The 115,343-nt window shown below is 40.8% G+C and carries 99 protein-coding genes and 1 other annotated feature (1 of these 100 running past the window's edge); of the genes, 45 read left to right on the top strand and 54 right to left on the bottom strand.

Going from position 1 to position 115,343, the window contains the following annotated elements:
• From ampG to PSF67_RS12905, 8 genes are all read left to right on the top strand, one after another.
• On the top strand, positions 1 to 25 hold the 3' portion of the coding sequence (gene ampG, locus PSF67_RS12940) for a muropeptide MFS transporter AmpG (protein WP_102139039.1). Its footprint begins 1,478 nt before the window's first position; only the last 25 of its 1,503 coding nucleotides appear in the window; its start codon lies beyond the left edge, outside the window; its stop codon occupies positions 23 to 25.
• Positions 26 to 297: 272 nt separating this feature from the next.
• Positions 298 to 1,068: a nucleoside-specific channel-forming Tsx family protein gene (locus PSF67_RS12935; RefSeq protein WP_102139038.1), complete on the top strand. Its 771-nt coding sequence runs from the start codon at positions 298 to 300 to the stop codon at positions 1,066 to 1,068.
• Positions 1,069 to 1,495: 427 nt separating this feature from the next.
• The gene (gene cyoA / locus PSF67_RS12930) at positions 1,496 to 2,467 is read left to right on the top strand and encodes a cytochrome o ubiquinol oxidase subunit II (RefSeq protein WP_042851662.1); all 972 of its coding nucleotides are present in this window, start codon (positions 1,496 to 1,498) and stop codon (positions 2,465 to 2,467) included.
• Positions 2,468 to 2,471: 4 nt separating this feature from the next.
• On the top strand, positions 2,472 to 4,463 hold the full coding sequence (gene cyoB, locus PSF67_RS12925) for a cytochrome o ubiquinol oxidase subunit I (protein WP_036958554.1): 1,992 nt from the start codon (positions 2,472 to 2,474) through the stop codon (positions 4,461 to 4,463).
• A complete protein-coding gene (locus PSF67_RS12920; protein ID WP_004905456.1) occupies positions 4,453 to 5,067 on the top strand; it encodes a cytochrome o ubiquinol oxidase subunit III in 615 nt (204 codons plus the stop codon). The genes cyoB and PSF67_RS12920 overlap by 11 nt, the downstream gene beginning before the upstream one ends.
• Entirely contained in the window at positions 5,068 to 5,400 is a 333-nt protein-coding gene (locus tag PSF67_RS12915; RefSeq protein WP_102139037.1) for a cytochrome o ubiquinol oxidase subunit IV, read from the top strand.
• Positions 5,401 to 5,412: 12 nt separating this feature from the next.
• Positions 5,413 to 6,300: a heme o synthase gene (cyoE, locus tag PSF67_RS12910; protein WP_004905461.1), complete on the top strand. Its 888-nt coding sequence runs from the start codon at positions 5,413 to 5,415 to the stop codon at positions 6,298 to 6,300.
• 302 nt (positions 6,301 to 6,602) lie between these two features.
• Positions 6,603 to 7,964 (top strand): MFS transporter, encoded by a 1,362-nt coding sequence (locus tag PSF67_RS12905; protein ID WP_272677039.1) that lies wholly within the window; start codon positions 6,603 to 6,605, stop codon positions 7,962 to 7,964.
• A 37-nt stretch (positions 7,965 to 8,001) separates the two neighbouring features.
• Here PSF67_RS12905 and PSF67_RS12900 read toward each other — a convergent pair whose 3' ends face one another.
• Positions 8,002 to 8,493, bottom strand: a complete 492-nt coding sequence (locus tag PSF67_RS12900; protein ID WP_004914551.1) for a YajQ family cyclic di-GMP-binding protein — start codon at positions 8,491 to 8,493, stop codon at positions 8,002 to 8,004.
• Between the two features lie 187 nt (positions 8,494 to 8,680).
• Between PSF67_RS12900 and panE the strand changes: the two genes are divergently transcribed.
• Both panE and yajL read left to right on the top strand, forming a co-directional pair.
• Positions 8,681 to 9,592, top strand: coding sequence for a 2-dehydropantoate 2-reductase (gene panE, locus PSF67_RS12895; protein WP_272677038.1), 912 nt, complete (start codon positions 8,681 to 8,683; stop codon positions 9,590 to 9,592).
• Entirely contained in the window at positions 9,555 to 10,148 is a 594-nt protein-coding gene (gene yajL / locus PSF67_RS12890) for a protein deglycase YajL (RefSeq protein WP_166266711.1), read from the top strand. Before panE ends, yajL begins: the two co-directional genes overlap by 38 nt.
• A gap of 981 nt (positions 10,149 to 11,129) precedes the next feature.
• Here yajL and thiI read toward each other — a convergent pair.
• On the bottom strand, positions 11,130 to 12,581 hold the full coding sequence (gene thiI / locus PSF67_RS12880; protein WP_166266707.1) for a tRNA uracil 4-sulfurtransferase ThiI: 1,452 nt from the start codon (positions 12,579 to 12,581) through the stop codon (positions 11,130 to 11,132).
• A gap of 220 nt (positions 12,582 to 12,801) precedes the next feature.
• On the opposite strand from thiI, the gene xseB reads away from it, so the two are divergent.
• From xseB to caiF, 4 genes are all read left to right on the top strand, one after another.
• A complete protein-coding gene (xseB, locus tag PSF67_RS12875; protein WP_004914571.1) occupies positions 12,802 to 13,053 on the top strand; it encodes an exodeoxyribonuclease VII small subunit in 252 nt (83 codons plus the stop codon).
• 3 nt (positions 13,054 to 13,056) lie between these two features.
• The gene (gene ispA, locus PSF67_RS12870; RefSeq protein ID WP_272677037.1) at positions 13,057 to 13,974 is read left to right on the top strand and encodes a (2E,6E)-farnesyl diphosphate synthase; all 918 of its coding nucleotides are present in this window, start codon (positions 13,057 to 13,059) and stop codon (positions 13,972 to 13,974) included.
• Between the two features lie 249 nt (positions 13,975 to 14,223).
• Complete coding sequence (gene dxs / locus PSF67_RS12865; protein ID WP_166266705.1) at positions 14,224 to 16,089, top strand: 1-deoxy-D-xylulose-5-phosphate synthase; 1,866 nt, start codon at positions 14,224 to 14,226, stop codon at positions 16,087 to 16,089.
• Between the two features lie 565 nt (positions 16,090 to 16,654).
• The gene (caiF, locus tag PSF67_RS12860) at positions 16,655 to 17,047 is read left to right on the top strand and encodes a carnitine metabolism transcriptional regulator CaiF (protein WP_166266703.1); all 393 of its coding nucleotides are present in this window, start codon (positions 16,655 to 16,657) and stop codon (positions 17,045 to 17,047) included.
• A gap of 79 nt (positions 17,048 to 17,126) precedes the next feature.
• On the opposite strand, the gene caiE is transcribed toward caiF, so the two are convergent.
• From caiE to caiT, 6 genes are all read right to left on the bottom strand, one after another.
• On the bottom strand, positions 17,127 to 17,720 hold the full coding sequence (caiE, locus tag PSF67_RS12855; RefSeq protein WP_166266701.1) for a carnitine operon protein CaiE: 594 nt from the start codon (positions 17,718 to 17,720) through the stop codon (positions 17,127 to 17,129).
• A gap of 23 nt (positions 17,721 to 17,743) precedes the next feature.
• Positions 17,744 to 18,529 carry a crotonobetainyl-CoA hydratase gene (caiD, locus tag PSF67_RS12850; protein ID WP_102139028.1) on the bottom strand — a complete coding sequence of 262 codons (786 nt, stop codon included), beginning with the start codon at positions 18,527 to 18,529 and terminating at the stop codon, positions 17,744 to 17,746.
• An 87-nt stretch (positions 18,530 to 18,616) separates the two neighbouring features.
• Complete coding sequence (caiC, locus tag PSF67_RS12845) at positions 18,617 to 20,176, bottom strand: crotonobetaine/carnitine-CoA ligase (RefSeq protein WP_166266697.1); 1,560 nt, start codon at positions 20,174 to 20,176, stop codon at positions 18,617 to 18,619.
• A 70-nt stretch (positions 20,177 to 20,246) separates the two neighbouring features.
• Positions 20,247 to 21,467, bottom strand: a complete 1,221-nt coding sequence (gene caiB, locus PSF67_RS12840) for an L-carnitine CoA-transferase (protein WP_166266695.1) — start codon at positions 21,465 to 21,467, stop codon at positions 20,247 to 20,249.
• A 63-nt stretch (positions 21,468 to 21,530) separates the two neighbouring features.
• Positions 21,531 to 22,673 (bottom strand): crotonobetainyl-CoA dehydrogenase, encoded by a 1,143-nt coding sequence (gene caiA / locus PSF67_RS12835; protein ID WP_102139025.1) that lies wholly within the window; start codon positions 22,671 to 22,673, stop codon positions 21,531 to 21,533.
• A 34-nt stretch (positions 22,674 to 22,707) separates the two neighbouring features.
• The gene (gene caiT, locus PSF67_RS12830; protein WP_102139024.1) at positions 22,708 to 24,225 is read right to left on the bottom strand and encodes an L-carnitine/gamma-butyrobetaine antiporter; all 1,518 of its coding nucleotides are present in this window, start codon (positions 24,223 to 24,225) and stop codon (positions 22,708 to 22,710) included.
• Between the two features lie 511 nt (positions 24,226 to 24,736).
• Here caiT and fixA point away from each other — a divergent pair.
• From fixA to PSF67_RS12805, 5 genes are all read left to right on the top strand, one after another.
• A complete protein-coding gene (gene fixA / locus PSF67_RS12825; protein WP_272677036.1) occupies positions 24,737 to 25,507 on the top strand; it encodes a putative electron transfer flavoprotein FixA in 771 nt (256 codons plus the stop codon).
• An 11-nt stretch (positions 25,508 to 25,518) separates the two neighbouring features.
• Positions 25,519 to 26,460, top strand: coding sequence for an FAD-binding protein (locus PSF67_RS12820; RefSeq protein ID WP_195698216.1), 942 nt, complete (start codon positions 25,519 to 25,521; stop codon positions 26,458 to 26,460).
• A 53-nt stretch (positions 26,461 to 26,513) separates the two neighbouring features.
• On the top strand, positions 26,514 to 27,800 hold the full coding sequence (fixC, locus tag PSF67_RS12815; protein WP_210848907.1) for an FAD-dependent oxidoreductase FixC: 1,287 nt from the start codon (positions 26,514 to 26,516) through the stop codon (positions 27,798 to 27,800).
• Positions 27,797 to 28,084, top strand: a complete 288-nt coding sequence (gene fixX, locus PSF67_RS12810; RefSeq protein WP_102139020.1) for a ferredoxin-like protein FixX — start codon at positions 27,797 to 27,799, stop codon at positions 28,082 to 28,084. The genes fixC and fixX overlap by 4 nt, the downstream gene beginning before the upstream one ends.
• A 76-nt stretch (positions 28,085 to 28,160) precedes the next feature.
• Positions 28,161 to 29,486, top strand: a complete 1,326-nt coding sequence (locus PSF67_RS12805) for an MFS transporter (RefSeq protein ID WP_430442090.1) — start codon at positions 28,161 to 28,163, stop codon at positions 29,484 to 29,486.
• A 314-nt stretch (positions 29,487 to 29,800) separates the two neighbouring features.
• On the opposite strand, the gene pgpA is transcribed toward PSF67_RS12805, so the two are convergent.
• The 11 genes from pgpA to queA all read right to left on the bottom strand — a co-directional run bounded on the left by pgpA (position 29,801) and on the right by queA (position 40,015).
• Entirely contained in the window at positions 29,801 to 30,319 is a 519-nt protein-coding gene (gene pgpA / locus PSF67_RS12800) for a phosphatidylglycerophosphatase A (protein ID WP_272677035.1), read from the bottom strand.
• A 1-nt stretch (position 30,320) separates the two neighbouring features.
• Entirely contained in the window at positions 30,321 to 31,304 is a 984-nt protein-coding gene (gene thiL, locus PSF67_RS12795) for a thiamine-phosphate kinase (RefSeq protein ID WP_181490045.1), read from the bottom strand.
• Positions 31,305 to 31,547: 243 nt separating this feature from the next.
• Positions 31,548 to 31,964: a transcription antitermination factor NusB gene (gene nusB, locus PSF67_RS12790; RefSeq protein ID WP_036958557.1), complete on the bottom strand. Its 417-nt coding sequence runs from the start codon at positions 31,962 to 31,964 to the stop codon at positions 31,548 to 31,550.
• Between the two features lie 103 nt (positions 31,965 to 32,067).
• The gene (ribH, locus tag PSF67_RS12785) at positions 32,068 to 32,541 is read right to left on the bottom strand and encodes a 6,7-dimethyl-8-ribityllumazine synthase (protein ID WP_004905531.1); all 474 of its coding nucleotides are present in this window, start codon (positions 32,539 to 32,541) and stop codon (positions 32,068 to 32,070) included.
• 90 nt (positions 32,542 to 32,631) lie between these two features.
• A complete protein-coding gene (gene ribD, locus PSF67_RS12780) occupies positions 32,632 to 33,747 on the bottom strand; it encodes a bifunctional diaminohydroxyphosphoribosylaminopyrimidine deaminase/5-amino-6-(5-phosphoribosylamino)uracil reductase RibD (RefSeq protein WP_102139015.1) in 1,116 nt (371 codons plus the stop codon).
• A 5-nt stretch (positions 33,748 to 33,752) separates the two neighbouring features.
• Positions 33,753 to 34,202, bottom strand: a complete 450-nt coding sequence (gene nrdR, locus PSF67_RS12775) for a transcriptional regulator NrdR (RefSeq protein WP_102139014.1) — start codon at positions 34,200 to 34,202, stop codon at positions 33,753 to 33,755.
• A 245-nt stretch (positions 34,203 to 34,447) separates the two neighbouring features.
• Entirely contained in the window at positions 34,448 to 35,416 is a 969-nt protein-coding gene (gene secF, locus PSF67_RS12770) for a protein translocase subunit SecF (protein ID WP_195698213.1), read from the bottom strand.
• 10 nt (positions 35,417 to 35,426) lie between these two features.
• Entirely contained in the window at positions 35,427 to 37,274 is a 1,848-nt protein-coding gene (gene secD, locus PSF67_RS12765; protein WP_166266681.1) for a protein translocase subunit SecD, read from the bottom strand.
• Between the two features lie 26 nt (positions 37,275 to 37,300).
• On the bottom strand, positions 37,301 to 37,633 hold the full coding sequence (gene yajC / locus PSF67_RS12760; protein ID WP_004905542.1) for a preprotein translocase subunit YajC: 333 nt from the start codon (positions 37,631 to 37,633) through the stop codon (positions 37,301 to 37,303).
• Between the two features lie 94 nt (positions 37,634 to 37,727).
• Positions 37,728 to 38,855 carry a tRNA guanosine(34) transglycosylase Tgt gene (gene tgt / locus PSF67_RS12755; protein ID WP_102139012.1) on the bottom strand — a complete coding sequence of 376 codons (1,128 nt, stop codon included), beginning with the start codon at positions 38,853 to 38,855 and terminating at the stop codon, positions 37,728 to 37,730.
• A gap of 89 nt (positions 38,856 to 38,944) precedes the next feature.
• The gene (gene queA, locus PSF67_RS12750) at positions 38,945 to 40,015 is read right to left on the bottom strand and encodes a tRNA preQ1(34) S-adenosylmethionine ribosyltransferase-isomerase QueA (RefSeq protein ID WP_102139011.1); all 1,071 of its coding nucleotides are present in this window, start codon (positions 40,013 to 40,015) and stop codon (positions 38,945 to 38,947) included.
• A gap of 369 nt (positions 40,016 to 40,384) precedes the next feature.
• Here queA and PSF67_RS12745 point away from each other — a divergent pair, with 369 nt between their 5' ends.
• From PSF67_RS12745 to ggt, 3 genes are all read left to right on the top strand, one after another.
• Positions 40,385 to 40,996: an acyl carrier protein phosphodiesterase gene (locus tag PSF67_RS12745; protein ID WP_166266679.1), complete on the top strand. Its 612-nt coding sequence runs from the start codon at positions 40,385 to 40,387 to the stop codon at positions 40,994 to 40,996.
• A gap of 231 nt (positions 40,997 to 41,227) precedes the next feature.
• Positions 41,228 to 41,830 (top strand): peroxiredoxin C, encoded by a 603-nt coding sequence (locus tag PSF67_RS12740; RefSeq protein WP_004905550.1) that lies wholly within the window; start codon positions 41,228 to 41,230, stop codon positions 41,828 to 41,830.
• 239 nt (positions 41,831 to 42,069) lie between these two features.
• Positions 42,070 to 43,836 (top strand): gamma-glutamyltransferase, encoded by a 1,767-nt coding sequence (ggt, locus tag PSF67_RS12735; RefSeq protein WP_102139009.1) that lies wholly within the window; start codon positions 42,070 to 42,072, stop codon positions 43,834 to 43,836.
• Between the two features lie 66 nt (positions 43,837 to 43,902).
• Here the strand turns inward: ggt and brnQ are convergent, their stop codons facing one another.
• The 3 genes from brnQ to phoB all read right to left on the bottom strand — a co-directional run bounded on the left by brnQ (position 43,903) and on the right by phoB (position 47,742).
• The gene (gene brnQ, locus PSF67_RS12730; protein ID WP_206276471.1) at positions 43,903 to 45,228 is read right to left on the bottom strand and encodes a branched-chain amino acid transport system II carrier protein; all 1,326 of its coding nucleotides are present in this window, start codon (positions 45,226 to 45,228) and stop codon (positions 43,903 to 43,905) included.
• A gap of 490 nt (positions 45,229 to 45,718) precedes the next feature.
• The gene (gene phoR / locus PSF67_RS12725) at positions 45,719 to 47,029 is read right to left on the bottom strand and encodes a phosphate regulon sensor histidine kinase PhoR (RefSeq protein WP_102139007.1); all 1,311 of its coding nucleotides are present in this window, start codon (positions 47,027 to 47,029) and stop codon (positions 45,719 to 45,721) included.
• Positions 47,030 to 47,052: 23 nt separating this feature from the next.
• Positions 47,053 to 47,742 carry a phosphate regulon transcriptional regulator PhoB gene (gene phoB, locus PSF67_RS12720; protein WP_102139006.1) on the bottom strand — a complete coding sequence of 230 codons (690 nt, stop codon included), beginning with the start codon at positions 47,740 to 47,742 and terminating at the stop codon, positions 47,053 to 47,055.
• A 286-nt stretch (positions 47,743 to 48,028) separates the two neighbouring features.
• On the opposite strand from phoB, the gene sbcD reads away from it, so the two are divergent.
• The 4 genes from sbcD (at position 48,029) to PSF67_RS12700 (ending at position 54,741) form a co-directional block, all read left to right on the top strand.
• Entirely contained in the window at positions 48,029 to 49,243 is a 1,215-nt protein-coding gene (sbcD, locus tag PSF67_RS12715; RefSeq protein ID WP_231068923.1) for an exonuclease subunit SbcD, read from the top strand.
• Between the two features lies 1 nt (position 49,244).
• Positions 49,245 to 52,928, top strand: coding sequence for an AAA family ATPase (locus tag PSF67_RS12710; protein WP_272677034.1), 3,684 nt, complete (start codon positions 49,245 to 49,247; stop codon positions 52,926 to 52,928).
• A 483-nt stretch (positions 52,929 to 53,411) separates the two neighbouring features.
• Positions 53,412 to 54,011: a nitroreductase family protein gene (locus PSF67_RS12705; protein WP_102139003.1), complete on the top strand. Its 600-nt coding sequence runs from the start codon at positions 53,412 to 53,414 to the stop codon at positions 54,009 to 54,011.
• Between the two features lie 430 nt (positions 54,012 to 54,441).
• Positions 54,442 to 54,741: a hypothetical protein gene (locus PSF67_RS12700; RefSeq protein ID WP_102139002.1), complete on the top strand. Its 300-nt coding sequence runs from the start codon at positions 54,442 to 54,444 to the stop codon at positions 54,739 to 54,741.
• 192 nt (positions 54,742 to 54,933) lie between these two features.
• On the opposite strand, the gene PSF67_RS12695 is transcribed toward PSF67_RS12700, so the two are convergent.
• Entirely contained in the window at positions 54,934 to 56,883 is a 1,950-nt protein-coding gene (locus PSF67_RS12695) for a bifunctional 2',3'-cyclic-nucleotide 2'-phosphodiesterase/3'-nucleotidase (protein ID WP_272677033.1), read from the bottom strand.
• Positions 56,884 to 57,643: 760 nt separating this feature from the next.
• Entirely contained in the window at positions 57,644 to 58,549 is a 906-nt protein-coding gene (gene mak / locus PSF67_RS12690; RefSeq protein ID WP_272677032.1) for a fructokinase, read from the bottom strand.
• Positions 58,550 to 58,752: 203 nt separating this feature from the next.
• On the opposite strand from mak, the gene rdgC reads away from it, so the two are divergent.
• Positions 58,753 to 59,658: a recombination-associated protein RdgC gene (gene rdgC, locus PSF67_RS12685; protein WP_272677031.1), complete on the top strand. Its 906-nt coding sequence runs from the start codon at positions 58,753 to 58,755 to the stop codon at positions 59,656 to 59,658.
• A 237-nt stretch (positions 59,659 to 59,895) separates the two neighbouring features.
• A complete protein-coding gene (locus PSF67_RS12680; protein WP_102138998.1) occupies positions 59,896 to 60,411 on the top strand; it encodes a GNAT family N-acetyltransferase in 516 nt (171 codons plus the stop codon).
• A 266-nt stretch (positions 60,412 to 60,677) separates the two neighbouring features.
• On the opposite strand, the gene yedF is transcribed toward PSF67_RS12680, so the two are convergent.
• The 4 genes from yedF to exbB form a co-directional block, all read right to left on the bottom strand.
• Positions 60,678 to 60,917: a sulfurtransferase-like selenium metabolism protein YedF gene (gene yedF / locus PSF67_RS12675; protein WP_004914660.1), complete on the bottom strand. Its 240-nt coding sequence runs from the start codon at positions 60,915 to 60,917 to the stop codon at positions 60,678 to 60,680.
• Positions 60,914 to 62,128 carry a selenium metabolism membrane protein YedE/FdhT gene (gene yedE, locus PSF67_RS12670; protein ID WP_272677030.1) on the bottom strand — a complete coding sequence of 405 codons (1,215 nt, stop codon included), beginning with the start codon at positions 62,126 to 62,128 and terminating at the stop codon, positions 60,914 to 60,916. The genes yedF and yedE overlap by 4 nt, the downstream gene beginning before the upstream one ends.
• A 1,521-nt stretch (positions 62,129 to 63,649) precedes the next feature.
• Positions 63,650 to 64,075: a TonB system transport protein ExbD gene (gene exbD, locus PSF67_RS12665; RefSeq protein WP_102138994.1), complete on the bottom strand. Its 426-nt coding sequence runs from the start codon at positions 64,073 to 64,075 to the stop codon at positions 63,650 to 63,652.
• A gap of 5 nt (positions 64,076 to 64,080) precedes the next feature.
• Complete coding sequence (gene exbB, locus PSF67_RS12660) at positions 64,081 to 65,022, bottom strand: tonB-system energizer ExbB (protein WP_102138993.1); 942 nt, start codon at positions 65,020 to 65,022, stop codon at positions 64,081 to 64,083.
• 412 nt (positions 65,023 to 65,434) lie between these two features.
• Between exbB and metC the strand changes: the two genes are divergently transcribed.
• Positions 65,435 to 66,619: a cystathionine beta-lyase gene (gene metC, locus PSF67_RS12655; RefSeq protein WP_231068859.1), complete on the top strand. Its 1,185-nt coding sequence runs from the start codon at positions 65,435 to 65,437 to the stop codon at positions 66,617 to 66,619.
• A 158-nt stretch (positions 66,620 to 66,777) separates the two neighbouring features.
• Positions 66,778 to 67,455 (top strand): DedA family protein, encoded by a 678-nt coding sequence (locus PSF67_RS12650; protein WP_102138991.1) that lies wholly within the window; start codon positions 66,778 to 66,780, stop codon positions 67,453 to 67,455.
• Positions 67,456 to 67,621: 166 nt separating this feature from the next.
• On the opposite strand, the gene carB is transcribed toward PSF67_RS12650, so the two are convergent.
• From carB to ribF, 8 genes are all read right to left on the bottom strand, one after another.
• Positions 67,622 to 70,843 carry a carbamoyl-phosphate synthase large subunit gene (carB, locus tag PSF67_RS12645; RefSeq protein ID WP_166266659.1) on the bottom strand — a complete coding sequence of 1,074 codons (3,222 nt, stop codon included), beginning with the start codon at positions 70,841 to 70,843 and terminating at the stop codon, positions 67,622 to 67,624.
• Between the two features lie 15 nt (positions 70,844 to 70,858).
• Positions 70,859 to 72,022 (bottom strand): glutamine-hydrolyzing carbamoyl-phosphate synthase small subunit, encoded by a 1,164-nt coding sequence (gene carA / locus PSF67_RS12640; protein ID WP_166266657.1) that lies wholly within the window; start codon positions 72,020 to 72,022, stop codon positions 70,859 to 70,861.
• Positions 72,023 to 72,467: 445 nt separating this feature from the next.
• Positions 72,468 to 73,289, bottom strand: a complete 822-nt coding sequence (gene dapB, locus PSF67_RS12635; RefSeq protein WP_102138987.1) for a 4-hydroxy-tetrahydrodipicolinate reductase — start codon at positions 73,287 to 73,289, stop codon at positions 72,468 to 72,470.
• 289 nt (positions 73,290 to 73,578) lie between these two features.
• Positions 73,579 to 74,532 carry a 4-hydroxy-3-methylbut-2-enyl diphosphate reductase gene (gene ispH, locus PSF67_RS12630; protein WP_102138986.1) on the bottom strand — a complete coding sequence of 318 codons (954 nt, stop codon included), beginning with the start codon at positions 74,530 to 74,532 and terminating at the stop codon, positions 73,579 to 73,581.
• Positions 74,513 to 74,983: an FKBP-type peptidyl-prolyl cis-trans isomerase gene (gene fkpB, locus PSF67_RS12625; RefSeq protein ID WP_166266644.1), complete on the bottom strand. Its 471-nt coding sequence runs from the start codon at positions 74,981 to 74,983 to the stop codon at positions 74,513 to 74,515. Before fkpB ends, ispH begins: the two co-directional genes overlap by 20 nt.
• A gap of 82 nt (positions 74,984 to 75,065) precedes the next feature.
• On the bottom strand, positions 75,066 to 75,569 hold the full coding sequence (gene lspA, locus PSF67_RS12620) for a signal peptidase II (protein ID WP_102138984.1): 504 nt from the start codon (positions 75,567 to 75,569) through the stop codon (positions 75,066 to 75,068).
• Positions 75,569 to 78,379: an isoleucine--tRNA ligase gene (ileS, locus tag PSF67_RS12615; RefSeq protein WP_272677029.1), complete on the bottom strand. Its 2,811-nt coding sequence runs from the start codon at positions 78,377 to 78,379 to the stop codon at positions 75,569 to 75,571. The genes lspA and ileS overlap by 1 nt, the downstream gene beginning before the upstream one ends.
• A gap of 28 nt (positions 78,380 to 78,407) precedes the next feature.
• On the bottom strand, positions 78,408 to 79,346 hold the full coding sequence (gene ribF, locus PSF67_RS12610; RefSeq protein WP_231068862.1) for a bifunctional riboflavin kinase/FAD synthetase: 939 nt from the start codon (positions 79,344 to 79,346) through the stop codon (positions 78,408 to 78,410).
• Positions 79,347 to 79,933: 587 nt separating this feature from the next.
• On the opposite strand from ribF, the gene rpsT reads away from it, so the two are divergent.
• Positions 79,934 to 80,194, top strand: a complete 261-nt coding sequence (rpsT, locus tag PSF67_RS12605) for a 30S ribosomal protein S20 (protein WP_004914688.1) — start codon at positions 79,934 to 79,936, stop codon at positions 80,192 to 80,194.
• A 54-nt stretch (positions 80,195 to 80,248) separates the two neighbouring features.
• Here rpsT and nhaR read toward each other — a convergent pair whose 3' ends face one another.
• A complete protein-coding gene (nhaR, locus tag PSF67_RS12600) occupies positions 80,249 to 81,172 on the bottom strand; it encodes a transcriptional activator NhaR (protein WP_102138981.1) in 924 nt (307 codons plus the stop codon).
• A 194-nt stretch (positions 81,173 to 81,366) separates the two neighbouring features.
• Entirely contained in the window at positions 81,367 to 82,542 is a 1,176-nt protein-coding gene (gene nhaA / locus PSF67_RS12595) for a Na+/H+ antiporter NhaA (RefSeq protein WP_272677028.1), read from the bottom strand.
• A 388-nt stretch (positions 82,543 to 82,930) separates the two neighbouring features.
• Between nhaA and PSF67_RS12590 the strand changes: the two genes are divergently transcribed.
• Together PSF67_RS12590 and PSF67_RS12585 are read left to right on the top strand one after the other, a co-directional pair.
• On the top strand, positions 82,931 to 83,779 hold the full coding sequence (locus tag PSF67_RS12590; protein WP_102138979.1) for an EamA family transporter: 849 nt from the start codon (positions 82,931 to 82,933) through the stop codon (positions 83,777 to 83,779).
• Between the two features lie 114 nt (positions 83,780 to 83,893).
• Complete coding sequence (locus PSF67_RS12585) at positions 83,894 to 85,294, top strand: amidohydrolase (RefSeq protein ID WP_272677027.1); 1,401 nt, start codon at positions 83,894 to 83,896, stop codon at positions 85,292 to 85,294.
• Positions 85,295 to 85,361: 67 nt separating this feature from the next.
• Here PSF67_RS12585 and dnaJ read toward each other — a convergent pair whose 3' ends face one another.
• Entirely contained in the window at positions 85,362 to 86,495 is a 1,134-nt protein-coding gene (dnaJ, locus tag PSF67_RS12580) for a molecular chaperone DnaJ (RefSeq protein WP_102138977.1), read from the bottom strand.
• Positions 86,496 to 86,605: 110 nt separating this feature from the next.
• The gene (gene dnaK, locus PSF67_RS12575; RefSeq protein WP_272677026.1) at positions 86,606 to 88,516 is read right to left on the bottom strand and encodes a molecular chaperone DnaK; all 1,911 of its coding nucleotides are present in this window, start codon (positions 88,514 to 88,516) and stop codon (positions 86,606 to 86,608) included.
• Between the two features lie 335 nt (positions 88,517 to 88,851).
• Here dnaK and satP point away from each other — a divergent pair, with 335 nt between their 5' ends.
• A complete protein-coding gene (satP, locus tag PSF67_RS12570; protein WP_004905651.1) occupies positions 88,852 to 89,418 on the top strand; it encodes an acetate uptake transporter in 567 nt (188 codons plus the stop codon).
• 79 nt (positions 89,419 to 89,497) lie between these two features.
• On the opposite strand, the gene mog is transcribed toward satP, so the two are convergent.
• Both mog and tal read right to left on the bottom strand, forming a co-directional pair.
• Complete coding sequence (gene mog, locus PSF67_RS12565; protein ID WP_181489286.1) at positions 89,498 to 90,079, bottom strand: molybdopterin adenylyltransferase; 582 nt, start codon at positions 90,077 to 90,079, stop codon at positions 89,498 to 89,500.
• A 190-nt stretch (positions 90,080 to 90,269) separates the two neighbouring features.
• The gene (tal, locus tag PSF67_RS12560; RefSeq protein WP_102138974.1) at positions 90,270 to 91,223 is read right to left on the bottom strand and encodes a transaldolase; all 954 of its coding nucleotides are present in this window, start codon (positions 91,221 to 91,223) and stop codon (positions 90,270 to 90,272) included.
• Positions 91,224 to 91,505: 282 nt separating this feature from the next.
• Here tal and yaaA point away from each other — a divergent pair, with 282 nt between their 5' ends.
• Together yaaA and PSF67_RS12550 are read left to right on the top strand one after the other, a co-directional pair.
• Positions 91,506 to 92,282: a peroxide stress protein YaaA gene (yaaA, locus tag PSF67_RS12555; protein WP_272677025.1), complete on the top strand. Its 777-nt coding sequence runs from the start codon at positions 91,506 to 91,508 to the stop codon at positions 92,280 to 92,282.
• Positions 92,283 to 92,481: 199 nt separating this feature from the next.
• Positions 92,482 to 93,474 carry an aldo/keto reductase gene (locus tag PSF67_RS12550; RefSeq protein ID WP_272677024.1) on the top strand — a complete coding sequence of 331 codons (993 nt, stop codon included), beginning with the start codon at positions 92,482 to 92,484 and terminating at the stop codon, positions 93,472 to 93,474.
• Between the two features lie 48 nt (positions 93,475 to 93,522).
• Here the strand turns inward: PSF67_RS12550 and PSF67_RS12545 are convergent, their stop codons facing one another.
• The 5 genes from PSF67_RS12545 to PSF67_RS12525 are packed head-to-tail and all read right to left on the bottom strand — an operon-like array spanning position 93,523 to position 100,177.
• Positions 93,523 to 93,945, bottom strand: a complete 423-nt coding sequence (locus PSF67_RS12545) for a DUF411 domain-containing protein (RefSeq protein WP_102138971.1) — start codon at positions 93,943 to 93,945, stop codon at positions 93,523 to 93,525.
• Between the two features lie 45 nt (positions 93,946 to 93,990).
• The gene (locus tag PSF67_RS12540) at positions 93,991 to 97,128 is read right to left on the bottom strand and encodes an efflux RND transporter permease subunit (protein WP_272677023.1); all 3,138 of its coding nucleotides are present in this window, start codon (positions 97,126 to 97,128) and stop codon (positions 93,991 to 93,993) included.
• A gap of 3 nt (positions 97,129 to 97,131) precedes the next feature.
• Positions 97,132 to 98,400 carry an efflux RND transporter periplasmic adaptor subunit gene (locus tag PSF67_RS12535; protein WP_166266630.1) on the bottom strand — a complete coding sequence of 423 codons (1,269 nt, stop codon included), beginning with the start codon at positions 98,398 to 98,400 and terminating at the stop codon, positions 97,132 to 97,134.
• 17 nt (positions 98,401 to 98,417) lie between these two features.
• Positions 98,418 to 98,759 carry a copper-binding protein gene (locus PSF67_RS12530; protein ID WP_272677022.1) on the bottom strand — a complete coding sequence of 114 codons (342 nt, stop codon included), beginning with the start codon at positions 98,757 to 98,759 and terminating at the stop codon, positions 98,418 to 98,420.
• A gap of 8 nt (positions 98,760 to 98,767) precedes the next feature.
• A complete protein-coding gene (locus PSF67_RS12525) occupies positions 98,768 to 100,177 on the bottom strand; it encodes an efflux transporter outer membrane subunit (RefSeq protein ID WP_272530784.1) in 1,410 nt (469 codons plus the stop codon).
• 154 nt (positions 100,178 to 100,331) lie between these two features.
• Between PSF67_RS12525 and PSF67_RS12520 the strand changes: the two genes are divergently transcribed.
• The 6 genes from PSF67_RS12520 to PSF67_RS12495 all read left to right on the top strand — a co-directional run bounded on the left by PSF67_RS12520 (position 100,332) and on the right by PSF67_RS12495 (position 104,744).
• The gene (locus PSF67_RS12520) at positions 100,332 to 101,015 is read left to right on the top strand and encodes a heavy metal response regulator transcription factor (RefSeq protein WP_102138966.1); all 684 of its coding nucleotides are present in this window, start codon (positions 100,332 to 100,334) and stop codon (positions 101,013 to 101,015) included.
• Entirely contained in the window at positions 101,008 to 102,399 is a 1,392-nt protein-coding gene (locus PSF67_RS12515; RefSeq protein ID WP_272677021.1) for a Cu(+)/Ag(+) sensor histidine kinase, read from the top strand. Before PSF67_RS12520 ends, PSF67_RS12515 begins: the two co-directional genes overlap by 8 nt.
• 107 nt (positions 102,400 to 102,506) lie before the next feature.
• Entirely contained in the window at positions 102,507 to 102,971 is a 465-nt protein-coding gene (locus PSF67_RS12510) for a hypothetical protein (protein WP_102138964.1), read from the top strand.
• A gap of 204 nt (positions 102,972 to 103,175) precedes the next feature.
• The gene (locus PSF67_RS12505; protein ID WP_102138963.1) at positions 103,176 to 103,370 is read left to right on the top strand and encodes a hypothetical protein; all 195 of its coding nucleotides are present in this window, start codon (positions 103,176 to 103,178) and stop codon (positions 103,368 to 103,370) included.
• Between the two features lie 446 nt (positions 103,371 to 103,816).
• Positions 103,817 to 104,029: a hypothetical protein gene (locus PSF67_RS12500; protein ID WP_272677020.1), complete on the top strand. Its 213-nt coding sequence runs from the start codon at positions 103,817 to 103,819 to the stop codon at positions 104,027 to 104,029.
• A 61-nt stretch (positions 104,030 to 104,090) separates the two neighbouring features.
• The gene (locus PSF67_RS12495; protein WP_195698195.1) at positions 104,091 to 104,744 is read left to right on the top strand and encodes a hypothetical protein; all 654 of its coding nucleotides are present in this window, start codon (positions 104,091 to 104,093) and stop codon (positions 104,742 to 104,744) included.
• 126 nt (positions 104,745 to 104,870) lie between these two features.
• On the opposite strand, the gene thrC is transcribed toward PSF67_RS12495, so the two are convergent.
• The 4 genes from thrC to thrL form a co-directional block, all read right to left on the bottom strand.
• Positions 104,871 to 106,166, bottom strand: coding sequence for a threonine synthase (gene thrC / locus PSF67_RS12490; protein WP_272677019.1), 1,296 nt, complete (start codon positions 106,164 to 106,166; stop codon positions 104,871 to 104,873).
• A gap of 3 nt (positions 106,167 to 106,169) precedes the next feature.
• Positions 106,170 to 107,099 carry a homoserine kinase gene (thrB, locus tag PSF67_RS12485; protein WP_272677018.1) on the bottom strand — a complete coding sequence of 310 codons (930 nt, stop codon included), beginning with the start codon at positions 107,097 to 107,099 and terminating at the stop codon, positions 106,170 to 106,172.
• Between the two features lie 3 nt (positions 107,100 to 107,102).
• Positions 107,103 to 109,562, bottom strand: a complete 2,460-nt coding sequence (thrA, locus tag PSF67_RS12480) for a bifunctional aspartate kinase/homoserine dehydrogenase I (RefSeq protein WP_166266620.1) — start codon at positions 109,560 to 109,562, stop codon at positions 107,103 to 107,105.
• Positions 109,563 to 109,586: 24 nt separating this feature from the next.
• Positions 109,587 to 109,708 (bottom strand) — a sequence feature (Thr leader region).
• Positions 109,647 to 109,715: a thr operon leader peptide gene (gene thrL, locus PSF67_RS22100; RefSeq protein WP_071548816.1), complete on the bottom strand. Its 69-nt coding sequence runs from the start codon at positions 109,713 to 109,715 to the stop codon at positions 109,647 to 109,649. Its footprint overlaps the feature before it by 62 nt.
• 1,090 nt (positions 109,716 to 110,805) lie before the next feature.
• On the opposite strand from thrL, the gene arcA reads away from it, so the two are divergent.
• Positions 110,806 to 111,522, top strand: coding sequence for a two-component system response regulator ArcA (gene arcA / locus PSF67_RS12475; protein ID WP_004905684.1), 717 nt, complete (start codon positions 110,806 to 110,808; stop codon positions 111,520 to 111,522).
• A gap of 112 nt (positions 111,523 to 111,634) precedes the next feature.
• Here arcA and creA read toward each other — a convergent pair whose 3' ends face one another.
• Positions 111,635 to 112,111, bottom strand: a complete 477-nt coding sequence (gene creA / locus PSF67_RS12470; protein WP_102138958.1) for a protein CreA — start codon at positions 112,109 to 112,111, stop codon at positions 111,635 to 111,637.
• A gap of 185 nt (positions 112,112 to 112,296) precedes the next feature.
• Here creA and robA point away from each other — a divergent pair, with 185 nt between their 5' ends.
• Positions 112,297 to 113,211 (top strand): MDR efflux pump AcrAB transcriptional activator RobA, encoded by a 915-nt coding sequence (gene robA / locus PSF67_RS12465; RefSeq protein ID WP_272677017.1) that lies wholly within the window; start codon positions 112,297 to 112,299, stop codon positions 113,209 to 113,211.
• A 43-nt stretch (positions 113,212 to 113,254) separates the two neighbouring features.
• Here the strand turns inward: robA and gpmB are convergent, their stop codons facing one another.
• Positions 113,255 to 113,902, bottom strand: coding sequence for a 2,3-diphosphoglycerate-dependent phosphoglycerate mutase GpmB (gene gpmB / locus PSF67_RS12460; RefSeq protein WP_102138956.1), 648 nt, complete (start codon positions 113,900 to 113,902; stop codon positions 113,255 to 113,257).
• Between the two features lie 52 nt (positions 113,903 to 113,954).
• On the opposite strand from gpmB, the gene yjjX reads away from it, so the two are divergent.
• Positions 113,955 to 114,491 carry an inosine/xanthosine triphosphatase gene (yjjX, locus tag PSF67_RS12455; protein WP_004914743.1) on the top strand — a complete coding sequence of 179 codons (537 nt, stop codon included), beginning with the start codon at positions 113,955 to 113,957 and terminating at the stop codon, positions 114,489 to 114,491.
• Positions 114,492 to 114,858: 367 nt separating this feature from the next.
• On the opposite strand, the gene trpR is transcribed toward yjjX, so the two are convergent.
• Complete coding sequence (gene trpR, locus PSF67_RS12450; protein ID WP_094961916.1) at positions 114,859 to 115,176, bottom strand: trp operon repressor; 318 nt, start codon at positions 115,174 to 115,176, stop codon at positions 114,859 to 114,861.
• Between the last annotated feature and the right edge of the window lie 167 nt (positions 115,177 to 115,343).

Genomic DNA, 115,343 nt, shown 5'->3' with positions numbered 1-115,343 from the left:
CGTTCGCAAAACAGTACAGCAATAACCCTCTCAATACTCTTTCTTATTCATTTCATAATTCCCTAAGCAAAGTTTATTTGTTTAGGGGATTTGATCTTTTCTATAAACCAGACCTAAATAGCAAAACGAATTAATATCGTCAAAATATCGTGACTTAGATCACTTTACCTGTGTAAAATATTTCTTAATTGCAATTTATAAGCCTAATATATCACATGTTGCAAATCAGTTAATTAAAGTGTTAATAACTAGCAAACTGCTAAACCTCATCAATTATTAAGCGAAGATAATCTATCTATGAAAAAAATCATTTACATGGCTACCTTAATTTCTCTAGCGGGTACGGCATACTCTGACGATATTATTGGCTATAAAAATGGCTTTGCTGATGTCAATGTAAACTATTTAGATTGGTCACATCGTACTGAAACCAAAACAGAAAATACGACACGTAAGAAAGATTTTGCCTATATTGAGCTTGAAGGCGGTGCCAATTTTAATTGGGGTGAGTTATATGGCTTTTTTGATCTCGAAAACCCATTCCATAGCCAACACACCGATTCAGGACGAAATAAACGCTATACCATTAAAACAACAGGCCGCTTTTATTTAGGTGATACTGGTTTCAATCTATATGGCCACGTTTATGGCACTTGGTCATTACCGGGAGCCAAGTATGGTGGTAATTTCCACGATGTGAATACTTTATATGGTATTGGTTATAACACTGCATTCGGTGATTTATGGTTTAAACCTTTTATTGCTCTAAATTACACCGACCAGACATTCTATTCAGGTAATAATGGATATGTAGCAGGTTGGGTAGCTGGTTATAATTTCAGCGCATTCGAAGAAAATTTCATGATAACAAACTGGCATGAAATGGAGTTTGCCAGGAACAAACGCTATAACGGCGGCAAGAGTAATGGCATAAATGGCGCTCTCGCTTTTTGGTGGAATGCGACAAACCATGTTTCTGCAGGGGTACAATACCGCTATGCTGACAATAAATTAGGAGATACCTTCTATCAAGATGCAATCATTTACACATTAAAGTATACCTTTTAGCGCACTATAGAATATTGTATCAGGAGTTAACTATTTTCTTATTTTTTTCAGTAAAATAAGAATTTTTCTTTATGATTTAGCCGATAAAGCAACCAAAATAGCTTTATCGGCAATAAAAACTGTAATTTCCCTTAGCAAATTGCTAATCATTTATATCAGTTTCACTCTTTTTTCATTTCTTTTGTATATATTTTTCTTTGAAAAATTACTAAGATAATTTACTATTAATTGAGTTTTATCAATGCATACTTATAAATCGCATCAATTTTAACGCTTTCTTTATAAGTTCTTTACATGTGATCATATTAACATAAAGAGCTAACAATTCCGTTTCTTTGCCTTACAATCATTTACACTCACATAACCTTACCGTAAAATGCCCGCACTGATGAAACGACAATTAGATTCTTGTCATTTGGGGTCGTGGATGAGACTTATGAACTACAAAAAAAGCATCGGAGCAATCTCACTCGTTGTAGCTACCTTACTATTAGGTGGTTGCGATATGGTGTTGATGGATCCAAAAGGCGCCGTTGGCGTTAAACAAAAAGAGCTAATTCTTATTGCAATTGGCTTAATGCTACTTGTTGTTATTCCTGTTATTTTCATGACGATTATCTTCGCAAGAAAATACCGTGAATCCAACACGTCAGCAACCTACCGTCCTAATTGGGCTCACTCAAATAAAATTGAGTTAGTCTGCTGGACTGTTCCTATCATCATTATCATTATTCTGGGTGCTATCACTTGGAAGACGACACATGAGCTGGACCCGTATCAGCCATTAGTGAGTGATCAGGAACCCGTCACGATTGAAGTTATTTCTGCTGACTGGAAATGGATATTTATTTATCCAGAGCAAGGCATTGCAACAGTTAATGAAATCGCATTCCCTACCGGTGTGCCAGTTAACTTCAAAATCACGTCAGACTCGGTGATGAATTCATTCTTCATTCCATCTTTAGGTGGCCAAATCTACGCGATGGCGGGTATGCAAACAAAACTTCACTTAATCGCTAACGAACCAGGCACTTATAAGGGCTTCTCTGCAAGCTACAGTGGCCACGGCTTCTCTGATATGAAGTTCAATGCTATTGCAACTCCTGACCGTCAAGGTTTTGATGAGTGGGTACAAAAGGTAAAAGCGTCTCCTAAAACAATGGACACCATGCAGGCATTTGACGAAGTCGCTAAGCCAAGCATGAACGTTCCTGTTACCTACTTCTCTAGCGTGAAGCCTAAACTTTATGAAGATATCGTTCTGAAGTTTGGTCATGAGCACCATAAAGGTCACGCTCCTGTAGAAAATCAAAGTCATTCAATGACTGACCATAACGATGCTACAGGTAATTCAATGCAAATGAGCCATAGCGCTCATGCAGCTGGCGCTGAGGAATAAGGGCATGTTCGGAAAATTAACACTAGATGCAATTCCGCTCCATGAGCCGATTATCGTAGTCACCCTGATTGCTATTGTCCTAGGTGGACTTGGCTTAGTTGGTGTGATTTCTTACTTTGGTAAATGGAAGTGGTTGTGGAAAGAATGGTTAACCTCTGTTGACCATAAAAAAATTGGTGTCATGTACATCATTGTAGCGATGGTCATGTTATTCCGTGGCTTCGCTGATGCTATCATGATGCGTGGGCAGCAAGTTCTTGCATCTGCTGGCCAAGAGGGTTTCTTAAATCCTCATCACTATGACCAAATCTTTACTGCGCACGGCGTTATCATGATTTTCTTCATGGCAACTCCATTCGTTGTTGGCCTGATGAACCTCGTTGTACCTCTGCAAATTGGTGCACGTGATGTTGCGTTCCCATTCCTTAACTCATTGAGCTTCTGGTTCTTTGTTGTGGGTGTTGTGTTAATCAACATCTCTCTAGGGGTAGGTGAATTCGCACAGACCGGTTGGTTGGCTTATCCGCCATTATCCGGCTTGGAGTACAACCCTGGGGTCGGGGTCGATTACTGGCTCTGGAGTCTGCAGATATCCGGTATCGGTACTCTATTAACAGGGGTTAACTTCATCGCGACTATTATCCGTATGCGTACACCGGGTATGTCGATGATGAAAATGCCTGTATTCAGCTGGGCTGCGTTATGTACTAACGTATTGATTGTTGCTGCTTTCCCTATCTTAACCGTCACATTAACACTTCTGACGTTAGACCGTTATTTAGGCACCCATTTCTTTACTAATGATATGGGCGGCAACATGATGATGTACATCAACCTGATTTGGGCTTGGGGTCACCCTGAGGTGTATATCCTTGTTCTCCCAGTATTCGGTGTGTTCTCTGAAGTTGCAGCAACCTTCTCGAAAAAACGTTTATTCGGTTATACCTCATTAGTTTGGGCGACAATCGTTATTACCGTTATGTCCTTCATCGTTTGGTTGCACCACTTCTTTACGATGGGTTCAGGCGCGAACGTTAACGCCTTCTTTGGTATCGCCACAATGATTATCGCAATCCCTACAGGGGTTAAGATCTTCAACTGGTTGTTTACCATGTACCAAGGCCGTATCGAGTTTAAATCACCTATGCTGTGGACTATCGGTTTCATCATCACCTTCTCTGTTGGTGGTATGACTGGTGTTCTGCTTGCTGTTCCAGGTGCAAACTTCGTTCTGCATAACAGTCTATTCCTGATTGCTCACTTCCATAACGTTATCATTGGTGGTGTTGTATTCGGGTGCTTCGCGGGTATGACTTACTGGTTCCCGAAAGCATATGGCTTCACGCTAAATGAGAAATGGGGTGTTCGTGCCTTCTGGTTCTGGATCATCGGTTTCTTCTTAGCCTTTATGCCACTGTATATTCTTGGCTTTATGGGTATGACCCGTCGTTTAAGTCAGAATATTGACCCGACTTACCACACAATGTTAGTTGTTGCTGCAGGCGGTGCTGCGTTAATCGCCATCGGTATTGCATGCCAAGTTATCCAAATCATTGTAAGTATCCGTGACCGTCATGAAAACCGTGATTTAACCGGTGACCCATGGGGTGGACGTACACTTGAGTGGGCGACATCTTCTCCACCACCTTTCTATAACTTTGCGATTGAACCACACGTTCAAACCCGCGATGCATGGTGGGATCTGAAAGAGAAAGGCCTTGCTCATAAGAAACCAACTTCATATGAAGAAATTCATATGCCGAAAAACACAGGCGCAGGCGTTATTATCGCTGCATTTAGCTTAGTTTTAGGTTTCGCAATGATCTGGCACATCTGGTGGCTCGCAATCATTGGTTTCGGTGGAATGATCGTAACTTGGATTGCAAAAAGCTTCGACGAAGATGTTGATTACTACGTACCTGTGGCTGAAATCGAAGAAATCGAGAATAAGCACTTTGAAGAATTGCGTAAGGCAGGTGTGAACGATGTCAACTAATACAATGACTAACCAAAATATCGCCCATGCTGAGCATGGGCACCACGATGCAGGTGGAACAAAAGTATTCGGTTTCTGGCTCTATATTATGAGCGACTTGATTCTGTTTGCTTGTTTGTTTGCTACCTATGTTGTTTTGGCCGATGGAACTGCCGGCGGTCCTGCTGGTAAAGATATCTTCAGTCTGAAGTTCGTATTAGGCGAAACCTTCTTACTGTTAGTGAGTAGTATCACCTACGGCTTCGCAATGATAGCGATGCACAAAGGTAAGATAGCTGCTGTTAACTTATGGCTGTTTGCAACGTTCCTGTTAGGCCTTGGCTTCGTCATCATGGAAATCTATGAGTTCCATGAATTGATTGCAGAAGGCTTTGGTCCTGACCGTAGCGGTTTCTTATCTGGCTTCTTCGCACTCGTTGCGACTCACGGTCTACACGTAACTGCGGGCCTGATCTGGATTATTATCATGATGATCCAAGTCACTCGCCGTGGCCTGACGGATGTCAACAAAACACGTTTAAACTGCCTAAGTTTGTTCTGGCACTTCTTAGACGTTGTGTGGATTTGTGTATTTACCGTTGTTTATCTTCTGGGGGCTATTTAAATGAGTCATGCAAAAGATGCTCACACTGGAGCAAGCCACGGTAGCGTTAAAACATACCTGATTGGCTTTATCCTATCAGTTATCCTGACAGTGATCCCTTTCTGGATGGTGATGGAAGGTACAGCGTCAACTTCAGCAATCCTTTGGACTGTTGTGGGCATGGCGGTTGTGCAAATTCTGGTTCATTTGGTTTGTTTCTTACATATGAATACATCATCAGATGAGCGTTGGAATTTAGTTGCCTTCCTGTTCACCATGCTTATTGTTGGCATTGTGGTCGTAGGCTCACTGTGGATTATGTACAACCTGAACATCAATATGATGCTCGACTAAAGAGTTGCCGATATGTTTAAGCAATACCTGCAAGTGACCAAACCAGGAATTATATTCGGAAACTTGATTTCTGTGATCGGTGGTTTTTTATTGGCTTCAAAAGGGTCAATTGATTACCCACTGTTCGTTGCGACTTTGCTAGGTGTATCACTGGTCGTGGCTTCTGGTTGTGTTTTTAACAACTACATCGACCGTGATATCGACCGTATCATGGAAAGAACGAAGAATCGCCCTTTAGTTAAAGGGCTGATTGATCCGAAAGTTAGCCTGATTTACGCTGCTGCATTAGGTATTGCTGGTATGGTGCTGCTACTTGTAGCAGCCAATGCGCTGGCAATGCTGCTTGCAGTTATCGGTTTCATTGTTTATGTAGGTATTTATAGCCTATATATGAAACGTAAATCCGTTTATGGCACGCTGATTGGCAGCCTTTCAGGCGCAGCACCACCGGTTATCGGTTACTGCGCTGTTACAAATGAATTCGATATGGGTGCACTTATCCTATTGTTGATATTCAGTTTGTGGCAGATGCCTCATTCTTATGCCATTGCTATCTTCCGTTTTAAGGATTATAAAGCCGCAAACATTCCAGTGTTACCGGTTATTAAAGGAATTTCAGTCGCGAAGACACATATCTTCCTGTATATCCTAGCGTTTATGGTTGCAACATTGATGTTAGCTATCAGTGGATACGCGGGCTATAAGTACCTCATCGTAGGTGCAGCAGTCAGCTTATGGTGGCTAGGTATGGCAATTTCGGGTTTCAAAACCGAAAATGACGACCGAGTCTGGGCTAGAAAACTGTTCATTTTCTCAATCGTAGCGATTACTTCATTGAGTGTAATGATGTCAGTTGATCCTATCGTTTCAAGCGATACTGTTATAGCTCTCGTCAGATAACTTATCTGTTCACTGATGATGACAATGTCTAAACGGCGGGTCTTCCCCGCCGTTTTTATTTGTCTCTAACTGCTTTTACAACTCACTTTTACTTATTCTGCCTATCCTTATGAATCTATTTTATGGTTAAATAGCCCCTTGCTATTTATAAGCTAGATATTGAATGCACTATTAAAAATGCTAATAGATTGATAGTACAAACATGTCACCACGACGTAACTCAAATTTGTTGTGCTACCCGTATGCGACCTAAGTAGCCGAGAGAGCTAACACCACGACAGCACGAAATATGAAGAATAAAAATGAATGATAACAAAATGACATCCGCAGAGCTTAAATCCACTTGGGGATTAGGTTCTGTTTTCTCCTTGCGAATGCTTGGAATGTTTATGGTATTACCTATTTTGACCAGCTATGGAATGCATTTACAAGGAGCTAGCGAGTTCTTAGTGGGTGTCGCTATTGGTATCTATGGTCTTAGCCAAGCTATTTTCCAAATTCCTTTTGGTTTGATGTCAGACAAAATTGGTAGAAAGCCTTTAATTATTATTGGGTTATTCATTTTCATTATCGGAAGTATCGTCGCGGCATTAAGCGATTCAATTTGGGGAATTATTATTGGGCGTGCTTTACAAGGTGCCGGCGCCATTTCAGCTGCCGTCATGGCACTACTTTCTGATCTAACTCGAGAGCAAAATCGGACTAAAGCCATGGCATTTCTAGGTATTAGTTTCGGTTTAACTTTTGCTATAGCGCTAGTACTGGGTCCAATTCTCACCAACTTGATTGGTTTAAGTGGTCTATTTTGGGGAATAGCACTGCTTGCAGTAGGTGCTATTGCAGTGACTGTTTTTGTTGTTCCTAATACTAATACTCATGTCTTAAATCGTGAGTCTGCATTTGTGCAAAGTAATTTAAAAGCCGTTTTAATGCACCCACAGTTACTCAAATTAAATATAGGGATCCTCAGCTTACATACCCTACTGATGTCCAGTTTTGTTGCTCTACCTCTTATCATGACCGATTCGGGATTTTTAGCGAAAGACCATTGGAAAGCCTATTTGGTTACGATGTTAATCGCCTTTGTAACAGTACTTCCCTTTATTATTTATGCGGAAAAATACCGCAAGATGAAACAGGTTTTCTTATTTTGCATTATCGTTTTAGCATTAGCTGAAATTACCTTATGGCTTTCTGGTAGTCACTTATGGGTGATTTTCCTCGGTATTCAACTCTTTTTTATTGCTTTCAATATTATGGAAGCCATTTTACCGTCACTAATCAGTAAAGAGGCACCTGCGGGCTATAAAGGAACGGCCATGGGAGTTTACTCCACCAGCCAGTTTTTAGGTGTTGCCATTGGTGGTATTGTCGGTGGGTGGTTGTACAGTTTTGAAGGGGCTAGTACCGTTTTTATTGGCGGTTTAATTTTAACCATTATCTGGTTTGTCATTAGCCTGACCATGCAGCAGCCTCCTTATGTCAGCAGTATTCGTATTGAATTACCCAACCATATTGGAGATACAAGAGCTCTTGAGAAAAAATTACAAGCTCAAGAAGGGGTGATGGAAGCGCTTGTCGTTGATGAGGAATTTAGCGCTTATGTTAAAGTTGATAGAAAAATCATCAATCGAGATCAACTCGAAGCATTAATAAATCAGTAAAAATTAGCCCGCCATTGCGGGCTTACTTGATAAACAACTAATCGCGGAAGTTGTTAAATTGGAAAGGTTGGCCTAAATTCCCACCGCGCACCAGCGCCATAACCGATTGTAAGTCATCGCGGGCTTTACCAGTCACACGCACTTGGTCGCCTTGAACTTGTGCTTGAACTTTCAGTTTACTGTCTTTGATTAATTTAACGATTTTTTTAGCAATCGCAGCATCAATACCTTGCTTGAACGTAACTTCAACACTATAGGTTTTTCCACTATGAACGATATCTTCAGGCACATTCAATACCGCACCATCAATACCGCGCTTTGCCATTTTTTCTCTTAAAATATCAACTAACTGAAGCACTTGGAAATCAGATTCGCTAGTAATTTTAACTGATTCATTTTTGTCATTTAGCTCAAAACTGGCTTCGACATTTTTAAAATCCCAACGGCTAGTTAACTCACGCTGTGCATTTTCCACCGCATTACGTACTTCATTCATTTCCACTTCAGATACAATGTCAAATGATGGCATAGCCAGAACCTCACTGATAATTTTTAGATTGTGCGCATGATAACGTTTTTACTCACATCACTTCAAGTTATCAGGGCCTATGATGTTTCGTTAACTACAACTTAGTATAGTAAAAGGTTATACTGGCAAGAGATCACTTCCGCCTTACCTTATAAGACGTTAAACTCCCATTTTCAAAGGGGAAACAATGAAAATAACTCTGATTGGTTGTGGTGCGATAGGTAAACTGTGGCTTGCTTCACTTGCAATGCAAGGGCATGACGTACAAGGTTGGCTACGTGTTGCACAGTCTGATTTATTCGTCGATGTTAATGAACCCGATGGATGTACTTTCCGAGAACTCGTTCCTTGTAATAATATTAATCACTTGCAAAGTAGCGAGTTAATCATTGTCTGTTTAAAAGCATGGCAAGTTTCTGATGCTTTATTGCCTCTGATTAAAACTATCCCAGAAAATACCCCCATTTTATTACTGCATAATGGCATGGGTACGGTTGAGGAACTTACTCCGTTGCGTCATCCTATTTTAGCTGGCGTGACAACACATGCGGCGTGGCAAGAAAATAACCAAGTCTTTCATGTTGCCAATGGTATCACACATATTGGCGCGATTAATTCCCAAGCACAGGCTTATTACCCTATTGCGGATATTTTGCATGAAGCTCTACCTGATGTGGCTTGGCATAATCAAATTCTAACTACCTGTTGGCGTAAATTGATCGCCAACTGTGTCATTAACCCCCTCACCGTCGAGTATAATTGTAAGAATGGTGAATTAATTCAACATTCCACCCAAATATCTCGGATCATTGATGAAATATGCCATGTTATGGCAGCTGAAGGGTTACATACAGATAAAACTGAACTAACAGAATATATCTATAGCATTATCAATAATACTGCAGATAACTATTCATCGATGTTACAAGATATCCGCAATAATCGCCGCACTGAAATTGACTACATAACCGGTTTTTTAATTAAACAAGCACGAGCTCATGGGATTAGTACACCTGAAAACGATCGCCTATACCATTTAGTCAAAAATAGAGAACAACAATATGACGACTTCCGTTCTAATCTGCATCGCTCATGGTAGTGAAGAAATCGAATTTACCATTACCGCTGATTTATTAGTTAGAGCAGGCATTAATGTGACCTTAGCGAGTGTGACTGAAGATGGCTCTTTAACCATTACCGCTTCACGAGGTCTAAAAATTATTGCCGATACCCCGTTGATTCAAGTCGCTGATGAGCCTTTTGATGCTATTGTGCTACCCGGTGGTATGACTGGCGCAGAAACATTCCGCGATAGCCCACTGGTTGTTGAAAAAGTTCGCCGTATGCATCTAGATGGTAAAATTGTAGCCGCTATTTGTGCTGCACCAGCGCTTGTACTTGAATACCACCAATTGTTTCAGCTAGGTAATATGACCTGTTTTCCATCAATGAAAGATAAAATCCCAGCCCATAAATGGGTCGATCGCCGAGTTTACTTTGATGAACGTGTCAATCTATTAACTAGCCAAGGACCCGCCACTTCTTTTGACTTTGCATTAAAGTTAATTGAATTATTGGTAGGCCGGAAGACTGCAGCCCAAGTTGCCGCTCAACTCGTTTTACCTAATGGTATTAATGATTATTTAGAAGATTAGACATAAAACTCATTATAAGAAATGAATTAGAAAACAAGTTAACCAATTGAATAATAAAAATTAAGTAGCAAAAAAATCTGTGTTTAGAGTACTTTTTTGCTACTATTGCGGCGGGTGCTTGGATCATTTTGGTTCAAGCATTGTGAGAGCCAAAAGGACGAAAGCCCCGAATTAGATGTTAATCTTAATCCGAGGCAGTCTCCAACTCACACAATTGGATTCTGTCTCCTTTTAGAAAAGGAGTCAAGAGGAATGGCCAAAATTGCCCTTCTGGGGCTAGTTACCGTGTGCCTTACGGTATTGTGTTTTTCGTTGTTGATGCAAGAAAGACTATGCTCTTTCAGTATCAGCAGTGGAAGCACGCTGGTTCAAGCTACGTTATCCTGCGATAACTAGTCTTGTGGGGGAGTTTTCCCCCACATTTCTCTCTGATGATGAGTTGGTGATACAAGCACCCTGTTTTTATTCTCTACTTATTTTTATTCAGCTCACTTTGCCATTTCTATTTCGATTGCACCAGCAATCATATTAATATCAATGATATCAAAATAATCATAACCAACTGAATTTAAATATTTTTATTCACAAAATGAACGACAAAAAGATTTGTTTAGAGTGAGTTTTTGCTACTATTGCGGTGGGTGCTTGGATCATTTTGGTTCAAGCCTTGTGAGAGCCAAAAAGACGAAAGCCCCGAATTAGATGTTAATCTTAATCCGAGGCAGTCTCCAAACTCACAATTTGATTCTGTCTCCTTTTAGAAAAGGAGTCAAGAGGAATGGCCAAAATTGCCCTTCTGGGGCTAGTTACCGTGTGCCTTACGGTATTGTGTGATGCAAGAAAGACTATGCTCTTTCAGTATCAGCAGTGGAAGCACACTGGTTCAAGCTACGTTATCCTGCGATAACTAGTCTTGTGGGGGAGTTTTCCCCCACATTTCTCTCTGATGATGAGTTGGTGATGCAAGCACCCTGTTTTAAGCTACGGCCGATAAACCTTTATATTTTCATAACCTTGTTCCTTTAGGTATAGCGCTTGCAAACGGCTCATTACCCCACGGTCACAATATAATAAGTAGGTTTTATCTTTTGGTAAGTCACCAAATTGCGTGCTCAACTTATAGAATGGAATATGCTTAACTTCCATTCCATCCACGTTTAATGGTTTATCTTCAAATTCATCAATTGAACGAATATCTAAAATCACTTCATTTTCAATTGAAATCTCACTCACCATTTCAATTTCAGGGACTTTTTCAAGGCTTTCTTGTGCAATTTGGCGAATATCAATATTTTGCGCTTGTTCAACAACAGACTCTAAAATACCGAAATCAAAGTTGCCCTCTTCCGCTTCAATACGCGCTTTCACCGCTTTCACTGTTGGGCTTTTTGAAATCACACCACAATATTCAGGCATGGTTTTAGCAAAATCTTCAGTACCAATTTGGCGAGCTAGTTTGATAATGTGTTCTTTATCATGAGAAATTAGCGGCCTTAATACGAGGGTATCAGAAGCATTATCAATTAAGCGCAGGTTTGTTAGAGTCTGGCTTGACACCTGCCCCAGTGCTTCACCCGTAACAATCGCCTGAACGCCATAACGTTCTGCAACTTTAGATGCGGCTCTTACCATCATACGTTTGAGCACAACACCCATTTGGCCATCATCCACTTTTTCTAAAATTTCAGCCACAACTGGCTCAAAGTTGACAGCAATAAAACGAACTTTATGGGAGCTACCAAAACGGTTCCACAGATAATGTGCAATTTGTTTCACACCAATTTCATGTGCAGCGCCGCCTAAATTAAAGAAGCAATAGTGAACACGACAACCACGACGCATCAACATATAGCTCGAGACACCTGAATCAAAACCACCAGAAATGAGTGATAACACATCCTCTTGGGTCCCGATAGGGAAACCACCGATACCTTCAATACGTGCTTTAACTAAGATAAGTTTATCATCTTCGATTTCTAAGTGGATCGTGGTATCAGGATCCTTAAGCTTAACTTTTGCAGACGCAATGTGCTGGTTCAGCCCACCACCAATATAGCGTTCGGCATCGATGGATGAAAACTCATGTTTACCGCGACGTTTTACCCGCACACAGAATGTTTTATTTTCTAATGACTCACCATAGGCTTCGTGTGTCATTTCGTAAATATGATGTAGACTGGTAAATGGTTTTTCTTCCACTTCGAGAATATGGTGAATACCTGGGATACGCCCTAGCATGTCACAAATTTCGTCGTGTTTTGTTTCCCCCTTCACACGCACTTCAATGTTATCCCAATTACGGACAACCGAAATTTCTTCGCCAAGTGGTTTAAGCACGTTACGGATATTACTGGTCAAAATTTTAATGAAACGTAGCCTAACAGTTTGGCTTTTAATGGTAATTTCTGGGAATAACTTAATGATAAACTTCATAATAGCTGCATGTTCATGGTGGTTGGGGGCAAACGAATGTGCCTTAACAGAGACACATGACACGTTACCAATTGTCAATAATGAGGCGTATTATAACACTATCTTGCGGGTTGAATCTAAAAACCCCAATAATAAATTGTAACCGTAGCAAGACTGCGTTAGTCTGCTGAATATTTAAAATCCCTCGAATTAACTGATTTCACATTAGTGGCTAAATATTATGGCTAAAGAAAAAACTCAGCAAGTTCCAACTGTTAGTTTTGAAAACTCGCTTCAAGAGCTAGAGCAGATCGTCGCTCGCCTAGAATCTGGTGAGCTTCCCTTAGAAGATGCCCTTAATGAGTTTGAACGTGGTGTTCAAATTGCTAAACAAGGTCAAAAAGTACTACAGCAAGCTGAGCAACGTGTACAAATTTTGCTGAGTGATGACGAAAATAAACCTCTAGCCGATTTTTCACCTGATACTGAATAAATTATGTCTGAACAACATTTAGATAGCTTTACGCAGCAACAAAAACAGGCCTACGACAGAGTCAATCAATACCTATTAGATGCCTTAAACGCACTGCCGTTTACAGACCTTCCACTTGCACAAGCAATGCGTTATGGCACATTATTAGGTGGAAAACGTTTACGCCCATTTTTAACTTATGCCATCGGCTCTATGTTTGGTGTTAGCCAAGAAAATCTTGATGCCCCTGCAGCCGCCGTCGAATGTATTCATGCTTATTCATTAATCCATGATGATTTACCTGCAATGGATGATGATGATTTGCGTCGAGGCCAACCGACTTGCCACATTAAATATGGTGAAGGTAATGCGGTACTTGCTGGAGATGCATTGCAAACATTGGCATTCCAACTGCTGTCATCGGCACCCATGCCAGATGTTACTGATAAAGACCGCATAGCGATGATTGTAGAGTTATCATACGCAAGCGGTTTAGCTGGTATGTGTGGTGGGCAAGCTCTTGATTTAGATGCGGAAGGAAAGCAAGTTAACCTTGAATCCCTCGAGCGCATTCATCAACATAAAACAGGTGCATTGATTCGTGCAGCAATCCGTCTTGGTGCTTTTGCAGCCGGTGAAAAAGGCCAACAATTACTGCCTGTTTTAGACAAATATGCACAATCCATCGGCCTTGCCTTTCAAGTACAGGACGATATCCTAGATGTTATCGGTGATAGTGAAGTTACGGGTAAACGCCAAGGAACGGATGCCGAACATGAAAAAAGCACCTACCCATCGCTATTAGGCCTTGAAGCAGCACAAAAAAAAGCACGTGAGCTATATCATGATGCGATAGATGCTTTAGAGACTCTCCAGTCCCATGGATATAATATAGAAATGCTAAGTGCTTTAGCTAATTTCATTATTGAGCGTAAAAGCTGACAATATGCTTTGCCTTTTAGCTACAAGAAGATCGATAATTACGGCAATTATTACCTTAATGCATCTTCGAATCATACCTATAGCCCCAAAAAATAGATGGATGACTTCTTAATCAATAGAGTTATAGGCAGACGATAAACGAAGGCAACCCAACAGCACATAGAAGCCTTATGTCGCTAAATACTGAGAATAGTCATTTTATTGTGGCTAAGTAAGTTGGGTTTTTTATTAATTATAAGTGAGCAACTAATGAGTATTGATATCGCTAAATATCCAACGCTAGCCTTGGCAGAGACACCAGATGAGCTTCGTCTGTTGCCTAAAGAGAGTTTGCCTAAGCTTTGTGATGAACTCAGACAATTTTTACTGAGTAGCGTGGGTCGCTCTAGCGGTCACTTTGCTTCTGGTCTCGGTGCTGTTGAACTCACCGTCGCATTGCATTATGTCTATAAAACTCCATTTGATAACCTTGTTTGGGATGTCGGCCACCAAGCCTACCCACATAAAATATTGACGGGTCGCCGTGACCGTATTGATACCATCCGTCAAAAAAATGGTTTGCATCCCTTTCCATGGCGTGAAGAAAGTGAATATGACATTTTAAGCGTTGGCCATTCCTCAACATCCATTAGTGCCGGTTTAGGTATGGCCATTGCCGCAGAAAAAGAGCAACAAAGCCGTAAGACGGTTTGTGTGATTGGTGATGGCGCGATCACTGCAGGAATGGCATTTGAAGCGATGAACCATGCAGGGGATGCCGCACCTGATATGTTGGTTATCTTAAACGATAACGAAATGTCTATTTCAGAAAATGTTGGCGCACTCAACAACCACTTAGCTCACTTGCTTTCTGGAAAGCTCTACACAACATTGCGTGAAGGTGGCAAAAAAGTTTTTTCTAACATGCCACCGATTAAAGAGCTACTGAAAAAGACAGAAGAACACATTAAAGGCATGGTTGTACCGGGAACCATGTTTGAAGAATTAGGTTTTAACTATATTGGCCCTGTTGACGGCCATGATGTTGTTGCCTTAGTTCAAACGTTAAAAAATATGCGTGATTTAAAAGGCCCGCAATTTTTACATATCATGACCAAGAAAGGCCGAGGTTATGAGCCGGCAGAAAAAGACCCTATTAGCTGGCACGCGGTTCCTAAATTTGACCCAAGCACATTCACTTTACCCAAAAGCAAAGAGACAGGGCCGACTTTCTCTAAAATTTTTGGTGATTGGCTATGTGAAGAGGCTAAAAATGATAGCAAATTGATGGCTATCACCCCTGCTATGCGTGAAGGGTCTGGTATGGTTCGCTTCTCTAAAGAATTCCCAGACCAATACTTCGATGTCGCGATCGCTGAACAACATGCGGTCACATTTGCAGCCGGCCTTGCCATTGGTGGCTATAAGCCTATCGTTGCCATCTATTCCACGTTCTTGCAACGCGGTTACGACCAAGTCATTCATGATGTGGCTATCCAGAAGGTTCCTGTCATGTTTGCGATTGACCGAGCTGGTGTTGTCGGGGCAGATGGGCAAACTCACCAAGGTTCTTTTGATATTTCATTTCTACGCTGTATACCAACAATGGTTATTATGGCCCCAAGTGATGAAAATGAGTGCCGCCAAATGCTACATACTGGCTACCATTACCAAGATGGCCCATGTGCAGTGCGTTACCCTCGAGGCACAGGAACAGGCGCTGAATTACAGCCATTATCACCACTACCTATTGGTAAAGGTATTATTCGTCGCCAAGGTGAAAAAGTCGCTATCTTATGCTTTGGCACATTATTAAGCCACGCATTAGTCGCTGCCGAGCAACTCAATGCAACTGTCATTGATATGCGCTTTGTGAAGCCTTTAGACGAAGCCCTGATCCTTGAAATAGCCGAGACTCATGATGTTCTTGTCACTCTCGAAGAAAATGCCATCATGGGTGGTGCAGGTAGCGGCGTGAATGAATTCTTAATGCATGAGAAAAAAATCATTCCAACCTTAAACCTTGGTTTACCTGATTATTTTATTTCTCAAGGTACCCAAGAGGAACTTATTGCTGAATTGGGCTTAGATTCCACTGGTATTGTTAATTCTATTAATAACTACTTAGCCAAATAATTTTTATCTTTAGGGCATTGCATTAACAATACAATGCCCTATTCAATCACAAAGCCAATCACTCTTATTCCTTTTCTTAATACACTAAAAAAGTATTTATCTCCCTGTTATTACTGACTCATTCATGTTCATTAAAAAAATATGTCACATTTTTATTATATTTCAAGATCATTAAAATAAAATATAAAACTAAATACAATCAGTTTATCTACAACAATATTCAGCTATTTACCTGAAATAAGAATATAAACAAAGCTTTTATCTTGAATGTGAGTTTTTACAATAAAGACATGCAAATTATTTTAAAATCTATTAATATGAACTTTGTCACTATAGGACTGAGTAATTTAGTCTCTGAGTTATATTCGTAAAATATCATTTTGAAAATGACAACTAATTTCTATAACGAATATATTATTTTAACAAATTTAACCGAAAATTAATAAGTAATTATTTTGTTTTCTTAATTAACAAACCAGGAAACAAATAAACGCTATTCCAACTACAATTTTCATATAGTTTATTTTTATTTAATCAATTTTAATAAATAGATTTGGGAGCGCTTATGTGTGGACAATTTATTAATGAACCCTTGTATTTATCTATTGCGAACTGGGTAATGAAACAAGGCCGCTGGACAACAGCTAGAGAGATATCTAACAACTTTGGTATCCCGCATCCTAATGCCGTCAATATTGTTTCTTATATTTTATCTGATGTTGCTGAAATTCAGTGTGAAGTAAAAATGATCCCAAATAAATTATCGGGACGAGGTTGCCAATGTCAGCGGCTTATTAAAGTTAAGAAAATTGATAACCAGCTTTATGCACGTTTAAGAAATCATCAAGCTGAAAAAGTCACTATCGATTCTCCTATAAAAGCAGCTTCTATGCCGCCAAGTGAATTAAATCGAGAGCAAAAATGGCAATGGATGCTATCAAAATCACAACGTCGCTAAACCTATTTCTTAGCTTCACACCAATAAAAAACGCAGACTTCACCAGCTGCGTTTTTTTATTTTACGGCCTTTTTGTGAATCACTGCCCCTTAGGTTTTACATCCGTTGTACCAAATAATTGGTGTCGATTAACTTCAAGCTCTGTTAAGGGCTGAGTTTCTTGTAGGTATTGCTGATACCGACCGGCTAAGTCTTGATATTCTTTAGTGTTTAACCGCTTCCAATGCAGTTCTTCATCAGTCACTGAGCGTAAAAAACGTGCTGGACTTCCGACTAACATCTGACGGCTTTCTCCTTGAAAACCGGCTTTAACAAAACTCATCGCAGCAACAATGCTTTCCTCACCAATCACAGCACCATCCATAACAACACTGTTCATTCCAACCAAAGCATCACGGCCAATAATGCATCCATGTAGAATAGCTCCGTGGCCTATATGTCCGCATTCATGGACAATGGTTTCTACATCACTGTAGCCATGCATGATGCAGCAGTCCTGAATATTCGCGCCTTTTTCTATGATCAAACGTCCATAATCCCCACGTAAAGAGGCGTTAGGCCCAATAAAAACTCCTTCACCGATAATAACATCACCAATTACTACCGCTGATGGATGTACATATGCGGTAGGGTGAACAACTGGGATCACCCCTTCAAAAGCGTAAAAGCTCAAAATTCACCTCGCTGCTAGCTTAACTAGCGCCCTTTCCAACTTGGTGAACGTTTTTCGGCAAATGCGAGTGGGCCTTCTGTTGCATCTTCGGAATGTAAAACTGCAGGGTAGTTTGTCAGTACACCGCTGCGCATGAGTTTATACCCCTCTTCAACAGTGAGCTCCCCTGTCGCACGGAAAATTTCTTTCAGTGCAGCGACAGCAAGTGGCGCACTTTGGGTGATTTGCTCCGCTAACTGACGCGCTTTGTCCATTAAGTTTTCAATTGGTACAACATCGTTAGCAATTCCCCAACGTAATGCTTCCTTCGCATCCATTCGCCTACCCGTCATTACCATTTCGTTCACAATGGGTGCTGGAAGAATTTTGGGTAAGCGTAAGACACCGCCGCTATCAGGTACAATGCCAAGTTGTGCTTCTGGTAATGCAAAGCTAGCATTTTCAGAACAAATAATCATATCTGCTGCTAAAGCCAGTTCGAAACCTCCACCAAACGCATAACCATTTACAGCTGCAATGACAGGCTTATTCAAATTGAAAATTTCAGTAAGCCCTGCAAAACCACCAGGACCAAAATCAGCATCTGGGGCTTCACCTTCTGCAGCAGATTTTAAATCCCAACCGGCAGAGAAGAACCGCTCGCCAGCACCGGTGATAATCGCAACGCGTAATGATGGGTCATCACGGAAATTGAGAAAAACTTCCCCCATTTTGAAACTGGTTTTCGCATCAATTGCATTCGCTTTAGGTCTATCAAGTACGATTTCTAAAATGGAGCCATTACGGGTAACTTTTAATGATTCGCTCATAGTGCAATCCTTTAGTGATCATGCGTTCGCATTTTGGCTGCAAATAGTTAAAACCAAAACGTTCGCGTAATTAATAGAATTATTCGATTATTTCAGGTGTTTTTTCAGTACTTTCCCAGAACAGTTACGCGGTAAATCCTTACGTACCTCAACCCATGACGGCACTTTAAATTTCGCCATTTGCTTTTCACAGAAAGCGAAAAACTCTTCCTGCGTTAAGGTTTCACCCTCTTCTAGCACAATAAAGGCTTTGATTGCTTCATCACGAATTTCATCAGCAACACCTATCACGGCCACGTCAACGATAGCAGGATGTGAAGCAATGATATTTTCAATCTCACTGCACGAAACGTTTTCACCGCACCGTTTGATCATGTTCATGCTTCTATCCACAAAATAGAAAAAGCCATCGTCATCTTGATAAGCAAAGTCTCCGGTATGCATCCAGCCTTGTTTATCGAAAGCTTTTTCCGTTGCTTCCGGGTTGTTGTAGTACTCTTTAAATAAGGTTTTTCCACGTTCACCTTTAACACAGAGCTCGCCTACCACCCCTGCTGCAACAGGTTGGTTATTTTCATCCCTGATTTGTGCTTTATAGCAAAAACCGGGGCGGCCAATAGATGGCCAGCGACGAATATCACCGGGCCTATCGCCAATCAACCCCACGATGGTTTCCGTCATGCCATATGAGGTCAGAAAACTCTTCACCGCAAAACGCGCCATAAATTGTTCTTTTTCCTCATTACTCAAATTGAGATAGAACATCGCTTCACGTAAACAATGGTCTTTTTCGTTATCCGCCAGAGGTTGACTTAATAACGTGCGGATCATCATTGGGATCAACTCAACCACTGTCGCTCGATGTTTCACGACTTGTTGCCAAAAACGTCGTGCACTGTACCTTTCGAGTAACACAAAAGTGGCCCCCACCGAAAAAGCGGCCATGGACACGGTGCACTGGCAATCGATATGAAAAACAGGCATGACAGTCAGATAAATATCATCTGAGCGCAAGGTGTTCTGCCAAGAAGAGTAGTAACCCGCAAAACGTAAGTTATAGTGGGTAATGATCACCCCTTTGGGTTTTGAGGTCGTACCCGAAGTAAATAAAATTTCCGCAGTATCATCAACACTTAACGCAATGAGTTGTGTCAATTCAATGGGTTTTTGTGCGTGTTCAAGCAAAAAGTCTGAAACGCCGTTTTGTTGTTTAACGGGGGTATCTGAAATTAAAAAAATATGTTCAAGGCTGGTACTTTCATCATCAAGTACACGTTGATAAATATCTAAAAAAGTCGCACAAGTCACGACCATCCGTGGCTGGCAGTTTTGCATAATCCAAGCGGCTTCATTGTATTTATAACGTGCATTAACAGGGACCATAATCGCCCCAATTTTTGCCAAGCCAAACCAGCAAAAGAAAAACTCTGGGCAATTATCTAAATGTAAAGCAACCTTATCCCCTTTTTGAATGCCATAAGCTAAAAAGAGGTTTGCTGTGCGATTAATGTGTTCATTCATCTCTCTATAGCTGAATTCACGAACATTTCCATCGCAGGATTCAAAGATAAGCGCCTTATTATTACCGTGGGTTAACGCTAAATCATCCCACATTTGACGCAAATTTTGTTTACCGATTACATCCATTAATTGCTTCCCATCATTTCCCTGATGAATATTCAGGCCAATGGATTAATTGACCTGAATATTCATTCAATTAATCCACTATTTTGGCCAGTCCTTTGTCGACTAACCCCCGAATATCTGTTTCGCTATATCCAATATTTTTCAATATATCAGTGGTATCCATGCCATGTGATGGCATACCGCGCCATATTTGGCCCGGATTATTTTTGAATTTTGGCATAACGTTTGGACCACGACATGTGCGCCCATCCATGGTCTGCCAACTGGTAATCGACTCCCGAGCTATGTATTGAGGGTTAGTATCTAGCTCAGGAATAGTTAATACTTTCGCACTTGCAATGTTCAGCTCAGCCAACCTTGCTAACACCTCATCAATCGAGCGTGCGCCTAGCCATTCATCGAGTTTTTCTTCCATTAAAGGTCCATAAGGACATTCAATTCGATGAATGAGCTGAGTCCCTTCAGGTATTTCTGGCGTTCCTAGTAAATGACCAAGACCAATATCTTTAAATATTTCTTGTACTTGAGTGATACCAACGACTTCCATCACAATATAGCCATCATTACAGCTATAGAGCCCACAACCCGCATAGTACGGGTCTTTCCCTTTGGTCATACGTGGGCAAATTTCGCCACCATTGAAGTAATCCATCATGAAGTATTGCCCCATACGCAACATCACTTCGTACATGGCGATATCAATGCTTTCCCCTTTACCCGTTTCACGCGCTTTATACAGTGCTGCGAGAGCCGCTGTTGTGGCGGTCATGCCAGAAAAATAATCTGCGGTATAAGGGAAGGCAGGCATTGGCTGGTCTTTATCACCATTTTGGATAAGATAACCACTGAAAGCCTGTGCAATGGTATTGTAGGCCGCTAGGTTAGTGTATTGAGGGTCGCCATATTGTCCGAAGCCTGATAAATGAGCGATAACCAATTTTGGGTTGTGTTCCCAAAGTACCTCATCGGTGATCCCTCTACGGGCAAATGCGGGTCCTTTACTAGCCTCAATGAATATATCCGTTGTTTCCATTAGCTTCAGGAATGCTTCTCGCCCTTCATCTTTAAAGATATTCAGTGATAATGCACGCAGGTTACGCCTTGATAACTGAGGGTAATTAGGCTGAACACGAATGGTATCCGCCCACGCTACGTTCTCTATCCAAATCACTTCTGCGCCCCACTCTGCAAACATTTGTCCTGCAAATGGGCCGGCTATTTCAATCCCTGAAAATACCACTCTGACCCCAGCTAATGGGCCAAACTCTGGCATAGGTAGATGCTCTGCCATGTTCTCTTCTCCTGTGAAACTTGGTTGGCTCGCTAAAAAAGCCAACCTATAAGCATTCAGTTATTAGCGGTACTGTTTCAGTACACTGCGGCCTAGTGTTAGTATTTGCATTTCATCTGAACCACCAGATACACGATCCACACGTAAGTCACGCCAGAAACGTGCAATTCGATGCTCACCTGCAATTCCGACACCGCCGAGTACTTGCATCGCAGAATCCACAACTTCAAATGCCGCATTTGCACAGAAGTATTTACACATCGCTGCATCACCCGAGGTGATCAATCCGTTGTCACTCTTCCATGCAGTTTCATATAACATGTTGCGCATTGAATTGAGCTTGATCGCCATATGTGCAAATTTTTCTTGAATTAATTGGTAACGACCAATTGCTTCGCCGAATTGAACACGCTGATTTGCATAGCGAGCCGCGTCTTCGAACGCACACATTGCTGTACCGTAGTTAGTCAGAGCCACAAGGAAACGCTCGTGGTCAAACTCTTCTTTCACACGGTTAAAACCATTACCTTCACGGCCGAACATATCTTTTTCATCAAGTTCAACGTTATCGAACGTAATTTCACAGCAGCTATCCATGCGTAAACCCAGTTTCTCAAGTTTATTCACCTTGATACCCGGTTTGCTCATATCCAAGAACCACTCAGTAAAGACAGGTTTATCTGGCGAATCTGCATCACGGCTCATCACCACGATATACGGTGTGTAGGCACTACTGGTGATAAAGCATTTGCTACCATTAAGATAAACTTTGCCATTACGACGTTGATAAGTGGTTTGCAGGCTACCGACATCAGAACCGGCACCTGGCTCAGTGATCGCAGAGTTCCACATTTGTTTACCTGTGCCGCGAAACGCCATGATTTTATCAATTTGCTCTTGAGTCCCTTCCCTCAGTACGGTGTTAAAACCGCCCGGTAATTGGTACAGCACATAGGTTGGTGCACCTAGGCGACCTAATTCCATCCATACTGCAGCTACCGTAATAAACCCTGCATCTAAGCCGCCATGTTCTTCTGGGATCAGCAGGTTATCGATTTCCATGTCCGCTAAGGCTTTTACAAAACGTTCAGGATATTGGCTGTCGCGGTCGCACTGTGCGAAATAGCTCTCCCAGTTTTCACTGGCCATGAGTTCACGGATCCCTGCGACAAACAACTCCTGCTCATCATTCAATCTAAAATCCATATCAATAACCTCTTACATGTTGTTTTTGAATAAATTAGTCATTTTTCCAATGCACTTTGGCATCTTTAATAAAGGAAAGCGTTACCATGATGTTGACGAAAAAAAGTGGGCATCCTCCAGCAATTATCGCGGTTTGTATTGGTTTTAATCCGCCTAGAGCCAGCAATACAATGCCGATAACACCGACTAAGACAGACCAACCGATACGTACTAATAATGGTGGCTCATCACCCTCTTTCACTGCGCGACAAGTCGACATAGCGAGAGTGTATGAACAAGCATTAATCAGTGTGACCGTGGCGATAAAGCAGAGGATGAAGAAGCCCCAAATTGTTACAGTGCTCAAAGGTAAGGCAGCCCATGTCTCAATGATGGCGCGTGCAACGCCGAATTCTTCAATCAGTTTTGGAATGTTGATAATGTCTTTATCAATCAGTTGTAGAGTATTACTTCCTAAAATAGTCCAAATTAATGTCGATCCTGCGGTTAAACCCGCAACCATACCAATACACAATTCACGGACAGTACGGCCTTTCGATATACGTGCGAGGAAGATACACATTTGAATGGCATAGATAACCCACCATGCCCAGTAAAATACTGTCCAGCCCTGTGGGAAACCACTTTTACCAACCGCATCTGTATAGAACAGCATACGTGGCATATACATCATTAGGACACCGATAGAATCGGTAAAGTAGTTAACAATAAAGCTAGCACCACCAACGATAAATACCCATCCCAACATCAAGAAACTGAGATAACTACGTACGTCACTGGCAATCTTCACCCCTTTTTGCAGGCCGAAAGCCACACAAATTGCATTTAGAATGATCCAGCAGAAAATGATGATGGCATCAAGTTGTAAGGTATGTGGAATACCAAATAAATATTGAATACATTCAGTAACCAACGGTGTTGCTAACCCTAGACTGGTTCCCATTGCTAATATCAAAGCAACGAGATAGAAGTTATCAACAAGAGTCCCAAACCAACCATTGACACGTTTTTCCCCTACCAGAGGAACTAGCGTACTACTCGGACGAATAACATCCATTTTGCGGACAAAGAAGAAATAACCGAATGCGACAGATAAGAAGCTATAGGTCGCCCATGGTAATGGCCCCCAATGGAACAAGCTGTATGCAAGCCCGATATTTTTGGCCTCGTTTGAATAAGATTCAAAGCCAAAAGGCGGTGTAGAAACATAATAATAGATTTCAATCGACCCCCAAAAAAGTACCGCTGCAGAGGTACAAGATGCGAACATCATGAAAATCCAGCTCGCACGGCTAAATTCCGGCTTCTCTTCTCCTAAACGTTTTTTGGCATAAGGCCCCAAAATCAACCAGAACCATCCACCAAACATCACAACCATGTACCACTCAAATGCCCAGCCCCACACATTAGTGACATAGCTGAAGACTTGGTTGATCACTTCATTTGAAGCATCAAGGTCACGGACAGTTAGCCAACACAATAGTCCAACAATGATCAACGGTGGAAAAAAAACTTTTGGTTCTATTCCACCCTTCTTATTTTCTTTGCTCATAGTTCGTTCCCAATTTATTATTTAATATATAAGCTTTAAGAATAGATATTATTTAACACCTCATTACTTATTTATTATTAAATCCCATTAACCCCTAAAAATTTAATTCCGCATTAATTCAATCACTATTCAAATCATGTCGACTCGTCATTAACAATTCTGTTATTAAGGTCACAATATTATTCGTGATAAATAATTGTTATTATTTATTCCATTTGAAATAATTTTAAATACCAATAAATACATAGAGATAAAATATTGTGTAACATTAATGTTATTAAATACCTTCAGTATTGGTGATTAGGGTAGCAATATTGAACATTTCGTTGATAAGTTGATGATTTTTACAGTATTGGTGAGTAGGGTATCAGTATGAATATTTAAACCGACTTTATTTTAAGGTTTTCAATATTGGTGACCTAGGTTTTATTTTTAAATATCCAGTTCATGATAATTATATAATCCGAAACCGAAACGGATCATATTTATTAATATTATTTTAGGAGATGTAATGAATATTATTACATGCTATAAATCTGTTCCTGATGAACAAGATATTATTGTAAATAGCGCAGATGGTTCTTTAGATTTTTCACGTGCTGATACCAAAATCAGTCAATATGATTTAAATGCAATTGAAACCGCTAATCAAATAAAAGCGCAGCAAGCTGACAGTAAAGTGATTGCGTTAAGTGTCGGTGGTAAAGCACTGACCAACATGAAAGCACGTAAAGACGTTTTATCTCGTGGCCCAGATGAACTTGTGGTTGTTATTGATGACCAACTGGAACAAGCCTTACCACATCAAACGGCTCTGGCCTTGAGCTCTGCAGCTCAAAAAGTCGGTTTTGATTTAATTATTTGTGGTGATGGTTCCGCTGATTTAAATGCACAACAAGTTAGTATCTTGATGGGCGAAACACTGCAAGTTCCTGCCATCAACGGTGTGAAGAAAGTCGTTTCAATCACCGCTAACACGGTAGTTATAGAGCGTGAGCTAGAAGATGAGATTGAAACGCTATCCATACCATTACCAGCCATTGTCGCTGTTACCTCCGATATTAACGTTCCCGTTATTCCATCAATGAAAGCAATTTTAGGCGCTGCTAAAAAACCCGTTCAAGCTTGGACGATGGCTGATATTGGTTTAGATAACGTTGCAGCTCTTTCTGCGCAATCTATTGCGGCACCTAAGCAAAAAGTCCGCCAGCGCATCATCATTGAAGGTGATGGCGAAGACCAAATTGCACAATTTGCTGAACATTTAAGAAAAATTATTTAATCGGAGGCGTTATGAGCAAATTATCAACTGTTTGGGTATTTAGTGACATGACTGCTCGCTTACCTGAACTTATCGGTGGCGCCCTTGCTCTAGGAGAGCAAGTCAATGTATTAGCACTTGATGACACACAAAGCTCACAAGCTTTCCAACTCGGTGCAACGCAAGTTTTTCAACTGGCAGGTAAACCTGACGATCGCATTATTGAAGATTATGCGGACACTATCGTTTCAACCATCAAACAGCATGGCGATAACGGTTTATTGCTATTACCTAACACCCGTAGGGGTAAATTATTAGCGGCACGTTTAGGCGCTAGACTGCAAGCAGCCGTTTCTAACGATGCGGCAGCAATTACAGTCGAATCAGGAAAACCCGTTATTAAACATATGGTTTACGGTGGTCTAGCCTTTGGTCAAGAAACCTTAGAGAGCTCATTTTCGATTGCCACCCTCGCGACAGGTACATTTGAAGCTGCACAAAATGATGCATCACGTAGCGGTACGGCTCAAGCTGTGCAATGGGTCGAACCAAAACAATCTATTGTACGTACCTCGGTTCAGAAAAAAGCAGGTAACTCCGTTGAACTAGACAAAGCGCGTCTGGTAGTCAGTGTGGGTCGTGGGATTGGTAGCCAAGAGAACATTGCAATAGCCAAAACATTAGCAGATACCATTGGTGCTGAAATTGCCTGTTCACGCCCAGTAGCAGAAAATGAAAAATGGATGGAACATGAGCGCTACGTTGGGATCTCCAATTTGATGCTCAAACCAGAGCTTTATCTCGCAGTAGGGATTTCAGGTCAAATCCAGCACATGGTTGGTGCAAATGGAGCCCAAATTATTGTGGCCATTAACAAAGACAAAAATGCCCCTATTTTCCAATTCGCAGACTATGGGATCGTTGGGGATTTATTCAAAATCCTCCCGGTACTCACTCAACAACTGGCTAAATAAACCAAATAACAGTGGGGCTTTAGCCTCGCTGTTTAGTGACCTTTGGAGAAACTATGTCCGACGATATTTTTGATGCGATCATTGTAGGCGCTGGCCTAGCTGGTTCGGTTGCTGCACTGGTACTTGCCCGTGAAGGTGCTCAAGTTCTCCTAATTGAACGAGGAAACTACGCGGGCGGTAAAAACGTAACGGGTGGGCGAATGTATGCCCATAGTTTAGAACGGATCATTCCTGGGTTTACCCAAGACGCACCTATCGAACGCATGATCACCCGAGAAAAGCTGTCATTCATGACAGAAACTGGCGCTGTAACCGTCGATTTCCAAAATGCAGCTGAACAAAAACCAGAGGAAACCTCTTGGTCTGTGCTACGTGGCAAACTCGACCCATGGCTAGTTGAACAAGCTGAAAATGCTGGTGCACAGTGTATTACGGGGATTCGAGTTGATAAGTTAGTTGAACGCGATGGCAAGATAGTTGGTGTTGAGGCTGATGGAGACGTACTTGAAGCTAAAGTGGTCATTTTAGCGGATGGCGTCAATTCACTGCTTGCCGAACAACTTGGTATGACAAAACGCGTCAGTGCGGAACATGTCGCGGTTGGAGTAAAAGAGCTTATTGAGCTACCGAAAGATATCCTGGCTAACCGTTTTAATCTTAAAGAAAAAGAAGGTGTTGCATGGTTATTTGCAGGGGCTCCTACTGATGGCCTAATGGGAGGCGGCTTCCTATATACCAACGAAGATACGGTTTCTTTAGGTCTAGTTTGTGGTTTACACCACATAAAAGACGCCAAAAAGTCTGTTCCTCAAATGTTAGAAGACTTTAAGAATCACCCTGCCGTCGCCCCCCTAATTGAAGGCGGGAAAATGCTCGAATATGCCGCACACGTCGTCCCTGAAGCTGGTCTAAAAATGCAATCCGAATTGGTACGCGATGGTGTTTTAATTGCTGGTGATGCTGCGGGTATGTGTATGAACTTAGGCTTTACCATTCGCGGAATGGACTTAGCGGTCGCTTCAGGTGAAGCTGCGGCAAATGCAGTACTCAACGCGATGAAAAAAGAGGACTTTAGTAAACAAGGACTCAGTGAGTACCTCAAATTACTCAACGAAGGCCCTCTTCGAGATATGAACATGTACCAAAAAATGCCTGAATTTTTGGATAATCCACGCATGTTCTCTGCCTATCCAGAAATGGCTGTCGGTATTGCGAAAAAGCTATTCACTATTTCAGATGAAGCTCCTATCCCGCTGCGTAAGACCATGTTACAACACGCGAAAAAAGTGGGCTTTATGAATTTGCTCAAGGATGGAATCAAAGGAGTCAGAGCAATATGAGTAATCCAGTCAACGTTGATATCAAACTCGGTATTAATAAATTTAATGTCGATGAAGAAAACCCACATATTGTTGTGAAAGAGCATCCAGACATGCAGGTGCTTGAAACATTAACCAAAGCCTGCCCAGCAGGTTTGTATAAAAAACAAGAAGATGGTTCAGTTCGTTTCGACTATGCAGGCTGCCTTGAATGTGGCACTTGCCGTATTCTAGGCCTAGATAGTGCATTAGAAAAATGGGAATACCCACGCGGCACATTTGGCATTGAATTTCGTTACGGCTGATTATTTCGTATTACTCTCGAAGTGACATGCTTCGAGAGCTTTTGAGCGGTTATTTGCGCTGATACAGGGATGCATAATGAAACCAAAAAGTTTTGATGACATTCAATTTTCTTCCGTTCACCGGCGGATCATGCTGTGGGGTAGCGGTGGGCCTTTTCTGGATGGTTATGTGTTAGTCCTGATTGGCGTTGCTTTAGAACAACTTACCCCTGTATTAAGCTTAAGTAGCGAATGGATTGGCTTACTCGGAGCAGCAACACTTGCGGGTCTCTTCATAGGAACCTCCCTATTCGGCTATATTTGTGACCAAGTCGGTCGCCGCAAAATGTTCTTAATTGATATTGTTGCCATTGGTACTATTTCTGTTGCGACCATGTTTGTCTCAACACCGATGGAGCTGCTCATCATGCGGTTCTTAATCGGGATAGTAATTGGTGCAGATTACCCGATTGCAACGTCAATGATCACCGAATTCTCTAATACCAAACAACGCGCATTTGCTGTCGGTTTTATTGCGGCAATGTGGTATGTGGGCGCAACCTGTGCCAATCTCGTCGGTTATATGCTGTATGACGTTCAAGATGGCTGGCGCTGGATGCTTGGCAGTGCAGTTATCCCCTGCATCGTCATTTTAATAGGCCGTTTTGATTTACCGGAGTCCCCTCTTTGGCTTATTCGTAAAGGCCGGGTCAAAGAGTGCGAAAAAATGATGGAAAAGCTGTTTGGCCAGCCCGTGGTATTCGAAGCTGAAGAACAACAAAAAACACATTTCCTCCAGTTATTCACTAAGCGCCATTTTTCTTTCGTTCTATTCACTGCCATTATTTGGACCTGCCAAGTGATCCCGATGTTTGCAATTTACACCTTTGGCCCACAAATTGTTGGCCAGCTCGGTTGGGATCAAGGGAAAAATGCCGCACTAGGTAACGTGGTTATCAGCCTATTCTTTATGTTAGGCTGCTTACCCGCGATGTATTGGCTAAATAAAATGGGACGGCGGCCACTATTGATTGGTAGTTTTGCCATTATGACTCTTGCACTGGCGATACTTGGGCTATTCTCAAACCTCGGTATTTGCCTTGTGATTATTATGTTTGGCATTTACGCATTCTTTTCAGGCGGTCCCGGTATTTTACAATGGCTCTATCCTAATGAACTATTCCCAACAGATATCCGTGCCTCTGCCGTTGGGGTAATTATGTCCATCAGCAGGATTGGAACCATTTTTTCAACATGGGCACTACCGCTATTTATCACTAAATACGGCGTCAGTTCGGTAGTGCTGATGGGGGCGGGTGTTTCACTTATAGGGTTGATTGTCTCAGTTCTATTTGCCCCCGAAACCAAAGGCTTAACCTTAGCGCAAACCTCAGTGATGGGTATTCGGCGTGGAAAGAAGTAAGAGAAGCAAGAGAAGTTACTACGATGAGCAATTATATCCAATACGCTAAATAGTTTGGGTTATGGCTAGGCGGCAAGTGAATAAGACCCTAGGAGCATACAAAAGTATGTGACTAGGGCGAATAAACGCGGCCAACAACGCCACAGCCAAAATATGACTCGTATTTAGTTTGAAATACGATAAATACCAATACGCTAAATAGTTTGAGTTGTGGCTAGGTGGCAAGTGAATAAGACCCTAGGAGCATACAAAAGTATGTGACTAGGGCGAATGAACGCGGCCAACAACGCCACAGCGCAAAATATGACGCGTATTTAGTTGGTTGAGAATGGCATGATCTCATACCAAACCAGCAACCAAATAGTCACATAGGCAAAAATCGCGGCAATAATATCATCAATCATAATACCAAAACCGCCGCTGACTTTTCGGTCAAAAAACCGTATCGGCCATGGCTTCCACATGTCATAAATGCGGAAAATAAAGAATGCGGTGATGACCCACTCATAATCAACAACAGGGATCGCCATTAGCGTAATCCACATCCCGATAAATTCATCCCAAACAATACTGCCATGGTCATGAATTTTCATATCGTCGGAAGTGCGCTGGCAAATTAGGCAACCAATCCAAAAACCCACGACAATGAGTACCCACACACTCCAAATTGGCATATTTGCCATTAATAACCAAAAAGGTATCGCAGCAAGAGAGCCCATTGTGCCAGGCACAATAGGCGAAAGGCCACTACCAAACCCCGTAGCCAATAAGTGCCAAGGATTACGCATATTTAGCCGTTTTTTTGCTCCTGCTTTTTCTTGGCGACTTGCCATTCTATGCACCTTCCGAAACAAAATGATCGAAACCTTTTAGGTTTACATCAACTTCTTGGTTATTGCAAAAGTAGCTAATTCCTTCAGACTGCGGCTTAATTTGCCCGATACACGTAAAGCCTGATCCCGTATGCGCTAATGCCATCTCTAACGCCCCACGATTAATTTCAGGAACGGTAAAACAGAGTTCGTAATCTTCACCACCACTCAAAGACCATAAGCGCCCTTGCTCAATACTACAACTTTGTTTCAACGCTTCTGATTGAGGCAATGCATCTAAATTAATGCGTGCGCCACAACCACTCGCTTTCAAGATATGGTTAAGATCAGAAACTAAACCATCCGAAATATCAATTGCTGAAGAAGCAAGGTTTCTCAACGCTTGGCCTTGTAAAATACGTGGCTGCGGACGTAAATGACGCGCAATTAGCCATTCTTGATGCTCTACATTTTTAACATTCAGCTTATCTTGCAAAATAGCTAAGCCAGCTGCGCTATCACCTAGAGTACCCGTGACATAAATCCAATCACCATTGCGCGCCCCTGCGCGAGACATCGCCTTACCATTTGGTACTAAGCCATGAACCGTGTAGGTTAAACTCATTGGTCCGCGTGTTGTATCACCACCAATCAATTGCATTCCATAATAGTTAAGCTGTTCAAACAAACTATCACTAAAGGATTGCAACCAATCACAATCAACGCAAGGCAATGTAATTGCTAAAGAAACCCATGCAGGATCCGCCCCCATCGCCGCAAGGTCACTTAAATTAGAGGCTAATGATTTATAAGCAAGATCAGCTGGTGAAATGGTTGGTAGGAAGTGAATACCAGAAACAAGAGTGTCAGTGCTTACAGCAAGTTGCTGTTTTTCTGGAATGGTCATCAACGCACAGTCATCCCCAATACCGATATTAACATCACGTCGGTTAGTGGTTTGACGGTTAAAATAACGCGCGATGAGGTCAAATTCGCCATATGACATGGTAGATTTTCCGTTTTCGCTATATCTATTTTCGTTTGAGACGAAGCAAATAATTTACACCCTAATAATTCAATAATAGGTAAATAATGCATAATTGCTAACCTAAATAACGTATCTAATTGGCCACAATTATTTTTCGCTCACCTATCATTGAAATATCGCGAGCATATAAACACAAAGGTAGACTGGAACCCAGCCTACCTATTCATTACCGTAGTGCAACAGGAGGGAACCCTGGTATTATTATTTTTTACGGCGAACCGCAGGTGCAGCTTTATCTAATACACCGTTAACGAATTTATGGCTATCTTCTGCGCCAAAAACTTTCGCTAATTCAATACCTTCATTGATTGCAACTTTATAAGGTACATCTTCACGGAAACTTAATTCAAACATGGAGACACGTAAAATCGCTTTTTCTACCTGCCCTAACTCTTCGAGCTGACGAGATAAATAAGGCGCCATCAGTTGATCAAGTTTTGTCGCGTTGGTCGCAACACCTGATAACAGTTCACGAAAATAGTTTACGTCAACGTCTGACATGTCCTGTTCAGCAATAAACTCATATTCGACTTCAGCAATTGGATTGCCAGATAATTGCCATGAATAAATGGCCTGTACAGCACACTCACGAGCGCGGCGACGAGCAGCAGGTTTCACAAGATTCCCCTTAAATTTAAAAACTGTACACAAAGAACACTTGTTGCATTGCGTTATCTACACCATTGTGGCGAAAAAACGGCAACATAGAGCTAATTGTGTATTATTTGCCTTTGATGGCCTTAATTACATTAATCATTTCCAGTGCTGTCAGTGCAGCTTCAGCACCTTTATTACCTGCTTTAGTACCCGCACGTTCAATGGCTTGTTCGATATTTTCAGTGGTTAACACACCAAAAGTCACTGGCACTTCACTGTTCATCGCGACATGGGATAGGCCGGAGCTACATTCACCTGCAACATATTCAAAGTGAGCGGTACCGCCACGAATAACCGTACCTAATGCAATGACTGCATCGTATTTATTCGTTTCAACTAATGCTTTTGTGGTCAACGGCAGCTCATAAGCGCCTGGAACCCACACAATTGTAATGTTGTCATTTGAAACCTGACCAATGCGTTCTAACGCATCAACAGCACCTTCCAGCAGACTATCATTAATAAAGTTGTTAAAACGAGCGATAGCGATAGCAACACGCGCTTGTGGCGCAGCAACAACACCTTTAATTACGTTCATAGCCTTCCTCTAATATTAATTATAACCCGCGGGGCGCGGATTTTATCACATTCTTTCGTGTATCGTACGTATGATTTTCAAAAAAACCACTTACCATACGGGACGAAGCCTGACACGTAGGTCTGGCCCAACTTGCGTCACTTCTGTAAATTCAAACTTTGGCGCATCAATAAGGGCATTAAGCGGTGGGAAGTCCACTAGGCCTCGAGCGCTATTTCCTAATAATTTAGGCGCAATATAGACAATCAGCTCATCCACTAGACCTAACTTAAGCAATGAGCCTGCAAGTTTTGCCCCTGCCTCAACCCAAATGCTATTCACATTACGTTTAGCCAGTTGCATCATCAAAATGACGAGGTCAGTGCCGTTTTCATCTGCAGGAATAGCGATTTGCTCAACTTGCCCCTGCCATACTGCATTTTCATCTGGGTTTGAACGCACTAACCAACATTCGCCATCTAATTGAGTGACACGATGCTCAGAAGTCACTCGATTGTGGTTATCTAGCACAATACGGATGGGTTGACGGACTTGTTCTTCAGGGTAAATTTGCTGAATATTACTAGGTAATTCTTTCCAACGTACCGTTAAAGAAGGGTCATCGGCAACCACGGTGCTGCTGGTACTTAAGATAGCACTAGCCTCGGCTCGAAGAGCTTGCACATCTTTGCGAGCTGCGGGGCTGGTGATCCATTTACTTTCCCCAGTTCCAAGGGCGGTTTTGCCGTCTAGTGAAGCGGCGAGTTTTAATTGAATATAGGGAAAGCCAGTACGCATACGTTTTAAGAAGCCGCGGTTAGCCGCTTCTGCATCATCTAATAAAACATTACTGCGCGTTTCAATTCCTGCTTGCGACAACATATACAAACCGCGGCCCGCAACTTGAGGGTTTGGGTCTTGCATGGCAGCGACGACTCGGCTTACACCTGCATTGATCAGCGCTTCTGCGCAAGGCGGGGTACGGCCGTGATGGCTACAAGGCTCAAGGGTGACATAAGCTGTTGCCCCTTGCGCTTTATCACCGGCCATTCTTAATGCGTGAACCTCAGCATGGGGTTCACCTGCTTTTTGGTGATACCCCTCACCAACAATGACACCATCACGCACAATCACGCACCCGACATTTGGATTAGGTGATGTGGTAAAACGCCCTTTTCGTGCCAATTCAAAGGCACGAGCCATATAAATGTTGTCTTGTTCAATCATTGGCGTTAATCCTGTAATTTAGCGATTTCTTCGCCAAACTCACGCACATCTTCAAAACTGCGATAAACAGAAGCAAAACGGATATAGGCAACTTTATCGAGCTTTTTCAGCTCATCCATAACCAAACTGCCAATTAATTTCGACGGAACTTCACGTTCCCCGGTTGCCCGAAGCTGGGATTTAATCGAAATAATAGCTTGTTCAATGGCATCAGAACTTACAGGTCGTTTTTCTAATGCCTTTTGCATACCCCGATTAAGCTTTTCTTCATCAAAAGGTTCGCGGATATCATCGCTTTTAATGACCCTAGGCATGACCAGTTCAGCAACTTCAAAGGTTGTGAAGCGCTCATGACAAAGTAAACATTGGCGGCGTCTACGGACTTGGGACCCTTCACCGACCAGACGCGAGTCAATAACTTTCGTATCTACAGCTGAGCAGAATGGGCAGTGCATAGCGTTTCCTGAATCTATTTAGGGGGAGGTAGTTTACCCTACTATGCAAGAAAAAACACCCTAGAAGATGTCTCCTAGGGTGCTCTTGCTGCTCTTCATATTTCGCGTTGTAGGGGTGTTGGCATCGCTTATTAACCCTAGTCACATACTTTTGTATGCTCCTAGGGATATCGTTCACTTGCTGCCTACTCACAACACGAACTATTTTGAGTGCTAATTGACTTAGTTATTCATCGTTTTTAAAACTAAGGCAGTAATGACTCTTGGTCTGCGCCTTCTTTTTCGACTTTCGCTTGCATCAAGTGTTCACGTTTCATACCCATCTTCAGTGCTAATGCAGAAGCCACATAAATAGATGAGATAGTACCGATAGTTACACCGATTAACATAACCAATGAGAAGCCTTCCAGCATTGCACCGCCAAATAGGTACAGCATCAGAACCACTAATAATGTGGTGGCTGATGTCATGATGGTACGGCTCAATGTTTGCGTCAAAGAGACGTTCATGATTTCATATGGTGTACCACGGCGAATTTTACGGAAGTTCTCACGGATACGGTCTGATACAACGATACTGTCGTTCAGTGAGTAACCGATAACCGACATCAATGATGCCACGATAGTCATATCTATCTCAATATGGAACAGAGACAGAATTCCTAAAGTAATTATCACGTCATGCGCGAGTGACAATACCGCACCCGCAGCTAAGCGCCATTCAAAACGGAAGCCGACATAAATCAAGATACAAATCAACGCAGTTAACAGAGCCAAAGCCCCTGTTTGCGCCAACTCAGCACCGACACTCGGCCCAACGAATTCAATACGCTTAACGGTTGCTTTATCATCTACACTCTGGTTGATGATTGTGATAATTTCTTTCCCAACTTCTTGACCCGCAGTGCCTTCAATTGGCGGAATGCGGATCATGATGTCGCGGCTGCTACCAAAGTTTTGGATTAATGGATCTTTATGGTTCGAGTTAGACAAGCTATCACGAATTTTATCCAAATCAGCTGGCTGACTTAAGTTGATTTCAATGACCGTACCACCAGTGAAATCTAAGCCCCAGTTAAAACCTTTGACGCCAATAATCACAAAAGAAGCAATCAGTAATACGATAGAAATACTAAAAGCAACGTTGTCCCAGCGCATAAAGTCATAGACTTTACGACCATAGTTCAATTGTTCAACAGTATAATCCTGTGCCACAACGTGCTCCTTAAATTGACAGCTTGTTAATACGTTTACCGCCGTAAAGCAGGTTCACGATAGCACGTGTACCGACGATAGCTGTAAACATAGAGGTTGCGACACCAATCGCTGTCGTAATCGCAAAGCCTTTAATCGACCCAGTACCCACTGCATAAAGAATAATCGCAGTGATAAGTGTCGTTAAGTTTGCGTCTGTAATACTTGAGAAGGCGCCTTTATAGCCTTCATGAATCGCTTGCTGGACAGACCGCCCATTTCGCAGCTCTTCTTTTATCCGCTCATTGATAAGAACGTTCGCATCGACGGCAACCGCAAGGGTTAACACGATACCGGCTATACCTGGCATGGTGAGTGTCGCGCCCGGTAATAAGGACATTACACCAACAATTAACACCAAGTTTGCCAACAGCGCACTACTCGCAATCAAACCAAATTTACGATAGTAAATAATCATAAATAGGATAGAAGCTAACAGACCTGCGATACAAGCTTTTAGCCCTTGCTCGATATTTTGCATACCCAGTGTTGGACCAATGGTTCGTTCTTCAACAATTTGGATTGGTGCAATCAACGCACCCGCACGTAACAGTAATGAAAGCTGGCGAGCTTCAGTGCCGTTAGTAATACCGGTAATACGGAATTTACTACCAAAACGCGCAGAAATACGTGCCGCATTGATGACTTTTTCATCTTTCACCAAAATTGAACGGCCTGTTGCGTCTTTTTTGCCACTGTCTTTGTATTCAACAAACAGCGTTGCCATCAGCTTGTCTTGGTTATCACGCGTAAAGTCAGACATGATAGAGCCACCAGCACTATCTAGGCTGATACTCACTTGTGGTTGACCATTTTCATCCGCTTCAGAGGTTGAATCGGTAATATGGTCACCCGTTAAGATCACACGCTTATATAACACGTAAGGCATGCCTTCACGGTCATATTTAACTTCTGAGTCACCTGGTACACGGCCACTTTCTGCTGCTGAAGAATCGACTGAAGTATTCACCAAACGGAATTCTAATGTCGCAGTCGCACCTAAAATTTCTTTTGCGCGAGCGGTATCTTGAATACCCGGTAATTCAACGACAATTCGGTCAGCACCTTGGCGTTGAACAAGTGGCTCCGCAACACCTAATTGGTTTACACGGTTGCGAATAATAGTAATGTTCTGAGAAACAGCATAGTTACGTGCTTCACGTAAGCGCTCGTCGGTCATAACAGCAATCATAGTGTTATCGCTGCCATCACTAAAGACTAAGTCTGGGTATTTACGAGACAATGCTTTTTCAGCTTGGCTACGATCATCCGCGTTACGGAAGCGAACTTCCACGCTGTAATCATTGCCTTTACGAATAGAAGAGTACGCAATGCCTTCTTGACGCAGGTCATTACGCAAACCATCCATGTTTTGTTCCTGCAATTTACCTAATGCAGTGTCCATATCAACTTCCATCAGGAAGTGAACCCCACCACGCAGATCAAGACCAAGCTTCATCGGTTCACCACCGACAGCTTCAAGCCACTTAGGCGTTGCAGGTGCAAGGTTTAATGCAACAACATACTGGTCACCCAGTGCATTCATGATCACTTCACGCGCACGTAACTGAACATCAGAGTTGTTGAATCGGGCTAAAATCGCCCCATTTTCTAGAGAGATAGATTTACTCTCAATTTTATCGTCTTTTAACGATTTTTGGACTTGGATCAGCGTTTGTTCATTGGCGGCGGTTCCCCGCACGCCAGTGATCTGAACAGCCGGATCCTCACCATATAGGTTTGGAAGCGCATAAAGCAAACCGATGAGGATCGCACAGATCAACATCAGATACTTCCACAAAGGATAACGGTTTAGCACGGCAGTTCCCTTCGGGAGAATCAGAATTAAATTGCTTTCATTGTGCCTTTAGGTAAAACAGCAGCAACGAAATCACGTTTGATGGTTACTTCTGTGTTCTCACTCAGCTCAAGAACCACATAACCGGTTTCAGACACTTTAGTTACACGTCCGATTAAACCACCAGTTGTTAAAACTTCATCACCTTTAGTGATAGATTCCATCAATTTACGGTGTTCTTTCGCACGTTTTTGCTGTGGACGCAAAATCATGAAATAGAAGATCAGCGCGAAAACAACAAGCATGATAACCATCGTGTATGGACTACCTTGCGCTGGTGCACCTGCTGATGCCGCTGCTTCAGAAATAAAAAAACTCATTCAACTTTCCTCATTGTTTTATTGAAAGCAATTTTACATACAAAAAAGCTAAGTTTGATATGCTACACAGATTAGTGGCATTTCGCACTTAAATTCACTCGATATTTAATGAAGGTTCGGGTTTACCAATCTTTTGGTAAAAATCTTTAGCAAACTCTTCAAAATTCCCATTTTCAATGGCTTGGCGAATACCGGCCATCAAGCGTTGGTAATAACGTAAATTATGAATGGTATTGAGCCTTGCACCAAGAATTTCATTACATCTATCAAGGTGATGCAGGTAAGCACGGCTATAATGACGACAAGTATAGCAGTCACAATCAGCATCCAGTGTTGATGTGTCTGATTTATACTTAGCATTACGAATTTTTACCACGCCATTTGTCACAAATAAATGTCCATTTCGTGCATTTCGCGTTGGCATCACGCAATCGAACATATCAATACCGCGGCGAACACCTTCCACTAAGTCTTCCGGTTTTCCTACGCCCATTAAATAGCGTGGTTTTTCTGCCGGAATTTGCGGGCAAACATGTTCTAAAATACGGTGCATATCTTCTTTCGGTTCGCCTACGGCTAAGCCGCCTACAGCGTACCCATCAAAGCCGATTTCCACCAGCCCCTTAACTGAAATATCACGTAAATCTTCGTAAACACTGCCTTGAATGATACCAAACAGTGCATTTTTGTTGTTCAGTTCGTCAAAACGTTGACGGCTACGTGCAGCCCAACGCAGCGACATTTCCATTGATGTCTTTGCATAGTCCCAATCCGCAGGGTATGGCGTACATTCGTCAAAAATCATGACAATGTCTGAGCCGAGGTCATACTGGATTTCCATCGACTTTTCAGGGCTTAAGAAGACCTTTTCACCGTTGATAGGGTTACGGAAGTGCACACCTTCTTCTTTAATTTTGCGCATCGCACCAAGGCTAAAGACCTGAAAACCACCTGAGTCGGTCAAAATTGGGCCTTGCCATTGCATAAAGTCATGGAGGTCACCATGTAACTTCATGATTTCTTGACCTGGGCGTAACCACAGGTGGAAAGTATTCCCCAATAAGATTTGCGCGCCAGTCTCTTTGACTTCTTCGGGAGTCATGCCTTTAACCGTACCGTAGGTTCCTACTGGCATAAATGCAGGGGTTTCCACCACGCCGCGCTCAAACACTAAGCGACCACGGCGTGCATTGCCATCGGTCGTCTGTAATTCGTATTTCACATTTGCCTCCTAGCAGCAGAAAAACAGTCTGTTGCTATCGATAATATTAATTTGCTAAGCAAGCAGCTGCTGCCACCGCTTAAAACTGATTACTCACCAATTTTCTCGGAACTGGCATGCGCATTCGGCGTGATGAACATCGCATCACCGTAACTAAAGAAACGGTATTTTTGTTCCACCGCTTCTTTATACGCATTCATGGTGTTTTTGTATCCAGCAAACGCAGAAACCAACATAATTAATGTAGATTCAGGTAAGTGGAAGTTGGTGATTAGCGCATCTATCACCTGATATTCATACCCAGGGTAAATAAAGATTTGGGTATCATCAAAAAATGGAGCAATTAAAGCACCTTGGCTCACTTTTGCGGCACTTTCTAGCGACCGAACAGACGTCGTTCCAACAGCAATAACGCGATTGCCTCGTGCTTTACAGGCTAAAACAGCGTCTACGACCTCTTGTGGCACTTCTGCATATTCCGAATGCATAATGTGATCTTCGATAGTATCAACACGCACAGGTTGAAAAGTACCGGCTCCCACATGCAATGTCACAAACGCCATTTCTACGCCTTTTTGGCGCAATGCTTCAAGTAACGGTTCATCAAAGTGCAAGCCTGCCGTTGGTGCTGCCACAGCACCCGGTTTTTCGCTATACACGGTTTGATAAAGTTCTTTATCTGACTCTTCATCAGGGCGATCGATATAAGGCGGCAGAGGCATATGACCAATTTGGTTTAGAATGCTTAATACATCACGTTCATCGTCGAAACGTAGTTCAAACAATGCACCATGACGTGCAACCATCGTTGCCTTCACGCTTTCATCTTCGCCTAGCAGTAATTCAGCCCCTTCTTTTGGTGCTTTTGATGCCCTAACATGAGCAAGTACGCGGTGTTCATCCAACATACGCTCAATCAAAACTTCAATTTTACCGCCGCTAACTTTACGCCCAAATAACCGTGCAGGGATCACGCGAGTGTTATTGAACACCAGCAAGTCACCGCGCTCCAATTTTTCTAGAATATCGGTAAAAACACCATGCGTGAGCTGCCCTGAGCCACCATCTAAGCTTAATAAGCGGCAAGCGCTACGCTCAGCCTGTGGATAATGGGCAATTAGTTCTTCAGGTAATTCAAAAGTAAAATCAGAAACACGCATTGTATTGACATCAATCTAAAAAAACAGGCGACTAGTCTAGTGCCGCACCGACTTTGGCGCAAGAAATAAGCGCAAAATCGCACAAAAAAACACCATTATTTAACAAATATTTTGTTAGTAAAAAATTCTGTACGCTATTTATCCATTCAAAGAATGAATTATTTCAATTTTACTCAACTTTTATGACACATTAACTTCCGTCTTTTTTCTTTTTCTTTTTCTACTAAATAAATATACCCCATGAATTTCGAATTAGAGCAAGGCAGCAAGCAAATTGATCCCTAGGAGCATACATCAGTATGTGACTAGGGTCGGTTTGTGCAGCTAACACGGCTATAATTTGAAAGGCATCGGGTATATCATAGAAGGATGAATTACCTAGCTCACCTCCACCTGGCCCACCTCGCTGACAGCTCCTTGCTCGGCAACATCATGGCTGACTACGTCCGCGGTAACCCTACGGGCCTTTATTCATCCGACATTGTCTCTGGTATCTTTATGCATCGAGCCGTCGACCGCATTACAGATACCCACCCTTTAGTCAAAGAAGCTAAACTACTGTTTCGCGAGGAATACCGTCGGGTCGCTCCTATTACATTAGATTTAGTTTGGGACCATTTTTTATCTTTGCATTGGTCAACTATTGAGCCATCAATACCGCTAGCGGACTTTGTACGGGACTGCCGAAAAATAATTGAGCCTCAGCTTTGTCATACCCCTGAAAAGTTTCAGGAGCTAAATGAATATCTTTGGCCCCAACAGTGGCTGATACACTACGCAGATAAGAATTATATTGGAAAATCACTCAATGGAATGGCAAAACGGCGCCCCAAGCTCAGTGCGTTAAGTGGTTCATTTAACGACTTTTTATTGCAGTATGATGCGTTGGAAAATATTTTTTTTCAATTTTACCCACAAATGATGGCCAATGCGCTGCAACATTTTTTTGTACAGAGTGTCACAATTAACACAAAGGAATAAATTAAAGCTTGCACTTTAGTGGAATAAAACTATCTTATTGATATTAATTTGATAAACCAGTATTATTGATAGTCAAAACCTATCACAATAATCGGTTTAAATGTCTTTATTATCAAAAGATATTTTTCTATTCTTTTAGAAGTCTATGTCCACATTATTTATCAGTGATTAAATCATCGGTGATAAATAGACAGGACAAAAAACTTTAATTCAAACTCATAGGAGTAAATTATGGTTCTGGTAACACGTCAAGCCCCTGACTTTACTGCTGCAGCTGTTTTAGGTAATGGTGAAATTGTTGATAACTTCAACCTGAAAACCCACCTGAACGGCCGTCCAGCTGTGATCTTCTTCTGGCCAATGGACTTTACTTTCGTTTGTCCGTCAGAACTGATCGCATTCGACCACCGCTACGAAGAATTCAAAAAACGTGGCGTAGAAGTTGTTGGTGTTTCTTTTGACTCTGAGTTTGTTCATAACGCATGGCGTAAAACACCTGTCGATAACGGCGGTATTGGTGAAGTTAAATACCCAATGGTTGCTGATATCAAACGTGAAATCATCAAAGCTTACGGTATCGAACACCCAGATGCAGGCGTTGCACTGCGTGGTTCTTTCCTCGTTGACAAAAACGGCGTTGTCCGTCACCAAGTCGTTAATGACCTGCCATTAGGCCGTAACATTGACGAAATGCTGCGTATGGTTGACGCGCTGCAATTCCACGAAGAGCACGGTGATGTTTGCCCAGCTCAGTGGGAAAAAGGCCAAGAAGGTATGAATGCATCTCCAAAAGGCGTTGCTGACTACCTGACTAAAAACTCTGCAAAACTGTAATTCGTTACGCGAGTTTTTGAAAAGCGGGCATTAAGCCCGCTTTTTACTTTTTGTGAACCAAGTCTATCTTTTCTCTTCCTACTCGCAATTATTCCACTCAGTTAACAATTCTTAACTCAAATACTCAATGTTTTGTATTATTGTGTGCTATACATTAAAAACACAAATAATTAACAAATTATTCATATTGAATATTTGTGCAATAGAACACCTCAATTAACCTTAACTGGGAGATACGAATGATAAAAACATCATTACGCCCTGCGGTTCTACTTCTTTCCTTATTCCTTACCAGTCAACTATATGCCGCCTCCGAACCTGCGGTTGAAGCGAAAAAAGGCATGGTTGTTTCTTCCCAACACTTAGCATCACAAATTGGAGCTGATATTCTAAAGTCAGGCGGCAATGCCATTGATGCAGCGGTTGCGGTAGGGTATGCACAAGCGGTTGTTAACCCTTGTTGTGGCAATATCGGTGGTGGTGGCTTTATGACCATTCACCTAGCCGATGGCAAAGATTTATTCATCAACTTTAGAGAAACTGCCCCCGGTGCCGCTAGCGCAGATATGTATCTAGATAAAGATGGTCAGCTTATCAAAGATGCCAGCTTGTATGGCTACCTCGCATCTGGCGTACCCGGAACAGTCAAAGGCCTCGATTATGCCTTAGAAAAATATGGTACGATGAGCCGCCAGCAGGTGATGGCTCCTGCTATCAAATTAGCAAGGGAAGGTTTTACTCTAACCCGTGCAGATACCGATGTTCTCGACACCACAACAGAACGTTTTAAACAAGACCCAGAAGTCGCGCGTATCTTCTTAAAACCAGATGGCAGTGCCTTCCAACCAGGCGACTTATTAGTCCAAACCGATTTAGCTAACACACTAGAAAAAATTGCCAAAAATGGCCCATCTGCCTTTTATGAAGGAGAAATCCCCAAAATTGTTGAAGAAGCGTCCAAGAAAAATGGCGGGATTTTGACAGCAAAAGATTTTGCGGATTTTACCATCACTGATACAGCGCCAGTGAGCTGCACCTATAGAGGATATCAATTTATTTCAGCACCACCTCCTAGTTCAGGCGGGGTAACTATCTGCCAAACGCTTAATATCTTAGAAGGGTATGACCTCAAAGAAATGGGCTTTAACTCTGCGGACTATATTCATACTCTTACAGAAGCAATGCGCCATGCTTACATGGATAGAAATACCTTCTTAGGTGACCCTAAATTTGTCGATAACCCGACGGAAAAATTACTGAGTAAAGCCTATGCGGAAGAGTTACGTAAAGAAATCAAACCCAATCAAGCAACGCCATCAACCCAAGTTCAACCGGGAATAGGGCCACACGAAAAACCAGAGACAACGCATTACTCTGTAGTAGATGAAAAAGGAAATGCTGTTTCAACGACTTACACGATTAATGGCCGGTTTGGTTCTGTCGTTATCCCTCCGGGGACAGGGTTCTTCTTAAACGATGAAATGGATGATTTCACCACGAAAGTCGGCGAGAAGAATTTATATGGCTTAGTACAAGGGGAACGCAACTCTATTGCACCGGGTAAACGCCCATTATCCTCCATGAGCCCGACTATCGTGACGAAAGATGGCAAGGTATTTTTAGTTCTCGGTTCGCCGGGAGGCTCACGGATTATTTCAATTACGCTGCAAACCGCTTTAAATATTATCGACCATGGTATGCCGCCACAAGAAGCGGTTAATGCACCACGCATTCACCACCAGTGGCTCCCTGACGAGGTTTATTATGAGCAAAGAGGCGTTTCTAAAGACACCTTAGCGCTGCTGGACAAAATGGGATACAAGATGGTTGAACAAACACCATGGGGTGCCGCTGAGTTGATTATGGTCGCGATCCCAGAAGGCGCGGGCGTCAGTGCTAAATCATCTGGTAATGATTCAGCTGTATCTGGAAAAGTACGCGAAGGTTTTATTTATGGCTCTAACGATGTACGCCGTCCAGCAGGTAGCGCTGTTGGGGTTGATTAACGGGCAAATAAAATAGAAATAGAAAAAAAGGAGCTATTCAGCTCCTTTTTTAATAATATCAAACAATTAAGCTTGTTTATGTTGTACTGATGGCGATACCAACTTATCGCATAAAATCGCAATAACCATCACAACAATAGTGGGTAATACCCAGACTAAATCTTGTTTATACAGTGGCATTGCGGTCATCCATTCAGGGATATAACCTTTAAGATGATCTGACGCTTTTACCGCACCAATTAAACCAACCACAAAACTGACTAACATTGTCGGTGCAATCACTATCGTAGGGTTTTTCCACCACTTCAAAGTAAAGCTTAATAAAATTAATACGATACAAGGTGGATAAATTGAAACTAGCACCGGTAATGAGAAGGCGATTAGCTTACTTAAACCTAAGTTTGAGATCACCATAGAGAACACACCCAGGATCAGCACCAGTTTACGGTAAGAGATCGGTACATAGCGGCTAAAGAACTCTGCACAAGCACACGTTAAGCCTACAGCCGTTACCATACAAGCAACAAAGATTAATACCGCAAGGAAGAAGCTACCATAATTACCAAAAGTATATTGGACATAGGTATGTAAAATATCAGCGCCATCCGCAGGGTTTGGAATTAACGAACCACTATTCTCACCTAACTTAAACAGTGACAAATAGACCAGCGTTAATAATACCCCTGCAATTAACCCTGCCCACATAGTATAACGGGTTAATAATGAAGAATTTTCGATACCCCTTGAACGCGCCGCATTAACAATAACGATACCAAATACCATCGCACCGAGGGTATCCATTGTCAGGTAACCATTGATAAAGCCGTTCGAGAAAGCCATCTCACGGTATTCTATTGTAGAAGGGATCGGGTCCCCCGCTGGCCACATAACAGCCGCAATACCCAAAATAGCCAGAGCTAACATTTTTACAGGCGCTAAAATGTGCCCAACGCTATCGAGCAATTTTCCTGGGTATAATGAAATACCGATAACGAGAACGAAGTAAACCACGCTGTAGATCAGTAACAGCAAATCGGACTCACCACCGAATAAAGGTGCGATGCCGACTTTATAGGACACAGTTGCCGTTCTTGGTGTGGCAAATAGCGGCCCTACAGACAAATAAGCAACAACCGCTAGTAGTAACCCTGCTGTTTTGCCGACAGGCGTGCTGAGCGCTTCAATGCCCCCACCTACTTTAGCCAGCGCAATAACCGTTAAAACAGGTAGACCCACACCAGTAACCAAAAAACCTAGTGCGGCAGTCCAAACTTGTTCCCCTGCCTGCAAACCAACCATAGGGGGAAAGATAATGTTCCCTGCCCCGACGAATAACGCAAAAGTCATAAAGCCTAATGCGATGATATCTCTTGATGATAAACGATGAGCCATATTATGTTATTTTTAAGTGACAAAATAGAAAATTATGGGTTTACACTTAGCAACCCTTTGAAATATATATAGCGATATAGAATTCTGATAAACATACTGTTAACAATATAAAAAAGTATATTTGCTTGTATCACACGAAATGAAAAGTCAAAAAACAGAAAAATTCGCCAATAACTGACAACAAGTAGAACTTTTATAGGGCAAAAAGGCAATAGCAAACCTAAAAACAAGAATAAATAACTAAACTAATTTTCAGAACTAGTGATTACTTTCAGTAAAATCCCAATACTCGTTATATGCTTTGCTCGAAAAATGAACAACTCATCTTTTTCTGGTGATTATAATTGATTATTTAACAGAGCATATAATTAACATGATGGCAATTATCAGCATTAAATATATATATTTTGAATGGAACACATAAATGCATTGATAAATAGAAATAATCCACTTCATTAATACCTTGATTATATTAATAAAGTGGATTCATTTACTCACTTTTAAGTTTTTTATCATCAACAATTAGCACTGGCGGTAAAGTAAATGAAAACTCACTACCTTTACCTAATTGGCTTGTCACCACCAATTGGCTGCTATGATGTTGTAATGCATGTTTAACAATAGCTAACCCAAGGCCAGTACCTCCACCGCCTTGGCGAGAGCGCGCTTTATCTACCCTATAAAAACGTTCCGTTAAACGAGGGATATGCTCTGCAGGTATCCCTTGCCCGTTATCTCTCACACTAAAGCGAGCCCCTTGCCCACTTCTTTGCCAATCAACCCAAATTTTTGTGCCCTCAGGCGTATGGCTAATCGCGTTATAGACTAAATTTGCCACTGCACTTCGTAATTGTTCTTCATTACCATGGACACGCAATTTTTCATCAACATGAAATTCAAACTGGTGGCGCCCTTGGCTTAAACTGAGTGCTTCTTGTTCAATCATTTTGAGAGTAACAGGGATATTCACTTGCTCATCAAGGTTAATTTGAGGAGCAACTTCGATACGTGACAACTGCAAAAGCTGTTTAACTAAGTTATCCATACGGTGCGTTTGTTCTTGCATGACATGCAGTGCTTTCTTATTAACCGCAGTCACGTTTTCTTGGTCGTCCATCACCTCAAGATAACCTTGAATAACCGTAAGAGGCGTCCGTAATTCGTGGCTCACATTTGCAAAGAAGTCCCTACGCGCCTTTTCCAAACGACGTTTTTCTGTCACATCCCGCGCAACCATCAATAACTGCCCTTCGGTATACGGCAAGATACGAAACTCAACGATTTCACCACTATTGAGCTCAATAGTTAGCGCTTGGTCATAACGTTTAATGGTGAAGTAGCGGCTAAAGTCTGGGTAACGTAATAAATTAAAAATATGCTGTCCGTTATCTTCAGGCCAACGGAAGCCGAGTAAAGCCTGAGCATGGCGATTACACCAAAAGATATTCCCTTCGGTTGTCATCATTACGACGGCATCAGGTAGTGATTCTGCACCACTACGAAACCGTTTAATTAACTGACCTAATTCACGACGGCGTTTTCGATTACGTTGCTGCATCTGGTAGATACCATAAAATATCGGTTCCCACCCACCTCGCCCTTCGGGGGGGAGCATACTTCTATCTAACCATAACCAGTAAGAAAGCTTGAGCAAGTTATACCCATGCCATATCAGTGCAGCAAGTAGCGAGATCACTAATAGCCACGCTAGGTGGCCAATAAAAACCGATAAGATAAGGGCGGGTAAGATAAATAAAAACAGCCCCCAAATCAGCTGCTTAATCGATAAACGTTCAAGCACGCATGGCTCTCCCTTTGTGGTTTTTAGTAACGGACAGAAAAACGATAACCTGTACCACGTACAGTTTGTACCATTTTATCATGGCCTTCCGTCTCTAGTGCCTTTCTTAGCCGCCGAATATGCACGTCAACAGTTCTATCCTCCACATACACATTGGCACCCCATACATAATTCAATAGCTGTTCTCTACTATATACGCGTTCAGGGTGAGTCATAAAGAAATGGAGTAATTTATATTCAGTTGGGCCCATATCGATAGGGATTTCATTGCTGGTGACACGATGAGAGGTAGGGTCTAACATTAACCCATTCATTTCAATAATGTCTTCCGTCGCCATTGGGGAGATACGACGTAAGATTGCTTTTACCCGAGCAATTAATTCCTTCGGTGAAAATGGTTTAATAAGATAGTCATCCGCGCCAACTTCCAAACCTTTTACGCGGTCTTCTTCTTCTCCTCGTGCAGTTAACATCATGACAGGAACGTCACGTGTTGCGCTATCACGTTTCATATGTTTAATGACTTGGATCCCAGAGCCACCGGGGATCATCCAATCCAGTAGTACGAGGTCAGGTAGCGGGTCAACGAGTTGTGCAATCGCACTGTCATAATCATCAGCTTCAATAGGCTGAAAACCATTCTGTTCTAATACAAAACAAACCATTTCTCGGATGGGCGCTTCATCTTCAACAACTAGAATGCGTCTTGCCATGATTGTTCCTGTAAAATTAAGAAGACATTTAAAATGTGAAAGCATTATGCGTCACTTTTATGACAGAATTATGAATATCAATGGGTGAAACTCATATTAATCTTTATTTTAACGGTTAAATGTCATTTAAGTGAAATATTTCCGCAACATAGTTCCGCGACGACATAGTTCCGCAATATAGTAATAGGTAATAAAATCGCAAACATCCCTCAACGAGTGATATGGATCGGGTATACTTAATTATCGAACGTTCATGCACATTATTGATGATAGGAATTGATAACTCATGCGCATTATTCACACCTCAGACTGGCACCTTGGTCAGTATTTTTTTACCAAAAGCCGTGCGCCTGAGCACCAACATTTCTTAAACTGGCTTGTTGAACAAGTGGAATTACACCAAGTTGATGCGGTCATCGTTGCAGGTGATATCTTCGATACCGGTTCGCCACCGAGCTATGCACGTGAACTGTATAATAAATTTATTGTTGATTTACAAAAAACAGGCTGCCAGCTAGTAATTTTAAGTGGTAATCACGACTCGGTTTCTGTACTCAATGAATCAAGCGCTCTACTTAGTTATTTGAATACACAGGTTATTACGTCTGGAAGTGAACCGCATGTCATTACTTTAGTAAATAAACAGGAACAACCTATTGGTCTCGTCTGTGCCATCCCTTTTTTACGTCCTCGAGATATCCAGCTCAGTATTGCAGGGCAAAATATTGAAGATAAACAACGCTCACTACAAACCGCTATTCATGATCATTACCAAGCCAGCTACCAACTCGCGCTAAAACAGCGAACCGCATTGGGGCTGGATATTCCAATTATTGCCACTGGCCATTTAACGGTTGTCGGTGCAGCCTTAACGGACTCCGTTCGAGATATTTATATTGGTACGTTAGATGCGTTTCCTTCTGGGGCTTTTCCCCCTGCTGACTATATTGCCCTTGGCCATATTCACCGTCCCCAAGTGATTGGAGGGCAAGAAAATATTCGCTACTGTGGCTCACCTATTGCATTGAGTTTTGACGAAACAGCACAACAAAAAAGTGTCTGCCTTGTTGAATTCACCGGAAGCGAATTGACTCAAATCACCCCATTGGACATCCCTATTATTCAGCCATTGCAAAGCATTAAAGGCTCCTTAAGCCAAATAGAACAGCAATTAGAAGCATGGAAAGATTACCTAGGAGATAAACCTGTTTGGTTAGATATTGAAGTTGCTTCACAAGATTACCTCGCTGATATCCAACAGCGTATTGAAGCGTTGACACAAGATCTCCCTGTTGAAGTCGTGATACTGCGCCGTGCACGTAAGCAAATACAGGGACAAAGCCAAACCTTGGCCAATGAAACATTAAGTGAACTCACCGTAGAAGACGTTTTTTTACGTCGCCTTGCCCAAGAGTCTTTAGAGGATCCTGAGCGTGAACAGCGCCTAGTGCAGCTATTTCAACAATCTTATGACGCATTACAAATGAGCAAGGAAAGTTAATATGAAGATTCTAAGTTTACGTTTAAAAAATATTAACTCTCTTCGAGGTGAGTGGAAAATTGATTTCACTGCGGAGCCATTTGTTAGCAATGGCTTATTTGCCATTACAGGTGCCACTGGTGCAGGAAAAACCACCTTATTGGATGCGATTTGCCTTGCGCTTTATCACCGAACACCGCGTTTAAAAACCATTTCTAACGCACAAAATGAACTGATGACTCGCCACACTGGGGAATGCCTTGCTGAGGTGGAGTTTGAGGTCAAAGGCAAAGCTTATCGCGCCTTTTGGAGCCAACGACGAGCAGGAGGAAAGCCTGATGGCAATTTACAACAGCCTAAGGCGGAGCTTGCAACGGTTACTGATGGTAAAATATTGACCGTAAAAATCACAGAGATAAAAGAATTAATAGCACAAATAACTGGGCTTGATTATGAGCGTTTTACCAAATCAATTTTACTCTCCCAAGGTGATTTCGCTGCGTTTTTAAATGCTTCAGAGAAAGAACGCGCTGATTTACTTGAAGAAATTACAGGCACAGAAATTTATAGCCAGATTTCAATTTATGTTTTTAATCAACACAAGCAAGCCAAAATTGACTTAGATTTGCTAAAGGCAAAGGCACAAAGCATTAATTTACTCACTGAAGCAGAACACCAAGAGTTATTAGTACAGCAAAACCATTTACTTGAACAAGAAACTCAAACCAAGCAACAGCGGGCTCGCCACCAACAAGGCGTCAATTGGTGGCAACAATATCACCAACTCACCCAGCGCATGCAATCACTTGATGATGAACTCAAAAAAAATGAGCTTGAGTTCCAATCCGCACAGCCTCAGTTGAAAAGATTGGCTGATAGCGCCCCTGCGGAGTCGCTTCGCCCGTTATGGCAGGACGTTGAGCGCCAGCAACAACAACTCACTGAATACATAAATAAACAACAACAGCTGAAACTTAGCTTGCAAACCCAGCAAGCTGAACGTGCTCCACTGCAAGAGAAGTTGTTGAAATCACAATCCGAGTATCAACAACATCTTGATTTTGCCAAACAACAGCATCAATTGATTGATGAAACTGTCAGGCCTCTGGATAACCAAATTGCACAATTGAAACAGCAACAGACTGAAATTACGAAACAAATTGAACAACAGCACACAACTCTTCAGCAAAAGCAACACTTAGTTAATGAGACTCAAAGTCAGATCCAAACTGCGCACCTTGAGTTAAAGAAACACAACCTATTTCTAGAAGAACACCCAAAAGACGCTGAGCTCAATGCGCACATCGGTAGCTGGCAGCAACAAGGCCATTTTATATTCGAATTAGCTGATAAACTGGCGAGTTTGCATAAAAAACAACAAATTATTTCAAATGAAGTTACACAATTACAGCGGCAACAACAGCAGAAAACTGAAAAACTATCCCAAAAACGTCTCGAGTTAGAACACAGCACTGTCACGTTCAAAAAACAAGAAGAAATCTACAAACAAAACCAAGAAAAACATGATATTAACGCTATCAATCAACACATTGAACAGCTACAAGCACGCTTACAACATGCTAAATTATTGCCATTAATATTATCTCAATGCCTTAATGCACAAACGCAAAAACAAAAACAGACCCAAAAAGATGTTGAATTAGCACAAGATATCACCACCACGCAAAAAACATTGAGCATTGCCCTAACACGCATTAATGAATTGACGCCACTCATCAAGCTAACCAATGACAAATTACAATTAGAACAAAAAATTGTTAGCCTAGAGCATGAACGTCAGCAACTCATAGCGGGTAACCCCTGCCCATTATGCGGTGCAACAGAGCACCCTGCCGTTAACGATTATCAATCAATTCACCTCAGTGAAACACAGCAACAACTCATTGAGCTTACAAATAAACTCGACCAATTAAAGCAACAACAAACTCAGTTAGAATCACAACTTTATACACAAAAACAACGCCAAAACGAAAATTTACAACAACAGCAGCAAATCAGTGAACAACTCGATGCCTTTAACTATCAATGGCAAAAGACATGTGAGCAAGCACTCACACCTGAGTTAGCCCAAAATGAACAAGCCGTTACGCTCTTTGTTAATCAATTAACGGAGCAATTAGCTACGCAACAGAAAATAGTGGCCGATATGACCGCGCTAGAGCGCGAATATCAGCAAACCAAGTATCAACTACACGAGCAACAAGCAGGCTTTACCCAATGGCAATCTGATTTGTCATTGATTGAAGAGCGTTTAAAAAACCAAACACAACAACTTGATGAGATCCAAAAAGAATATAACCAATTTCAACAGCGTAAGCAGATACAATTAGATAAATGGCAATCCACTCTTATGCCATTTAACTTAAATGTGCCTGATAAAGATAAATTCGATGAATGGGTTAACGAGATCAGCCAACGCAGTGAGCACTTCAACAACCAAAAAGTGATGGCGCAAACACTTAGCCAACAAATTGAAGTCAATAAAGCCACATTAAAAGTTGAGTTAGAACAACTCGATATTCTTACTCAACAAATTGAACAAGAAAGAAATCGTCTTAAGCAAATTGAGCTAGATTTAGAGCAAAAAGCAGCACAACGAAAAACACTGCTTTCAGGTCTAACTATCAACCAATTCATTCAGCAATTGAATGACAAACAAACCATGCTTTTCCAAGCTCAGGAACAATTAAGTAAACAACTCAATGAGACTGATAAAACCATCGCGTCAATGAATGGAAGTTATCAAGCGCTCATAGATGCCAGCGAAAAAACAAAACTGGCACAAACGCAAGCCAATACCCTGTTTACTCAAGCACTTACCGATAGCCCATTTAGTGATCAACACACTTTCCTTAAGGCGTTAATAAGCCATGAAGAAAAACAACAATTGGAAACACTAAAACAACGCATTAACCAAGCACGTATACAGTGTGAAACGCGTTATAAAGAGGGGTTACAGGCCATTGAAGTGCTAAATCAACAACGTATTACTGATTTAGCGACACTGACTGAAACGCAATTACAAACAATTGTTGCCCAACTCGATGAAGAAATTAAGCAAATAAATCAGAGACAAGGCCAGATAATTAACCAGCTCAATACCGATAAGCAACTGCGCCACCAGCAACAAGATTTACTGCAAGAAATAGAGAAAAGTCAGTTAAGTTACGATGATTGGAGCTATCTCAGCTTACTTATCGGTTCCGCTGAAGGGGATAAATTCCGACGTTATGCACAAGGCCTAACATTGGATTGTTTAGTTTCTCTAGCTAATCAACAGCTTGAAAAACTTCATGGCCGTTATTTATTACAGCGTAGCCACCAAGCAAACCTTGAGTTACAAGTTATTGATGGCTGGCAAGCGGATAGCATTCGAGATATTAAAACGCTTTCTGGTGGGGAAAGCTTTTTAGTTAGTTTAGCATTGGCCCTAGCGCTATCCGATATGGTAAGTCATCGTACACAACTAGAATCGCTCTTTTTAGACGAAGGTTTTGGTACTTTAGATGCAGAAACGTTAGATATTGCCCTTGATGCATTAGAAAGCTTGAATGCATCTGGCAAAACTATTGGCGTAATTAGCCATGTGGAAGCAATGAAAGAACGTATTCCTGTACAAATTGCCGTGAAAAAAGGCAATGGGCTTGGCTTTAGCGAACTTCCCGCACAATTTCGTATCATTTAAACCGCATAATTTAACTCAATTCTGTGACTATTCGGGGTGGGGAAAACTCCCCCCTAAATTAACTGCTAATTTAAAGATAGCTAAGTTGTTTAAAAAACGAAATGCATCCGCTTTATTATTCCCTACATTGGTAGAGAAAGTTGAGCCGCTTCAGCGCACTATTTTTGATTAATTTGATACTCTACCTAGGCGCTTTCATTCTCATCTATTTTATCCTCAATTATTTTCTATACATATTATTCTTTTGTGCTTATTAATGCAGTTCATCACCATAAATCGCCACAAAAACTAGTGTTAACATATTGATTTTAAGCAAATAAAAACACTTTATTAACTTGGTGCAAAAATTTGAACCTTATCGTTAAATTTTTTTTCTATGATTTTCCATTCGCCAAGTTATAGTAATAACCATTGAAACACACTACGGCTTCTAAGATTTATTCAATAACATGCCGTGCGCTAATGAAAAGCTAGGAGACTAAAATGTCTAACGCATTTATCGAAATGATTAAAAATCGTCGTACTATCTATAACCTCGGCGATGCTTTACCTGTATCAGAAGAACACGTCACGAGATTAATTAAAGAAGCAGTTAAACACTCACCATCATCATTTAACTCACAAACATCTCGCGTCGTGATTTTATTTGGTGCTGAACACCAAAAATTATGGAATATGACCAAAGAAGCACTGCGTAAAATTGTTCCTGAGCAAGCCTTTGCTTCAACAGAGCAAAAAATTGATAGTTTTGCTGCGGGAGCCGGTTCTATTCTGTTTTTTGAAGACCAAGATATTGTTAAAGGTTTGCAAGAGCAATTCCCTTTATATGCAGATAACTTCCCAATTTGGTCTGAACAAGCCAGTGGTATCGCACAATTCGCAGTCTGGACTGCATTGTCACAAGAAAATATCGGTGCATCTTTACAACACTACAATCCACTGATTGATAATGACGTACAAACAGCATGGAATGTTCCAGCTAACTGGATATTACGCGCTCAAATGGTATTTGGTTCAATTAATGAGCCAGCGGGTGATAAAGACTTTATGGATGACGATGTTCGTTTCAAAGTTTTCAAATAAACTAAAATACTAAGAATTTAAATAATCCTTTCGTAATATATTTACGAGAGGATTTCATTTATTCGATATTATCAAAGTGAATAATTCAACATCATCACTTATGATACCTCCAATTTAAAATTATCACTTATTCTAAATTAACCTGAACTCACAATAAAACATATTTACTCAAAATAGTTCATCGAAACAAAAAGAAACATTCACAATTATACTATTATTATTACACTCGTGTTACCGCCTGATTATTAATTGATCACACAAAATCCAATAGACATATAATTTGATGTTTATCAATACATTAACCAACCACCCATCTAAACTCTAAGTATATTTTCATTTTTAGTTTTGCATTATAGATATTTGAACTACACTAAAAGTGAGAGCACAAAAACACGTCCCATCGTGTAAAGTGTTATTAAGGAGGTGGACTATGAAAGGTTTATCTTTACTAACATTTGTTGTTACTATAATCATTTCAAGTTGTTCTTTCACCTATGCAAGTAATAACTCATCAGGAGGTACAATTTCATTTTCAGGTTATATCTATGAGCCACAATGTTCAGTCAAAGTTGAACATAAAGAGCGAGTTAATATTACGTGTTACCGAAAAGGTAAAGATGTATCAATAACAGGTTCTTTAAAAAATGGCCAAAAGGTAGAGTCTGAGTATGTAAAAGTTGAGTATGATAAACACACTAAGTTACCTATGTTAAATGTCTTTTATGAGTAGCTCCATAATGTTTACCTTAATCATAACCGCTCGGAATATTTAATGTAAAAATTGTCTTAATATTCCGAGCGCTATTTCCTTAACACCCCTCTTACTTTGCATTCTCACCTCTAAAATTACTTATCAAGCTAATTATTTAGCCACTAAAAAGCCCACCCGTAGGTAGGCTTGAATGATATCAATATGTTTAGATTACTTCTCGGTTAAATCTATTTGATAAATAGCGAAACCAATTTCATCGGTACCGACTTGTTTCATCGGATACTGTGCATTCTCTTTGATGAATTTTGCTGCTTTTTCACTTGGCGCAGTTTCAAAGCGAACATCCAGTTTTTTGTCTGTTTTAATTGGAGTGAATGACCAATTATTCGCGGCTTTAGTCGCAATTTGTCCTTTATCTTTAGACTCTTTAGCAATATAAGCCGCTAAAATAGAACGGTTTTCATCTGGAGATGCAAATGCGACATTATTATCACCTGTTCCCGCAAATTTACCGCCGTAGCCACGGTAGTTATTCGTTGCCACTAAGAAGGTTGCTTTTGGATCAATCGGCTTACCTTGGTAGGTTACATTTTTGATTCGGTTAGCATCTTTGTTGACTGTTTGGCAATCAACATCGTATTTCGCGGGTTGAGTCAGGTCGATTTGGTAATTTACACCACTAATTGTATCGAAGTTATAAGTTCTGAAACCATTCCAATTCAATAAGCTTTGTGGTGCTGTTGATTGTGGATTGATTTGATTGAACATTCCCGCAGAACATTCTAACCATTCAACAACATCGGCGCCTGTCGCTTTCACTACAACTAACGTATTTGGATATAAATATAAGTCAGCGGCATTACGGAAAGTTAAATCACCTTTTTCAACTTCAATAAATTCAGTTGGTGAGTTTTTACGTCCACCAGCTTTAAATGGTGCAGCGGCTGCAAGAACAGGTAAATCAGCCAGATCTGGGTCACCTTGAATAAAGTTTTTGGTGTAATCGACTTGAGCATCATTCACGATTTGTACAGTTGGGTCACTTTGAACCAATGCTAAGAAGCTGTACATGTTTTCGGACGCTTTACCGATATGTTTTCCAACAAACTTGCGGGTATCCTGGTGTTCTTGTTCAATAATTTTCGCCAGTTCGCCATCACGCTCAACCAAGGCTTTCTTATTTGGCTTATCGTAGACAGGGCGTGCGTGAGCGGTTGCATCAACTACTTTCCATGCACCATCATCATTATTGACGACTAAATCAACCACACCTAAATGGTCACCCCACTGCCCTGGCATGACAGCTGGTACGCCATTCACTGTCCCTTTTGCAACATCAACACCTTTGATATCACTGAAATCTTTGCTAGGGAACACGCCGTGTGAGTGACCAAACATGATAGCGTCGATACCCGGAACTTCGCTGAGGTAATAAACTGAGTTTTCAGCCATTGCTTTATATGGCTCTTGAGAGAAACCAGAGTGAGGGATAGCAACAACTAAATCTGCACCCTCTTTTTTCATTTGCGGTACAAATTTTTTCGCAGTTTCAGTGATATCGTTAACTAAAACTTTGCCTTCTAAGTTTGGTTTATCCCAAATAAGGATTTGTGGGGGAACAAAACCAATATAACCAATCTTGATAGTGTGCGTTTTGCCGTCTCTATCTTTAACTGGTGTATCGACAATAATGTATGGGTTAAAGTAGTTTTCACCCGTTTTCGCATCAATAATATTAGCGTTAATGTATGGGAATTTTGCGCCATCAATGGCTTTATGTAAGAATTCTAATCCAAAGTTAAACTCATGGTTACCGAAGTTACCTACGGTGTAACCCATAGTATTTAAAAGTTTATGTGCTGGGTGAGATTCACCGTCTTTTAAACCTTCACCTACTATGTAGTCTGCTAATGGGCTACCTTGGATTAAATCTCCGTTGTCCACTAATACTGAGTTTGTTGCTTCTTGTTTAGCGGCTTTAATTAATGTCGCGGTACGAACGTAACCAAATTGCTCTGTCGGCTTGTCTCTATAATAGTCAAAATCAATGAGGTTGCTGTGAACATCCGATGTTTCCATTACGCGTAAATCAACTGTTGCTGCGTTCGCATTAAATGCGACTAACATAGCAAGTGTTGAAAGTTTTAATACTTTATTCATGTAATCCCCTTAGTTGCCATTATTGAGAGAAAATTGCCTCTCAAATCTGAGTACCTATCTTGTAAAATTGAACAAATAAACAACAAAAATAGCATTAAAATTTTACACTATGTGCATGATGTCAATTTTTAATGATAATACACTGCAAACAGTAACCATTTTTTGTGACTAAATCACGGTTTTCATCTTTTTATTGGGCTTGATTTTTATATAGCTCACAAAAATGAATTAATGATGACAAATTCACCTTAATTAACTCCCATTATTCCATTCAGGATTGATGAATATTTTTCGAAGGAAAAAAAGAACTGTGATTTATATCACTTAGCATTACAGAAGTTTATTTAACTTAAATCCCCGTATTTTATTTCACCAATAAAACACAGGGATTTTTCTTATCCATTTTTATTTTATAAATCCATCTATCAAATTATTTTCAATTAATCTAAATTTAATTTAAGAAATAAAAGATGATTATTTAATCATTAGTTTTCTAAAGATTTCTCACTTGATTAGAAACTAAGTATTTTTTCTAAATAATTCGAGTTGTGCCACGGCGGCAAAATGAAGTCATCTCTAGGAGCATACATAAATATGTGACTAGAGTGACTGAATGAAGCCAACACCGCTACCATCCCATTGGCTCTATTTTCTAACTAATTTACGCTGTCGCTAGGCGGCAAAATGAGGTCATCTCTAGGAGCATACATAAGTATGTGACTAGAGTGACTGAATGAAGCCAACACCGCGACAGCGTAAATTAGGACGAAAACAACCAAGCAGCTCCGCGAACCCCGCTCGAATCGCCATGCACCGCTTTACGAATTGGTGTATCACACTCCCCACCAAACACCCATTGACGGATCCTTTCAGGCAGCGCCTCATATAAGTAATCAACATTACTCATTCCGCCCCCTAGCACTATCACATCTGGGTCTAACATATTAATGGCTTGCCCGAGGGCTTTTGCGAGGCGATTAAGGTAGTTTTCGAGTGCGATGACGGCATGTTCATCCCCTATTTGCGCTAATTCAACGATTTCCATTCCCGTTTTTTTGCACCCTGACAGTTTCGTGTAGTCAGCCATAAAACCTGTGCCTGAGACAAATAATTCAGTACACCCCGTCAGCCCACAATAACAGCTTTCTGATGCTAGAAATTGCCTATCTTGCTCATCTTGCCATGGTAAAGGGTTATGCCCCCATTCCCCTGCAACGCCATTTCCCCCTGAATGCACCTGACCATTTATCGCAATCCCTGCGCCACAACCGGTTCCGATAATAACAGCAAACACGACTTTCTCGCCTGCTCCTGCGCCATCAACCGCTTCTGAGACAGCTAGGCAATTAGCGTCATTCGCCATTTTTATTTCACGATTTAATAAATAACTCAAATCAGCATCGAACGGTTTACCATTAAGCCATGTGGAATTGGCGTTTTTAACTTTTCCTGTCACTGGAGACAAGGTTCCGGGGATCCCAATACCAATACTACCTGACAACCCCGTCGCCGTTTCTGCATCCATCACTAAACTTACTATCGCTTTAAGTGTCGCATCATAGTCACCACGAGGTGTTGGAATACGTTTACGAAACAAAGTATTGCCACTGTCATCCAATGCAATAACTTCAATTTTGGTTCCACCAAGATCAATACCGATTCTCATTATGATGCTCTCTACTATTCAAGGTTTTTATATCAGGGTTTCTATCGTTATGATGGCTTGTTTTGAAGCGGATTATCAATAGCTAACTCATCAAATGATAGCAACGCTCAACAACAACGTATTTTTTTTCGCTTAATAACAGACAATTCGCTATCATAGCCCCCTGCTCTAACTGGCTATTTATCAACAAAGGTAGGTTTTTCATGTGGTTCAAGAATATATTAGTCTATCGCCTAAATCGGGATTTGGCACTCTCCGCAGATGATTTAGAGAAACAGCTTGCCGCCCTCGCCTATCACCCTTGTGGTAGCCAAGATATGATGCAAACGGGTTGGGTTTCACCGATGAATGGGGGAGATGCCCTGACGCATGCAGCGGGTAACCAAATTCTTATTTGTGCCAAAAAAGAAGAAAAAATGCTGCCATCTCCTGTAATAAAACAAGAATTACAGGATAAAATTGAAAAATTAGAAGCTGAGCAAGGCCGTAAGCTGAAGAAAACTGAAAAAGATTCATTAAAAGATGAAGTCGTTCATGCTCTCCTTCCTCGCGCATTCAGTAAATTTAGCAAAACCTACATTTGGATTGATACTGTAAATCAATTAATTATTGTTGATGCTGCAAGCGCAAAACGCGCAGAAGACAATTTAGCCTTACTACGTAAAAGCTTAGGTTCTTTACCCGTCGTCCCTCTTACTTTTAAAGACCCCATTGAGCTAACACTCACGGAGTGGATCCGTTCTGGTTCATTACCACAAGGTTTTGCAGTTATGGATGAAGCGGAGCTAAAAGCTATCTTAGAAGAAGGTGGTATTATCCGCTGTAAGAAGCAAGAGCTAATTTCTGATGAAATCGCCACCCATATTGAAGCAGGTAAACTCGTAACCAAACTGGCCTTAGATTGGGAAGAGTGTATCCAGTTCATGTTATCTGACGATGGTTCTCTAAAACGCCTCAAATTTAGTGATACATTAAAAGACCAAAATGATGACATCGCTAAAGAAGACTACGCTCAAAAATTTGATGCTGATTACGTCTTAATGACAGGTGAACTTAGTGCATTAATCGCTCGCTTGATTGATGTATTAGGTGGCGAAGCCGAACACTAAATTTTTCTTCATATCCCCTATTGCTCTCACAATGGCAACTGACACTTAAGTAAGTTGCCATCACTTTTTAGACCCCGCTTACATAGCCACAATTAAGTCATTGACTGGTCGTGAAATCTCTGGTTGATTGATTTATATCCATATCGCAAATTTCTAATATTTAATTATGTTCAACAACAATAATAAAAATAGCCCATCACTGATGATTATGGTCAATATTCTGTCGAAGGAAATGTTATGAAAGAGCTCATCGAACCCGAATTAGATGAAAATTCACTGGTTACCCTACAAAAAGTCACCGCAGATAATTTTTCTGAAATTTGCTTACTAAGTCATACACTTAGTGAAGCACAGCGTAATATGGTGGCTGACAATGCCTATTCCATGGTGGAAGCCCAGTTTTCTGATTGTGCATGGTACCGAGGCATTTACGCTGATGATGTCCCTGTCGGTTTCATCATGCTCCATTCAGGGCTAGATGATGATGAATTAGAATATGATGGCATTATGCTTTGGCGTTTCATGATTGCAGAGCCCTACCAAAAGCTAGGATTTGGCCGAGAAGCCTTGGTACAAGTCATTCAGTATTTAAAAAGAAAAGGTTATCCACGCCTTTATAATAGCTGTGGTGAAGGGGAAGAGAGCCCATTTGAATTCTACAAGAAGCTGGGTTTTGTCCCAACAGGCGCTTATATGGATGATGAATGTGAACTAGTTCTAGATATTACTAATTGGCAAGAACAAGAAGAGTAAGTGTATTACCAATACGCTAAATAGTTTGTGCTGTCGCAAGGCGGCAAATGCGTTAGACCCTAGGAGCATACACAAGTATGTGACTAGGGCTAATGCATGAAGCCAACACCGCGACAGTGCAAAATATGACCAACACCAATACGCTAAATAGTTTGTGCTGTCGCAAGGCGACAAATGCGTTAGACCCTAGGAGCATACACAAGTATGTGACTAGGGCTAATGCATGAAGCCAACACCGCGACAGTGCAAAATATGACGCGTATCCGTTATTTTTGGATAAGATAGCGAATAGTCGGCCCATCTTGCTGAATATCCAACACCGTATAACCGTAGTTTTTGGCATCTAGAGGAATATTATTAATCGATTGCGGGCAATCACTTACCACCTCTAAAATTTCGCCTTTTTTCAACGATGGCATCGCTTCTAGTGTCGCGACTGCGGGATATGGGCACGGTTCTCCAACCATATCTAAACGATAATCAGGGATAATGTCTTTCTTACTCATACTACCTCCACGGATACATTAGATGCTTTTTGAGAACGTTTACGGAAAAAGTGTTTTTCCCAGACCAACATCAACACGAATGCTACCGCTAGTAATCCATAAGTGACCAGTAACCCACCTTCTGGCCCAAAGGTTTCCAGTAGATTGACTTTGTCGAAATCAGTCGCTAGCCAAGGGCCTAAATCATACCAATAATAAGCCAGTACCGTAGCGCCAATAATATTACCAAAACCGACCCACCAATAATGGACTTGGCCCTCTACCGCGCGGTACATCCAGCCCGTTTCACAACCACCAGCGAGCACAATACCAAAGCCAAACAGTAATCCACCAATGACCGCATTCGGCCCAGCCCATAAAATTTTTGGCGTTGCACCTAGCTGGACATAGCTAAAAATACCAATCGCACTGACTGCCATACCTATAATGATAGCTTTCGCCATATGTGTGCGTCCGGTGATCCACAAGTCACGAAATGCAGAGGTAAAACAAATTTGTGCTCTTTCAATTAATAGCCCGAAGCCAATACCACATAAAATGGCGAAGCCCATCACAGGGGAATCTAATAAAGTATAAAAGCCCCAAGCCAGCGCTAATGTGAAAATCACCATTCCCAGTTTAAAGCGTCTTTTTGCCGCATCATGATTTTGTGTTAATGGTGATGCGGTGCTAACTTTTTTCAATTTCACTGGAATGCGGAACATTGGCATTAGTGTGAATTTCGCACCAAAATATGACCCTGCCGCAGTAGCAACAGCAAAATACCACGCGTGTAATGAGAATTGAGGGATCCCAGTAAAGAATGCGGCTAAATTACACCCCATTGCTAAACGAGCACCAAATCCAGCGATAATACCGCCCAAAATAGCTTGAAAAATCCGGATCCTATGCTGAGGCATTCGTAATTTAATATTATTGGCCCATAATGCCGCGGCAAAACAGCCAGCAAACATGCCAATAATCATCACACCATCAATGCGATCTAGTGGTGTACCTTCGAAACCAATAACTTTGAAATAGCCCCATGTCTCTGGTTCAGCGCCAAATAATTGCATGATGTGCCCGCCCCAACGCGTAAACTCACCCGTAACTGCCCAAAACGTGCCAGTCAAACCAAAGTAATAGGTTGATAAGATACCTGCGGCAATAACTGCAGGTAATGGTTTCCAAAAACCGATGAGATAGCGAGATTTAAAATCAGACCAAGTCATTGTTACTTCCAATTCATTCACGCCAGACCTTGGCAGAGAAGCTCGCCGTTGTATAATTATCGTTATAAGTATTTATATCGATCCCCACAGCGAAGAGGCACATCATACTCCGATAAATTTTTTCGTGAAGTTATTTCATCATAAAACGAGAGACAGATTGACCTTGTGCTACTCAAGATCCAAAGAGGTAGATTAGAATAAAAAAAAAGCGTTATCTCAATGATAACGCTTGAAGTGTAGTCTTATTTTATCTATAAAAAAGTATAATATGAAATTGCCGTATTACGGCGACGCTTGCTATGCGTAGTCTGTAGTCAGCCCATTTGACTCCAGTAATAACACTTATATCACGGTATAAATACACTCACTGAGTTACCTGTTAAGTAATTATATCTATTTTTAATTCAAAGACCTAAATATTCACTAACTTTGTATTATTTCCAAATTAGTATTGGCCTTATTGATTCCCTAGCTAAGTAAATTATAAAAATAGATAACTCAATATAATAAAGTATTTAAAAGTGTTTCTAAATGTTATTGATTGCATTATAGCGAAACACCTTTGTTGCGCAAGTGTTTTTTTATTTTCACTTAACAATGCAGGGTTAAATACAAAGCCCATTAAAATCAATAACATAAGGTTAAACCACAAAAAGACAGCAAAATATTTAACCTATCATTAAGTTATTACAAACAATTTACATTGTTCCTAAAAAATAATTCATTTTAATCTTGAAAATAAATTTAATATTAATTGAATATACTAAGTAATTTTACAAATATATTTTCTGAATATAATAAAACCACTTTAACATTAATAATGTTTACATATTATTTAATTATAATTATTAGTGGTATTTACTTAATTTAATTTTATTATTCTAAAAAATCAAAGCAAAAATAACCAGCTCTATGATAAACAATCACTTTTTGATTAATATTCCCACACAAAATAACCACAAAATAAATAATGGAATACACTAAATCGATTAAAAATGATATTTTTTATAAATCCTTATTAGAAACATGGTTTATTTTTCATTAAGTTTCCCATCTTATTGCATCGTTATTGATAAAATAATCAGTATTTATATGCTATTTAACTCGCATTTTAGAACGAAAAAACCAGCGAAATAAATTAATCTAACTAATATATACATAAATAAAAAGGTAATATCCATAGAAGAAACCATAGTGAAAAATGAAGAACACACAGATATTGATTATAAAAATTAATATGATTCATCATTATTTATAGGAAATACAAACAAAAGTATCCAAAATAGTGTGAAAAAATGAATACAATAGCCAAATCATCTTATCAAATAACGAATAAAGAGCGTCAAATAAGAATAAAATTCTTTAAAAAAAATTTAATTAGGTAAATAAATGCGATGGAATATCCAAAAAGAGTGCCGAAAGAGAGTTTAAAAAACGACAGATATAACTTTGGGTACCATTAGATAATAAAAAACGCGTTTTACCCTTAATGATAAAACGCGTTTATAGGATTTAATTAGCTTATTTTGAGGACGTTGCTTCCATTCCGACTAAACCAATCTTCAAGTACCCTGATTGACGCAATGCATTCATTACATCCATCATCGTTTCATAATCAACACTCTTGTCCGCTTGGAAAAAGATTGTTGTTTCCTTATTAGAACTTGTTGCTTGGTCAAGTGTAGAAGCAAGCTGTTCTTTTGTCACAGCTTGGTCACCAATAAAAAGCTGGCTGTCCGATTTCACCGTTAAAAATACAGGTTTTTCTGGACGTGGTTGCGGCTTCGCTGTCGAGGCGGGTAAGTCGACTTTAATATCAACTGTTGCCAATGGTGCTGCAACCATAAAGATAATCAATAAAACCAACATAACATCAATAAAAGGTGTTACGTTAATTTCATGCATTTCACCGCTATCGTCTTGTTCGTCACCTAAACGCATTGCCATAATAATTACCTTGCTTTGCTATTTGCCAGATCAAGATCACGCCCCAGCAACAACGCAGACTGAGCAGCGACATCCCCTACTTGACCACGATAGTTGTTAATCATTCGAGCAAAAATATTATAAATCACAACCGCAGGGATAGCGGCAATAAGACCAATTGCTGTCGCCAATAACGCTTCTGCAATACCTGGTGCAACAACCGCAAGGTTAGTCGTTTGTGAGTGAGCAATCCCGATAAAGCTGTTCATGATCCCCCAGACAGTTCCAAATAAACCGACGAATGGAGAAATCGCACCAATAGTAGCTAAATAACCATTTCCACGCCCCATATAACGACTAATAGCAGCAACTGCCCTTTCTAGACGGAATGATGTGCGCTCTTTTGTGCCTGATAAATCAGAGCTATTTGCTGATAACGCTCGCTCAGTAACGGCTTCGTTTAATAACATACGAGTAATGCTATTTGCTTTGAAACCTTCTGCGATACTGACAGCTTCATCAAGTGACTTCACCTCAGCAATTGCTTTCGCTTCTGCTTTTAAGCGGCGGCGAGCCACTAAAATCTCTAAACCTTTTGAGAAAAATATTGCCCAAGTAATAACAGAAGCAATAACAAGCCCTATCATGACTGTTTTAACAATGTTATCTGCGCCTTGGTACATTCCCCAAACAGATAAGTCTTGGTCAAAGCCACCCGTTGGTGCTTCTGTTGCAATTTCAATATTTTCATTAACAACAGTTGTGTTCACGGCTTCGCCTTGTGCAGGTTCAGCGGGTACTGATGAAACTTCAGCACTTGGTGTTGTTGTTGGTGCAGCCGGATTTGCTGCTGGTTGTGTTGATGGTGTATTTTGAGACGCAGCTGGTGTTGTTGCAGGTGTGGTTTCAGCGACTGCCGTACCCATCAAGCCGAACGCCAATAGAATAGAAGCTGTTAGTTTACGCATCAGTTGGCCTTTACTCTCTTTTTAGTGTTGTATAAAAAAATTCATATCGATGATTGTGCCATTCATCGACTAACCTTTAAAAGCGAAATTTGACTCGCGCTGTCCGTCTCTTTTCAAAAAGACGGTGCTGATGATATCAAACACAGCGCGAATTGATAGTAATTATCATTAGTATTCGCGATTTTTTTATATTTTTTTGCGTTTAGACAAACATGACCTTCTCTACTATGCGGTTATTTTCCTTAATAATTCGCGGTTCAATTAAATGTTCATTCCCAATCTTACAAATAAAATTTACCTACAGTTTGAAAGTTGAAGAATACTCAAGTTACATTTCTATCAGGATCATTTAACGTCTTAGCATAAATCACCTCTAAGTTTAACCAGTTCATATTCTGTGTAGGGAAAAATCATGGCAGACATAAAACCTGAAACACAATTAGTCCATATTGGGCGGAACCCGAAATACACACAAAAAGGGGTAAACCCTGTTATTCAGCGAGCCTCTTCGATTATTTTTGATTCGCTTGAAGAAAAACGTCATGCAACTCGCCATCGCGCAAATAACGTACTATTTTATGGGCGTCGCGGGACACAAACACATTTCGCTTTTCAAGAAGCAATGACTGAATTAGAAGCGGGTGCAGGGTGTGTCCTTTACCCATCAGGTGCTGCCGCAATTACCAATGCCATTTTGTCCTTTATTTCTGCTGGCGAACATATCCTTGTGACAGGATCAGCTTATGATCCAACCCAAAATTTTTGCGACAATATCCTTACTAAGCTGAATATCCAAACCACGTATTTTGACCCACTCATCGGAATGAATATTGCTGATTTAATTCAGCCCAATACGCGTATTGTATTTTTAGAGTCTCCCGGGTCTATCACCATGGAAGTCCATGATTTACCTGCAATGGTGAAAGCTATACGCGCTAAATCGCCTGAAATTGTGATTATGATTGATAATACTTGGGCAGCAGGTGTTTTACTTAAACCTTTATTATTTGATGTGGATGTGTCAATCCAATCAGCAACTAAATATATCAATGGCCATTCCGACGGAATGCTTGGCCTTGCGGTGGCAAACCAACGCTGTATTGAAACATTACGTGAAAATTCATATCTCTTAGGCCAAACGGCTGACCCAGACACTGTTTATATGGCTAATCGAGGGCTGCACACATTGCCGACTCGATTAAAACAGCATCAAATTAATAGCTTACAAGTTGCGAATTGGCTACAGCAGCGCCCTGAAGTTGAACAGGTTTTTCACCCGGCACTTGAAAATTCTCCAGGTCATGAATTCTTTATTCGTGATTTTACCGGGTCTAATGGCCTTTTCTCTTTCCAGCTAAAATCACGCTTAACCACGGAACAATTTACCGCTTTCCTTGATAATTTTAACCATTTTAAAATGGGTTATTCATGGGGAGGTTTTGAGTCGCTGATTTTAGGGTACCAAAAAGAAGATTTACTCAATATGCGGCAATATGATTTTTCACCAAAAGAAGGTACCTTCTTCCGAGTGCATATAGGCTTAGAGCACACCGATGATTTAATTCACGACTTACAATTAGCTTTTGAAAGAATTTAAATTAAAAATCAATATATTAATTGCAGGAGCAGCGTTAAATGCTTCCTGCAATTTTTCCACTAAATGATTAATTCTTCAAACAAATCAAACTTGAGCTCTTTTTTTCCTGTAATATAGATGATAAAGAAATTCGCTTTTATGCAGATACAGGAATAATTATGGAAGTCCTACGCGAAATCGTACTGGCGCTTTGGCACCACGATTTCCTTAAACTCTCCAACCCTGAAGTACTTTGGGTTATTTATACCGTACTTTTTGTCGTCATTGTCTTAGAAAATGGCGTTTTGCCCGCTGCTTTCCTACCTGGTGATACCTTGCTGATCCTTTCAGGTGCATTGATTGCTAAGGGAGTCTTACACTTTATTCCGACTATATTGTTACTAACAGTCGCTGCAAGCTTAGGGTGTTGGATAGGTTTTCTACAAGGCCGATGGCTAAGTGAAACTCAGGTTGTGAAGCGCTGGCTTGCCCAAATTCCAGAGGAATATCACACCAAAGCAAACAATATGTTTAACAAGCAAGGCTTATACGCCCTACTTATAGGACGCTTCCTCGCATTCGTAAGAACAATATTGCCTTTACTCGCTGGGTTATCTGAGTTGAGTCATCGCCGTTTCCAGTTTTTTAACTGGCTAAGTGGTTTGCTATGGGTTGGTTTGATTGTCACCTTAGGCTATGCCCTAAACCAAATTCCTTTTGTGAAAGAACACGAGCAAATCGTGATTAGTGCGCTGATGATTATCCCAGTTATCCTACTGATTAGTGGCCTAATTGGCTCAATTGTAATGTATTGGAAACACCGTAAGGCGCTCTCGAGTAGCAAAGAGAAATCATAATATAACCGAGTAATGGCCGCTAGTTAGCGGCCATTTGGCTAAAATTCCATCTTATCCATTATATCACCAGATAATTACCCTCTCGTCAGGAGATGGCTTTAAAGAATGGCCATAAAAAAGCCCCAGTAAATTGGATACTGAGGCTTATGTAGATGACTTTAAATAATTACTTAATTAATGCATGCATTTCTTGTACAGAGATCACCGTATCGGTTGGGTCTGCACTGAGCGACATCGTAGTGGCAAACCCGCCATTCAACGTCGTGTCATAATGAACTTTATAACGCAATGCACTGCGGCGAATTAATTTTGAGTCCTCAATGGCTTGGCGGCCAGCAGTAGTATTCACAATGTAGTCATATTCACCATTCTTAATTCTATCTTGAATGTGTGGACGACCTTCATGAACCTTATTGACGAGGCGCGGGTTAATACCAGCCTCTCCTAGCACAATCGCAGTGCCGTGAGTCGCATCTAGCTCAAAGCCATGTTTTAACAACTTAGCGGCTAAATCGACAACTTTTGTTTTATCACCTTCACGAACAGACAACAGCGCGCGACCAGATTTTTTCATGGTCGAGCTGCTACCTAACATCGCTTTAGCGAATGCTTCTGCAAATGTCCGGCCGACACCCATGACTTCGCCTGTTGAACGCATTTCAGGCCCAAGAATTGGGTCAACACCAGGGAATTTATTGAATGGCAGTACCACCTCTTTCACAGAGTAGTATGGTGGAATAACTTCTTCCGTCACCCCTTGCTGTGTCAAGGTTTGCCCCACCATCACACGCGCGGCAACCTTCGCTAGTGGCACACCTGTTGCTTTAGACACGAAAGGTACTGTCCTTGCGGCACGTGGATTGACTTCGATTAAATAAACTTCGTTATTTTTGACGGCAAACTGCACGTTCATCAAGCCACGCACACGTAACTCGAAGGCAAGGTTGCGAACTTGTTCGCGCATCACATCTTGGATTTCTTGGCTAAGTGTATATGCAGGGAGTGAACATGCAGAGTCACCAGAGTGTACGCCAGCTTGCTCAATGTGCTCCATGATACCGCCAATCAGCACCATCTCACCGTCACAAATCGCATCTACGTCAACTTCAATGGCATCGTCTAAAAAGCGGTCAAGTAGCACTGGCGCATCGTTAGAGACACTTACCGCGGTTTGGAAATAGCGACGTAAATCGATTTCGTCATATACAATTTCCATCGCACGACCACCTAACACATAGGATGGGCGAACCACCAGTGGGTAACCGATCCCTGCCGCTTTTTCAACAGCTTGCTCAATCGCTGTGACAGTTGCGTTCTCTGGTTGCTTCAAGTTCAAGCGATTAACGGCTTGCTGGAAACGTTCACGATCTTCTGCGCGGTCAATAGCATCTGGGCTCGTACCAATAACAGGAACACCTGCTGCTTCCAATGCTCTAGCTAATTTTAATGGTGTTTGGCCACCATATTGCACAATCACACCTTTTGGCTGCTCGATACGCACAATTTCCAGCACATCTTCAAGGGTGACAGGTTCAAAATAGAGACGGTCTGAGGTGTCATAGTCAGTTGAAACGGTTTCAGGATTACAGTTGACCATGATGGTTTCATAGCCGTCTTCGCGTAACGCTAAAGATGCATGCACGCAGCAATAGTCAAATTCAATCCCTTGCCCAATCCGGTTTGGCCCACCACCTAATACCATCACCTTCGGTTTAGCATTATTTGGGTTTGACTCACACTCATCTTCATAAGTGGAATACATATAAGCCGTATCTGTTGCAAATTCTGCCGCACAGGTATCAACACGTTTATATACAGGATGTAAATCATAACCTTGACGTAATTTACGCAGTTCTGCTTCAGAAACCCCTACTAGACTAGCTAAACGGGCATCTGCAAAACCTTTCCGTTTGAGTACACGTAAGAAGTCTTTAGTCAGGCCATTGATACCTAATTCAGCCACTTCTTCTTCTAAACGTACCAGTTCTTCGATTTGCACTAAGAACCAGCGGTCAATATTGGTTAAATTGAAAACACCATCAACAGAAAGACCCGCACGGAATGCATCCGCAACGAACCAAATACGCTCTCCACCTGCATCTTTTAGTTCACGACGGATACGAGTCAGTGCTTCAGGGTCTTCTTGAGCCACTTTCGGGTCGAAGCCTGTTGCCCCCACTTCTAACCCACGTAACGCTTTTTGCATTGATTCTTGGAATGTACGGCCAATAGCCATCACTTCGCCAACCGATTTCATTTGCGTTGTGAGCCGGTCATTCGTGCCCGCAAATTTTTCAAAGTTAAAGCGCGGAATTTTTGTCACAACGTAGTCAATGGAAGGTTCGAATGATGCAGGGGTACGGCCACCAGTGATGTCATTCATTAACTCATCAAGGGTATAACCGACAGCTAATTTCGCTGCAATTTTAGCGATTGGGAAGCCTGTCGCTTTAGAGGCAAGTGCCGATGAACGTGAAACCCGCGGGTTCATTTCAATAACAATTAAGCGCCCATCTTTAGGGTTAACCGCGAATTGAACGTTAGAGCCACCTGTTTCAACGCCGATTTCACGCAATACGGCCATCGATGCGTCACGCATGATTTGGTATTCTTTATCGGTCAATGTTTGAGCTGGCGCGACGGTGATAGAGTCACCCGTGTGGATCCCCATCGCATCGAAGTTTTCAATGGAACAGACGATAATACAGTTGTCTTTTTTATCGCGGACAACTTCCATTTCATATTCTTTCCAACCAATCAGCGACTCATCAATCAATAATTCGTTAGTCGGGGATAAATCTAAACCGCGAGTACAGATTTCTTCAAACTCTTCGCGGTTATAGGCGATACCGCCACCGGTCCCCCCCATCGTAAATGATGGGCGAATAATACAGGGAAAGCCGACCGCATCTGCAACGGCATAAGCTTCTTCCATATTATGTGCGATACCTGAGCGTGCTGTGCCCAAGCCGATTTTTTTCATTGCTTTATCAAAACGTTGGCGATCTTCTGCTTTATCAATTGCATCAGCGGTCGCCCCAATCATGGTCACGCCAAACTCAGCCAAAACACCTTTACGTTCTAATTCAAGCGCACAGTTTAATGCCGTTTGTCCGCCCATAGTCGGTAGAACGGCATCAGGGCGCTCTTTTTCAATGATTTTACGCACAACTTCCCAGTGAATCGGCTCGATGTAAGTTGCATCTGCCATTTCTGGGTCAGTCATAATAGTCGCAGGGTTCGAGTTAACTAAGATTACGCGGTAACCTTCTTCACGCAATGCTTTACACGCTTGAGCACCTGAGTAGTCAAATTCACATGCCTGGCCAATCACAATTGGGCCGGCACCTAAAATCAGAATGCTTTTTATATCAGTACGTTTTGCCATTTCTCTTGCTCCCGATTATTGTGCGTTTTGACGAGGGGTGTTTTGACGGTATTCATTAATTAACTCAATAAAATGGTCGAATAAATTTGCCGCATCATGTGGCCCTGAACTTGCTTCTGGGTGGCCTTGAAAACTAAATGCAGGTTTATCCGTACGGTGAATACCTTGCAATGTTCCATCAAACAGTGACTTGTGAGTCACGCGCAGTGTGTCGGGAAGTGTCGATTCATCAACCGCAAAACCATGGTTTTGCGCCGTGATCATCACCACATCTTTGTCTAAATCTTTAACAGGATGGTTAGCACCATGATGGCCAAACTTCATTTTCATGGTATTGGCTCCGCTAGCCAGAGCAAGTAATTGGTGACCTAAACAAATACCAAATACGGGGATTTCTGTGGTTAAAAAGGTTTCAATTGCTTTGATTGCATAATCACAAGGGGCCGGGTCACCAGGGCCATTCGATAAGAAAATACCATCGGGGTTCATCGCCAATACGGTTTCTGCGGATGTTGTTGCTGGCACCACCGTTAAACGACAGCCGCGGTCAACTAACATACGTAAGATATTACGCTTCGCACCGAAGTCATAAGCGACAACATGTAAAGGGAGTTCTTCCGCGGTTTTCGCGCCTTGCTGGCCATTTTCCAGCGTCCATGAACCTTGGGACCAGTTATAAATCTCTTTAGTGCAGACTTCTTTTGCCAAATCCAACCCATTCAAACCTGAAAAACTACGCGCTTTTTCCAATGCGAGTGCAACATCAGGGTTATCACCCGCAATGATACAACCGTTTTGTGCGCCTTTTTCTCTCAGTAAACGTGTCAATTTACGTGTATCGATATCCGCAATCGCCACGACGTTATGGCGTTTTAGATATTCGGATAACCCTTCTTGCCCGCGGAAGTTACTGTAAACCAATGGTAAGTCACGAATGATTAAGCCTTGCGCATGAACATTTGGAGATTCTTCGTCATCAGCATTAGTGCCGACATTACCAATATGGGGATAAGTGAGAGTAACAATTTGGCGGGAATAGGAAGGGTCTGTAATTATTTCTTGATATCCGGTCATCGACGTGTTGAAAACGACTTCTCCAACAGCAGCGCCTTCTGCACCGATAGCACGCCCGTGGAATTGGGTTCCGTCTTCCAGAACCAATATAGCTGACTTAATCAAAACACCCTCCGGAGAATAATAAATCACGTTTTATGCATATTAATTCAGATTTTGCGATCTAAATCAATGCCAAAATGAGTTTTTAAGCAAATTTTTGGCAAATTGCGCGCATTCTAATGATGAGATGGAGTCTTGTCTAGAAAAAAATGCATTTTTTTCACTTTTATCTTACTTTTTTACTTAACTACCTCATTTTTAGTTGGATGATCAGTATAAACCATAGTAAAAATGAATAAGTAAACGGTTGCAAAGCAAGATAACTAGTTTATTGATAATAACCCAGCTAGAAGAGGGAGAAAAGGATAATTAACGACCAAAAAAGAAGAGAAAAACACATAAAACATGAATTAATATCGATTTAAAATAAAATAATTTAAATCGATATTAAAAATACAAAAACAAATCACAACTAACTAATTTATAATTGAAAATAAAAATAAAAAAACTATAAATCATCCAGGTTTAATACATCTTTCATATCATATAACCCACTATTTCTATCGCAAACCCAACCAGATGCCCTGATAGCGCCATTTGCAAAGGTCATACGGCTAGAGGCCTTATGGGTAATTTCTACTCGCTCACCAATATCTGCAAACATTGCGGTATGTTCACCGACAATATCCCCAGCACGAATAGTTGCAAAACCAATGGTTCCAGGTTCTCTCTCCCCTGTATAACCTTCACGGGTATATACCGCACACTCTTTTAAGTCTTTCCCAAGTGCAGTAGCAATAGACTCCCCCATAGCTAGAGCCGTACCTGATGGCGCATCCACTTTATGGCGGTGATGTGCTTCAACAATTTCAATATCAGTGTAATTTCCCATCACTTTTGCTGCTTTTTCCAGTAATTTCAGCACCACATTGACACCAACACTGAAATTTGCCGCAAAGACAATAGGAATGGATTTCGCCGCTTCGGCGATGGCTTGCTTACCTTGCTCATCAAAACCTGTCGTTCCAATTACCATCGCTTTTTGGTTGGCTTTACAAAATGCAAGGTAGTGTAAAGTCCCTTCTGGGCGAGTGAAATCAATGACAACATCAAAATCATTAACAACCTGATTTAGCGAATCAACAATGGAAATACCTAACTTACCGATACCAGCGAGCTCACCTGCATCTGTCCCGATAAGCGATGAGCCCTCACGCTCAATCGCTGCACCTAATTGAATGCCATCCTGTTGCTGCGCGGCTTGAATTAGCTGGCGTCCCATACGCCCACCTGCACCAACGACTGCAACACGTACCACTGAATTCGCCATGGTTTATCCTTTTTTAATTAATGCAAATAGATAAATTTGAACTGTTGCTTAGGATAAAAAGACTATTTTTACCCACAGTTTAGAAATGATTGTGATACAGATTAACTATCCTGACCATATTCTGCTAGCAAAAATGTATCGTTATTAACAAAAGCGTAGAGAGAGAAAGGATTATCAGTAAAAGTTTTAATTCAGAGGATATTCGAAAGGAACTATTTGAATGGAAAGGTTAAAACAGCCGCGAGATCGGGATCATAAAGCGGCTGTTTCCGTAATTAAAATCAAATGATTAATTAATCTCTTTGACTTCAACCCTTAATTCTTTAGGAACTTCGAAGACGATATTTTCTTCACGGCCTTGCAATTCAACAACAGAATCAGCTCCCAATTCTTTAAGTCTATCAATAACTTGTCGAACTAAAATGTCTGGCGCAGATGCCCCTGCTGTCAAGCCGATAATATTTTTATCCGCTAACCATTCCGTTTTAATATCTTCCGCACCATCAATTAAATAGGCAGGTTTTTGCATACGCGAAGCTAACTCCGCAAGACGGTTTGAGTTCGATGAGTTTTTAGAACCGACGACTAAAACAATGTCAGCACGTTCTGCAAGCTCTCTCGCCGCTTCTTGGCGGTTAGTCGTTGCATAACAAATATCGTCTTTACGAGGCCCAACGATACTTGGAAAGCGAGATGTCAGCGCATCAATGACATCAGAAGTATCATCAACAGAAAGCGTCGTTTGTGTCATGAAAGAGAGATTATTTTCATCTTTCACTTTCAGTTTCCAAACATCTTCTGGGCTTTCAACAAGATACATCCCACCTTCAGGGTTGCTATATTGCCCCATCGTACCTTCGACTTCTGGGTGCCCAGCGTGGCCAATTAAAATGGCTTCTTTGCCTTTGCGGCTCGCTCGTGCAACTTCCATATGAACTTTCGTCACTAAAGGACAAGTCGCATCAAATAACATTGTTAGATCGCGAGAGCGCGCTTCTTGACGAATAGCTTGGGAAACTCCGTGCGCAGAAAAAATCAAGATTGACCCATCAGGGACTTCGGAGATTTCCTCAATAAAGATAGCACCGCGTTGACGTAAATCATCAACAACATAACGGTTATGAACCACTTCGTGACGAACGTAAATTGGAGCGCCATAGATTTCTAATGCCCTTTCTACGATGCTAATTGCGCGGTCTACGCCTGCACAAAACCCACGAGGGTTAGCCATTAATATTTGCATTGTGATTCTCCAATTGCGGATCTACTTCAAGCACTTCGATATCAAAACTAATTTGCTGCTCAGCGAGCGGGTGATTAAAATCAATCGTAATCGACTCGCCTTCAATTGATTTTACTACACCTGGCATTTCACTGCCATTCATCGCTGTGAATAGCATTATCGTACCAATTTCAGGGATGCCTGTTTCTATAAAATCACGCAATGAAAAATATTGAACTAAGTCAGGATTATGTTTCCCAAAAACCGTGTCTCCGGGCAGTGAAAAACTTTTCTTTTCACCTTCACTAAGGCCAATCAATTGGGCTTCCAGTTCTGGCGATAAGGAGTCGTTCCCTAAAACAAATAACGCAGGCTTCCCTTGTGCGTGCGAAGAATCAGCCGTAGAGCCATCTTCCAATTTCAATGTGAAATGCAGTAAAACAGAGCTCTGCGTCTGTATTTGAGTAGACATAAAACAAACCTATTTATCATAAAATTCAGCCCAGAAAATCTGGGCTGTGAGTTATTGCATTCTAACCTAGTGCGCGACTATGTTATTTGGCTTTTTCTTGCTTTGATTTATCGGGTAAGAAACCTTCAAAAATGACAAGGGCCGCACCAATACATATCGCCATATCTGCTAGGTTGAATGTTGGCCAATGCCAATTACCAACGTAAAAATCAAGATAATCAATAACAAAGCCATGAACTAAACGATCGCTTAAATTACCGATAGCACCACCAATAATCAATGCATAGGCAATATTTGATAGGCGTTTTTGTGCGCTTTGACGATACATCATGACCATTAGGATAATGGATATCCCAATTGCAATACCTGCAAAGAACCAACGTTGCCAGCCACCTTCATCAGCCAAGAAACTAAATGCCGCTCCAAAATTTTGTGCGTACATTATGTTGAAAAATGGCATTATCGGATGTGGCTCGTAGAGATTTAGGTCACTAAGCACTAACTGCTTAATGCCTAAATCCGCAACGATGATCACAATGGTCAACCATAACCAACGCAAACCGGTAGAACAAACTGGCGTCTTCATTAAGCAAACTTACGCGTTTCGCCGTTACCAGCTACGTTAGTAACACAGCGACCACAAATTTCTGGTTGCTCGCTCGAAGAGCCAATATCACTTGCGTAGTGCCAGCAGCGAGGACATTTTTCACCTGCAGCTTTACTGAACGCAATTTTCAGGCCTTTTAATTCGCTTTCTTGCGCATCTGCAGGAGCTGTTGCGATATCAGCTACATGGGCTTGTGATGTCAGTAAAACAAAGCGTAATTCATCACCAAGGCTTTGCAGTTTTTCGGCCAGAGCTTTATCGGCATACAATGTCACAGCAGCTTCTAATGAGCCCCCGATGAGTTTATCAGTACGCGCTTGTTCTAAGACCTTATTCACTTCACCACGAACAGCCAGTAGCTCAGTCCAGAAATTGTTGTTCATTTCATTTGATTCATCTAAACCAAATAAACCGTCATACCACTCTTCTGTAAGAACGAATTGAGCACGTTTTCCTGGTAATTCATTCCAAATTTCATCAGAAGTAAATGACAGAACTGGAGCCATCCAACGCACTAACGCTTCAACAATATGGAATAATGCAGTTTGGCAGCTACGACGCGCTAAGCTATCACTTTTCGCGGTATACTGACGGTCTTTGATGATATCCAGATAGAATGACCCCATTTCAATGGAGCAGAAATGCATTAGTCTCTGGATCACAGACAAGAAGTCGTATTCATCATAAGCTTTAGCAATCTCTTGCTGAGCTTCTAAAGCACGGCTCACCGCCCAGCGGTCTAAAACCACCATATCTTCTGGTTTCACCATGTCGGTTTCAGGATTGAAGCCACTCAGGTTAGCCAGTAAGAAACGCGCGGTATTACGAATACGGCGGTATGAGTCCGCTGCACGTTTTAAAATTTCATCTGAAACTGCGATTTCACCGGTGTAATCCGTTGATGCAACCCATAAACGTAAGATGTCAGCACCCAGTTTATTCATGACATCTTGTGGGCTCACTGTGTTGCCTAAAGATTTAGACATTTTGCGGCCTTGGCCATCAACAGTGAAGCCATGTGTCAATACTTGGCGATAAGGTGCTTTACCTTTCATTGCTGTTGATAACATCAATGATGACATAAACCAGCCGCGGTGTTGGTCCGACCCTTCGAGGTACATATCCGCTGAATTACCATGGAATTCAGGGCGTGCATCCACAACCGCAAAGTGCGTTGAGCCAGAGTCAAACCATACATCTAAGGTGTCAGGTACTTTACGATATGTTTCGGCTTCATCACCCAACAGCTCAGCAGGGTCAAGATCCCACCATGCTTGGATGCCATCCACTTCAACACGCTTAGCCACTTCTTCCATTAATTCTAATGTACGAGGGTGCAGTTCTTCAGTGTCTTTATGAACAAATAACGACATTGGGGTACCCCAAGTACGTTGACGAGAAATACACCAGTCTGGACGGTTTTCAACCATTGACTCAATACGTGCGCGCCCCCAACCCGGGATCCATTGAACAATATCAATTTCTTTCAGAGATTGTTCACGTAAGCCGTTTTTATCCATACCGATAAACCACTGTGGCGTAGCACGGAAGATAACCGGAGTCTTATGGCGCCAGCAGCATGGGTAGCTGTGTTGAATCGCTTGTTTGTATAGTAACGCGCCTTTTTCGTTCAATAATTCAACGATAAGGTCATTCGCTTTGAAAATAAATACGCCATCTAATGTTGGATAAGTATTTGGTAAGAAGCAGCCATCAGGGCCCACAGGGTTCGCTGTTTCTAAACCATATTTTTGGCCAACAACATAGTCTTCAGGACCATGGCCCGGTGCAGTATGAACAGCCCCCGTACCGGCGTCTAATGTCACGTGGTCACCCAAAATTGCAGGCACATCAAAGCCCATAAATGGATGCTGGAAACGTAAAAGCTCAAGTGCAGAACCTTCACATTCACCTAAAACGGCCCATGCCTCAACCCCTACCGTTTTCATCACCACTTCGACAAGGTCGGCAGCTAAAATGAGTAACTCACCATTTACTTCGATTAAATCATATTTAAACTCAGGGTTTAAAGAAATCGCACGGTTAGCAGGCAAAGTCCAAGGCGTTGTTGTCCAGATGACTAACGAAGGTGTTTTTTCGCTAACAATGCCAAATTTTTCGCACACAGCTTTACCATCTACGGCTGGGAAGCGAACATAGATAGATGGTGAAGTTTTATCATAATATTCAACTTCAGCTTCTGCTAATGAAGAACCACAGGCAGTACACCAGTGAACAGGTTTTGCCCCTTTCACTAAATGGCCGTTTGCAATAGTTTTCGCCAATGCTCGAATGATGTGAGCTTCGGTTTTAAAATCCATTGTTAGATAAGGTTTATCCCACTCACCTAATACACCTAGACGCATGAAATCAGCTTTTTGGCCTTCAATTTGCTCTTTAGCGTATTGACGGCATTGTGCACGAAATTCAGCAGCGGAAACTTTTTCCCCTGGCTTACCGACGATTTGTTCAACTTTGTGTTCAATCGGTAATCCATGGCAGTCCCAACCTGGGATGTATGGGGAGTCATAGCCCGCCAACCCTTTGGACTTAATAATAATGTCTTTGAGAATTTTGTTAACTGAGTGACCAATATGAATACTGCCGTTAGCATATGGAGGGCCATCGTGCAGAATAAAGGTTTTTTTGCCCGATTTTGCTTTACGGATTGCCTGATACAAACCTTCTTTGTACCAGCGCTCTAACATCTGTGGTTCGCGTTTAGCGAGATCGCCACGCATTGGGAACCCTGTTTCTGGTAGATTCAGGGTATTTTTATAGTCACTCATCGATTCTCAGTTCCAATTTTCCGCTAAATTATCTGATTCCTATTGCAGTAAGATACTCTCTCGCTGCAATTACATCATTAGCAATTTGCTCCTTAAGCGCTTCCAACGAAGCAAACCGCTGCTCATCACGTAATTTCTTACGTAACACTACATCGATATGACGCCCATATAAATCCATATTTGCATCAATCAGATGAACTTCTAACTGTGTTCCTTTTCCAGATACAGTCGGACGTGTGCCAATATTTGCCACACCCGGTAAAGGCTTATTACCTAAACCGTAAACTTCTACAGCATACACACCAGTAACGGGTGTGACTAAACGTTTTAACGGTAGGTTTGCTGTCGGAAAACCTATTGTTCTGCCAAGTTGATTACCATGAACCACTCGCCCGCTAATACGATAAGAGTGCCCTAATAGGCTTTCAGCTAATTCAAGATTATTTTCTTGAATTGCCTTACGTATCGCTGTACTGCTGATACGTAGCCCTGAATCACAGAAGCTTTCTGTATCTGCAACTTCAAAACCAAATTCATCACCCGCTTGTTGTAAAAAAGCAAAGTCCCCCATGCGATTTTTCCCAAAGCGGAAATCATCACCTATAGCGAGATACTTTACACCAAGCTTATTGACGAGTAAGTCAGAAACAAACTCAGCAGGTGTTAATGATGCAAAGTGCTGGTTAAATTCAACACATAAGAGGTAATCGATACCACTATCTGCGAGATATTTAACTTTGTCTCGCAGGCGTGTCAAACGCGCAGGCGCCTTGTCACCAATAAAAAATTCAAGGGGCTGTGGCTCAAATATCATCACAACAGTTGGTAGCCCTAACTGAGCCCCCTTAAGTTTCAAATTTTGAAGTAAAACCTGATGCCCACGATGGACACCATCAAAATTACCGATAGTCAGCACGCAACCATGATGGCACGCCCGGATATTCTGTATACCGCGAATTAGCTCCATAACAGGCTCAATACCGAGGAAATTGCAGGATTATACCTTGTACGACGCATAAGGTTAACCTTAGTTCGCAAAAGGTTTCATTAAACCCTATTTTTTTGATCTCTACACGACTTATTCCCCACTATTTTATGCAATTAGTGGGTTATTACGCTCCCCAACAGAGCTATTGCATTCGAACATCAAAAACTTTGGGGTAACCAATGGATTATCAATACAACAAATTTGTTCCAAGGTCTCTAAAAATATTATATTTTTATGTTTTATACTTCAATGGTTATAACCGAACGGTTAAAAAGAACAAAAAACAACCATATCATGATTAATTTTCATACTCGATATTGATTGATAAGCTAAAAATTATTTTTCGTCTTAGTTCTTTTTAAATTTCTGCCATCAATTACGCATTTTTTCACGCGAAGATCTGTATTCTTCTCATATTTGCTGATAGAATCTTGCACCATTCACAGCGCATGAACATCGAAGTACACGATGTTTATTTGCACAAATCCATTGACAAATGAAGGGCGAAAGGGCATATTCCTCGACCTTTGAATTGTCCTCAATAGAATACATTTGGGAGTTGGACCTTGGCTAATATCAAATCAGCTAAGAAACGTGCCGTTCAGTCAGAGAAACGTCGCCAGCATAACGCTAGCCGTCGCTCTATGGTACGTACTTTTATCAAGAAAGTTTACCTTGCTATCGCTGCAGGCGATAAAGAAGCTGCTCAGAAAGCATTCAATGACATGCAACCTATTGTTGATCGCCATGCTACTAAAGGCCTGATCCACAAAAATAAAGCAGCACGTCATAAAGCTAACTTAGTTGCTCAAATCAAAGCAATGTAATTTTGCTTCTTGATTAGCTTAAAAAAAACCGGCTTATGCCGGTTTTTTTATTTATTATTGTTTTTTATCTAGGCTATCAAGCGGAACTGAAAATAAATCTGAAAAATCTTTATTACACACTCGCTGTACTGCTGGGTGCTGGATCATTCTCTCTGCAAAAATAACGTAATATTCTTCTTTAACGCTCTCTAAACGCCCTAACTCCACAATATCTTCTCCACCTAAAAGATCAGGTGTATATTGCGAAGGAGCAACAAAAATTGCGTTATAATGCATGCCGAATGCTTTCATAAGTGCGGCATCATCGAATTCACCTAATACTTCAACCTGCAAGTTTTTATTGCGGATCCAAGCGAGTATATGCCTACCTAACAAATATCGCCGACCAGGGATCAATAAGCGACGTTCCTCTAAACATTCAGGAAATGGCTTTTTAGGGATAGGCTGACGGCAAAAGAAACTCATATTACACTCGCCCAATTTCACCGAAAACAAGCCTTCCTGCTGCGATGAGTCAACTGGGCAGTCAGATAAAATCATATCTAATTTATGTTGGCTGAGCTGTTCTAATAGCAATTCATGGGTTGATTCAAAACAACGTAAATGAATCTGTTCATGCTCAACAACCGTAGTTTCTAATATTTTACTTACTAGCTGTTTTGATAGCGTATCCGCAACCCCGACATCAAACAGTAAGTTAGATTCGCGGCTGTAATTGACAATATCGAGCATTTCTTGGCTAAGCATAAACATTTTGTCTGCATAGCGGAAAATTAATTGTCCAAGCTCAGATGGCACTAAACCTCGCCCCTGCCTTTTAAACAATTTGCCACCTAAACGCTCTTCTAGCGCTTTTATTTGCCCTGTAATTGTCTGAGGAGTCAGGTAAAGCGCTTCTGCTGCTCCGACAACAGAGCCCTCTTTACATACATGCCAGAAGTAGTAAAGATGGTTAAAATTAAGATGTGAAACCCGCATATCGATTCCTTTTGTACCGTCGCTAGTCTAGTTATGGTAACTACTATTGACCATACACATTTACCTGTACCCTATATTTTCAGGGCCTTTAAAATGAATACCGTAGTGTATTAATAAACACACTACGGTATATCATAGATTATTAGTTCGGAAATTCTTACTAATAATTTGCAAAACTACACAATAAGCTTGTATTAGATTGGTTCTTTTTGTTTCGGTAACACTACTCTTAACATAAAATACCCTAAAAACGCGGCTAACGTCGAACCAATCAAAATACCTAGGCGTGAATAGGTACTATACACCTCATCAAGCCCATCAAATGCGAGGCCAGTGATAAAAATAGACATAGTAAAACCGATCCCACACAGTACAGAAACTGCAAATACTTGTTTTAAGTTAATCGACTCCGGTAATTTTGCAAACCCAAGTTTTACCGAAACCCAACTAAACAGAAAAATCCCAATAGGCTTACCTAAGATCAAGCCAGCGGCTACCCCTAATGGCAGTGGGCTTAATAAACCGTCAAAAGTCACACCTTGAAGTTGCACACCTGAATTAGCAAATGCAAAAACAGGTAGAATTAAGTAAACAACCCATGGATGTAAGACGTGCTCCAATTCTTCTGAAGGCTTAGTCTGGTTAGTACCACGTAAAGGGATCAAGAAGCCGACAATTACCCCAGCTAATGTGGCATGAACACCAGATTTCAAAATACACACCCACAATATTAACCCAATAACTAAGTAAGCGGCTGTATTCTCTACTCTACGCCAATTCATCATACAAAGGATCGCAATACACAGTGCTGATAACCCCAATGCAACCACGGAAACTGAGCTGGTATAGAAAAATGCAATAATTACGATAACGCCTAGATCATCAATGATAGCCAATGCCAATAAGAACACTTTTAGCTCTGTGGGTACTCGCTTACCTAGTAACGCCATCACACCTAACGCGAAAGCAATGTCTGTAGCGGCAGGTATTGCCCAACCTTGCTGGGTAACTGCATCTCCACCATTAAATAATAAATAAATTAATGCAGGAGCAATCATTCCACCTAGTGCCGCAATTGCTGGAAATATCGCTTTGTCACGTCCTGCGAGGGATCCTTCCAATAATTCACGTTTTACTTCAAGGCCAACCACCAAAAAGAAAATCGCCATTAAGAAGTCATTAACCCATAATATCAAAGGCTTATCTAAACCAAATTCTGATATTTTAATTGATATAGGGATATCTAAAAATTGCTGATAAGCCCCCTGCAATGGCGAATTTGCCATCACTAAAGCGACTATGGCAGCAATAATCAGAAGTAAGCCCCCTGCTGCTTCTAACCTTAAAAATTTACGAATAATTGCTGTCATATATTTAACCTCAATGTTTTTTTGAATGTTAATACTATGCTAATTATTAATTCGTAAAAAATCGTTTATTTATCGCTTAACACTCGAAATTACCGATCAATTTAGGTTAGAGATCACGGCAAATGAGAAAAAAACGTTAATTTTACTATAGACAATTTTTATAAAAACAAATAATAAATTTTGTGATAAACGGACTTTATAAATTCAATTTTTTTGGTATCAAAAATCTACACTTTTTATCTTCGCAGGCAAAAAACATATATTTCTTTCTTCGATACCTTTCGTAAAAATTTTAAATATGGAAGACTATCCACAAGATATCTGCCAAGCGCTTCGCAAAAAAATGTGTTTGGATTGCTAATAAAATACTAATGATTACAATTTAACAATGACAACTTACGTATTACTTTCTGTGCTGTTTGCAGCTTTCTGCCATGCAAGCTGGAACGCCATAGTTAAATTTGGCAATGACCGTTTTTTCGGCCTAGTCATGATTTCTGTTTTTTCTGGCGTCTTAGCGGTACCCGCAATATTTTGGTTTGGCCTACCGTCACCAGAAGCTATTCATTGGTTAGCCCTATCCGTACTTTTTCATATTGGATACACCTATTTTTTAAGTCAGGCTTATACACACGGTGACTTAAGCCAGATTTATCCAATATCACGCGGGTCCGCCCCATTAATAACGGCACTACTAGGTGTGTTGCTATTTAATGAATTAATTCCATTGATGGGTCTTATTGGTGTTTTATTTATTATTAGTGGTGTCGTGCTCATTGCCTTTGCTGGGAAAAAGTTCACATTAAATATCAATGGGAAAGCTCTAGCTTTTGCCATATCAACTGCCTTCTTTACTGCCTGTTATACCTTATCTGATGGTTATGGAGCCAGAGCAAGTGAAGATCCCGTGACATATACACTTTGGCTATTTTTATTGAACGGAATGGTGTTAGCTATACCCGGTTTTATCAAATACCGAGGTACCTTCATTGTTGGAATTCAACAATACTGGCGTTCAGGGTTACTAGGTGGGCTAATGCAGCTCATTAGCTATGGCATTGCTATATGGGCGATGAGCCAAGCGCCAATTGTCATGGTCGCAGCGATTAGAGAAACTAGTGTACTTTTCGCCATGTTCCTATCCATTGCCTTTCTCAAAGAAAAATTCAACGTAATGCGAGTCGTTGCCTGTGTCGTTATTGTTTTTGGTATTTTATTAGCAAAATTAAGTCATTAATAAAATTATTATTTGAATATTCAATCAGTAAGCAGCAAACTTAATTTTATCAGAAATAGTATTAATATTTTTTACTCATAATTTTTATATTTTCTCACCAGATATGAGGCCAAAATGTCGTTTTTAAAATCTTTACTGGCTGTTTCCATTATTAGTGCTTCTTTTTCTAGCTTTGCAGCTACATCTGCTGACATCATTATTGTCGATGGAACCGTCTTAACAATGGATGCCCAGAAACAAATTATTGACCATGGTACTGTTGTCATCAAAGGCAATAAAATCATTGCCGTTGGTGGCCCTGAACTAGCTCAAAGTTATCAAGCACCTAATATCCTGAAGGTTGATGGCGACATTGTCATGCCTGGGTTAATTAACACTCACACACATGCATCTATGACCGTGTTCCGTTCTTTGGCCGATGATGTACCAGACCGTTTACACCGTTATATTTTCCCATTAGAAAACAAAATGGTCTCCCGTGAAATGGTACGAGTTGGAGCAAACCTTGCTAATATTGAAATGATTAAAGGTGGTGTCACAACTTACGTTGATATGTATTATTTTGAAGATGAAGTGGCTAAAACCGTTGATAAAATTGGCTTAAGAGCTGTCCTTGGTGAATCTGTTATTCAATTTCCTGTCGCTGATGCAAAAAATGCAGATGAAGGTATCAATTATGCAGTGAATTTTATCAACCAATACAAAGATCACCCTCGTATCACACCCGCTTTTGCGCCTCATGCACCTTATACCAATACCACAGAGCATTTACAGAAAATCGCAAAATTGTCTCAAGAACTTAATGTGCCAGTGATGATCCATCTGGCTGAAACTGATCGTGAGCAAGAAGAAATAGCCAAACGTACGGGAGGGAAAAGCCCTGTACAATATATGGCTGATATTGGAGCACTGAATAATAAAGTTATTGCAGCTCACGCCATTATGGTTAATGAAAAAGATATGGATCTCCTCAAACAGTATGATGTTGGTGTCGCACATAATATCAGTGCAAACACGAAATCTGCTAAAGGGGTCGCCCCGGTCACAACCATGCTTGAAAAAGGTATTCGTGTTGGTTTAGGAACGGATGGCCCGATGTCGAGTAATACATTAACGACGTTAAATGAGCTAAACTTAGTGGGTAAAATTCACAAACTAGCCAATAAAGATAGAGCCGCAATGCCACCGATCACGGTTGTCGATATGGCAACCATGGGTTCTGCACGCGTGTTACACATGGAAGACAAATTAGGCTCTCTCGAAGCAGGGAAATTAGCTGACATCATTGTTATTGATACTAAATCACCAAACATGGTTCCTATGTATAGCCCCTATGCCGCATTAGTCTATGGTGCAAATGGAGCTAATGTTCGCCATACTATTGTTGATGGCAAGGTATTGATGCAAGACCGCCAGCTGCTGACCGCAGATGAAGGCTCCATTATTAAAGAAGCTCAAGATTTTGCTAACAAAGTCCGCGAAACCGTAGTTGCGAGTGGTGAAGTCGTAAAATAAGATAAAAAAATGGCTGACTTGGCAATATGCTCAGTCAGCCATTCTAACATTACCAATTATTAACTAATTATTTATTAGTTAAATCATCAAAGAATTTTTTCACGCCATCTAAAAAGCTTTTAGAGCGCGGGCTATTCTTCTCACCACTCTTTCCACCTAGTGACTCACCAAATTCTTTGAGTAACTCTTTTTGTTTTTCATTCAGTTTTACAGGGGTTTCAACAACAATATGGCACATTAAGTCACCTTGCAAACCACCACGTACCGATTTCACACCTTTTCCTTTCATGCGGAAAATTTTACCGGTTTGAGTTTCTGCTGGGATTTTCAGTTTCACACGGCCATCAAGGGTTGGCACTTCAATTTCGCCCCCCAATGCTGCATCAGCAAAGTTAATCGGAACCTCACAATGCAGGTTATTACCATCACGCTCAAAAATATTATGAGGTAATACATGAACCTGAACGAATAAATCGCCTGCTGGTGCTCCGTTTTCTCCGGCCTCACCTTCTCCTGATAAACGAACACGGTCACCTGTATCTACCCCTGCAGGAATTTTGACTGACAGGGTTTTATATCTTTCAACACGGCCATGACCATGACATTTGTTGCATGGATCTTTGATAACTTTACCGCGACCATGACACGTTGGACAAGGTTGTTGTACAGAGAAAAAGCCTTGGCGCATATGGACTTGGCCCATACCGTGACAGGTAGAGCACGTATCTGCACTCGTCCCAGGCTTCGCACCATTACCATGACAGACGTCACAGGTTTCCAAGGTCGGAATACGGATTTCTTTGGTCACTCCACGGACAGCCTCTTCGAGAGTCAGTTCCATGTTGTACTGTAGGTCAGAACCACGGCTTGGGCGCTGCTGTCTACGGCCACCGCCAAAAATATCACCGAAGACGTCACCAAAGATATCACTGAAGTCAGCACCACCACCGAAGCCACCGCCCCCCATTCCGCCTTGCTCAAACGCAGCATGACCATATTGGTCATAAGCAGCACGTTTTTGCTCGTCAGAAAGTACTTCGTAAGCTTCTTTAATTTCTTTAAATTTATCTTCTGACTCTTTATCTCCCTGATTACGGTCAGGGTGGTGCTTCATCGCTAAACGCTTATAAGCACGCTTAATATCTTTCTCAGAAGCATTTCTCTCGAGGCCTAATACCTCATAAAAATCTCTTTTGGCCATTTAATTTACCCTTAACATGCGGAACGGGCGTAGAGTTCCCTCGACGCCCGTATCCGGTATCAGTAACCATTAACTATCATTTGCTACAGCTACTGCGCCCGCTAAGGGCATTATTTTTTATCTTTGTCGTTAACTTCTTCGAATTCAGCGTCAACAACGTCATCATCTTTCTTCGCTTCTGCGCCAGCTGCACCGCCCGCTTGAGCTTGTTGCTGTGCGATATCCAACAGTTTTGCAGATGCAGTGACTAAAGCTTGGATTTTCGCTTCGATATCCGCTTTATCTTCACCTTTTGATGCCACTTCTAATTCAGAAGTTGCTTTTTCGATATTCGCTTTATCTTCAGCTGGTAATTTATCACCGGCTTCTTCGATTTGTTTACGAGTACCGTGAACTAATTGGTCAGCTTGGTTACGAACCTGAACTAGCTCTTCAAATTTACGGTCAGCTTCAGCGTTTGCTTCTGCGTCACGTACCATTTTTTCGATTTCCTCATCATTCAGGCCTGAAGAAGCCTTAATGGTGATGTTTTGCTCACGTCCACTATTTTTATCTTTAGCAGACACATGCAAGATACCATCAGCATCGATATCAAAAGTCACTTCGATTTGTGGCATACCACGTGGAGCAGCTTGAATACCGTCTAAGTTAAACTGACCCAGTGATTTGTTATCACTTGCACGTTTACGCTCACCTTGCAGAACATGGATAGTTACCGCTGCTTGGTTATCTTCCGCTGTTGAGAACACTTGGCTATGTTTAGTTGGGATAGTGGTGTTCTTCGAGATTAACGAAGTCATCACGCCACCCATGGTTTCGATACCTAAAGACAGAGGAGTTACATCAAGTAACAGAACGTCTTTAACATCACCGGCTAAAACACCACCTTGAACTGCTGCACCCATTGCAACTGCTTCATCTGGGTTCACGTCTTTACGTGGCTCTTTACCAAAGAAATCAGCAACAACTTTTTGAACCATTGGCATACGTGTTTGGCCACCAACTAAGATAACGTCGTTGATTTCGCTCACGCTTAAGCCTGCGTCTTGCAGAGCAACTTTAACTGGCTCCATAGAACGCTTAACTAAATCTTCTACCAGTGACTCTAATTTCGCACGAGTCACTTTGATATTCATGTGTTTAGGACCTGTTGCATCTGCTGTAATATACGGCAGGTTAACATCTGTTTGTTGTGCAGAAGACAGCTCAATTTTCGCTTTTTCTGCAGCTTCTTTCAGACGTTGCATTGCTAACGGATCGTTACGCAGGTCAACACCTTGTTCTTTCTTAAATTCTTCAACTAAATAGTTAATTAAACGTGTATCAAAGTCTTCACCACCTAAGTGTGTGTCACCATTAGTAGCCAGAACTTCATAGGTTTTTTCACCATCAACTTCATCGATTTCGATGATTGATAAGTCAAAGGTACCACCACCTAAGTCATATACCGCGATAGTACGGTTACCAATTTCTCGGTCTAAACCATATGCTAATGCCGCAGCTGTTGGTTCGTTAATAATACGTTTTACTTCTAGACCCGCGATACGGCCAGCATCTTTAGTTGCTTGACGCTGAGCATCGTTAAAGTAAGCAGGAACAGTAATAACCGCTTCTGTTACTGGCTCACCTAAATAGTCTTCTGCTGTTTTCTTCATTTTTTTCAGAACTTCAGCTGAAACTTGTGGTGGAGCCATTTTTTGGCCTTTCACATCTAACCAAGCATCGCCGTTATCAGCCGCAATGATTTTATATGGCATGATAGAAACGTCGCGCTGAACTTCTTCGTCTTGGAAACGACGACCAATCAAACGTTTGATTGCAAATAAAGTATTTTCTGGGTTAGTCACAGCCTGACGTTTTGCTGGCTGACCAACTAAAATTTCACCATCTTGAGTGTACGCAATGATGGAAGGAGTCGTTCTATCACCTTCACTGTTCTCCAGAACACGAGCTGTAGTACCATCCATAATTGCAACGCATGAGTTAGTTGTACCCAAGTCGATACCAATGATTTTACCCATCTAAAACGCCTCCAAAGGAATTCTTTTCACTATGATTTCGATATCAATCTATATGAGGCTCAATATTTCATTTTCAAGGGAGTTTTCACTCAGAGCCTAAATTATTTTTCAATACGCAATAATTTGGATTGATATCAGTTGATGCTTTTAAGATGGGGTCACAAATTCATTCATCAAGGGGGAGAATCAAAAAAATTTGCATTTATTGCAAAAAAACCTGTCTTGTGATCATTGTTTAAACAATTAAAACTGCGTATGATGCGCCGCCGCTGTCACTTTGGCAAAACTTTTTGTTTCTTATCTATTTGAATTATTTATATTTTACCAGAGGTTATATGCAGTCTAGCTCTCTTGCAAATCCAGGCCCACTTGGTTTACTAGGCTTTGGTATGACAACCATCCTGCTGAATATTCATAACGCAGGTTTTTTCCCTCTTTCATCCGTTATTTTAAGTATGGGCATTTTTTATGGTGGTATTGCTCAATTTATTGCGGGTCTGATTGAATACAAAAAAGGCAACACATTCGGTGCAACTGCATTTACCTCTTACGGTATGTTTTGGATTGCATTAGTGGGTTTATTATTTTTACCATCAATGGGATTAGCCGAAGCAACTTCACCTGAATTTTTAGGTGTTTTCCTCGCTATTTGGGGAATTTTTACCTTTTTCATGTTTTTAGGAACGTTCAAAGCTAATTTTGTTTTGCAATTTGTCTTCGGTAGCTTAACTGTATTATTCGCTTTATTAGCAATCGGTAATATTACAGGAAATGCAGCATTACTAAAATTTGCAGGTTTTGAAGGAATTATCTGTGGTGCTAGCGCATTTTATTTAGCAGTTGCGGAAATATTAAATGAGCAATATGGCAAAACAGTATTACCGATTGGCCAGCGTGGTTAAATTTAACTAACGTATGTGATTTTATGCATTAAATATTATTAATCAGGTGAGTTAAGTCTCACCTGATTACATTAAAAGACTACTCAGGGCGAATAGCCGATTTAGGCCTGAACGCTTTCACAATTGTAGGGTCTGTTTCTACATAAGGGCCATCAAGTAATTGAATGCAATAAGGAACACTGGCAAAAATACCAGAAACTACCACATTCCCTTCTTTGTCTTTTAAACCTTCCAGAGTTTCCGCAATCGCTTTAGGCTGTCCAGGTAAATTTAAAATCAGAGCTTGGTTGCGTATTACCCCCACTTGACGTGATAGTATCGCAGTAGGGACGAATTTCAGGCTAATTTGGCGCATTTGCTCACCAAAACCCGGCATCTCGCGGTCAGCAATCGCAAGGGTTGCATCAGGCGTGACATCGCGACGAGCGGGCCCTGTGCCACCAGTAGTGAGGACTAAATGGCAAGCAAATTCATCCACCAGCTCACATAATGTTTGCTCTATCATGATTTGCTCATCAGGGATCAGGCGAGTTTCGATACGAAAAGGGGTTGTCAGCGTTTTTGCTAACCACTCTTCTAGTGCTGGAATACCTTTGTCTTCATAAATACCACTCGAAGCACGATCAGAAACAGAAACCAGACCTATGCGCAATTCATTCATACAAACCTCAAAAAATTGATCAATTCAGAAACTGTCTACTAATGGATAAACAGGAGCATTATCATAGCATGATGCGCTTTTGCATACAGCGACCTCAATTTTATATCTTGAAATTGAGAACTAACTCAATGAAAAATAGGTATAAAAAAACCCAACCAACTGGCTGGGTTTTAAGAAAAAACGAAATAAATTACAGTAAATCTGCAATCATTTTTTCCAGTTTTTCTTGGTCTACTGCAAACTTACGGATACCGTCAGACAGTTTATCAACCGCCATTGGATCTTGGTTGTGCTGCCAGTAGAACTCAGCTTCAGTTAACTTAGCGCCTGGCTCTTGAGTTTTACCTGTATCAGTCAGTTTACGGACTAATTCACCTTGTGACTCAGACAGTTCTTTCAATAAGCCTGGGGAGATAGTTAAGCGGTCACAACCTGCTAACTCAATGATTTCACCCACGTTACGGAAGCTTGCGCCCATAACCACAGTTTTATAACCGTGAGCTTTGTAGTAATTGTAGATTTCAGTAACAGAAACTACACCTGGATCTTCATGTGGTGCGAATTCTTTTTTATCTGTATTCGCTTTGTACCAGTCAAGGATACGGCCCACAAATGGAGAAATCAGGTATACACCTGCTTCCGCACAAGCGCGTGCTTGAGCAAAAGAGAATAATAAGGTCAGGTTACAGTTAATGCCTTCTTTTTCCAGTTTCTCTGCAGCACGGATACCCTGCCAAGTCGAAGCTAGTTTAATCAGAATACGGTCATTACTGATGCCTGCATCGTTATACATTTTAATTAAGTGACGCGCTTTAGTAATACAAGCTTCTTCATCATAAGAAAGGCGCGCATCAACTTCAGTAGAAATACGACCTGGAACTAATTTCAGAATTTCCAGACCGATATTAACAGCCAGTTTGTCACAAGCATCAACAATTTGTTGCTCACGATTACTGCTTTGCTTACGTGCCCATTCTACCGCTTCATCAATTAATTTACGGTACTCAGGAATTTGTGCAGCATTTAAGATCAGCGATGGATTTGTGGTCGCGTCTTGTGGTTTATAAAGCTTCATCGCTTCGATGTCGCCAGTATCAGCAACAACGGTTGTCAGACTACGTAGTGAGGTTAGTTTATCGGTCATTTCTTTAATCTCGTTGTTATAAAGGAATTGTGGCTATCGCCGCACCGTCTACAGATAATATCATGCATCCATATTGCTGCAAGCAAGTAAATCTAGTCAAAAGCAACTATTTGATTGGCAATCGGTTTCGCTAACCAATTAGAAACTGAATCCTTTTAGCAAGTTATACTGCGCCCTTATTGTAATAAAGAATAATATTGGTTTGGCTTATCGTATCAATTACCCAATTAGGAAGAATTTTTGCTAAAGTAAGCAGTATCATTCTTTATAAAGGGTCAAGTCATGCTTATTACAATTTCACCTGCAAAAACATTAGACTACGAAAGCCCACTTGCGACGCAGCAATTTACTCAGCCTGAATTACTCACTGAGTCTCAAAAATTAATTAATGTTTGTCGTAAGTTAACCCCTTCGGATATCGCCAGTTTAATGAAAATTAGTGACAAACTTGCAGGGCTCAACGCTGCTCGTTTTGAAGAATGGCATGCGGACTTTACCCCAGAAAATGCACGCCAAGCGATCCTCGCTTTCAAGGGGGATGTTTATACTGGCATGCAAGCTGAAACCTTTTCGCAAGACGATTTTGCGTTTGCCCAATCTCATTTACGCATATTATCAGGTCTTTACGGTATTTTAAGACCGCTAGATTTAATGCAGCCTTATCGCTTAGAAATGGGAATTCGTTTAAAAAATACCCGCGGAAAAGATTTGTATGAGTTTTGGGGAGACATTATCACCAAACGGTTAAATCACGCCTTAGCAGAACAGAAAGACCAAATATTGATCAACCTAGCTTCTGATGAGTACTTCAAATCCGTGAATACGAAGAAATTGGATGGTCAAATCATCAAACCTGTTTTCCTTGATGAAAAGAATGGTAAATATAAAGTTATCAGTTTTTATGCAAAAAAAGCGCGGGGTTTAATGAGTCGCTTTATTATCCAAAATAAATTGACGACAACAGACCAACTGACTGATTTTAATTTGGAAGGCTATCAATTTGATGAAAGCCAATCTAAAGGTTACGAGCTGGTATTTACTCGTTCAGAACAAGCTTAATTCTTAATACATAAAACGTGGGGACTGGCGCACAGCCGATACCCACGTATTTCAAAATACTTCATTCTTTTTTCCAGCTCTATCACAGTTTATTTATAAACTTTCTAGCCAATAACAAATTAGCATTGATTCCTCAGCCTGCTTTTTAGCTTTATGACAGTATAAGTTGAGGTTTTACCCACTATTTTGGAGGTGAAGTATGCCTTATGTTGCATCATCAAAGCGCTATAACGAAATGGAATATCGTTTATGTGGCCGTAGCGGGTTACGATTACCACTCATTTCATTAGGGTTATGGCACAACTTTGGTAATAACAAACCCGTTGATAACTGCCAAGCCATGCTTCGTCATGCTTTTGACCTTGGGATCACCCATTTCGATCTGGCTAATAATTATGGGCCACCTCCTGGATCTGCCGAGAGTACATTTGGCCAAATCATGCAACAAGATTTTCTGCCTTATCGTGATGAAATGATCATTTCATCAAAAGCGGGTTTCACTATGTGGGATGGCCCTTATGGTGACTGGGGAAGTAAAAAATATTTGGTTGCAAGCCTTAACCAAAGCTTGAAGCGAATGGGCTTGGATTATGTGGATATCTTTTATCATCATCGACCTGACCCCAATACCCCATTAGAAGAAACCATGGGAGCGCTAGATCTCATTGTTCGCCAAGGAAAAGCCCTGTATGTAGGGATTTCTAATTACCCAACCAATTTAGCCAAAGAAGCCATTAGTATTCTCAATGAATTGGGAACCCCTTGCTTGATCCACCAACCTAAATACTCCATGCTAGAACGCACTCCCGAAGAAGATTTACTCGATTTACTGGAAGAAGAAGGGGTGGGCTCTATTGCGTATTCTCCGCTAGCCGGTGGAATTTTAACTGATCGCTACCTTAATGGCATTCCTGCTGATTCACGCGCGGCAGGCAACCCTTCTTTACCCCCTGAAAGGCTCACCTCAACCATTTTATCAAAAGTTAAACAATTGAATGAATTGGCGGTAAAAAGAGGGCAGAAGTTAAACCAAATGGCCTTAGCCTGGTTACTTAGACATGATAGGATCACTTCCGTTCTCATCGGTGCAAGCCGTATTAGCCAAATTGATGATGCAATGGGGATCCTAAAAAATCGTAATTTTACGCAAGAAGAACTCAAAGCCATCGAATTAATATTAGAAAGCGAATAAAACCAATAAGTTGCAGATAACCCTGCAACTTAATAAATTTTATCTTAATTAACGATATTCCCCATTTGCTTTAAACTGCACCACAGAATAAGGCTGAGTACGGCCATCCGGCTGCTCCATCCCTAGGCTACCAATTGGCATACCCGGAACAGAAATTCCTACCACATCCGCCGGTAAGGTATCAATCGCATCAAGACTGCTGACAGGAACATGACCAACAATCACCTTACCTTTGTATTTAGCGATATGGCAACTGCGTAAGTTGTATGGCACATTCAGCTCATCATTCAGTTTGTTCAAGTCATCATAACTGATTTCATTGACCACAACGTCATACCCTGCTTTTTTAACCCCTTCTCCCCATAATTGGCAGCAGCCACAATTTGCATCTTTATACAATTGCACGCTCTGGTTTTGAGAAAATGCAGAAAATGAGAGTAAAAACATTCCACCTAAAATTATCTTTTTCATTGCTATTTACCTTATCAATAATAATGACGAGTACTTAAAAAGTGTCTATTTTTTATGGCGTAACTGGCAGATTAATTTATAAGCTGCAGGAATAATAAATAGGGACAATAATGGCGCGGTGATCATACCGCCAATCATCGGTGCTGCTATACGGCTCATGACTTCCGAACCAACTCCTGTCCCAAGTAATATTGGCAATAAACCCGCTAAAATTACGGCAACTGTCATGGCTTTAGGACGGACACGTAAAACAGCACCTTCATATAATGCATGGTCTAAATCTTGGTTTGATAACTTGCTTATTCCTTGCTGTTTTTCTTTATCTTCGATTGCATGGCGTAAATAAATCAACATAACTACGCCAAATTCAGCGGCTACACCTGCCAATGCAATAAACCCAGTCCCTGTTGCAACCGATAAATTAAAGTTCATCCAATAAAGGAACCAAATAGCGCCCACTAAAGCAAAAGGTAAGCTTAATAAAATCAGTAATGCTTCACTAAATCGTCTGAATGCTAAATAAAGCAGGACAAAAATAATCAGTATGGTAGCAGGAACCATTAACATTAATTTTTGGTTGGCTCTTTCGAGCAATTCAAATTGTCCCGTAAAGGAATAACTCAAGCCCGGCTTCATTTGGATGTTATCTTTTATTGCGGCATCAATATCTTTAATAACAGAGACCATATCGCGATCACGCGCATCAATATAAATCCAGCTAGTCGGTCTTGCGTTCTCTGTTTTCAACATTGGAGCGCCCATATTCACGGATACATCCGCAACATCACTAAGTACAATTTGTTGTTTGCTCGGCGTTAAAATTGGTAATAACTTCATCGCAGATACGCTATTTCGGTAATCTTGAGGATATCTTATGCTAATTGGGTAACGCTCAATCCCTTCAACCGTTTCCCCGATCATTTCCCCACCAGTCGCCATTGAAATATAAACTTGTACATCACTGATACTCATGCCAAAACGCGCCGCTTTTTCTCTGTCAATTTTGACATCAATATAACGCCCACCAACCAATCGCTCAGCCAAAACAGAAACAACCCCGGGAACCGATTTTGTCACTTTTTCAATTTCTTGGGCTAATGCATCGATCTCATCAAGATCTCTTCCTGACACTTTGATGCCTATAGGGCTTTTGACTCCCGTAGATAACATGTCAATACGATTGCGAATAGGCGGAACCCATAAGTTTGCAACCCCAGGCAAGCGCACGGTTTCATCAAGCTCATCAATAATTTTTTCAAGTGTCATCCCTTCTCGCCACTCTGCTTGCGGCTTCAAACGTATCGTTGTTTCAATCATCTCCATAGGGGCTGAGTCCGTTGCCGTTTCAGCTTTACCGACTTTACCAAATACCGTATCGACCTCAGGAATAGTTTTGATTAGCTTATCTGTATTTTGTAGTAAAAATGCCGCTTGGGCAGGCGAAACTCCCGGCAGTGTTGAAGGCATATAAAGTAAGTCACCTTCATTAATCGCAGGAAGAAATTCCCCCCCTAAATGTTTTAATGGCCATATCACGGTAAATAAAGATAAGAAACCAATTAATAAGGTGGTCTTCGGCCATGCTAATACCTTAATTAGAATAGGACTGTAGAGAGCAATCAACCAACGATTCAGTGGATTTTTATTTTCATTTGGAATATTACCGCGGATCCAATACCCCATTAGGATTGGAATCACAATTAACGCTAACGCTGCAGCCCCCGCCATGGCATAGGTTTTTGTAAATGCGAGTGGGCCAAATAAACGGCCTTCTTGTCCTTCCAACGTAAAGATAGGAATAAAAGACAATGTGATAATTAATAAACTGATAAATAATGCCGGCCCAACTTCAACAGCAGAGTCAGTAATAACTTTCCAACGCTGGGCATTATCAATGGCTTTACCTTCATTTTCATGTTGCCATTTTTCTAATTTTTTATGCGCATTTTCGATCATCACAATGGCGGCATCTACCATTGCCCCGATAGCAATTGCAATCCCCCCCAATGACATAATATTTGCATTTATTCCTTGATAACGCATGACAATAAAGGCAATAAATAATCCGAGAGGCAAGGAAATAATTGCGACTAATGCAGAACGGAAATGCCATAGGAAGATAGCGCAAACCAATGCGACAACAATAAATTCTTCTAGCAACTTATAGCTTAAATTATCAATCGCGTTATCAATAAGAATACTTCTATCATAAGTTGTGATAATTTCGATGCCTTCCGGTAAACTGGCATTTAAATCTTCAAGTTTCTGTTTTACATCATGGATCACATTGCGTGCATTTTCACCTGAGCGAAGCAAGATAATACCACCAACTACCTCGCCTTCCCCATTTAGCTCAGCAACCCCACGACGCATTTCGGGGCCTTCCTGTATTCGAGCAACATCTTGTAGGTAAATTGGCACGCCATTTTCGGGAGTTTTTAGGTAGATTTTATTGAAATCATCAATAGATTGAAGATAGCCACTCGCTCTAACCATATATTCAGCTTCAGCAATTTCAATCGATGAGCCACCCGCTTCTTGGTTAGCCATTTCAACTGCCTGTTTTATTTCAGGTAATGTCACAGAAAATTGGCTGAGCTTGAGCGGGTCAACTAAGATTTGATAAGATTTAACCACACCTCCGACGGTTGCAACTTCGGAAACATTTGGCAAAGCCTTCAATTCATATTTCAAAAACCAATCTTGTAATGAGCGCAGTTCAGCTAGATTATGCTTTCCTGTTTTGTCCACTAAAGCATATTCAAAAACCCAGCCAACCCCTGTCGCATCAGGGCCAATAGAGGCTACCGCACCTTTTGGCAATTGGTTTTGGACTTGATTTAAATATTCTAAAACGCGTGAACGAGCCCAGTATAAATCTGTATTATCTTCAAAAATAACATAAACATATGAGTCACCAAATGCAGAAAAACCCCGTACCGTTTTTGCTCCCGGCACAGATAACATCGTCGTCGTTATTGGGTATGTGACTTGGTTTTCGACCAGTTGGGGCGCTTGCCCTGGATAAGTGGTTTTGATGATCACTTGTACATCAGATAAGTCAGGTAATGCATCAACAGGTGTACTGCGGATACTCCAAATACCCGCAATAACTAAAAACATGACTCCCATTAGGACTAAAAAGCGATTAGCGACTGAGCGTCTTATAATCCATTCCAACATACTCTACTCCTGAGATTTATGTGATGAATGATTAGATGACGCTGAAGGTTCAGGAAGTGCTTCCATCTTGGCTAATGCTCCCGCAATATTCGCTTCGGAATCAATCAGGAAAATCCCCTGAGTCACAATATGCTCACCCACTTGTAGCCCTTCAGATATTGCCGTCATTTGTTGAGATTCACTGAGCACTCGTACTCTTTTCGGAATAAATTCACCATTCTCACCAACAGCAATAACATGTTGTTCTTTCCCTGAATCCACAATGGCTTGTGAAGGGATCAATAAACTTTCATTACCTTCTGCAACTAAATTCAAATATGCAGTCATACCCGGTTTTAATAAATGGCTAGGGTCCGCAATTTCTGTACGAATATTAATTGTACGACTTGCTTGGTCTGCGCTAGGTAATATCAGCCAGTTTTTTACAGTAAATAACTGTGAAGGATAAGCGGGAATAGAAACTGTAAATTCTGTTTGTTTATTCAGTAATTCAGCAACTGACTGAGGAACAGAGGCATTAATCCATAATGGATCTGTTCCTTGTATTTGTGCAATAACAACTTCTTTAGATACGTTCATCCCTAAACGTAGATTAAGTGCAGTAATTACCCCTGAAATAGGTGCTTGGATCGTAAAACGTGATTGGACTTTTCCTGTTTTAATAAACTGAGAAAGTGCTCCCTCTGGCATGCCATTTAAACGTAAACGCTCAATGACGCTATTAAGATCTTGCTGGCTCGCATTCATCTGCTTGAGTGCAAGGTATTCACTTTGCGCTTCAACCCATGCAGGGATCGTTAGATCAGCAATAGGAACCCCTTTTTGGATCCTCTCACCAACGGTGAATGGGTAAACTTTTTCAACGAAACCATTTTCTCGCGCTTGCACGATAGCGAATTGATGATCATTAAATGCAATTTCGCCTGGAAATGTTAAGTCATAGCTTAATTTCCCCCACTTTACATCCACCGTTTTAAGTCCTAAATTTTGTGTCTGTGTTGGGTTAATTGTTATCCCTTTGCTATTCGCTGAAGCCAAGTTTTCATCCGCATATTTAGGAACAAGATCCATGTCCATAAACGGGGATTTCCCTGGTTGATCAAACTTGGTATTGGGATACATCGGGTCATACCAATACAATACGGTGCGTTCTTGTTTTTCAACTGGTTGGCTATTATTTTCTACAACGAAAAAATATCGGTAAAATAAAATTGAAATAACGCTCGATAAAATAATTACCAATAGCAGTTTGGTCAGGTTAACTAATGACATAACATCTCTCTACCTATTTAGTTTATCTTTTCGACGGATTTCAACATTGAAAGATTGCCTTGTTGTACAAATGAAAATTTTAATTCATCATTTTCTTGTAAGCCGTTGATCATATTTTCATCTTCATAGGTAAAACGCATCGTCATTGGTGGCCAGCCAATACTTTGAATTTCTTTATGATTTATTGTTAACTTTTTATTATCTTTATCAATCGAGATTAGCGTTCCTTCGGTATTGATTGTCGGCTCTGTGACTTTTTCTGGATAAATAGAGTGGTTATGTTCAGCAGCATTTGCATAACTAGTTGCTGTTAACATCGCCATTGAAATTGCAAAAAATACTGTATTTAATTTTTTCATTGTTACCCTCATGATTTTATTAATCCGCCACCTAATGCAGAGAATAAATTTATTTCATTCTTCTGCTGTTCAATTTTCAACATCAATAAATTTTGTTGTTCGGTAAATAAGCTACGCTGTGCTTCAAGAACATCGAAATAGCTCAAACTGCCATATCGATAACTCGCTTGTTTCTGTGTTAAGACGTTTTGCAGCGTGTTGACATATTGCACTTGGGAGATGAGTTGTTTTTCTAAACTCGATTTGATCACTAAAGCATCTTTCACTTCTCGAAATGCTACTTGAATACTTTTTTCGTAATTAGCTATTGCTTTATTTTTTCTGATATTTGCTAATTCTAAATTTCGGCTATTTGTGCCACCAGTAAAAATAGGTAGCGTAATTTTAGGAATAAAATTCCAAATACCATTTGAAGAATCAAATAACCCTGTTAAAGAATCATTACTGTTTTCAATTCCTGTATTAAAGGAAATAGAAGGAAAGAAAGCGGCTCTTGCTACACCTATACTGGCATTCTCAGAAATAATATTTTGCTCCGCAGCCATAATATCTGGGCGTTTTAATAATATTTCAGAGGGAATATCTGAAGGAGTTGTAATTAAAGGATAGTTTGGCTCGTAGCGTCCTAGATCTAAATTTATTTTTGTTACATAGTCATTTGTCAAAAAATTCAGTAAATTTTCATTTTTTGCAATTTCACTTTCAATTTTTTCGATATTAATAGAAATAGACTGTACTTGCCCTTTAGCTTGTTCTAGGTCTGATAGCGCGGCTTTTCCTGCCGCCACTTTTTGCATTACAATCGATTGACTATTGAGGTAGCTTTGCTTCGTCTCTTGCGCAATTAATAATAATTTCTGGTTATACACCACATCTAAATACGCCTCTGCTACCGTTTTGATTGTGATAATTTGTGTCGCACGCTTCATCTCTTGAGAAGCAATAAACTTTGCTTTATCGGCATCAGATAAGTTTTTAATACGCCCAAAAAAATCCAGTTCATAACTGATATCAACGCCTGCACTGTATTTCTTATTAAAGGATGACCCAGACGCTAATGATTGGCCATAATCGCCGCTCATCGATGAACTAATTTGAGGATATTTTTCTGCTCCTGCTAGCCCAAAACGCACACGAGCTTCTTCTACATCTAAGGCCGCAAGATATAAATCACTGTTTTTCTCAAGCGCAATTTCTATCACGCTTTTCATTTGTGGGTCTTGAATAAATTGAGACCAACTTGGTATTGCTAATTCTGTTTTATCCCGCGCTGTTTTATCCCGCGTTACTACATCAGAAAGATTGCCACTGAATTGATGAGGCAAATTAAAATTAGGGCGTTGATATTCAGGGGCAAGCGAAACACAACCAGTCAAAATTAGGGCATAAGCTATTATTAATATTTTAGGGGAATACATGGTATAGCCATGCCTCTAGTGATTAAAATTGTCACTATAGTAAAAAAGGCCTCCTGTTAGATTCATGACATGAAAATGACAAATTTGTCATTTTACATTTCGTTGCCATAGTGCTTAGAATGATTACATTGTTTTCCTGACTGCAGGGCCTGAGATGAAACTACTTATTGTTGAAGATGAACATAAAACGAGAGAATACTTATCTAAAGGCTTAAGTGAGTCCGGGTTTATTGTTGATGCAATCGAAAATGGCATTACAGGCCTGCATATGGCGACAACTGAAGACTATGATTTAATTATTCTTGATGTGATGTTGCCAGATATTAATGGCTGGGAGATTGCTAAAAACTTACGCAATACAGGAAAAAATACGCCAATCCTCATGCTTACTGCTTTAGGTAATGTTGAACATCGAGTCAAAGGGTTAGAGATAGGTGCTGACGATTATCTTGTTAAGCCATTTGATTTTTCTGAGCTACTTGCTCGAGTAAGAACTTTATTACGCAGAGGCAATAACAGCATCCAAAAAACACAATTTACCATTGCTAATTTGCATGTTGACCTGATCAAACGACGCGTTACACGTGAAAATGATAAAATTATACTCACCAGTAAAGAATTTTCATTATTGGAATTTTTTATTCTTCACCAAGGCGAAGTTCTTTCTCGTTCTCTTATCGCCTCAAAAGTTTGGGATATGAATTTTGATAGTGATACCAATGTCATTGATGTTGCAGTTAAAAGGCTGAGGGCTAAAATAGATCAAGGCTATGAACCTAAATTGATTCATACCATTAGAGGGATGGGCTATTTACTCGAGATCCCTGAAAATGATTAAGCTGTTTCGATCTCCTGTCTCTATTTCAATTCGTCTTATTGTTTTGATCAGTATTACTCTCTCCCTCGCCTTACTATTATTTAGCTCGATCATGATCAACTCAGTTATGTTACATTTTAAGCAGCAAGATGAATACACACTTAACCAGTTGAATTTAACGATCCGAAGCTTATTAAATGGCAATTCAGGTCCACAAAGTGAGCAATACGCACGAATTAAAACCATTATTAATGAGCATCAAGATGTTACCATTTATCTCATTGATAATAAAGGAAATATATTAGTATCTCCCAATGCAACAGATAAACTTATTACGCACTTAAAAAATTATGATCCTGATAAAAATAACCAAGACGTAGAGCTCAAAGATTATCGTCTATCAGAAAGTCTTATTCAAGTGGGCCCTCCTTCAGAGCCTAAACAATATCGATTAGTTACTGCGCTATCATTAAATTTTCATCATGATTATCTGAGCTCATTAATAAACAGTTTGATTATCAGTGCAATTATACTGTGCTTATTTACTATTCTTGTCGTTTATTTCCTTGTGATAAAGGGATTAAAACCCCTTAAAGATGTAAGCGATGAAATAAAAAATGTCACATCCGAAAACTTAAGCGTCCGTTTAGATCCTGATTCTGTACCTAATGAATTGAAGCAATTAACAAAATCATTTAATCAGATGTTAGTAAAAATTGAAGATGTTTTCGTAAGGCAAACAAATTTTTCGGCAGATATTGCTCATGAAATGCGTACACCAATCACTAATTTAATGACTGAAACTCAAATATCTTTGAGTAAAAACCGCAGTAAAGAAGAGCTAGCTGAAGTGTTATATTCTAATTTGGAAGAATATAACCGACTATCACGAATGATCTCTGATATGCTTTTTCTTGCTCAAGCAGATGATAATAGGCTTATCCCAGAGAAAAAAATCATTAATATTAAAACTGAAATAGAGCTCATATTTGATTATTTTGAATATCTCGCTGAAGAGAATGAAATAAAACTTAAGCTAATTGGGGACACTAGTCCTATTATGGCCGATAAAGACATGTTAAGAAGAGCGATTACTAATTTATTATCAAATGCTATCCGCTACACCCCAAGGGGTGACTCTGTCAGCATTAACATTTCAAATGTAAAAGAGGGTATTGAATTAATCATCAGCAATCCCGGTATAAAAATACCCGAAGAACACTTAGAAAAACTCTTTGATAGATTTTATCGAGTAGATAAATCAAGGCAAAGAAAAAATGAAGGAAGTGGAATTGGGTTGGCAATCGTCAAATCAATTATATTAGCGCATAAAGGCAGGATCTCTGTAAAATCAGATGATTTTTCAACACGCTTTACTGTATTTTTACCTATGAAACCAAATTGAATGTCTACCATAAATGGCAATTTTGTCATTTTGTTGTCAGTATTCAGACAGAAATAAAGCCTTATTATAGTTATAAGATAAACTATTTAACTTAATAAGGGTTCACAATGAAAAAATTTATTTTTGCTTTAACACTTGTAGCTGTAACAGGACATGTATCTGCCGCTCAAACTGAAAAAGAAATACATTATAATGCTGCAAATGCATTAAATTTCACTGAAAACAATACTTCTTATTCTAATTTAAAATCGATTAATAGCCATTTAAGTAAAGCGGGTATTTCGACCAATAATGATATCAATTCAACTCAGTCATTCCTTGAGTTAGATGAACACGCCCAAGCTGCTGCTGCATTGAGTTTTACGCAAAACAATACATCACCAATAATGCAAAGTATGATCAGTCGCCACCAAAGCCTATCACCTAACTATAAACAACCGGCAGTAAAAGTTGCGAAATCATTTTCCGAAATGAATGAAAATGAAAAAGCAGTCACTATGTTAAGCTTTCATAAAAATAGCTCATCAGAATCGATTCAAAGTAAAATAATAGAAAATTTAAAAAATAATTAATTGAAATTTTAAAACCATATTATCAAATAACTAATTAATATGGTTTTAAATCAATCAAAATAAGCCTAACCCCCTCGCATTCAATTTTATTAAACCCATTTCATTTTTTATTAAAAACAAATTAAGCTATTTATTGAACATCAAAAAAAATAGTTTATTATTTCTAGGCAGTTCATTTTAATATTAACTTTAAAAGGCGATTATATGTTTAAAAAATCAATCATACTTGCATCTTTATTATTTCCAGCACTCTCTTTGGCTACCCCTATTCTTCCCTTCCCGCCAGAGCCACCTATCCTAAGTATAGACTTAAAAATAGCCTATAACGGAGATGATGATGATGTTTGGTTTCAAGTAAAAAATGGAGATGATGATGATGTTTGGCTGAACATCGAATAAAAGCAATAAGATACCAAATAAAATTTAAAGAATATTTCCCTCATAATGTATAGCCCTATATCCATTTAATATACTCTCTTCGGAAATACTGGTCTATATGCGGTTAAATCAAAAGTAAAGTGGGACCAAATTTAAAAAGCCCCACTTTACCCTTTTTTTCAAAAAATACCCCACACACAACTATAAAATTAATTATAAAATAAAATATTACATCATCAATTGCTAATCAATTACTTTAATTACTAAGGGTTTATTAGTTATATAACTAATTAAATATTTGTTATTAATATAAAACAAAAAAATAAAAAAAAGCCATAATACTTTATATTTATCGTAAAACAAATTTAATTACACACATAGATAAATAACTAATTGCTTATTCAAAACCATGAATTACAATTTCATTGCAGTTCATTTTAATTTAAACTTTTAAACGAGGATCTTATATGTATAAAGCATCTATTGTCATAGTATCTTTATTATTCCCAATTCTATCATCTGCAACTTCTTTCCAAGAAAAACATTCTGACAATATTTCTACTTATTCTACTGTTTACGAACAAAGCCATGGAGGAAATGGTGGGAATGGCGGTCATGGTGGTAATGGTGGCAATGGTGGTAATGGCGGCAATGGCGGTAATGGCGGCAACGGTAGATAATTTAACTAGTCACTAAATATTTCCCTCCTCACTCGATGAGGGGGGAACGGAGGAATTTATAATGTATAAAAATTACATCTCACTTGGTGTCTTATTAATGAGTTCTATTTCATTTTCAGCATACTCTCACTCCTTATTTAATACTGCATCTAATTGTTTATTAAAAAATGAACTTAATATTAATGAAATTAATAATAAGGTATGTTCGAAACTCCATGGCCAATATTACTATTCTAAATTTTTTAGCTTTGTAAGCTATGGACAAAATGGGAATTCGGGCCAAGCTGGAAATGATAGTCAAGGTGGTCATGGTGGCCATGGGGGTCACGGTGGTCATGGGGGTGATGGTCAAAATGGTGGAAATGGCGGAACGGGATCAAATAACGGTAATGGTAGCAATGGCGGTAACGCAGAAGAAGGCAGTAATGGCAATGGAGGAAATGGCGGCAATGGCAGTATAACTGGAGGTGATGGTGGAAATGGCGGTGATGGCGATGGTGGTGGTAGTGGTGGGAATGGCGGTAATGGAACGGTAAATGGCAATGGGGGAAATGGAGGGCATGGTGGAACTAATGGCGGTAACGGGGGTAATGGGGGCAACGGCTCTGGTAGTGGTAATGGCGGCAATGGGGGTAATGGTAGCCAAGGAGGAAAAGGAGGACGCGGTGGACCTGATGGCGGTAGAGACGGGCACGATGGCATTAGCTCAATGTGACAAACCAATCCGTTAGAAGTGTATAAGTGATGTGGCAATATGAAACCCTATAATTATCTTAATAAAATATGGTATTACCAATAAAAACGGAAGCTTTCGCTTCCGTTTTTTGTACTCTAGCAATATTTATTGCTTAGGTGCTAACTTCATTAAAAATGTGCGTAATTGTGTAAAATCAGAGGGTAAAAAGTGTGAGAGTAGTGGTAGTTCCGCACGCTCTGCTAACTCTTTAGGTAAAGGTATTGCCTTATTAAGAATTTCTTCAACACTCTCTTTAAATTTAGCCGGGTGTGCCGTACCTAAAAACAGCCCGAACTCGCCTTCTTGCAATTGGTCACGAAGCACACGATAAGCAACTGCAGCATGTGGCTCAGATAAATACCCTTTTTTATCTAATTCACGTACTGTTTCTTTAGTCACTTCGTCACTCACAGCCCCATGCCCTAATTCATCAAGAGACCAACCTTTACGACGGAATAGCTCTTCTATACGAGGCCAGTTGTTTGGCTGACTAACATCCATCGCGTTCGATAGGGTTGCTACCGTTTGTTTTGGCTTCCATTGCCCATCAACGAGGTAACGTGGCACAGTATCATTGACGTTAGTAGCTGCAATGAAGCGCTTAACAGGTAAGCCCATTGATTTAGCTAATAAACCCGCTGTAAGATCGCCAAAATTACCACTCGGAACCGAGATCACTAATTGATCCCGTTTTTCTGCTGGGATCTGTGCGACAGCTTCAAAGTAATAACAAATTTGCGCTAATAAACGGCTGATATTGATCGAGTTAGCCGAATTTAAATACAGCGCTTTTTTTAGTTCTTCATCATCAAACGATTGTTTTACTAATGCTTGGCATGCATCGAAGTCATCTTTAATCGCAACCGTATGAATATTTTCACCCAGCGTGCAGAAGAGTTTTTCTTGCAGCGGGCTAATTTTTCCTTCTGGGTAGAGAATGACAACTTGGACGTTCTTAAGACGATAGAATGCGTGTGCAACAGCTGCTCCTGTATCCCCAGAAGTGGCAGTCAAAATGGTCACTGGCTGCTCACCAGCGACTTGCCCCAGTGCCTGAGCCATAAAGCGACCACCGAAGTCTTTAAATGCGAGTGTTGGCCCATGATATAGCTCCAGTGTCGCGATATCATCTTCAACCTTAGAAACTGGCGCAGGAAAAGCAAACGCGGCTTCGACCCTTGCAGCGAGCTCCTCATGAGAGATCTCATCACCAATAAAAGCACTTAAAATACGGCTGCTACGAGTGACAAAATCTAATTTTAATAATTCGTCGATTTCAGTCGCAGTGAATTCAGGTAAGTCTTGAGGAAAAAATAAACCTTGTTGCTTGCCTAAACCTTGCTTAACCGCTTGCGCAAAACTTACTTGTTCGTTGTTATCTTTTAAATTATACAGTTTCATTATTTACCCTATTGTCCTTGCCCCGGCCAGATCCAAACGGCAGATATGCACAAAGCCTTCATCATTCTGAATATAATGTTGTTGCAAGTAGCTCGCCATTTTTTCAGCAATATGCTTCTCATCGCAAATAGCAAACAGTGTTGGCCCAGAGCCAGAAATGCCACAAGCTAATGCACCGATTTCTTTTGCATTCTGGCGTGCTGCCGCAAAACCGGGTAATAGTTGTGTACGATAAGGTTCAGCCACAACATCTTGGATCATCGTTGCTGCAAGTAACGATTGGTTTGTATGACAAGCATGAATGAACCCTGATAGGTATCGACCATGATTTACAATATCATGGCGGGGATAGCTATTAGGAAGGATCGCACGCGCTTCCGCTGTCGATACTTTAATGCCAGGATAGGCCATGACCCAATACCAGTTTTCGAATGCAGGCACAGGCTGAGAAATAATGCCATTTTGTTCGATAATCAGCTGTAAACCACCTAAAAAACACGGTGCGACGTTATCATAGTGCACACTTCCTGAAATACGCCCCTCTAACTCCCCCATCATGCCAAGCAATTGGGTATCATCGAAGGGTTTCCCTGCAAATTCGTTTAGCGCCATCAGTGCTGCAACAACAGAACACGCACTAGAACCGAGCCCTGAACCAATTGGCATATTTTTTTCGAGCGTCATAGCGACATTTAATGGTCGACCAAGGCGCTCACAAAACAATTGCCAACACTGGTAAACAATATTGTGTTCATTTTTTTTCGGAAGTTTAGCAACGAATTTGCCTTTATTCGTCAACGAAAAAGTGTCCGCCGCTTCAACTGTTACACAATCACCTAACAATGAGCCATCCGCTGGAGAAACTGCAGCGCCAAGAACATCAAACCCGACGCTCACATTACCAATTGAAGCCGGTGCATAAACTTTAATCACTTATTAAACTCCCAGTTTCCATGAAAGGGTACGCAGCACATCCGCAAATACACCAGCTGCAGTAACATCATTACCTGCACCATAACCTCTTAATACTAAAGGAATTGGCTGGTAGTAACGTGTATAGAAGGCCAGTGCATTTTCACCATTTTTAACCTTGAAGAGAGGGTCATTACCATCCACAGCAACGATTTTCACCCGACAGCGCCCTTCTTCAATTAACCCAACATAGCGTAACACTTTTTCTTCCGCTTCTGCGGCTTTTATACGCTGTGCAAATTGTGCATCCAGTTGTGGTAAACGAGCCATAAACTCAGGAACAGAACCACTGCTATCAAAATCAGCAGGTAAAACAGGTTCAATTTCAATATCTTGTAGTTCTAAATTGTAACCCGCTTCACGGGCTAAAATTAATAATTTACGCGCCACATCCATACCTGATAAATCATCACGAGGGTCTGGCTCTGTGAAACCTTTTTCTTTAGCCAGTGTTGTGGCTTCCGATAAAGACATGCCCTCGTCTAATTTCCCAAAGATGAATGATAAAGAACCCGATAAAATTCCGCTAAAGTGAACTAGTTCATCCCCTGCATTCAGTAAGTTTTGTAGGTTCTCGATAACGGGTAAACCTGCACCTACGTTGGTGTCATAGAGGAATTTACGTTTCGATGTTTCACTTGCCGCACGTAACTGATGGTAGTAATCCATCGACAAAGTGTTGGCTTTTTTATTCGGTGTGACCACATTAAAGCCATCTTTCAAGAAATTGACATACTGCTCTGCAATTTCCTGATTTGATGTGCAATCGATAATGACAGGGTTCAAGAAATGGTATTCACGCTCTAAACGAATTAAACGGCTTAAGCTAAATGGCTCTTTCGCTTCCGCCAGTTCCGCTTTCCAGTTACCTAAATCGATCCCTTGCATATCCGTAAGCATTGCACGTGAATTCGCAATACCACAGACACGTAAGTCGATATGCTTTTGTTTTAGCCATTGTTGCTGGCGATGAATTTGTTCAATTAACGCATTACCAACCCCACCAACACCGATGACAAAGGCTTCAATAACTTGTTCTGCATTAAATAGCATTTGGTGGCATAAGCGTACCGCAGTTGTGGCTGCGTCATTGGCAATAACGGCAGAAATAGAACGCTCAGAAGACCCCTGCGCAATAGCGACAATGTTAATGTTGCCACGAGTTAACGCAGAGAAGAAACGAGCCGAAATGCCTTTCAAAGTACGCATACCGTCGCCCACCACAGAAATGATCGCTAACTGCTCCATCACATCCAGTGGCTCAAGTACGCCATCTTTCAACTCTAAGTAAAACTCTTCTTCCAGTGCTGCACGGGCTCTGACTAACTCATTTTGTGGGACACAAAAACTAATACTGTATTCTGATGAAGATTGCGTGATCAGAACAACCGAGATCCCTCGACGAGACATGACGGAGAAAATACGTGCAGCCATACCGACCATCCCCTTCATACCGGGGCCAGATACGTTGATCATCGCCATATTATTCAGGTTGGTGATCCCTTTCACTGGCGTGCTGTCGTCAGTTTGGCCATCACCAATTAAAGTGCCTGGCGCGCTTAAATTAGTGGTGTTTTTTATCAGGCAAGGGATTTGGAATTGAGCAATTGGGGCGATGGTACGAGGATGGAGAACTTTGGCACCAAAATAGGATAACTCCATGGCCTCTTGGTATGACATACCTTTCAATAAACGAGCGTCAGGCACTAAACGCGGGTCACATGTATAGACGCCATCAACATCAGTCCAAATTTCACAACAGTCGGCACGTAAGCAAGCCGCTAGCACTGCGGCTGAATAATCAGACCCATTACGGCCTAATACCACTAATTCACCCTTCTCATTACCTGCGGTGAAGCCTGCCATTAGGACAAAATGATCTTTCGGTATATTTAAATCAGAAATGCGTTTTGTTGACTCATTTATATCAACTGTAGATTCAAGGTAGTGGCCTTTCGCGAGTAAGCTCTCAACAGGGTTAATGACGGTCACATTATGACCGCGTGCTTTTAGCACAGACTCCATAATTGCGATAGAGAGTTTCTCACCACGGCAGATAATTGATGCGTTAATGCTGTCTGGACACTGTCCGAGAAGAGTAATACCATGCAGTACTTGTTTGATTTGCGCGAATTCGTGCTCTGTCAGTTTTTTTAACCGGTCATATTCAAAACCAGGTTGTTTTTCTTTTAATCCTTTTAAAAGGTTAGCAAAAATCATTTCAGCATCATTAACATGCGTGATGACATCTTGTCCTGCAACCGTTTTTTCAATCATAGCAACCAAATGGTTAGTGATTTTTGCTGGCGCGGATAACACCAAAGCCACTTGTCCATCTGCTAATTTGCCTTCAGCGATGTCAGCAACATTCAGTACTCGTTCGTCATTTGCAACCGAAGTACCGCCAAATTTAAGCACACGCATGGTATTTCTCTCCTGAATTAACACCAAAAAAAAGCCCGCATCGGTTAAGTATGCGGGCTTTTTCATTTTTATTTTTTGGATGCGTCAGCCCGCCCCGTTTCCTGTGGTTACGGTGGTGGTGGTAATAATAATAGTCAGGCTGATATTACGCATAGATTCTGTCTGTCTCTTAGATTCTTTAAGTTTCTCCCTATACGGTTAAAGCAATTGGTATATTTTGTCAAATTTATTTGTAAAACATCCCTTTTAAAACCCTTTTTTTACTTGATAAATTATCTACCAGCATGAAAAACACCTCCCCAAAAAGATATCCATAACACCAATATTGGTTTTAAAAACCAAAATAATTAAAATTTCAAGATGAATAATTTTTTAACCAACAAAAAACGAAATTGCCTATAAAACAGACAACACAGATGACCTTTAGCCATTTCTTGTGAAGAGAACCAAGATGAAAAAATGCGTAAAAATGACCCACTCACCCCACGTATTTAGCTCATATATTTCTTACCACTTACCATTCATAGTCATCAGCCTACAACCACTAATGACAATAAATTGCAAAGTAAGTACTTACACTTAAAACCCATACTTCTTCATCTGGTTAAATTACAAACAAATGCTAGGTGATTGTTAAAAACCACCCGCGACAAAATAAAATAAGTATCTTTCCTAATTAAATAACATAAAAGCTCACAAACTGAATATTTGCATCCCGTTATCGCTAACAAGATAAATTTTTCACCTTTTTTTGTATTAAAATAACATTTCGAAATCGGAGGTAAGTCACAAATTAAACATTATTTATAATGGTATATTTAACTCATTGAAGACTATATTCATTAATACCAATCCGAAGCATCCCCTATGCATCAGCTACTCCCTTTTTTTAGACGCTATCTGATTCCTAAACACCGCATTAATTTATATAATTATCTACCTAACAATTTTTGTTAACGTGCTACAATTGATTTTGATATGTATCAACAAAAGTTAGTTTTTTAGGTGGTAAATGCAGTATTAGCTGTTATATTGCTGTTAACAGTACAATATTGGGAAAGTGCTTATATTTTGACTTGTTGTTAAAGTCTTTTGCCTGAAATGGCAACATAATGTCACTGTTGAATTTCAAAACAAATTTATACTCATAAACGTGTTTTTCCAGAGAACAATATTAATAACCACCTAACTGGAAACGGATTGTGAGTTCAGTATTCTTATTTTAATACTTTAGGTAGCAACTATGCAGACCCCACACATTTTGATTGTTGAAGATGAAATTGTCACACGCAATACGCTGAAAAGCATCTTTGAAGCGGAAGGCTATGTGGTTCATGAGGCAACTGATGGCGAAGAGATGAATAATGTTCTCTCTGAACATGACATCAATTTAGTCATCATGGATATTAACTTACCAGGTAAAAACGGTTTATTACTTGCTCGTGAACTACGTGAGCAAGAAAGCATTGCGTTAATGTTCCTAACAGGACGCGATAACGAAGTGGATAAAATCCTTGGCCTTGAAATTGGTGCTGACGACTATATCACTAAACCATTTAACCCACGTGAACTGACTATTCGTGCGCGCAACTTACTGTCCCGTACAATGAATTTAGCGGGCGGTACTGAAGAACGCCGTTTAGTAGAAAGCTATAAATTTAATGGTTGGGAATTAGACATCAATAGCCGTTCATTAGTCAGCCCTGCGGGTGAGCACTACAAATTACCCCGTAGTGAATTCCGTGCGATGCTGCATTTCTGTGAAAACCCAGGAAAAATTCAGACTCGTGCAGACCTGCTGAAGAAAATGACTGGCCGTGAATTAAAACCACACGACAGAACTGTTGACGTCACGATCCGTCGTATTCGTAAACATTTTGAATCGACACCTGACACACCAGAAATCATTGCAACCATCCACGGTGAAGGCTATCGCTTCTGCGGTGATTTAGACGAATAATTAGCAAGCTAATTATTTACTGATTATCAAAATCCGTTGTCTTTTAGGCAACGGATTTTTTATTGGCGAGCCATTTTTATTGCGAGTACATCGACTCAACCGTTTTTTGTTATCACCAAGGCATAATCGGCACTGCACTTAGCGCATTCTTTGGTGAACCGTCGATCATCTTGTCTGAATAAGTCAAATAAATTAATGCATTACGTTTTGGATCGTAAAAACGTACAACTTGTAATTTTTTGAAGACTAAAGACGTTCGTTTTTGAAAGACAACTTGCCCTTTCGTCGGTTTGCGTTTGACACGGTCGCTTAACTCAATCGGTCCAACTTGCTGGCATGAAATTGCAGCATCAGAGGTGTCTTCCGCTAACCCTAAACCCCCTTTGATCCCCCCTGTTTTTGAACGACTTAAATAGCAAGTGACATTCTCAACATCAGGGTCATCAAATGCTTCAACGACAATTTTATGGTCAGGGCCGAAAATTTTAAAAACAGTATCGACTGAACCGATTTCTTCAGCAAATGTCATGCTCGGCAACGCTAATAATAATGCTGTAAGTGCGATATTTTTTAATCTGGAACAACGCATACTGAATTTCCTATTCAACTAAAAATCGGTAAAACCTCGTAGTAAAACAAGACTTATTATTCACTTTCTTAACTAATTATCAAATACAACTCATTTACTATAAACGAAAAAGATAACTTGATATAGAATAGCCATTCATTGATAGATTATATCTGTTCTATAAGTCGCATTGGCTGGGGATATACATGGATCAAACTAATATTATTCGCGACTTGCTTCGCTGGATAGATGACAACCTAGATAAACCACTCTCGCTAGATAATGTTGCCGCAAAAGCGGGCTACTCAAAGTGGCATTTACAACGAATGTTCAAAGAGGTGACTGACCAAGCGATTGGTGCTTATATTCGAGCCAGAAGGCTTTCTCGAGCTGCTGTGGCATTGCGGCTAACAAGCCGACCAATTCTTGATATTGCGTTGCAGTATCGCTTTGATTCGCAACAAACTTTTACTCGAGCCTTTAAAAAGCAATTTAACCTAACCCCTGCTTTTTACCGCCGGAATGAAGAGTGGTGTGCGGCAGGTATTTGCCCACCGATTATTTTAGATAATCACACCAATATTGAACATGAATTCCTACAAATGCCAGAGCAAGAGCTGGTTGGCTTGGAACAAAGTTGTTCTTATGCGTTAGAAGAGTGGTCGACCGCTTGTTCGCAAATGCGCCAAACATTTTGGCACTACTATTTGGATAATACGACGACGATTGCGTCTGAAGTTTTTGGCTTGCACCATGCCATTCATAATCCAGAAAAAGAAGATGAACAAACGGTGTTCTATACCACGGCGGTAAAACCTGAAGATGCGAGTTTTAACACAGACCAATACTCGAGCTTAACGTTACCAAGTGGCCATTATGTTAAATTTTCATTCAATGGGACGCCAACTCGAGATGCATTACAAGAGTTTTTATACCAAATTTATGGTGTATATCTGCCTAAGCTGAATTTAACACGTCGACCAGGTTATGACATCGAACATTATCGATTAAAAAACATCGATTTACGTCATGTCACCCTTGAAGATGATGACCCCAAAACACATATCGATACCTTTGATTATTATGTTCCTATCAAAACAGGTTCGGCCGCGACCCCTTAAAGCAGAGGAGTTTCAGTTTGTTGAAACTCCTTTTTCTAAATCGTTAGCCTTGCTGTTCGTCAAGAGCCGGCTGCGATAAATGTGTGACCTCACCTGCCGTTTCAACTATCCAACCATTCGCCAACCATGGGCTGTTTTGGTAATCAACACGAGATAACGAACAGTTACGTAAACGAAGGCGGCGTTCTGAATAAGCCGGAACCCCCATAATACGACTAATTAACGTACTCAACGCAATCCCATGGCTAACAATCAACGGGCGGCTACCTTCAGGCAAATCTAAACAACTATTTAGTGCTGCAAACATGCGTGTATACAGCTCCTCCATTGATTCACCCTCTGGAATTCGTCCTCCACGTGTGCCATCAATTAAGCTTTTACGCCACTGTTCTTCCTCTGGCGTTAACGACTCTATTGCTCTTTGCTCAAGAACGCCCATATTTAGTTCACGTAGACGCGGTTCTGTGGTAATTTCACACCCGCACACACTTGCAATTATTTGTGCAGTTTCCAGTGTGCGTCCCATATCACTAGTGATAATATGGGTAATGCCTTCTGACTTTATCCTCTCAGCCACCTGCCTTGCTTGCAGTCGTCCAGTGGCGGTCAGAGGGCTATCGGATTGTCCCTGGATGCGACGAGCTAAATTCCATTCAGTTTCGCCATGGCGAACAAGATAAACCTGTAACATAGATGTGTTCCGTTATTACTTTTCGAAGTATGTGTTCAAAGGAAAATAATTAATGTACCAAGTTATAGCTGCAACGACTAATCCTGCCAAAATTAAAGCGATCCATCTTGCTTTCGATGCTGTTTTTGGGGCTGGCAGTTATCAAATTGAAGATATTAATGTCGATAGCAGTGTTCCACAGCAACCTATCGGTAATAATGAAACCCGTACTGGGGCTAGACAACGCGTGATGGCCTCTAGGCAAGTTCGCCCTGAAGCGGATTTTTGGGTTGGTATTGAAGCGGGTATCGAAGACGATATGACATTTGCTTGGATAGTAATTGAACATAAGCAAATACGTGGTGAATCCCGCTCTGCCAGTATTATGATCCCAGAAAAAATTCTGGCGGGTATTCGTGAAGGCCGTGAACTCGGCGATGAAATGGCCTTTTTAACAGGCATCGATAATATCAAACAACAAGGTGGTGCCATTGGTTTTTTCACTGACGGGGTATTAACTCGCACCAGTGTTTACCAACAAGCCTTGATATTGGCCTTGGTTCCCATTAAGCATGAAATTTATAAAGAGCTAAACCAAGTAGAAGATTAATTATACTTAAAATAATTAAAATTGCATGTGCGATTAAACACCACTCTTTTCACACTAAAGTATGGGAAACCATACTTTTTTTGTGACTATTAATTTGAAATACGATAAATACCAATACGATAAATAGTTTGGATTGTGGCTAGGCGGCAAGTGAGGTTATCCCAATGAGCATACACAAGTATGTGATTCGGGTAACCAAATGCAGCCAACAACGCCACAGCGCAAAATATGACGCGTATTTATATTCTAAATAATTCGTGCTGTGACTAGGCGACCAACGAGGATAGCTCGGGGAGCATACATAAGTATGTGACCCGAGTAGCCGAGAGCAGTCAACAACGTCACAGTACGAAGTATGACGAATATTTTAGAGGAGTTGTTGCTCCAACCACTCCTTCACAGGAATAGGCGCTGACTTTAAGCTATTCGAACCCCGAGTAATAGTTGCTATCCCCACTCCTAGCTCATTTTTCAGTTCTCTTTGACTCATTTCACCGCGCATCAATTCTTGCACAATTTTAACGCGAGTCGCTAACGCTGTGCGCTCATCTGGCGTAAGTAATAACTGAAGAACTGGCAAATGAATATCTTGTTCAAATGCCAATTGTAATAAATTCACAAAGCGCAGCCAGTCAGCGTTTTCATCGGCAGTCAGTGCCGGGTCATGTTGTTGATTTGCTGTCATCGTTTATCCACCCATACTATTTAACTAGTACAAATAATAACACACTCTTATTAGAAATCATCAACCAAACACTATTTTCATTTAGTTACTGCGTTAATATGCTAAATAGTTTGAGTTGTGACTAGGCGACCAGCGAGGATAGCTCGGGGAGCATACACAAATATGTA

The organism is Providencia sp. PROV076, from assembly GCF_028483405.1.
Taxonomy (GTDB): Bacteria; Pseudomonadota; Gammaproteobacteria; order Enterobacterales; family Enterobacteriaceae; genus Providencia; species Providencia huaxiensis.
The sequence above is the reverse complement of the archived record's forward strand: the minus strand, read 5'-3'. Positions and strand labels throughout refer to the sequence as shown.

Bases quoted from the DNA above. Each gene is read 5' to 3' on its own strand.
- PSF67_RS12935 (WP_102139038.1), top strand. From the start codon at position 298: ATGAAAAAAATCATTTACATGGCTACCTTAATTTCTCTAGCGGGTACG.
- cyoA (WP_042851662.1), top strand. From the start codon at position 1,496: ATGAGACTTATGAACTACAAAAAAAGCATCGGAGCAATCTCACTCGTT.
- cyoB (WP_036958554.1), top strand. From the start codon at position 2,472: ATGTTCGGAAAATTAACACTAGATGCAATTCCGCTCCATGAGCCGATT.
- PSF67_RS12920 (WP_004905456.1), top strand. From the start codon at position 4,453: ATGTCAACTAATACAATGACTAACCAAAATATCGCCCATGCTGAGCAT.
- PSF67_RS12915 (WP_102139037.1), top strand. From the start codon at position 5,068: ATGAGTCATGCAAAAGATGCTCACACTGGAGCAAGCCACGGTAGCGTT.
- cyoE (WP_004905461.1), top strand. From the start codon at position 5,413: ATGTTTAAGCAATACCTGCAAGTGACCAAACCAGGAATTATATTCGGA.
- PSF67_RS12905 (WP_272677039.1), top strand. From the start codon at position 6,603: ATGAATGATAACAAAATGACATCCGCAGAGCTTAAATCCACTTGGGGA.
- PSF67_RS12900 (WP_004914551.1), bottom strand. From the start codon at position 8,493: ATGCCATCATTTGACATTGTATCTGAAGTGGAAATGAATGAAGTACGT.
- panE (WP_272677038.1), top strand. From the start codon at position 8,681: ATGAAAATAACTCTGATTGGTTGTGGTGCGATAGGTAAACTGTGGCTT.
- yajL (WP_166266711.1), top strand. From the start codon at position 9,555: ATGACGACTTCCGTTCTAATCTGCATCGCTCATGGTAGTGAAGAAATC.
- thiI (WP_166266707.1), bottom strand. From the start codon at position 12,581: ATGAAGTTTATCATTAAGTTATTCCCAGAAATTACCATTAAAAGCCAA.
- xseB (WP_004914571.1), top strand. From the start codon at position 12,802: ATGGCTAAAGAAAAAACTCAGCAAGTTCCAACTGTTAGTTTTGAAAAC.
- ispA (WP_272677037.1), top strand. From the start codon at position 13,057: ATGTCTGAACAACATTTAGATAGCTTTACGCAGCAACAAAAACAGGCC.
- dxs (WP_166266705.1), top strand. From the start codon at position 14,224: ATGAGTATTGATATCGCTAAATATCCAACGCTAGCCTTGGCAGAGACA.
- caiF (WP_166266703.1), top strand. From the start codon at position 16,655: ATGTGTGGACAATTTATTAATGAACCCTTGTATTTATCTATTGCGAAC.
- caiD (WP_102139028.1), bottom strand. From the start codon at position 18,529: ATGAGCGAATCATTAAAAGTTACCCGTAATGGCTCCATTTTAGAAATC.
- caiC (WP_166266697.1), bottom strand. From the start codon at position 20,176: ATGGATGTAATCGGTAAACAAAATTTGCGTCAAATGTGGGATGATTTA.
- caiB (WP_166266695.1), bottom strand. From the start codon at position 21,467: ATGGCAGAGCATCTACCTATGCCAGAGTTTGGCCCATTAGCTGGGGTC.
- caiA (WP_102139025.1), bottom strand. From the start codon at position 22,673: ATGGATTTTAGATTGAATGATGAGCAGGAGTTGTTTGTCGCAGGGATC.
- caiT (WP_102139024.1), bottom strand. From the start codon at position 24,225: ATGAGCAAAGAAAATAAGAAGGGTGGAATAGAACCAAAAGTTTTTTTT.
- fixA (WP_272677036.1), top strand. From the start codon at position 24,737: ATGAATATTATTACATGCTATAAATCTGTTCCTGATGAACAAGATATT.
- PSF67_RS12820 (WP_195698216.1), top strand. From the start codon at position 25,519: ATGAGCAAATTATCAACTGTTTGGGTATTTAGTGACATGACTGCTCGC.
- fixC (WP_210848907.1), top strand. From the start codon at position 26,514: ATGTCCGACGATATTTTTGATGCGATCATTGTAGGCGCTGGCCTAGCT.
- fixX (WP_102139020.1), top strand. From the start codon at position 27,797: ATGAGTAATCCAGTCAACGTTGATATCAAACTCGGTATTAATAAATTT.
- PSF67_RS12805 (WP_430442090.1), top strand. From the start codon at position 28,161: ATGAAACCAAAAAGTTTTGATGACATTCAATTTTCTTCCGTTCACCGG.
- pgpA (WP_272677035.1), bottom strand. From the start codon at position 30,319: ATGGCAAGTCGCCAAGAAAAAGCAGGAGCAAAAAAACGGCTAAATATG.
- thiL (WP_181490045.1), bottom strand. From the start codon at position 31,304: ATGTCATATGGCGAATTTGACCTCATCGCGCGTTATTTTAACCGTCAA.
- ribH (WP_004905531.1), bottom strand. From the start codon at position 32,541: ATGAACGTAATTAAAGGTGTTGTTGCTGCGCCACAAGCGCGTGTTGCT.
- ribD (WP_102139015.1), bottom strand. From the start codon at position 33,747: ATGATTGAACAAGACAACATTTATATGGCTCGTGCCTTTGAATTGGCA.
- nrdR (WP_102139014.1), bottom strand. From the start codon at position 34,202: ATGCACTGCCCATTCTGCTCAGCTGTAGATACGAAAGTTATTGACTCG.
- yajC (WP_004905542.1), bottom strand. From the start codon at position 37,633: ATGAGTTTTTTTATTTCTGAAGCAGCGGCATCAGCAGGTGCACCAGCG.
- queA (WP_102139011.1), bottom strand. From the start codon at position 40,015: ATGCGTGTTTCTGATTTTACTTTTGAATTACCTGAAGAACTAATTGCC.
- PSF67_RS12745 (WP_166266679.1), top strand. From the start codon at position 40,385: ATGAATTACCTAGCTCACCTCCACCTGGCCCACCTCGCTGACAGCTCC.
- PSF67_RS12740 (WP_004905550.1), top strand. From the start codon at position 41,228: ATGGTTCTGGTAACACGTCAAGCCCCTGACTTTACTGCTGCAGCTGTT.
- ggt (WP_102139009.1), top strand. From the start codon at position 42,070: ATGATAAAAACATCATTACGCCCTGCGGTTCTACTTCTTTCCTTATTC.
- brnQ (WP_206276471.1), bottom strand. From the start codon at position 45,228: ATGGCTCATCGTTTATCATCAAGAGATATCATCGCATTAGGCTTTATG.
- phoB (WP_102139006.1), bottom strand. From the start codon at position 47,742: ATGGCAAGACGCATTCTAGTTGTTGAAGATGAAGCGCCCATCCGAGAA.
- sbcD (WP_231068923.1), top strand. From the start codon at position 48,029: ATGCGCATTATTCACACCTCAGACTGGCACCTTGGTCAGTATTTTTTT.
- PSF67_RS12710 (WP_272677034.1), top strand. From the start codon at position 49,245: ATGAAGATTCTAAGTTTACGTTTAAAAAATATTAACTCTCTTCGAGGT.
- PSF67_RS12705 (WP_102139003.1), top strand. From the start codon at position 53,412: ATGTCTAACGCATTTATCGAAATGATTAAAAATCGTCGTACTATCTAT.
- PSF67_RS12700 (WP_102139002.1), top strand. From the start codon at position 54,442: ATGAAAGGTTTATCTTTACTAACATTTGTTGTTACTATAATCATTTCA.
- PSF67_RS12695 (WP_272677033.1), bottom strand. From the start codon at position 56,883: ATGAATAAAGTATTAAAACTTTCAACACTTGCTATGTTAGTCGCATTT.
- mak (WP_272677032.1), bottom strand. From the start codon at position 58,549: ATGAGAATCGGTATTGATCTTGGTGGAACCAAAATTGAAGTTATTGCA.
- rdgC (WP_272677031.1), top strand. From the start codon at position 58,753: ATGTGGTTCAAGAATATATTAGTCTATCGCCTAAATCGGGATTTGGCA.
- PSF67_RS12680 (WP_102138998.1), top strand. From the start codon at position 59,896: ATGAAAGAGCTCATCGAACCCGAATTAGATGAAAATTCACTGGTTACC.
- yedF (WP_004914660.1), bottom strand. From the start codon at position 60,917: ATGAGTAAGAAAGACATTATCCCTGATTATCGTTTAGATATGGTTGGA.
- yedE (WP_272677030.1), bottom strand. From the start codon at position 62,128: ATGACTTGGTCTGATTTTAAATCTCGCTATCTCATCGGTTTTTGGAAA.
- exbD (WP_102138994.1), bottom strand. From the start codon at position 64,075: ATGGCAATGCGTTTAGGTGACGAACAAGACGATAGCGGTGAAATGCAT.
- exbB (WP_102138993.1), bottom strand. From the start codon at position 65,022: ATGCGTAAACTAACAGCTTCTATTCTATTGGCGTTCGGCTTGATGGGT.
- metC (WP_231068859.1), top strand. From the start codon at position 65,435: ATGGCAGACATAAAACCTGAAACACAATTAGTCCATATTGGGCGGAAC.
- PSF67_RS12650 (WP_102138991.1), top strand. From the start codon at position 66,778: ATGGAAGTCCTACGCGAAATCGTACTGGCGCTTTGGCACCACGATTTC.
- carB (WP_166266659.1), bottom strand. From the start codon at position 70,843: ATGGCAAAACGTACTGATATAAAAAGCATTCTGATTTTAGGTGCCGGC.
- dapB (WP_102138987.1), bottom strand. From the start codon at position 73,289: ATGGCGAATTCAGTGGTACGTGTTGCAGTCGTTGGTGCAGGTGGGCGT.
- ispH (WP_102138986.1), bottom strand. From the start codon at position 74,532: ATGCAAATATTAATGGCTAACCCTCGTGGGTTTTGTGCAGGCGTAGAC.
- fkpB (WP_166266644.1), bottom strand. From the start codon at position 74,983: ATGTCTACTCAAATACAGACGCAGAGCTCTGTTTTACTGCATTTCACA.
- lspA (WP_102138984.1), bottom strand. From the start codon at position 75,569: ATGAAGACGCCAGTTTGTTCTACCGGTTTGCGTTGGTTATGGTTGACC.
- ileS (WP_272677029.1), bottom strand. From the start codon at position 78,379: ATGAGTGACTATAAAAATACCCTGAATCTACCAGAAACAGGGTTCCCA.
- ribF (WP_231068862.1), bottom strand. From the start codon at position 79,346: ATGGAGCTAATTCGCGGTATACAGAATATCCGGGCGTGCCATCATGGT.
- nhaR (WP_102138981.1), bottom strand. From the start codon at position 81,172: ATGCGGGTTTCACATCTTAATTTTAACCATCTTTACTACTTCTGGCAT.
- nhaA (WP_272677028.1), bottom strand. From the start codon at position 82,542: ATGACAGCAATTATTCGTAAATTTTTAAGGTTAGAAGCAGCAGGGGGC.
- PSF67_RS12590 (WP_102138979.1), top strand. From the start codon at position 82,931: ATGACAACTTACGTATTACTTTCTGTGCTGTTTGCAGCTTTCTGCCAT.
- PSF67_RS12585 (WP_272677027.1), top strand. From the start codon at position 83,894: ATGTCGTTTTTAAAATCTTTACTGGCTGTTTCCATTATTAGTGCTTCT.
- dnaJ (WP_102138977.1), bottom strand. From the start codon at position 86,495: ATGGCCAAAAGAGATTTTTATGAGGTATTAGGCCTCGAGAGAAATGCT.
- dnaK (WP_272677026.1), bottom strand. From the start codon at position 88,516: ATGGGTAAAATCATTGGTATCGACTTGGGTACAACTAACTCATGCGTT.
- satP (WP_004905651.1), top strand. From the start codon at position 88,852: ATGCAGTCTAGCTCTCTTGCAAATCCAGGCCCACTTGGTTTACTAGGC.
- mog (WP_181489286.1), bottom strand. From the start codon at position 90,079: ATGAATGAATTGCGCATAGGTCTGGTTTCTGTTTCTGATCGTGCTTCG.
- tal (WP_102138974.1), bottom strand. From the start codon at position 91,223: ATGACCGATAAACTAACCTCACTACGTAGTCTGACAACCGTTGTTGCT.
- yaaA (WP_272677025.1), top strand. From the start codon at position 91,506: ATGCTTATTACAATTTCACCTGCAAAAACATTAGACTACGAAAGCCCA.
- PSF67_RS12550 (WP_272677024.1), top strand. From the start codon at position 92,482: ATGCCTTATGTTGCATCATCAAAGCGCTATAACGAAATGGAATATCGT.
- PSF67_RS12545 (WP_102138971.1), bottom strand. From the start codon at position 93,945: ATGAAAAAGATAATTTTAGGTGGAATGTTTTTACTCTCATTTTCTGCA.
- PSF67_RS12540 (WP_272677023.1), bottom strand. From the start codon at position 97,128: ATGTTGGAATGGATTATAAGACGCTCAGTCGCTAATCGCTTTTTAGTC.
- PSF67_RS12535 (WP_166266630.1), bottom strand. From the start codon at position 98,400: ATGTCATTAGTTAACCTGACCAAACTGCTATTGGTAATTATTTTATCG.
- PSF67_RS12530 (WP_272677022.1), bottom strand. From the start codon at position 98,759: ATGAAAAAATTAAATACAGTATTTTTTGCAATTTCAATGGCGATGTTA.
- PSF67_RS12525 (WP_272530784.1), bottom strand. From the start codon at position 100,177: ATGTATTCCCCTAAAATATTAATAATAGCTTATGCCCTAATTTTGACT.
- PSF67_RS12520 (WP_102138966.1), top strand. From the start codon at position 100,332: ATGAAACTACTTATTGTTGAAGATGAACATAAAACGAGAGAATACTTA.
- PSF67_RS12515 (WP_272677021.1), top strand. From the start codon at position 101,008: ATGATTAAGCTGTTTCGATCTCCTGTCTCTATTTCAATTCGTCTTATT.
- PSF67_RS12510 (WP_102138964.1), top strand. From the start codon at position 102,507: ATGAAAAAATTTATTTTTGCTTTAACACTTGTAGCTGTAACAGGACAT.
- PSF67_RS12505 (WP_102138963.1), top strand. From the start codon at position 103,176: ATGTTTAAAAAATCAATCATACTTGCATCTTTATTATTTCCAGCACTC.
- PSF67_RS12500 (WP_272677020.1), top strand. From the start codon at position 103,817: ATGTATAAAGCATCTATTGTCATAGTATCTTTATTATTCCCAATTCTA.
- PSF67_RS12495 (WP_195698195.1), top strand. From the start codon at position 104,091: ATGTATAAAAATTACATCTCACTTGGTGTCTTATTAATGAGTTCTATT.
- thrC (WP_272677019.1), bottom strand. From the start codon at position 106,166: ATGAAACTGTATAATTTAAAAGATAACAACGAACAAGTAAGTTTTGCG.
- thrA (WP_166266620.1), bottom strand. From the start codon at position 109,562: ATGCGTGTGCTTAAATTTGGCGGTACTTCGGTTGCAAATGACGAACGA.
- arcA (WP_004905684.1), top strand. From the start codon at position 110,806: ATGCAGACCCCACACATTTTGATTGTTGAAGATGAAATTGTCACACGC.
- creA (WP_102138958.1), bottom strand. From the start codon at position 112,111: ATGCGTTGTTCCAGATTAAAAAATATCGCACTTACAGCATTATTATTA.
- robA (WP_272677017.1), top strand. From the start codon at position 112,297: ATGGATCAAACTAATATTATTCGCGACTTGCTTCGCTGGATAGATGAC.
- gpmB (WP_102138956.1), bottom strand. From the start codon at position 113,902: ATGTTACAGGTTTATCTTGTTCGCCATGGCGAAACTGAATGGAATTTA.
- yjjX (WP_004914743.1), top strand. From the start codon at position 113,955: ATGTACCAAGTTATAGCTGCAACGACTAATCCTGCCAAAATTAAAGCG.
- trpR (WP_094961916.1), bottom strand. From the start codon at position 115,176: ATGACAGCAAATCAACAACATGACCCGGCACTGACTGCCGATGAAAAC.